At 69.4% G+C, this 115,343-nt stretch carries 100 protein-coding genes, 4 tRNA genes, 4 pseudogenes and 1 riboswitch (2 of these 109 only partly in view); of the genes and pseudogenes, 59 read left to right on the forward strand and 49 right to left on the reverse strand.

What is annotated here, in order from left to right; all coding sequences use genetic code 11:
- The 7 genes from tadA to OHA11_RS22385 all read left to right on the forward strand — a co-directional run.
- Positions 1–258, forward strand: the 3' portion of a protein-coding gene (tadA, locus tag OHA11_RS22355; RefSeq protein WP_266498986.1) for a tRNA adenosine(34) deaminase TadA. It extends 174 nt beyond the left edge of the window; 258 of the gene's 432 nt are visible here — the last part of the coding sequence; the start codon falls outside the window, past its left edge; it ends in the stop codon at positions 256–258.
- Between the two features lie 92 nt (positions 259–350).
- Positions 351–435: transfer RNA gene (locus OHA11_RS22360), tRNA-Ser, on the forward strand.
- 181 nt (positions 436–616) lie between these two features.
- On the forward strand, positions 617–796 hold the full coding sequence (locus tag OHA11_RS22365) for a hypothetical protein (RefSeq protein WP_266498989.1): 180 nt from the start codon (positions 617–619) through the stop codon (positions 794–796).
- 8 nt (positions 797–804) lie between these two features.
- Positions 805–1,098: a Dabb family protein gene (locus OHA11_RS22370; RefSeq protein ID WP_266498990.1), complete on the forward strand. Its 294-nt coding sequence runs from the start codon at positions 805–807 to the stop codon at positions 1,096–1,098.
- A gap of 169 nt (positions 1,099–1,267) precedes the next feature.
- Positions 1,268–2,242, forward strand: coding sequence for an RNA polymerase sigma factor SigF (locus tag OHA11_RS22375; protein ID WP_266498991.1), 975 nt, complete (start codon positions 1,268–1,270; stop codon positions 2,240–2,242).
- A gap of 244 nt (positions 2,243–2,486) precedes the next feature.
- Positions 2,487–3,386 (forward strand): RNA polymerase sigma factor SigF, encoded by a 900-nt coding sequence (locus OHA11_RS22380; protein WP_266498994.1) that lies wholly within the window; start codon positions 2,487–2,489, stop codon positions 3,384–3,386.
- Between the two features lie 76 nt (positions 3,387–3,462).
- Positions 3,463–4,224 carry a hypothetical protein gene (locus OHA11_RS22385; protein WP_266498997.1) on the forward strand — a complete coding sequence of 254 codons (762 nt, stop codon included), beginning with the start codon at positions 3,463–3,465 and terminating at the stop codon, positions 4,222–4,224.
- A 26-nt stretch (positions 4,225–4,250) separates the two neighbouring features.
- Here the strand turns inward: OHA11_RS22385 and OHA11_RS22390 are convergent, their stop codons facing one another.
- The gene (locus OHA11_RS22390) at positions 4,251–4,445 is read right to left on the reverse strand and encodes a hypothetical protein (protein ID WP_266498999.1); all 195 of its coding nucleotides are present in this window, start codon (positions 4,443–4,445) and stop codon (positions 4,251–4,253) included.
- A 584-nt stretch (positions 4,446–5,029) separates the two neighbouring features.
- Between OHA11_RS22390 and OHA11_RS22395 the strand changes: the two genes are divergently transcribed.
- The 4 genes and pseudogenes from OHA11_RS22395 to OHA11_RS22410 all read left to right on the forward strand — a co-directional run bounded on the left by OHA11_RS22395 (position 5,030) and on the right by OHA11_RS22410 (position 8,997).
- Positions 5,030–5,470, forward strand: a complete 441-nt coding sequence (locus OHA11_RS22395; protein ID WP_266499002.1) for a MarR family winged helix-turn-helix transcriptional regulator — start codon at positions 5,030–5,032, stop codon at positions 5,468–5,470.
- A gap of 23 nt (positions 5,471–5,493) precedes the next feature.
- Positions 5,494–8,019 carry an MFS transporter gene (locus OHA11_RS22400; RefSeq protein WP_266499003.1) on the forward strand — a complete coding sequence of 842 codons (2,526 nt, stop codon included), beginning with the start codon at positions 5,494–5,496 and terminating at the stop codon, positions 8,017–8,019.
- An 81-nt stretch (positions 8,020–8,100) separates the two neighbouring features.
- Positions 8,101–8,340: pseudogene (locus tag OHA11_RS22405) on the forward strand (carboxypeptidase-like regulatory domain-containing protein); the annotation flags it as partial.
- Positions 8,341–8,526: 186 nt separating this feature from the next.
- Positions 8,527–8,997, forward strand: a complete 471-nt coding sequence (locus tag OHA11_RS22410; RefSeq protein ID WP_266499005.1) for a PPOX class F420-dependent oxidoreductase — start codon at positions 8,527–8,529, stop codon at positions 8,995–8,997.
- A gap of 275 nt (positions 8,998–9,272) precedes the next feature.
- Here the strand turns inward: OHA11_RS22410 and OHA11_RS22415 are convergent, their stop codons facing one another.
- The 10 genes from OHA11_RS22415 to OHA11_RS22460 all read right to left on the reverse strand — a co-directional run bounded on the left by OHA11_RS22415 (position 9,273) and on the right by OHA11_RS22460 (position 21,343).
- The gene (locus OHA11_RS22415; protein ID WP_266499007.1) at positions 9,273–10,055 is read right to left on the reverse strand and encodes a TetR/AcrR family transcriptional regulator; all 783 of its coding nucleotides are present in this window, start codon (positions 10,053–10,055) and stop codon (positions 9,273–9,275) included.
- A gap of 79 nt (positions 10,056–10,134) precedes the next feature.
- Positions 10,135–11,688, reverse strand: coding sequence for an MFS transporter (locus OHA11_RS22420; RefSeq protein ID WP_266499009.1), 1,554 nt, complete (start codon positions 11,686–11,688; stop codon positions 10,135–10,137).
- A gap of 122 nt (positions 11,689–11,810) precedes the next feature.
- Entirely contained in the window at positions 11,811–14,072 is a 2,262-nt protein-coding gene (locus tag OHA11_RS22425) for a glycosyltransferase family 39 protein (protein ID WP_266499011.1), read from the reverse strand.
- Positions 14,069–15,649 (reverse strand): glycosyltransferase, encoded by a 1,581-nt coding sequence (locus OHA11_RS22430; RefSeq protein WP_266499012.1) that lies wholly within the window; start codon positions 15,647–15,649, stop codon positions 14,069–14,071. The genes OHA11_RS22425 and OHA11_RS22430 overlap by 4 nt, the downstream gene beginning before the upstream one ends.
- 14 nt (positions 15,650–15,663) lie before the next feature.
- Positions 15,664–17,301, reverse strand: a complete 1,638-nt coding sequence (locus OHA11_RS22435; RefSeq protein WP_266499014.1) for a cell wall metabolism sensor histidine kinase WalK — start codon at positions 17,299–17,301, stop codon at positions 15,664–15,666.
- Positions 17,298–18,038, reverse strand: a complete 741-nt coding sequence (locus OHA11_RS22440; RefSeq protein WP_266499015.1) for a response regulator transcription factor — start codon at positions 18,036–18,038, stop codon at positions 17,298–17,300. The genes OHA11_RS22435 and OHA11_RS22440 overlap by 4 nt, the downstream gene beginning before the upstream one ends.
- A 267-nt stretch (positions 18,039–18,305) precedes the next feature.
- A complete protein-coding gene (locus OHA11_RS22445) occupies positions 18,306–19,205 on the reverse strand; it encodes an amidohydrolase family protein (RefSeq protein ID WP_266499018.1) in 900 nt (299 codons plus the stop codon).
- Between the two features lie 140 nt (positions 19,206–19,345).
- Positions 19,346–19,816: an antibiotic biosynthesis monooxygenase gene (locus tag OHA11_RS22450; RefSeq protein WP_266499020.1), complete on the reverse strand. Its 471-nt coding sequence runs from the start codon at positions 19,814–19,816 to the stop codon at positions 19,346–19,348.
- Between the two features lie 187 nt (positions 19,817–20,003).
- Entirely contained in the window at positions 20,004–20,879 is an 876-nt protein-coding gene (locus OHA11_RS22455) for a DUF2797 domain-containing protein (protein ID WP_266499022.1), read from the reverse strand.
- Between the two features lie 86 nt (positions 20,880–20,965).
- Complete coding sequence (locus OHA11_RS22460) at positions 20,966–21,343, reverse strand: HGxxPAAW family protein (protein WP_266499024.1); 378 nt, start codon at positions 21,341–21,343, stop codon at positions 20,966–20,968.
- Positions 21,344–21,561: 218 nt separating this feature from the next.
- On the opposite strand from OHA11_RS22460, the gene OHA11_RS22465 reads away from it, so the two are divergent.
- Positions 21,562–21,984, forward strand: a complete 423-nt coding sequence (locus tag OHA11_RS22465; protein WP_266507367.1) for a MarR family winged helix-turn-helix transcriptional regulator — start codon at positions 21,562–21,564, stop codon at positions 21,982–21,984.
- A 32-nt stretch (positions 21,985–22,016) separates the two neighbouring features.
- On the opposite strand, the gene OHA11_RS22470 is transcribed toward OHA11_RS22465, so the two are convergent.
- Positions 22,017–22,829 (reverse strand): NAD(P)H-binding protein, encoded by an 813-nt coding sequence (locus OHA11_RS22470; protein WP_266499026.1) that lies wholly within the window; start codon positions 22,827–22,829, stop codon positions 22,017–22,019.
- An 85-nt stretch (positions 22,830–22,914) separates the two neighbouring features.
- On the opposite strand from OHA11_RS22470, the gene OHA11_RS22475 reads away from it, so the two are divergent.
- On the forward strand, positions 22,915–23,331 hold the full coding sequence (locus tag OHA11_RS22475; protein WP_266499027.1) for a helix-turn-helix domain-containing protein: 417 nt from the start codon (positions 22,915–22,917) through the stop codon (positions 23,329–23,331).
- Between the two features lie 61 nt (positions 23,332–23,392).
- On the opposite strand, the gene OHA11_RS22480 is transcribed toward OHA11_RS22475, so the two are convergent.
- The 3 genes from OHA11_RS22480 to OHA11_RS22490 form a co-directional block, all read right to left on the reverse strand.
- Positions 23,393–24,097 (reverse strand): DUF2637 domain-containing protein, encoded by a 705-nt coding sequence (locus tag OHA11_RS22480; protein WP_323186611.1) that lies wholly within the window; start codon positions 24,095–24,097, stop codon positions 23,393–23,395.
- Positions 24,098–24,786: 689 nt separating this feature from the next.
- Positions 24,787–24,859 (reverse strand) — tRNA-Arg (locus OHA11_RS22485).
- 242 nt (positions 24,860–25,101) lie between these two features.
- Positions 25,102–25,192: transfer RNA gene (locus tag OHA11_RS22490), tRNA-Ser, on the reverse strand.
- 333 nt (positions 25,193–25,525) lie between these two features.
- Between OHA11_RS22490 and OHA11_RS22495 the strand changes: the two genes are divergently transcribed.
- Entirely contained in the window at positions 25,526–25,984 is a 459-nt protein-coding gene (locus OHA11_RS22495) for an SSI family serine proteinase inhibitor (RefSeq protein WP_266499029.1), read from the forward strand.
- Between the two features lie 223 nt (positions 25,985–26,207).
- On the forward strand, positions 26,208–30,839 hold the full coding sequence (locus OHA11_RS22500) for a PAS domain-containing protein (protein WP_266499030.1): 4,632 nt from the start codon (positions 26,208–26,210) through the stop codon (positions 30,837–30,839).
- A 193-nt stretch (positions 30,840–31,032) separates the two neighbouring features.
- Here the strand turns inward: OHA11_RS22500 and OHA11_RS22505 are convergent, their stop codons facing one another.
- The 8 genes and pseudogenes from OHA11_RS22505 to OHA11_RS22540 form a co-directional block, all read right to left on the reverse strand.
- Positions 31,033–32,676, reverse strand: coding sequence for a long-chain fatty acid--CoA ligase (locus OHA11_RS22505; RefSeq protein ID WP_266507370.1), 1,644 nt, complete (start codon positions 32,674–32,676; stop codon positions 31,033–31,035).
- Between the two features lie 166 nt (positions 32,677–32,842).
- A complete protein-coding gene (locus OHA11_RS22510; protein ID WP_143643394.1) occupies positions 32,843–33,388 on the reverse strand; it encodes a SigE family RNA polymerase sigma factor in 546 nt (181 codons plus the stop codon).
- 417 nt (positions 33,389–33,805) lie between these two features.
- The gene (locus tag OHA11_RS22515; protein WP_266499033.1) at positions 33,806–34,978 is read right to left on the reverse strand and encodes a lipid-transfer protein; all 1,173 of its coding nucleotides are present in this window, start codon (positions 34,976–34,978) and stop codon (positions 33,806–33,808) included.
- A 140-nt stretch (positions 34,979–35,118) separates the two neighbouring features.
- A pseudogene (locus OHA11_RS22520) lies at positions 35,119–35,496 on the reverse strand (MaoC family dehydratase); the annotation flags it as partial.
- A 17-nt stretch (positions 35,497–35,513) separates the two neighbouring features.
- Positions 35,514–36,563, reverse strand: coding sequence for an acyl-CoA dehydrogenase family protein (locus OHA11_RS22525; protein ID WP_266499035.1), 1,050 nt, complete (start codon positions 36,561–36,563; stop codon positions 35,514–35,516).
- 1 nt (position 36,564) lies between these two features.
- Positions 36,565–37,542 (reverse strand): bifunctional MaoC family dehydratase N-terminal/OB-fold nucleic acid binding domain-containing protein, encoded by a 978-nt coding sequence (locus OHA11_RS22530; RefSeq protein WP_266507372.1) that lies wholly within the window; start codon positions 37,540–37,542, stop codon positions 36,565–36,567.
- Between the two features lie 38 nt (positions 37,543–37,580).
- On the reverse strand, positions 37,581–38,882 hold the full coding sequence (locus OHA11_RS22535) for an acyl-CoA dehydrogenase family protein (RefSeq protein WP_266499037.1): 1,302 nt from the start codon (positions 38,880–38,882) through the stop codon (positions 37,581–37,583).
- A 241-nt stretch (positions 38,883–39,123) separates the two neighbouring features.
- Positions 39,124–39,435 carry a hypothetical protein gene (locus OHA11_RS22540; RefSeq protein WP_266499039.1) on the reverse strand — a complete coding sequence of 104 codons (312 nt, stop codon included), beginning with the start codon at positions 39,433–39,435 and terminating at the stop codon, positions 39,124–39,126.
- 381 nt (positions 39,436–39,816) lie between these two features.
- Here OHA11_RS22540 and OHA11_RS22545 point away from each other — a divergent pair, with 381 nt between their 5' ends.
- From OHA11_RS22545 to OHA11_RS22555, 3 genes are all read left to right on the forward strand, one after another.
- A complete protein-coding gene (locus tag OHA11_RS22545) occupies positions 39,817–40,683 on the forward strand; it encodes a bifunctional DNA primase/polymerase (RefSeq protein WP_266499042.1) in 867 nt (288 codons plus the stop codon).
- Positions 40,684–41,284: 601 nt separating this feature from the next.
- Positions 41,285–41,776 carry a DUF4365 domain-containing protein gene (locus tag OHA11_RS22550; protein WP_266499044.1) on the forward strand — a complete coding sequence of 164 codons (492 nt, stop codon included), beginning with the start codon at positions 41,285–41,287 and terminating at the stop codon, positions 41,774–41,776.
- Entirely contained in the window at positions 41,769–42,986 is a 1,218-nt protein-coding gene (locus OHA11_RS22555; protein WP_266499046.1) for a hypothetical protein, read from the forward strand. The genes OHA11_RS22550 and OHA11_RS22555 overlap by 8 nt, the downstream gene beginning before the upstream one ends.
- A 23-nt stretch (positions 42,987–43,009) precedes the next feature.
- Here the strand turns inward: OHA11_RS22555 and OHA11_RS22560 are convergent.
- A pseudogene (locus OHA11_RS22560) lies at positions 43,010–43,162 on the reverse strand (YdcF family protein); the annotation flags it as partial.
- On the opposite strand from OHA11_RS22560, the gene OHA11_RS22565 reads away from it, so the two are divergent.
- The 7 genes from OHA11_RS22565 (at position 43,145) to OHA11_RS22595 (ending at position 49,567) form a co-directional block, all read left to right on the forward strand.
- Complete coding sequence (locus OHA11_RS22565) at positions 43,145–45,208, forward strand: ATP-binding protein (RefSeq protein WP_266507373.1); 2,064 nt, start codon at positions 43,145–43,147, stop codon at positions 45,206–45,208. The pseudogene OHA11_RS22560 and the gene OHA11_RS22565 overlap by 18 nt on opposite strands.
- Before the next feature lie 204 nt (positions 45,209–45,412).
- Positions 45,413–45,721, forward strand: coding sequence for a hypothetical protein (locus OHA11_RS22570; protein ID WP_266499047.1), 309 nt, complete (start codon positions 45,413–45,415; stop codon positions 45,719–45,721).
- An 11-nt stretch (positions 45,722–45,732) separates the two neighbouring features.
- A complete protein-coding gene (locus tag OHA11_RS22575; RefSeq protein ID WP_266499049.1) occupies positions 45,733–46,059 on the forward strand; it encodes a hypothetical protein in 327 nt (108 codons plus the stop codon).
- Between the two features lie 91 nt (positions 46,060–46,150).
- Positions 46,151–46,888 (forward strand): DNA methylase, encoded by a 738-nt coding sequence (locus OHA11_RS22580; RefSeq protein WP_266499051.1) that lies wholly within the window; start codon positions 46,151–46,153, stop codon positions 46,886–46,888.
- Positions 46,885–47,763 (forward strand): bifunctional DNA primase/polymerase, encoded by an 879-nt coding sequence (locus tag OHA11_RS22585; protein WP_266499053.1) that lies wholly within the window; start codon positions 46,885–46,887, stop codon positions 47,761–47,763. Before OHA11_RS22580 ends, OHA11_RS22585 begins: the two co-directional genes overlap by 4 nt.
- Positions 47,760–48,179, forward strand: a complete 420-nt coding sequence (locus OHA11_RS22590) for a hypothetical protein (RefSeq protein ID WP_266499055.1) — start codon at positions 47,760–47,762, stop codon at positions 48,177–48,179. The genes OHA11_RS22585 and OHA11_RS22590 overlap by 4 nt, the downstream gene beginning before the upstream one ends.
- A complete protein-coding gene (locus OHA11_RS22595; protein ID WP_266499056.1) occupies positions 48,176–49,567 on the forward strand; it encodes a phage/plasmid primase, P4 family in 1,392 nt (463 codons plus the stop codon). Before OHA11_RS22590 ends, OHA11_RS22595 begins: the two co-directional genes overlap by 4 nt.
- A gap of 260 nt (positions 49,568–49,827) precedes the next feature.
- Here OHA11_RS22595 and OHA11_RS22600 read toward each other — a convergent pair whose 3' ends face one another.
- Positions 49,828–50,235 (reverse strand): hypothetical protein, encoded by a 408-nt coding sequence (locus OHA11_RS22600; RefSeq protein ID WP_266499058.1) that lies wholly within the window; start codon positions 50,233–50,235, stop codon positions 49,828–49,830.
- Positions 50,236–50,351: 116 nt separating this feature from the next.
- Here OHA11_RS22600 and OHA11_RS22605 point away from each other — a divergent pair, with 116 nt between their 5' ends.
- Both OHA11_RS22605 and OHA11_RS22610 read left to right on the forward strand, forming a co-directional pair.
- Positions 50,352–50,540 (forward strand): AlpA family transcriptional regulator, encoded by a 189-nt coding sequence (locus OHA11_RS22605; RefSeq protein WP_266499060.1) that lies wholly within the window; start codon positions 50,352–50,354, stop codon positions 50,538–50,540.
- Positions 50,541–50,611: 71 nt separating this feature from the next.
- A complete protein-coding gene (locus OHA11_RS22610) occupies positions 50,612–52,003 on the forward strand; it encodes a site-specific integrase (protein ID WP_266499061.1) in 1,392 nt (463 codons plus the stop codon).
- Positions 52,004–52,156: 153 nt separating this feature from the next.
- Here the strand turns inward: OHA11_RS22610 and OHA11_RS22615 are convergent.
- Together OHA11_RS22615 and OHA11_RS22620 are read right to left on the reverse strand one after the other, a co-directional pair.
- Positions 52,157–52,243 (reverse strand) — tRNA-Ser (locus OHA11_RS22615).
- 41 nt (positions 52,244–52,284) lie between these two features.
- A complete protein-coding gene (locus tag OHA11_RS22620) occupies positions 52,285–53,781 on the reverse strand; it encodes a S1C family serine protease (protein WP_266499063.1) in 1,497 nt (498 codons plus the stop codon).
- A 280-nt stretch (positions 53,782–54,061) separates the two neighbouring features.
- On the opposite strand from OHA11_RS22620, the gene OHA11_RS22625 reads away from it, so the two are divergent.
- The 3 genes from OHA11_RS22625 (at position 54,062) to OHA11_RS22635 (ending at position 57,061) form a co-directional block, all read left to right on the forward strand.
- Positions 54,062–54,874 carry a glycerophosphodiester phosphodiesterase gene (locus OHA11_RS22625; RefSeq protein WP_266499064.1) on the forward strand — a complete coding sequence of 271 codons (813 nt, stop codon included), beginning with the start codon at positions 54,062–54,064 and terminating at the stop codon, positions 54,872–54,874.
- A gap of 140 nt (positions 54,875–55,014) precedes the next feature.
- Complete coding sequence (locus OHA11_RS22630; protein WP_266499065.1) at positions 55,015–55,644, forward strand: ATP-binding protein; 630 nt, start codon at positions 55,015–55,017, stop codon at positions 55,642–55,644.
- A gap of 451 nt (positions 55,645–56,095) precedes the next feature.
- Positions 56,096–57,061 (forward strand): DUF5926 family protein, encoded by a 966-nt coding sequence (locus OHA11_RS22635; protein WP_266499066.1) that lies wholly within the window; start codon positions 56,096–56,098, stop codon positions 57,059–57,061.
- Between the two features lie 243 nt (positions 57,062–57,304).
- Here the strand turns inward: OHA11_RS22635 and OHA11_RS22640 are convergent, their stop codons facing one another.
- Both OHA11_RS22640 and OHA11_RS22645 read right to left on the reverse strand, forming a co-directional pair.
- Positions 57,305–57,925: a hypothetical protein gene (locus OHA11_RS22640; RefSeq protein WP_266499068.1), complete on the reverse strand. Its 621-nt coding sequence runs from the start codon at positions 57,923–57,925 to the stop codon at positions 57,305–57,307.
- A 135-nt stretch (positions 57,926–58,060) separates the two neighbouring features.
- Entirely contained in the window at positions 58,061–58,726 is a 666-nt protein-coding gene (locus OHA11_RS22645; protein ID WP_266499069.1) for a bifunctional DNA primase/polymerase, read from the reverse strand.
- 473 nt (positions 58,727–59,199) lie between these two features.
- Here OHA11_RS22645 and OHA11_RS22650 point away from each other — a divergent pair, with 473 nt between their 5' ends.
- Together OHA11_RS22650 and OHA11_RS22655 are read left to right on the forward strand one after the other, a co-directional pair.
- The gene (locus OHA11_RS22650; protein WP_266499072.1) at positions 59,200–60,711 is read left to right on the forward strand and encodes a PP2C family protein-serine/threonine phosphatase; all 1,512 of its coding nucleotides are present in this window, start codon (positions 59,200–59,202) and stop codon (positions 60,709–60,711) included.
- Between the two features lie 110 nt (positions 60,712–60,821).
- Positions 60,822–62,309, forward strand: coding sequence for an aminopeptidase P family protein (locus OHA11_RS22655; protein ID WP_266499074.1), 1,488 nt, complete (start codon positions 60,822–60,824; stop codon positions 62,307–62,309).
- A 398-nt stretch (positions 62,310–62,707) separates the two neighbouring features.
- On the opposite strand, the gene OHA11_RS22665 is transcribed toward OHA11_RS22655, so the two are convergent.
- Both OHA11_RS22665 and OHA11_RS22670 read right to left on the reverse strand, forming a co-directional pair.
- Positions 62,708–63,547, reverse strand: coding sequence for a triphosphoribosyl-dephospho-CoA synthase (locus tag OHA11_RS22665; RefSeq protein ID WP_266507375.1), 840 nt, complete (start codon positions 63,545–63,547; stop codon positions 62,708–62,710).
- A gap of 338 nt (positions 63,548–63,885) precedes the next feature.
- The gene (locus OHA11_RS22670; protein WP_266499076.1) at positions 63,886–64,341 is read right to left on the reverse strand and encodes an ATP-binding protein; all 456 of its coding nucleotides are present in this window, start codon (positions 64,339–64,341) and stop codon (positions 63,886–63,888) included.
- A 224-nt stretch (positions 64,342–64,565) separates the two neighbouring features.
- Between OHA11_RS22670 and OHA11_RS22675 the strand changes: the two genes are divergently transcribed.
- The 9 genes from OHA11_RS22675 (at position 64,566) to OHA11_RS22715 (ending at position 74,858) form a co-directional block, all read left to right on the forward strand.
- On the forward strand, positions 64,566–65,402 hold the full coding sequence (locus tag OHA11_RS22675) for a hypothetical protein (protein WP_266499079.1): 837 nt from the start codon (positions 64,566–64,568) through the stop codon (positions 65,400–65,402).
- 136 nt (positions 65,403–65,538) lie between these two features.
- Entirely contained in the window at positions 65,539–66,285 is a 747-nt protein-coding gene (locus OHA11_RS22680) for a YcnI family protein (protein WP_266499081.1), read from the forward strand.
- 125 nt (positions 66,286–66,410) lie between these two features.
- Positions 66,411–67,082 (forward strand): SCO family protein, encoded by a 672-nt coding sequence (locus OHA11_RS22685; protein WP_266499083.1) that lies wholly within the window; start codon positions 66,411–66,413, stop codon positions 67,080–67,082.
- A 56-nt stretch (positions 67,083–67,138) separates the two neighbouring features.
- Positions 67,139–67,627, forward strand: a complete 489-nt coding sequence (locus OHA11_RS22690; protein ID WP_266507376.1) for a copper chaperone PCu(A)C — start codon at positions 67,139–67,141, stop codon at positions 67,625–67,627.
- Positions 67,628–67,640: 13 nt separating this feature from the next.
- Complete coding sequence (locus tag OHA11_RS22695; RefSeq protein ID WP_266499086.1) at positions 67,641–69,620, forward strand: copper resistance CopC/CopD family protein; 1,980 nt, start codon at positions 67,641–67,643, stop codon at positions 69,618–69,620.
- Between the two features lie 8 nt (positions 69,621–69,628).
- On the forward strand, positions 69,629–71,050 hold the full coding sequence (gene efeB, locus OHA11_RS22700; RefSeq protein WP_266499087.1) for an iron uptake transporter deferrochelatase/peroxidase subunit: 1,422 nt from the start codon (positions 69,629–69,631) through the stop codon (positions 71,048–71,050).
- An 87-nt stretch (positions 71,051–71,137) separates the two neighbouring features.
- Positions 71,138–72,070, forward strand: coding sequence for a prephenate dehydratase (gene pheA / locus OHA11_RS22705; protein WP_266499089.1), 933 nt, complete (start codon positions 71,138–71,140; stop codon positions 72,068–72,070).
- A 665-nt stretch (positions 72,071–72,735) separates the two neighbouring features.
- Complete coding sequence (gene serS / locus OHA11_RS22710) at positions 72,736–74,013, forward strand: serine--tRNA ligase (protein ID WP_266499091.1); 1,278 nt, start codon at positions 72,736–72,738, stop codon at positions 74,011–74,013.
- Positions 74,010–74,858, forward strand: coding sequence for an HAD family hydrolase (locus OHA11_RS22715; RefSeq protein ID WP_266499092.1), 849 nt, complete (start codon positions 74,010–74,012; stop codon positions 74,856–74,858). Before serS ends, OHA11_RS22715 begins: the two co-directional genes overlap by 4 nt.
- 443 nt (positions 74,859–75,301) lie before the next feature.
- Here the strand turns inward: OHA11_RS22715 and OHA11_RS22720 are convergent, their stop codons facing one another.
- The 5 genes from OHA11_RS22720 to OHA11_RS22740 form a co-directional block, all read right to left on the reverse strand.
- Entirely contained in the window at positions 75,302–75,565 is a 264-nt protein-coding gene (locus OHA11_RS22720) for a hypothetical protein (RefSeq protein WP_266499094.1), read from the reverse strand.
- Between the two features lie 145 nt (positions 75,566–75,710).
- On the reverse strand, positions 75,711–76,430 hold the full coding sequence (locus OHA11_RS22725; RefSeq protein ID WP_266499095.1) for an ABC transporter permease: 720 nt from the start codon (positions 76,428–76,430) through the stop codon (positions 75,711–75,713).
- Positions 76,431–76,440: 10 nt separating this feature from the next.
- The gene (locus OHA11_RS22730; protein ID WP_266499097.1) at positions 76,441–77,352 is read right to left on the reverse strand and encodes an ABC transporter ATP-binding protein; all 912 of its coding nucleotides are present in this window, start codon (positions 77,350–77,352) and stop codon (positions 76,441–76,443) included.
- Positions 77,349–78,290, reverse strand: a complete 942-nt coding sequence (locus OHA11_RS22735) for an ABC transporter permease subunit (RefSeq protein ID WP_266499100.1) — start codon at positions 78,288–78,290, stop codon at positions 77,349–77,351. The genes OHA11_RS22730 and OHA11_RS22735 overlap by 4 nt, the downstream gene beginning before the upstream one ends.
- On the reverse strand, positions 78,280–79,275 hold the full coding sequence (locus OHA11_RS22740) for an ABC transporter ATP-binding protein (RefSeq protein ID WP_266507379.1): 996 nt from the start codon (positions 79,273–79,275) through the stop codon (positions 78,280–78,282). The genes OHA11_RS22735 and OHA11_RS22740 overlap by 11 nt, the downstream gene beginning before the upstream one ends.
- 409 nt (positions 79,276–79,684) lie before the next feature.
- Here OHA11_RS22740 and OHA11_RS22745 point away from each other — a divergent pair, with 409 nt between their 5' ends.
- The 7 genes and pseudogenes from OHA11_RS22745 to OHA11_RS22775 all read left to right on the forward strand — a co-directional run bounded on the left by OHA11_RS22745 (position 79,685) and on the right by OHA11_RS22775 (position 86,885).
- On the forward strand, positions 79,685–80,491 hold the full coding sequence (locus tag OHA11_RS22745; protein WP_266507381.1) for a M24 family metallopeptidase: 807 nt from the start codon (positions 79,685–79,687) through the stop codon (positions 80,489–80,491).
- Positions 80,491–82,242, forward strand: coding sequence for an SDR family oxidoreductase (locus OHA11_RS22750; protein ID WP_266499102.1), 1,752 nt, complete (start codon positions 80,491–80,493; stop codon positions 82,240–82,242). Before OHA11_RS22745 ends, OHA11_RS22750 begins: the two co-directional genes overlap by 1 nt.
- Positions 82,239–83,109: pseudogene (locus OHA11_RS22755) on the forward strand (metal-dependent hydrolase). The gene OHA11_RS22750 and the pseudogene OHA11_RS22755 overlap by 4 nt, the downstream one beginning before the upstream one ends.
- Before the next feature lie 157 nt (positions 83,110–83,266).
- The gene (locus OHA11_RS22760) at positions 83,267–84,211 is read left to right on the forward strand and encodes a MerR family transcriptional regulator (RefSeq protein ID WP_266499103.1); all 945 of its coding nucleotides are present in this window, start codon (positions 83,267–83,269) and stop codon (positions 84,209–84,211) included.
- Between the two features lie 122 nt (positions 84,212–84,333).
- Positions 84,334–84,882 (forward strand): RNA 2'-phosphotransferase, encoded by a 549-nt coding sequence (locus OHA11_RS22765; protein WP_266499104.1) that lies wholly within the window; start codon positions 84,334–84,336, stop codon positions 84,880–84,882.
- 94 nt (positions 84,883–84,976) lie between these two features.
- Positions 84,977–85,891 carry an LLM class flavin-dependent oxidoreductase gene (locus OHA11_RS22770; RefSeq protein ID WP_266499106.1) on the forward strand — a complete coding sequence of 305 codons (915 nt, stop codon included), beginning with the start codon at positions 84,977–84,979 and terminating at the stop codon, positions 85,889–85,891.
- Positions 85,892–86,015: 124 nt separating this feature from the next.
- A complete protein-coding gene (locus OHA11_RS22775) occupies positions 86,016–86,885 on the forward strand; it encodes a Cof-type HAD-IIB family hydrolase (RefSeq protein ID WP_266499108.1) in 870 nt (289 codons plus the stop codon).
- Positions 86,886–87,103: 218 nt separating this feature from the next.
- Here OHA11_RS22775 and OHA11_RS22780 read toward each other — a convergent pair whose 3' ends face one another.
- The 5 genes from OHA11_RS22780 to hisC form a co-directional block, all read right to left on the reverse strand.
- Positions 87,104–88,150: a M23 family metallopeptidase gene (locus tag OHA11_RS22780; RefSeq protein WP_266499111.1), complete on the reverse strand. Its 1,047-nt coding sequence runs from the start codon at positions 88,148–88,150 to the stop codon at positions 87,104–87,106.
- A gap of 475 nt (positions 88,151–88,625) precedes the next feature.
- Entirely contained in the window at positions 88,626–92,126 is a 3,501-nt protein-coding gene (cydD, locus tag OHA11_RS22785) for a thiol reductant ABC exporter subunit CydD (RefSeq protein ID WP_266499113.1), read from the reverse strand.
- A 125-nt stretch (positions 92,127–92,251) separates the two neighbouring features.
- Positions 92,252–93,256: a cytochrome d ubiquinol oxidase subunit II gene (gene cydB / locus OHA11_RS22790; protein WP_266499115.1), complete on the reverse strand. Its 1,005-nt coding sequence runs from the start codon at positions 93,254–93,256 to the stop codon at positions 92,252–92,254.
- 20 nt (positions 93,257–93,276) lie between these two features.
- Entirely contained in the window at positions 93,277–94,785 is a 1,509-nt protein-coding gene (locus OHA11_RS22795; protein WP_266499117.1) for a cytochrome ubiquinol oxidase subunit I, read from the reverse strand.
- 234 nt (positions 94,786–95,019) lie between these two features.
- Positions 95,020–96,102, reverse strand: a complete 1,083-nt coding sequence (gene hisC / locus OHA11_RS22800; protein ID WP_266499120.1) for a histidinol-phosphate transaminase — start codon at positions 96,100–96,102, stop codon at positions 95,020–95,022.
- Positions 96,103–96,534: 432 nt separating this feature from the next.
- On the opposite strand from hisC, the gene OHA11_RS22805 reads away from it, so the two are divergent.
- The 3 genes from OHA11_RS22805 (at position 96,535) to OHA11_RS22815 (ending at position 100,121) form a co-directional block, all read left to right on the forward strand.
- Entirely contained in the window at positions 96,535–97,647 is a 1,113-nt protein-coding gene (locus OHA11_RS22805; RefSeq protein ID WP_266499123.1) for a LacI family DNA-binding transcriptional regulator, read from the forward strand.
- 212 nt (positions 97,648–97,859) lie between these two features.
- Complete coding sequence (locus OHA11_RS22810) at positions 97,860–99,065, forward strand: metallophosphoesterase (RefSeq protein WP_266499125.1); 1,206 nt, start codon at positions 97,860–97,862, stop codon at positions 99,063–99,065.
- A gap of 183 nt (positions 99,066–99,248) precedes the next feature.
- On the forward strand, positions 99,249–100,121 hold the full coding sequence (locus OHA11_RS22815; RefSeq protein WP_266499127.1) for a hypothetical protein: 873 nt from the start codon (positions 99,249–99,251) through the stop codon (positions 100,119–100,121).
- A gap of 192 nt (positions 100,122–100,313) precedes the next feature.
- Here OHA11_RS22815 and OHA11_RS22820 read toward each other — a convergent pair whose 3' ends face one another.
- Positions 100,314–101,417 (reverse strand): hypothetical protein, encoded by a 1,104-nt coding sequence (locus OHA11_RS22820; protein WP_266499130.1) that lies wholly within the window; start codon positions 101,415–101,417, stop codon positions 100,314–100,316.
- A 144-nt stretch (positions 101,418–101,561) separates the two neighbouring features.
- Positions 101,562–103,391 carry a phosphomethylpyrimidine synthase ThiC gene (gene thiC / locus OHA11_RS22825; protein ID WP_266499132.1) on the reverse strand — a complete coding sequence of 610 codons (1,830 nt, stop codon included), beginning with the start codon at positions 103,389–103,391 and terminating at the stop codon, positions 101,562–101,564.
- Positions 103,384–103,540, reverse strand: a riboswitch (TPP riboswitch). (Overlaps the previous gene by 8 nt.)
- 71 nt (positions 103,541–103,611) lie before the next feature.
- Here thiC and OHA11_RS22830 point away from each other — a divergent pair.
- Positions 103,612–105,108, forward strand: coding sequence for a YibE/F family protein (locus tag OHA11_RS22830; RefSeq protein WP_266499134.1), 1,497 nt, complete (start codon positions 103,612–103,614; stop codon positions 105,106–105,108).
- A gap of 201 nt (positions 105,109–105,309) precedes the next feature.
- Here OHA11_RS22830 and OHA11_RS22835 read toward each other — a convergent pair whose 3' ends face one another.
- The 4 genes from OHA11_RS22835 to OHA11_RS22850 form a co-directional block, all read right to left on the reverse strand.
- The gene (locus OHA11_RS22835; protein WP_266499136.1) at positions 105,310–105,750 is read right to left on the reverse strand and encodes an SsgA family sporulation/cell division regulator; all 441 of its coding nucleotides are present in this window, start codon (positions 105,748–105,750) and stop codon (positions 105,310–105,312) included.
- Between the two features lie 99 nt (positions 105,751–105,849).
- Positions 105,850–106,617: an IclR family transcriptional regulator gene (locus OHA11_RS22840; RefSeq protein WP_266507383.1), complete on the reverse strand. Its 768-nt coding sequence runs from the start codon at positions 106,615–106,617 to the stop codon at positions 105,850–105,852.
- A gap of 249 nt (positions 106,618–106,866) precedes the next feature.
- A complete protein-coding gene (locus tag OHA11_RS22845) occupies positions 106,867–107,079 on the reverse strand; it encodes a DUF5326 family protein (protein WP_266499138.1) in 213 nt (70 codons plus the stop codon).
- 174 nt (positions 107,080–107,253) lie between these two features.
- Complete coding sequence (locus OHA11_RS22850) at positions 107,254–107,571, reverse strand: cupin domain-containing protein (RefSeq protein WP_266499141.1); 318 nt, start codon at positions 107,569–107,571, stop codon at positions 107,254–107,256.
- Between the two features lie 60 nt (positions 107,572–107,631).
- Here OHA11_RS22850 and OHA11_RS22855 point away from each other — a divergent pair, with 60 nt between their 5' ends.
- From OHA11_RS22855 to OHA11_RS22875, 5 genes are all read left to right on the forward strand, one after another.
- Positions 107,632–108,009 (forward strand): phage holin family protein, encoded by a 378-nt coding sequence (locus OHA11_RS22855; protein WP_266499143.1) that lies wholly within the window; start codon positions 107,632–107,634, stop codon positions 108,007–108,009.
- 9 nt (positions 108,010–108,018) lie between these two features.
- The gene (locus OHA11_RS22860) at positions 108,019–108,522 is read left to right on the forward strand and encodes a low molecular weight protein-tyrosine-phosphatase (protein ID WP_266499145.1); all 504 of its coding nucleotides are present in this window, start codon (positions 108,019–108,021) and stop codon (positions 108,520–108,522) included.
- A complete protein-coding gene (locus tag OHA11_RS22865) occupies positions 108,519–109,658 on the forward strand; it encodes a cystathionine gamma-lyase (protein ID WP_266499148.1) in 1,140 nt (379 codons plus the stop codon). Before OHA11_RS22860 ends, OHA11_RS22865 begins: the two co-directional genes overlap by 4 nt.
- Positions 109,659–109,873: 215 nt before the next feature.
- Positions 109,874–110,779 carry a LysR family transcriptional regulator gene (locus tag OHA11_RS22870; RefSeq protein WP_266499150.1) on the forward strand — a complete coding sequence of 302 codons (906 nt, stop codon included), beginning with the start codon at positions 109,874–109,876 and terminating at the stop codon, positions 110,777–110,779.
- Positions 110,780–110,845: 66 nt separating this feature from the next.
- A complete protein-coding gene (locus OHA11_RS22875) occupies positions 110,846–111,328 on the forward strand; it encodes an NUDIX domain-containing protein (protein ID WP_266499152.1) in 483 nt (160 codons plus the stop codon).
- A gap of 110 nt (positions 111,329–111,438) precedes the next feature.
- Here the strand turns inward: OHA11_RS22875 and OHA11_RS22880 are convergent, their stop codons facing one another.
- Both OHA11_RS22880 and OHA11_RS22885 read right to left on the reverse strand, forming a co-directional pair.
- The gene (locus OHA11_RS22880) at positions 111,439–113,136 is read right to left on the reverse strand and encodes a globin domain-containing protein (RefSeq protein ID WP_266499155.1); all 1,698 of its coding nucleotides are present in this window, start codon (positions 113,134–113,136) and stop codon (positions 111,439–111,441) included.
- A 418-nt stretch (positions 113,137–113,554) separates the two neighbouring features.
- Positions 113,555–114,187, reverse strand: coding sequence for an HAD family phosphatase (locus OHA11_RS22885; protein WP_266499157.1), 633 nt, complete (start codon positions 114,185–114,187; stop codon positions 113,555–113,557).
- 76 nt (positions 114,188–114,263) lie between these two features.
- On the opposite strand from OHA11_RS22885, the gene OHA11_RS22890 reads away from it, so the two are divergent.
- Together OHA11_RS22890 and OHA11_RS22895 are read left to right on the forward strand one after the other, a co-directional pair.
- On the forward strand, positions 114,264–114,845 hold the full coding sequence (locus tag OHA11_RS22890) for a DUF2269 domain-containing protein (protein WP_266499159.1): 582 nt from the start codon (positions 114,264–114,266) through the stop codon (positions 114,843–114,845).
- Positions 114,846–114,850: 5 nt separating this feature from the next.
- Positions 114,851–115,343, forward strand: partial view of a GNAT family N-acetyltransferase gene (locus OHA11_RS22895; protein ID WP_266499160.1) — the 5' portion only. It continues 374 nt past the right edge of the window; the window shows 493 of its 867 coding nt (coding positions 1–493); it begins with the start codon at positions 114,851–114,853; the stop codon falls past the right edge of the window.

Consider the following 115,343-nt stretch of genomic DNA (forward strand, 5'->3'; position numbering starts at 1 on the left):
GCGAAGCTCGGTGCGTGGCGGCTCACCGGCTGCACGCTCGTCGTGACCCTCGAACCCTGCACGATGTGCGCGGGCGCGATCGTGCAGTCCCGACTGGACCGCGTGGTCTACGGCGCCCGCGACGAGAAGGCGGGCGCGGCCGGCTCCCTCTGGGACGTCGTACGCGACCGACGGCTCAACCACCGCCCCGAAGTGATCGCCGGCGTACTCGACGAGGAGTGCGCCCGGCTGCTCACCGACTTCTTCCGCGACCGCTGACACATCCGCCGCCCCAGACGTCGGCGCACTGCCCACCCGGCGGCCGAATACGGATTTCGAAGCACGGCCCAACGTGGGCTAGGATCTCTCTCGGTAGCGTGTCCGAGCGGCCGAAGGAGCTCGCCTCGAAAGCGAGTGTGGCGCAAGTCACCGAGGGTTCAAATCCCTCCGCTACCGCTTCGGAAGGGCCCCGTCGAAAGACGGGGCCCTTCGTGCGTTCCGATCGTGCGTTCCGAACTCGCCCTTTCTTGAAAGATTGTCAGATCATCTGCCCGGGTTACACTCTCGGCCGACAACAGGGGTTCCAACAGGCGCAGCCGGCAGACGCACCAGGCAGCAGGCACACGGGGAGGCCGCGATGGCGGTGAATTCGAAGAAGATCGCTGTCTACGCGCTCGTGGTCTTCGTGCTGTACGTGATCATCACCGACCCCAAAAATGCCGCCAAGTACGTCGAGATAGGGTTCGAGGGCATTTCGAACGCCGCTCAGGCCGTCGGGGACTTCATGACGTGGCTCGCCGACGGGGCCCAGAACTAGGAGTGCCCGTGATCCGCCACCTGGTCCTGCTCAAGCTCAACGAGGGTGTCGAGCGCGACGACCCGCGCGTCGTCGAGGGCGTCGCCGCCTTCCGCGCCCTCGGCGGACAGATCCCCGAACTGAAGTTCTGGGAGTGCGAGTGGAACATCACCGACCGGCCCGTCGCGTACGACTTCGCGATCAACTCGGCGGTCGAGGACACGGACGCGCTCAAGCGGTACATCGAGCACCCGGCCCACCAGGCGGGCGTCGCACTGTGGCGGGAGTTCGCCACGTGGGTGATCGCCGACTACGAGTTCTGAGCGCGCCCGGCGCACGCCCCCGGCCCCTCGCCTGAACGGCGGGGGGCCGTTTTGCGCCCCTGAGCCCGCCTCGGGCCCCAACTCACGCTCAACACGGAGTTATGCGGTGCTTGCACACAGTGCACATGTCTTGTGATGCTATGACCGCTTTTGACGGATGAGTTGACGGATGTTGACCGACCCAGAGGTGGAGTTGACCGTGCCGGCCAGTACTGCGCCTCAAGCACCGCCCCAAGAGCCACCGGCTCCACCCTCGACCCCAGCCCCTACCCCAGCCCCAGCCCCTGAACCCGCAGCTCCAGCCCATGAACCCCCGGCCCCGGCTTCCGCTCCAGCCCAGGAGCGCCTTCCCGACCCTCCGGAGGAGAGCCCGCAGCGCCGCCGCGGGGCCGACACCCGGGCCCTCACCCAGGTGCTCTTCGGCGAGCTCAAGAACCTGGAGCCCGGCAGCCCCGAGCACGGCAGGGTGCGCACCGCGCTGATCGAGGCGAACCTCCCGCTGGTGCGGTATGCCGCCGCCCGGTTCCGGTCGCGCAACGAGCCCATGGAGGACGTCGTCCAGGTCGGCACCATCGGGCTGATCAACGCCATCGACCGGTTCGACCCCGACCGGGGCGTGCAGTTCCCGACCTTTGCGATGCCCACGGTGATCGGCGAGATCAAGCGGTACTTCCGCGACAACGTCCGCACGGTCCACGTACCGCGCCGGCTGCACGAGCTGTGGGTCCAGGTGAACAGCGCGACCGAGGACCTCACGACGGCCTTCGGACGCGTACCCACCACCGGCGAGATCGCCGAGCGGCTGCGGATCACCGAGGAGGAGGTCCTGGCCTGCATCGAGGCCGGACGTTCGTACCACGCGACCTCGCTGGAGGCCGCCCAGGAGGGCGACGGGCTGCCGGGGCTCCTCGACCGCCTCGGCTACGAGGACCCCGCGCTCGACGGCGTCGAACACCGCGACCTCGTACGGCACCTCCTCGTCCAGCTCCCCGAGCGGGAGCAGCGCATCCTCCTCCTGCGCTACTACAGCAATCTGACCCAGTCACAGATCAGTGCCGAACTGGGCGTATCGCAGATGCATGTGTCAAGGCTGCTTGCCCGCAGCTTTGCCCGGCTGCGATCCGCAAACAGGATCGAGGCGTAACCCACAGGAGCGAATCACTCCGAAGGCCTTTTCCTGACATTTCTTGGCCCAAAAACTGTCAGACCCCTGTTTTCCAGGGCCTATTCACCCTCTCCATGTCGACATGTCACTACAGCGTGTTGCCGACATGTGACATTCTTCCGGTGACGCGTTTGCCGCAGCCCCACCTCCGGTATTCAGGTGGAGGCTGCGTTCCTTCGACGGGAGCGTCCGCCGCGACCGTCCGCGACCCAAAGGGGGTGGCATGTCCGCAGACCAGGGCAGCTCGAAGGTGCTCACGCTCACGAAGAGCGAATCCGCGCCCGACGCGCTTCACAGTGGCGTTGTTGATGGACCGGCCGTCCCGGCCACGGAAGTCCCGGCCTTCCCCCCGACGACCGAAGCCATCGACACCCGCACCCTGTCCCGCTCCCTGTTCCTGCGGCTCGCCGCACTGGATGAGAACAGCCCCGAGCGTGCCTATGTACGAGACACCCTCATCGAGCTCAATCTGCCGCTGGTGCGTTACGCGGCCGCGCGATTCCGGTCGCGCAACGAGCCGATGGAGGACATCGTCCAGGTCGGCACGATCGGCCTGATCAAGGCGATCGACCGCTTCGACTGCGAACGCGGCGTCGAGTTCCCGACGTTCGCGATGCCGACGGTCGTGGGCGAGATCAAGCGGTTCTTCCGGGACACCTCGTGGTCGGTGCGGGTGCCGCGCCGCCTCCAGGAGCTGCGGCTGGCCCTCACCAAGGCCAGTGACGAGCTCTCCCAGAAGCTGGACCGCTCGCCGACCGTCGCCGAACTCGCCGCCGTCCTCGGCGTCTCCGAGGAGGACGTGGTCGACGGCCTCGCGGTCGGCAACGCGTACACGGCGTCGTCGCTCGACTCGCCGGCCCCCGAGGACGACGGCGGCGAAGGCTCCCTCGCGGACCGCCTCGGCTACGAGGACACGGCGCTGGAAGGCGTCGAGTACCGCGAGTCGTTGAAGCCCCTCCTCGCCAAACTCCCGCCCCGCGAGCGGCGGATCATCATGCTCCGCTTCTTCGCGAACATGACGCAGTCGCAGATCGGCGAGGAGGTCGGCATCTCACAGATGCACGTCTCCCGCCTGCTCACGCGCACGCTGTCACAGCTGCGGGAAGGCCTGATCTCCGACTGAGGCCGGACGGAGGGGTCGCCCATCAAGACCCCTACCGAGGCTTCATAATTGACGACCCGTCAGCCACACTGGCGCGATGCGCCGACGAATGGGTCAGAAGTCGATTCGTGGTCGCCGAGGCACCCACAAGGGCACCTCGGCGACTGTCGTCTGCCTGGCAGCGACCCTCGCCGCCTGCGCAACCGACGGCAACAGCGAGGGTTACGTCGCCGTGCAGCGCCCCGCGTCATCCGGCGAGGCGGTGGCGCCCACCGGGGACGTGGAGTTGGTACCGCTGGAGGGGTCGACGGGCAAGCCAGGGACCGGTACTTCGGGGTCTCCAGGCAATCCGGGAAGCAAGAGCGCAGGCAGGAGCGCCTCGGCCGCATCCGGGCCGAACTCTGCGTCAGGCTCCGACGGCAACGGTCGTACGACTCCGACGACGGGCGGCAACGGACCCGATACCGACTCCGGTGCCGCGAGCGGGAGTTCCGGCACGGGTGCGCCGAGCGGTGGCGCACAGGCGAGTCCCGCCGCTCCCGCGCGACCCGGGCCCGCCGTACTCGGCATCGGCGACCCTGAGCGGGAGCCCGCCGACAAGCGCTGGTGCGAGAAGGTCACCGTCGGTTTCCACAACACCGGGGGCACCGCGGTGCGTTCGGGCACGGTGACCTTCGGGACGCACATCATCGGGGCGCTCGGGATCGACTGGGCGACCGTCGAGTCGGCCGAGAAGCTTCCCGCGCCGATCGCTCCGGGCGCGCGGGAAGAGAAGACCTGGACGGTGTGCGTCGACGCGTGGCACGTACCGCTGGGCATGCGCGTCGAGACGCGGGACGTGTCCGTCCGGTGGGAGTAGGGCGCCGTGCGGTGCCCCCGCCTCGCCTAGCTGAACGCGAGCCAGGCGACGACGGCTACGACCGCGACGGCCACGATCACGCCGACGATCACGCCGATGCGGGGACCCGCGGGAGCCGCCTGCTGCTGCCGGCCGCTCTGCGGGTCGTCGACGAACGCTCGGAACATCTGGGTGCTACCCGCGGGGTCGTAGTTGCCCTCGGGGCCCTGGGTGTTTGCCATGGCCCTGGACTCTAGGTGCCGCTTCGGGTGAACGTCCACCCGGGTACCCCCTGGGACCGCCCGGAAAGGAACGCGCCCCCGCCTTCCTGCACCGCCCCACACCGTTGCCACCTGCCCGCGAACCCGGGTTGCCCGCGCCCCTGAAAGCCCCACGTGACGCCCGTCCTGGGTTGCTCGCGCAGTTCCCCGCGCCCCTGGCGGGGGCCCGGCCGGTTGCCACCCACCGGGCCAAGGGGCCGCGGCGGGACGTGCGTCCGCAGCGTACGACGACACACGAACGCAGCCACCGTGCGGCAACCGCGCTTTACGTCACCGGCTGCGGACGCACGTCCCGCCGCGGCCCCGCACCCGACAGACAAACGCCAGCCCCCACCCACCCAGGGGCGCGGGGAACTGCGCGAGCAACCCCCACCCACCCCGCAGCCGAAAACCCCCGCACACAAGCCACCCCACCTGCGAGTTTACGTTCGCCAATGCTTGCCTTTGCCAAGGTTTTAGCCCCACAGCCCCCGTTTCATTTGCCTGTAGCAACCAACAGTTCTTATGGTTGCCTAAAGCAACAAACCAGGAGACAGGGAGGAGCAATGGCCGCTCGACGCCAGTACGAGGAGTTGGCCCGGCAGCTCAGCGCCCTGGGCGCGGTGAAGCGAGGCCTCGGCCGGATGCTCCCGCACGAGTGCCCGACCGGCTCCGCCGCCGTACTCACCCTGCTGGACCGGCACGGCGAGATGCGAATGAGCCGCCTCGCGGAACTGCTCGCCATCGACATGTCGGTCACAAGCCGCCACGTGGCACACGTGGCCGACCACGGCTGGATCAACCGCTCCCCCGACCCCGCCGACAAACGTTCACGCATCCTCCGGCTGACCCCCACCGGCCGGGACATGCTCGCCGAACTCTCCGAGCGCCACATGAACGCGCTCGCCCACTACTTGGCGGACTGGTCGGACGACGAGGTCGACCAGCTCAACTCCCTGCTCGAACGACTCCGCACCAGCTTCGGCGACTGCCGCCCACCCGCATGACGCATCACAAGAAAAGGATCCCCATGGCAACGACCACACCAGCCGGTGTGCGGGGCTCACACGCCAAGCACGCAGGTGCCGGAGGCGCCGGAGGCGCCGCCGACGGCGCTCCGATGACGCACCGGCAGATCATGGAGGCCCTCTCCGGGCTGCTGCTCGGCATGTTCGTCGCGATCCTGTCGTCGACGATCGTCACCAACGCCCTCCCCGAGATCATCGGCGACCTGGGCGGCGGCCAGTCCGCCTACACCTGGGTCGTCACCGCCGCGCTGCTGTCGATGACCGCCGCGACGCCCCTGTGGGGCAAGCTCGCCGACCTGTACAGCAAGAAGGCGCTCGTCCAGATAGCCCTGGTCATCTACGTCCTGGGATCGGCCGCCGCGGGCCTGTCGCAGAACCCCGGCATGCTGATCGCCTGCCGCGTGGTGCAGGGCATCGGCGTGGGCGGTCTGTCCGCCCTCGCGCAGATCGTCATGGCGGCGATGATCTCCCCGCGCGAGCGCGGCCGGTACTCCGGCTACCTCGGCGCCACGTTCGCCGTCGCGACCGTCGGCGGCCCGCTGCTCGGCGGTGTCATCACCGACACCAGCTGGCTCGGCTGGCGCTGGTGCTTCTACGTCGGCGTACCGTTCGCGGTCATCGCGCTGATCGTGCTGCAGAAGACCCTGCACCTGCCGGTCGTGAAGCGGGACGTGAAGGTCGACTGGGGCGGCGCGTTCCTCATCTCCGCGGCGGTCTCGCTGCTGCTGCTCTGGGTCACCTTCGCGGGGGACAAGTACGAGTGGGTGTCGTGGCAGACGTACGCGATGGTCGGCGGCGCCGTCGCCCTGGGGCTGTTGTTCGTGCTCGTCGAGTCGAGGGCCAGGGAACCGATCATCCCGCTGCGGCTCTTCCGCAACCGGACCATCACCCTCTCCTCCATCGCCTCGCTCTTCGTGGGCGTCGCGATGTTCTCCGGCACGGTCTTCTTCAGCCAGTACTTCCAGCTGGCCCGGGACAAGTCCCCGACGATGTCGGGTGTCATGACGATCCCGATGATCGGTGGCCTGTTCATCTCCTCCACCGTCTCCGGGCAGATCATCACCAAGACGGGCAAGTGGAAGGTCTGGCTGGTCAGCGGCGGTGTCCTGATCACCGCGGGGCTCGGTCTGCTGGGCACCATCCGGTACGACACGGACTACTGGCGGGTGGCCGTCTTCATGGCGCTGCTGGGTCTCGGCATCGGCATGATGATGCAGAACCTGGTGCTGTCCACGCAGAACCAGGTGGCGCCGCAGGACCTCGGCTCGGCCAGCTCCACGGTCACCTTCTTCCGTTCCCTCGGCGGCGCGATCGGCGTCTCCGCGCTGGGTGCGGTGATGGCCAACCGGATCACCGACTACGTCAAGGACGGCCTGACCGGCCTCGACCCCAAGTCCGCGGCCGCGGCGGCCGGTTCGAGCACCGGCGGCAGCATCCCGGACATGGACGCACTGCCCGCGCCGCTCCGCACGGTCATGGAGAGCGCGTACGGACACGGCATCGCGGACGTCTTCCTGATCGCGGGCGCGCTGGCGCTGGTCGCCTTCTTCGTCACGCTGTTCATCAAGGAGGTTCCGCTGCGTACGTCGGGTGCTCTGGCGCAGGCCGCCGAGGCCTCCCCGGCCGAGACCACCCCGGCCGAGACCGAGGAGCGCGTCCCGAGCCGGGCCGTAGCAGACACGGAAACCGGAACCGGGACCAGCACCGGGACCGAATCCAGCGCGGGCCCCGACCTCGACCCCAGCCCCACCTCCATCCCCGGCTCCATCGGGATCCCGGTGCGCGGATACGTCCGAGGCGCCGAGAGCGAGCCCGTACCCCGGGCCGCCGTCACGCTGATCTCGCTCGCGGGCCGTCAGCTGGGCCGCGCGGTCGCGCAGGCCGACGGCGCCTACGCGGTGGACGCGCCCGGCACGGGTTCGTACGTACTGATCGCCTCCGCCGACGGGTTCCAGCCGCAGGCCTCGACGGTCGTCGTGAACGGGGAGCCGCTCGCGTACGACATCCTGCTGAGCGGGACGAGCGGGCTGTCCGGCACGGTGCGGGCGGTCGAGGGCGGGAAGCCGGTCGTGGGCGCGATGGTGATCGTGACCGACGTGCGCGGTGACGTGCTGGCCACCGGAACCACCGGCGAGCAGGGCGAGTTCGCCTTCGCCGAGCTGGTGCCGGGCGCCGTGACCGTCGCGGTGAACGCCTCCGGACACCGGCCGCGGGCCCTGCCCGTCGAGGTCGGCGGCACCGGCGTCACCCGGGTCGAGGTCGAACTCGTCCCGGGCGCGCAGGTCCAGGGCGTCGTGCGGGCACCCGGCGGGCCGCTGGCCGACGCCCGGGTCACCCTCGTCGACGCGGCGGGCAACGTGGTCGGCACCTCCACCACCGGGGCCGACGGGGCGTACGCCTTCGCCGACCTGGACAGCGGCGAGTACACGGTCATCGCGACCGGCTACCCGCCAGTGGCCACGGCCCTGACCGTGAACGGCACCGGCGTCGACGGCCACGACATCGAACTCGCCCATCCCGGCGAGTAGTTGAGGACCCCGGCCCGTGGTGCGTGCTCTTGGTGGAGGGCACGCACCACGGGCCGGTTTCATGAGATGAGGTTGCTTGCCATGGGACTGACCGCGCGGATCCGTACGCGGGACGGCTGGGCCGTGTCGCACGCGGTCGTCACGGTGACCGACGGGACGGGCGCGCAGATGGTGCGCGCCGAGGCGGACGAGGAGGGCGCGGTTCGGGACGCGACGGAGCTCGCGCCCGGTGCGTACACCGTGATCGTCACGGCCGTCGGGTACGCGCCCGCGGCGGCCGGCGCGATCGTGACGGCGAGCGGGCGGGCGGCGATCGGCACGACCCTGAAGGTGGAACTGGACATCCAGGCGGTGCGGGGCGGAACGCTACCGCCGCTGTGACGCCCGGCCCGAGGGGCCGGAAGGGTCGGAAGGGTCCGAGGGACCGCCGTCCCCGCCGTCGCCCCGACCGTCGTGCGGACCGAGCCAGGCAAGCCCCAGAAGCCGGCCGCGTCCTAGGCTGGGGCCATGGCATCGAACATCGCGACGAACACCTCCGTCTCCCTCGACGACCTGCTGGCCTTCGTACGCCCCCGCCACCACGCCATCCTGCTGACGCGCAGGTCGGACGGCGGCCCCCAGGGTTCCCCGCTGACCTGCGGAGTCGACGACTCGGGCCGCATCGTCGTCTCGACCTACCCGGAGCGCGCCAAGACCCGCAACGCCAAGCGCGACGACCGCGTCAGCCTCATCGTCCTGAGCGACGACTGGAACGGCCCGTGGGTCCAGGTCGACGGCACGGCCGAGGTGATCGACTCCCCCGACTCCGTCGAACCGCTCGTCGAGTACTACCGCAACATCGCGGGCGAGCACCCGGACTGGGACGAGTACCGAGAGGCCATGCTCAAGCAGGCCAAGTCCATCATCAGGATCACCCCGCAGAGGTGGGGCCCGGTGGCAACGGGCGGCTTCCCGGCAAGGCTGGCTCCCCAGGAGTAGCGACCCGGCGGTATCGCGCCCCTTCTCCTTCCGGGGGCGCGGGAAACGGGGCGCCTTTCGGGCAGGGGGCACCGCAATCTTTCAGGGGCGCTGGAAGCCGGGTGCCTCTTCCGGCAGGGGCCACCGCGAGCCTTTAGGGGCGCGGGGCTGTCACATTGTGCGGCTCCTCCCCCACTCTCGACTTCGCTCGAGCGGGGGGACCCCCACCGTGGGCGCGACCAGCCCCCACGCACCCGCACATCACACACAAGCCGGCGGCAGCCAACCCGTACCACTCACACCCCCCGCCCTTCCCTCCGCACCACCGACTCGATCCCCGTGATCACCAGGTCAAGCGCGAAGTGGAAGTCCCGCTCGTACATCTCCTCGACCGTGTTGCCCCCACGAGCCCGCATGATCTCCTTGGACTCCTGGAGAACGTCGTCGAGTTCAGGAGCCTGCCGGAGCGTGCTCAGAGACTGCTGGAAGTACTCGTCCGGAGTCATCCCCGCAGCGGCGGAGCGCACGGTGAAATGCCCCTCGATCGTGCCGAAGCCGTACACGAACTGGAAGACGGCCGAGATGGCCCCGGTCAACCGGTGCGTGGGCAGCCCGGTCCTGCGGATCACCTGCTGCACGGTGCGCGAGAAGGCCACCGACCTGGGCCCGATGTTGAGGTACGTGCCGAGCAGCGGTGACACCCATGGGTGCCGCACCAGGAGCGCCCGGTAGCCGGAGGCGATCGCCCGGAGCTGGTCGCGCCAGTCCTCGCCCGACTCCGGGTCGGGCAGCTCCAGTTCGCCAAAGACCGCGTCGAGGGCGAGTTCAAGGAGGTCGTCCTTGGTGTCCACGTACCAGTAGACGGACATCGCGGTCACGTTCAGCTCGGCGGCCAGCCGGCGCATGGAGAACTTGGCCAGCCCCTCCGCGTCGAGCAGCCGTACCGTGGCCTCGGTGATCCGGTCCCGGTCGAGCGACGACGGCTGACCGCCCCGGGCGGCTCCGCCCCGCGGGGCCTTGCCCTCCAACCAGACGCTGGTCCGCGCCGGACGCTTGGCCCGGTCGGCTGCCCTCACCATGGCCCACCTTCCTCGGAGCTCGTACGGAGGGGCGCCCCGGAATACCGAGGTCCGCCCCCTCCCTGATGCTAAGCGGGCGTCAGGCCGCCATCGTCACCGCGGACTCCGAGTCTGCCCTCTCCGCCCGCCGGAGCAACGCCGCGGCGAGGAGTCCGCCGAGGAGAACGGCCACCGCGCCCACCAGTTGGCTGGTCTCCAGGCCGGAGGAGAACGCGTCCGTGATCCGCGCGCGCTCGTCCGCCGACTCCGCGGAGGCCAGCGCCGCCGGCAGCGAGGCCGCCGCGACCGTGATCAGCGCGGCGAAGCGGGAGTGGAGAACCGCGCCGAGGACCGCCACGCCGAGGCCGACGCCGAATTCGGCGAGCGTGCCGTTGACGCCCGCGCCCACGCCCGCCTTCTCCGGCGGAATCGCGCTCATGATGGCGTTGGCCATGGCGGGCATGGCGACCGAGATACCCGCGCCCATGACGACCAGGCCCAGCAGCATCCCGCCGTAGCCGCCGTCCGTGCCGCCGCCGAGCAGGGCGATGGCGGCCAGGCCCGCCGACAGCATCGTCATGCCGAGGGCGATGGCGGCCGGGGTGCCCACCTTGGCGACGATCCGGGCGCCCACACCGGCGAGGTTGAGGGCCACGACGGACAGGGCCATCGGGGCGATGCGCAGGCCCGCCTCCAACGGCTCGTATCCGAGCACGAATTGGAGGTGCTGGGTGAGCAGGAAGAGGGAACCGCCCATGCCGAAGGCGACCAGGATCGCGCCGGCGACCGCGCCGACGAAACGCTGGTTGCGGAAGAAATGCATGTCCAGCATCGGGTGCGGGATGCTCAGCTCCCACCGGGCGAACGCCGCGAGGACGGCGACGCCGACGGCCCCCGACCCCAGGACCTGGAGCGACGTCCAGCCGTGCTCGGGGCCCGAGATGATCGCGTACACGACCCCGGTCATGCCGACGGTCGAGAGCAGGGCGCCGAGGAGGTCGGGGCGGTCGCCCCGGGGGTTCTTGGACTCGGGGACCAGTTTGAGTACGGCGACCAGGGCGAGGGCGGCCACGGGGAGGTTGATCAGGAAGATCGCGCCCCACCAGAAGTGTTCGAGCATGACGCCGCCGAGGAGCGGGCCCGCCGCGAAGCCGAGGGAGTTGACGGTCGACCAGAGGCCGATCGCCTTGACGCGCTCGGTCTCGTCGAAGATCTGCACGACGACGGCGAGGGTCGTGGTCATGAGCAGCGCACCGCCGACACCCATGCCCGCGCGGGCCGCGATCAGCTGCGTCGCGTTCTGGGCGAGCCCCGCGACGAGCGAGCCGATACCGAAGAGGGCGAGACCCGTGGCGAGCATCTTCTTGCGGCCGTAGCGGTCGGCCGAGCTGCCGGCGGTGAGCAGCAGGCCCGACTGGACCAGCGAGTAGGCGTTGATCATCCACTGGATGTCCGCGGTGGACGCGTCCAACTCCTCGGTGAGGGAGGGGATCGCGACGTTGAGGACGGTGTTGTCGAGCAGCACGGTGAGCGTGGCGAGCAGGATCACGCCGAGGATCAGCCAGCGTTGGGGGTGGCCTTGGCTCTGACCTGGGCTCTGGCTCTGACCTGGGCTCTGGCCTTGACCTGGGCTCTGGCCTTGCGAGGTTGGCATGCCATACACCGTAGAACAACTCCCATACGCTGTACAACACAAAAAGTGAGGGGCGGTGGCCGAGGCACTTTCGCCTCGGCCACCGCCCCTTCGCTGCCGCCCCTGGGCCGCCGTCCTCCGGACTAGCTGGTCGGCTGCGTCAGGTCATAGAAGGTGGACGAACCCACCGTCACCTCCTTGAAGTTCTCCTGCACCCACTCGCTGATCTGCGTGCCGGTACCGGAGCTGCTGCCGCCGCCACCGCCGCCCATCGAGCCGGAGGAGATGAAGTAGTGGATCTTCCCGTCCTCCACGTACTTCTTGAACTGGGCCAGCGTCGGCGACGGGTCGCTGCCGTTGAAGCCGCCGATCGCCATGACCGGGTCACCGGTGGAGAGCTGGTAGCTCGCGGCGTTCTGGGCGCCGATGGCCGCCGCGACCCAGGTGTAGTCACCGGAGTTCTTCTCCAGGAGCACCTTGGCCTCGGAACTGACGGTCGCGCCGTTGAGCAGACCGCCCATGCCACCGCCACCGCCCATACCGCCGCCGTCGCCGGTGCCGCCGCCCCGCTGGGTCTGGCCGTTCTGGCCCGTCTGACCGTTGCCCGTCTGGCCGTTGCCGTTCTGCTGGCCCTGGCCGTTCTGGCCGCCGCCCGGCATACCGCCGGTCGGGGGCTGGCCCATGCCGCCGCCCTGCTGGTTCTGGCCGGTGCCGCCCTGCTGGTTCTGGCCCGGCATACCGCCGCCGCCACCGGGGCCGCCGCCCATGCCACCGCCGCCGCCCGGGCCGCCGCGGCCGCCCGAGACCGCCGGACCGGCCGTCACGATCGAACCGGTGTGGCCCTCGTTGAGCGTGGTGAGGGTGTACGCCGTCGGACCCGCCAGGGCCGCCACGAAGCTCAGCCCCACGACCGCGAGGGCGAGCCTGCGCCCGAGCCGCGAGACGAAGACCAGGCCGAGGGCCGCGGCCAGGCCGCCGACCAGGACCAGCCACTTCAGCCAGGGCAGGTAGTCGGAGGAGCGGTTCAGGAGGACGTACCCCCAGACCGCGGTGGCCGTCACTCCGGCCGCCATGGTGAGCGAGACCCACATCTTGCCGCGCTCTTCCCACAGCACGCTCGCGCCCATGCCGATCACGGCGGCGACGTACGGGGCGAGGGCCACGGTGTAGTACTCGTGGAAGATGCCCTGCATGTAGCTGAAGATCACCATGGTGATCAGCAGCGAGCCACCCCAGGCGAGGAACGCGGCGCGGGCCGTGTCGGTCCGCTTGGCCTTCCAGGTGAGGGCGATGCCCGCGGCGAGCACGATCAGCGCGGCCGGGATCAGCCAGGAGATCTGGCCGCCGATGGAGGAGCCGAACATCCGGTCCCAGCCGGTCTCGCCCCAGCTGCCGCCACCGCCACCGCCGCCGCCCCCGACGCTGCCGGTCTCCTCGCCGTTGATCCGGCCGAGTCCGTTGTAACCGAAGGTCAGTTCAAGGAAGGAGTTGTTCTGCGAGCCGCCGATGTACGGGCGGGAGGACGCGGGCCACAGTTCGACGATGGCCACCCACCAGCCGCCCGCGACGATCATCGACAGGCCCGCGAGGAGCACCTGGCCGATGCGCTTGCGCAGGGTCGTCGGCGCGAAGACCACGTAGATCAGGGCCAGCGGAGGCAGGATCAGGAAGGCCTGGAGGGTCTTCACCAGGAAGGCGAGACCGACCGCCGCACCCGCCCACACCAGCCACTTCGTCTGTGCCTTCTCCATGGCGCGCAGCACGCAGTAGACCGTGACGGCCATCAGGAGCGCGAGGGCCGCGTCCGGGTTGTTGAAGCGGAACATCAGCGCGGCGACGGGCGTGAGCGCGAAGACCGCCATGGTGACGAACCCGGCCGCGGCGCTGAACCGGCGGCGCACCGCCCCGTACAGCACTCCGGCCGTGGCGACGGCCATCAGCACCTGCGGGAACAGGATCGCGAAGGAGTTCAGGCCGAACAGCCGCACCGACAGGGCCATCGGCCACAGGGAGGCCGGGGGCTTGTCGACGGTGATGGCGTTGGCCGAGTCGAGCGAGCCGAAGAAGAATGCCTTCCACGACTGGCTGCCGGCCTGGACGGCCGCGGAGTAGAAGGAGTTGGCGTACCCGGAGGCCGTGAGGTTCCAGGTGTAGAGCGCGCCGATCAGCAGCAGCGTGCCGAGGAACGCCGGACGCGTCCAGCGGTGGTCCTCGGGCCGCCCGCGCCACAGGCGGCGCGCGAAGGGCTGCTTGGGGCTGCCGTCCTCGGGGGCGGCCGGCGGAGCAACCACGGGCTCCTGCACGGCGGTTGCCCCGGTCGGACCGGGCGGTCCCCAGTCGGGGCTCGCGCCCCCGGAGGGGCCGACGCCCTCCTGATAGGTCGTGTCGGGCTGAGTCGTCGTCATCGTGCGTTCCTCGGATCGTGATCGTTCGGGCGCACCGGCTGCATCTGCATGGTCGCGTCCCCCCAGGTCTGGTGATCGTGCGGAGAGTGGGCCGTGCCGTACGGGTTCGCGTCGTACGAGTTCGCCTCATACGGGTTCGCGTCGTACGGGTTCGTCTCGTAGGGAGCCGAAGCCGTCTCGTACGAAACGGGAGCCGTCTCGTACGGAGCGGGAGCCGAGCCGTACGGAGCGGAATTCGAGCCGTACGGGGACTGCGGCGCCGTCGTGTAGACGGGCGAGGCCGGTCCGACCGGCACGGCGGGTGTGTGAGAGGCGACGACGGTCGACGGTGACTCGTCACGCCGGTCCGGGAACACCCAGGCCCGGAAGAGCAGGAACCGCAGCACGGTGGCCGCAAGGTTGGCGGCGATCAGCACCGCCAGCTCGGTGGAGTGCGCGGGGTCGGCCGTCGCCGCGTTCAGGGCGGCGAGCGAACCGCTGGTGAGGGCGAGGCCGATACCGAAGACGACCAGGCCCTGCGCCTGGTGCTTCACGGCGTCGCCCCGGCCGCGCACACCGAAGGTGAGACGCCGGTTGGCCGCGGTGTTGGCGACCGCCGAGACGAGCAGGGCGAGCGCGTTGGCGACCTGCGACTCCGAGAACGTACGGAAGCCGCTGTAGAGCAGCAGGTAGAACAGCGTGGACAGCGCGCCCACGACACAGAACCCGACGAGCTGGCGGGCGAGACCCTTCGGTACGCCGCTGATCTCGCGGTCGCGCGGATCGTCCCCGAAGGGACGGGCGAGCCGGTCGAGCGCCAGCGAACCGGTGGCCAGGGCGCGCCCCACCCGCCAGACACCCTTGAGGTCGTCGGTCGCGGTCTTCACGATGTGCACGGTCGAGTCCGGGTCGTCGACCCAGTCGACCGGCACCTCGTGGATCCGCAGGCCGGCCCGCTCGGCGAGGACCAGCATCTCGGTGTCGAAGAACCATCCGGTGTCCTCGACGAGCGGCAGCAGCACCTGCGCCACATCGCGCCGGATCGCCTTGAAACCGCACTGGGCGTCGGAGAAGCGGGCCTGCAACGAGCCCCGCAGGATCAGGTTGTACGTACGGGAGATGAACTCCCGCTTGGCGCCCCGCACCACCCGCGAGCTGCGGGCGAGCCGCGAGCCGATCGCCAGGTCCGAGTGACCGGAGATCAGCGGGGCGACCAGCGGAAGAAGCGCGTTGAGGTCGGTGGAGAGGTCGACATCCATATAGGCGAGGACCGGGGCGTCCGAGGCGGACCAGACGGTGCGCAGCGCCCTGCCGCGCCCCTTCTGCTCCAGCCGGAACGCCCTGACCTCGGGTATCTCCGCCTCCAGCCGCGCCGCCACCAGGGGAGTGGTGTCCGTGGACGCGTTGTCCGCGATGGTGATGCGGAACGCGTACGGGAAGGTGCGGGCAAGGTGCTCATGCAGTCTGAGCACACACGGCTGGAGGTCCTTCTCCTCGTTGTAGACGGGGATCACTACGTCCAGGACAGGCGTACCGGCATTTCCGGCCGGGAGGTGCTCCCGCGCCGGCAGGTTGCCGGGAGAAGGTTCGGTTCGCATGACGAAGACTTTCGTCAAGCGCCCTGTTGCACCCATGTGGTCGTGCTGTGCTGTGCCTGTGAGTACGATTGCGAATTTGATGAGGAAATGAAGGCCTCATGAGAATGCGAGGCTTCGGGCGCCAGCGCGGGCAGATGCACGGTAAAGACGGTGCGTCCGGGCACGCTGTCGACGGTCACGGCGCCGCCGTGCGCGGCCGCGACGGCCTGCACGATGGCGAGCCCTAGCCCGGTGGACCCGGAGGCGCGCGACCGGGACGAGTCGCCCCGCGCGAACCGCTCGAAGACATGGGGGAGCAGGTCCGGCGGAATGCCCTGGCCGTCGTCCTGGACGTCCACGCACACCCAGGCTCCCTGACGGCGCACGCGCGCGGTCACCGTCGTACCCGGCGGCGTGTGCGTTCGCGCATTCGCAAACAGATTCACCATGACCTGCTGGACGCGCGCGGCGTCCGCCAGCACGAGCGCGGGTTCGTCGGGCAGCTCAAGGCGCCAGTTGTGTTCGCGCCCGGCGGCGCGGGCGTCGCTCACGGCGTCCACGACCAGCGGGGAGAGGTCGGTGTGCTCATAGCTGAGCGGCCGTCCGGCGTCGAGCCGCGCGAGCAGCAGCAGGTCCTCGACGAGCCCGGTCATCCGCCCGGCCTCGGACTCGATCCGGCCGAGCGCGTGTCTCGTGTCGGGCCCGGTCTCTTCCCGTCCGCGTCTGGTCAGCTCGGCGTACCCGCGGATGGACGCCAGCGGCGTACGCAGCTCATGGCTCGCGTCCGCGACGAACTGCCGTACGCGCGTCTCGCTCTCCTGGCGCGCGTGCAGGGCTCCGTGAACGTGGTCGAGCATGCGGTTGAGCGCGGCACCGACCTGCCCGACCTCCGTGTGGGGGTCGGTCTCGGACTCGGGCACACGCTCGTTGAGGGTCACCTCGCCCGTGTGGAGGGGGAGTTCGGAGACCCGGGTGGCGGTGGAGGCCACCTTGCGAAGGGGGCGGAGGGCAACCGTCACGAGGACGGACCCGGCGATCCCGGCGGCGACGAGACCGGCCACCGTGACACTCACCTCGACGATGACGAGGGTGTTGATGGTGCTGGTGACGGACTCGGTGGGCAGGGCTACGTAGTAGCTGCCCTTGACCCCGGTGACGTAGGTGACGCGGTACTCGCCCATGCCCGGGATGTCGACGGTGTGCTTGCCGGTCTTGGGCACGGAAGCGAGCGCGGCCTTCGCCGCCTCGCCAAGATTGTCGGAATCCATGCTGTCGAAGGCGCCGCCGGTGGACTTCTCCACGGCGACGACCGCCCTGGAGATCCCGCCGTCGGCATCGACCTCGGCGGCGATGGTGTCCTTCTGCGTCCCACCCTTGGTGACGAACTCCGTGAGCGCGTCGTTCGTCGAGGAGGCACCGGAGGGCCTCGACAAATCGCCGCCGTTCGGGTTCTCGGGCAACTGGTCCGGCGGCGGGCCACCGGCACGCCGAGCGGCATCGGTCACCTGCGTGTCCAACTGCTTGTACAGGTGCTGGCTCAACGCGATCGTCGTCACCGTACCGATCACCGCACACACCACCGCGATGAGCGCGACCGCCGAGACGACGAGCCGCGTCCGCAGCGTCCGAGGCTGTCGGCGCCGCTGCCTCCGCAGCTGTCGTCGCCCGGTCACGACGTCGCGGGCTTGATCAGATACCCGGCACCGCGCCGAGTGTGGATCATCGGCTCACGACCGGCGTCTATCTTGCGGCGCAGGTACGAGATGTAGAGCTCGACGACGTTGGCCTGACCGCCGAAGTCGTACGACCACACGCGGTCGAGGATCTGCGCCTTGCTGAGCACCCGGCGCGGGTTGCGCATCAGGAAGCGCAGCAGCTCGAACTCGGTCGCGGTGAGGTGGATGCCCTCGCCGGCCCGCGACACCTCGTGGCTGTCCTCGTCGAGGGTGAGGTCCCCGACGACGAGCACGGAGTCGGAGCGACGGTCGGCGGCGCCGGAGCGGCGGATGAGCCCGCGCAACCGCGCCACGACCTCTTCGAGGCTGAAGGGCTTGGTGACGTAGTCGTCGCCACCGGCGGTCAGGCCCGCGATCCGGTCCTCGACCGCGTCCTTGGCGGTCAGGAAGAGAACGGGCACGTCGGGCAGCTCGCGCCGCAGCCGGCCGAGGACGGCGAGCCCGTCCATGTCGGGCAGCATCATGTCGAGCACCACGGCGTCGGGCCGGAACTCCCGCGCGGTCTGCACAGCGCCGGTCCCGTCACCCGCGCTGCGGATCTGCCAGCCTTCGTAGCGAAGGGCCATGGACAACAGCTCGGTGATCGACAGCTCGTCGTCCACCACAAGCACTCGGACGGGGCTCCCGTCCGGCCTCAGCAGTTCGGTGCGCCCCTGGGGCGAGGTCGTGGTCATAGCGCACACATTGCTGGGCGACGCTGAGAGCATCCTTTCCACTGTCTGTGATTTTCCTGAGAACCTCACAGCAGAGTCTCAGGAAGGCCGTCTCTCACAGCAACATCTCAGGATTTTCGATGGTTTCACGGAGATTGGAGCAGCTTTCCAGGCGATCTGGCCTTTCATCGCGAACACTGTCCGGGGCGGGCATGGTGACGAATCCCCTTCCCCCCGAGCGCGCTCGGGCACCCGCCGCGCCCCCTCCCTCCTCTCCTCCTCTCCTCCTCACAGCCCCAGCCCCAGCCCCAGCAACCGCACCCCGTTGTCATGGCACACCGCCCGAAGCCACGCGTCCCCCAGGCCCAGCCCCTCCAGCGCACGCAGCTGATGGACGTACGGATAGGGGATGTTGGGAAAATCGCTCCCGAGCAGGATCCGGTCACCGAGGTCGGCGAGCCGGGGGAGCGCGCGCCGGGGGAACGGGGCGAAGCGCTCACTGAAGTCCGTGAACGCCATCGTCGTGTCCAGCCGCACCTCGCCGAACCGCTCGGCGAGGCCCAGGAAGTCCTCGTACTCCGGCATCCCCATGTGCGCGAACACCAGCCGCAGCCGCGGATGCCGCGCGAGCACCCGCCCGACCGGCTCGGGCCCGGTGTACTTCCCTGGCGAGGGCCCCGAACCGCAGTGGATCACCACGGGTATCCCGGCCTCGGCGAGCAACCCCCAGGCCGGATCGAGGAGTTCGTCGCCAGGGTCGTACGCCCCCACCTGAACGTGTGCCTTGAAGACCCGCGCGCCCTCGTCCACCGCCTTCTGGACGTACGCCGCCACGCCCGGCTCCGGAAAGAGGGTCGCCGTATGCAGACAGTCGGGGGTCCGGGCTGCGAAGTCGACGGCCCACTGGTTCAGCCACTCGGCCATGCCCGGCTTGTGCGGGTAGAGCATGGCGGTGAACGCCCGCACTCCGAACTCCCGCAGCAGCCCGACCCGTTCAAGCTCCTCGCCCCGGTAGGTGATGGGCCACTCGACCCCACCGGTCAGCGGCCCGAGCCCGTCGAAGTACTCCCAGACCTTCGTCAGAACCCGCTCGGGCATGAAGTGGGTATGCACGTCGACAAGCCCGGGAAGCCCAAGCCCTTCCCAGAACCGCCGCACCTCACCGACCTCACCTGTCCCCTCCTCCACCAGGCCCCTCCGTTCCGTCCGGCTACCGCGTTTACTCGCCTACTCGTTTACTCGCCTACTCGGTCCGCCTGTTTACTCGGCCCGCCTCGTCGACCCATCCACCCCAGCCACCCGATCCACCCCGTCGCCCCGTCGCTCCGTCAGCCGTGCTCACGCTCGAACCCATGGCTTCGCTCGACCTTGGCGACATGCAGGGTGTAGCGCTCGTACCACTCGGCGCGTCCGCGCTTCTGCGCCGCCCGGTGCTCGACATTGCTCCGCCACTCCTCGATGGCGTCCGCGTCGCGGAAGTACCCGACAGTGACGGTCAGCCCGCCGGGGGAACTCGCGAGATCCATCCCGAGGAACCCCGGAATCTCCTTCACCAGCTCCTCCATCCGCTCCGCGGTCTCCCCATACCCCTCGGCATACCCATCGGCCGCTCCGCCCCGCCCGGCCTCCTCCGTCTTCACCGAGGTGAACACAACGGCGTAGTACGGCGGTTCGTGCGCGGCGACGGGCACGACGGCGGGTAAGGCGGTGGGTACGGCAGCGGAGACAGGGCCAAGAGCGGCGGGGACATCGGCAACAGAAGCACCGTCGGCGACAGGTGCAATGGGGTGATCACTCATGTCACCCACTCTCGGCCCGGCTACCGCGCCAAGTCCAGGGCCTGGCAGCAAAGGGGGTCCCCAGGAAGCGATCTCTTGACCATCCCTCCTGCCTTCCCTTCTCTCCCCATCTCCCTCCCGTATCTCCTCGTCTCCGCAGCTCCCTCTCGGCTCCTCATCTCCACGTCTCCTCTCGTGTTCCCCTCCCTCAGAAGAGTCCGCCCTGAACGCCGCCGAACTCCCGTACAGGCACGGTGACTTCACCCCGCTCACCCTCGACGGTCCGCGCGGCGGTCAGCTCCCACCCGGTCATGAGCCGCGTATCGACCACGACGACCCCACGCCGCGTCCGCAGATGCAGATCGGGCCCGGCGGCAGCGACGAGTTCCCCGCTCACGACACCCCCCGCCACGAGCTCACCGACAACGCCCACGGCAGACGGCAGCCCGCCGAGCCCGAACACCTCGGCATGATCGACGGCCTCGAACGGCATCCGCTCCAACGCCTCCGGCCACCCGCCCAGCCTCACGGCCCGAGCATGCAACTCCCGCACCTCCGCCACCCGCACCCCCGCCTCGGGCAACTCGCTCCGCACGGCCCGCTTGGCGTCGTACGGAATCCGGTCCGGCACCCCCAAGGCCGTACGCAGCAACTCCTCACTCCGCCGGGCGGCCATCAGCGGCCCCCGCCCCAGCCAACTGAAGACGACGGCGCCCTGCTCCAGCAGCCGGGCGGACCCCCGCTCGACGGCGGTGATCCCGACCTTGACCAGCCCGGGTCCGAACCACGCCAGATAGACCGAGTAGGGCCGGGGATCGTCGGCGATGGTGTCCGCGGCCACGGAGTGGGCCCGGTCCAGCCGAGCGCACTCCTCACACCGGGCACCGACGCTCCGCCCGGACACCCCGGCCCCCACGGGACAGCTGTGCCCCCGCGCCCCCACACACGTCCGCCCACCCCCACGGACCACGGCGAACGCAACCTGCTTCCCCCACGGCAACTCACTACGACGCCCCCCGTCCCACGTCAGCACGGGCCCTTCTCCGCCCCACCGAAGTCCCGTGCATTTCCACACCTGTGCCATTGCTCACGAGCGTAGAGGGAGGCACTGACAACGCGACCGACATCGGGCAGCCCCCGGCGTCGGGCTGTGGACGAGCGAGCCGGACCTCAGCCGACGGACTCCGAAGGGGAAACGGACTCCGAAGGGGATGGGGACAGGGAGGCAACCACAGAGGACCTCGCCGAACGCCCCCGTCCAGCCATCCGGCACCCGACACACGCGGGATGCCCGGCCCGCGCGGCACGATCCCGCACCCTCATACCCCACTCCGCCGCCGGCCGGATCCCGGGCGGCTTGCCCCACCCCGCCAGATGCAGCGCCCAGGTCACCAGCACGCTGAGCCCGACGACTCCCAGCCCCAGCGAGATCCCGGGCCCGGAGCCCAGACACATCCCCACCCCGGCCACCGACGTCCCCACCACAGCGACCGCAAACCCGGTCCACCCGGCGACGGTGTGCCCTTCGTCATGGTGCTGCTCGCTCATGTGCGTACCTCCCGACCGCCCCACGAAAGAATCTCTTAGTAAGTAAGAAATTTACCTCACGAACTAAGGAACCTTCCAGACGTCGGACAGGGAGAGAATGAGCCAGGACAAAACAGAAGGAGAAGCTGGTGAGCGACAAGAGGGCGAGCGAGAGTGGATCAAGGCCGCGACAGCGCCCGCAGCGCCCGTCGGCCACTCCGGCGGAGACCCTCTCGGCGATGGACCACGTCATCGCCACGAGCATGGTCGCCCAGCAGGAGATGGCCGAGCGCCTGGGCCTGAACGCCACCGACCTGACCTGCTTCGCCTACGTCCTGGAGGCCGGCGAACACCTGCTCACCGCGGGCGACCTCGCCACCCGGGCCCACGTCACCACGGGCGCTGTCACCGGCATCGTCAACCGCCTGGAACGCGCGGGTTACGTGACCCGCCGCCCCGACCCGTCAGACCGCCGCCGCGTACGCATCGCCGCGGTTCCGGCCGCGGTGGACCGCGCCACCGCCCTCTACGGCCCGTACTACGCCCGCCTGAACGAACAGTTCGACGACTACTCCCCCGCCGAAATCGCCGTCCTGAACGACTGGTTCACCCGAACCGGCAAGCTGATGAGCGACTACCTCGAAGAGATCCGCGGCACCTGATCTCCGCACCGAGACATGTGATCGGCTGAGGTCTACGCGACGGCCGCCGCGAGCGCAGAGCGGGGTGCACGGCCCAGCAGTTGACGCAGATCGCCACCGACGTGCGCCATGAATCCGGCAGCGACGGCGGAGTAGGTGCCGACCAACATCGGCACCTGGAACGGCTCGGCCCCGGAAGCGGCGATGCGCGCACGAGCCTGAGCGAGCGTCTCCGGCTCGTAGGTCATATGGGGGCCATGCGCTCGCGCCAGCTCGGCACCGCCAACGGCCTGCTCACCGACGAGTTCATAGACGCGCCCCGCGTGAGTGGGGGCGTCCACCACCACGCGTACGGCGGCGTCGGCCAGGTCCGCGCGCGCGACGGCGGCCAACCGACCCTCGCCGAGCGGGGCAGTGATCCGCCCGTCCGCCGACGGCGCGGCGAGCCAGGCCAGCAACTCCGCGTAGAGGCCATTGCGCAGGATCGTCCAGTCCATGCCGCTCTCCCGGAGCCGACGCTCGGTCCAGCGGTGCGGCAGGGCGTACGGAAGATGATCACCGTCGGCGGTCAGACTCGTATAGACGACATGACCCACGCCCACCTGTTCCGCAGCGACGACGACGGCGCCATGCCGGGCCGTGACGGTGTCGTCCTCGCCGTAGCCCGCGGAGATCATCAACAGCACGTCCACGCCCTCGAACCCCTCGGCGAGGGTGTCGGGCTCGTCGAAATCGATACGGCGTACGGGCAACGGGCCCTGGCTCCGCCGGAGATCGCGAGTGCCGAGAACAACGTCATCACGGCCGGCCAACTGCTCGGCGACAAGCGTGCCCAGGGCGCCGCCGGCACCAGTAACCAGAATCATCACGGTCTCCCGGTTCAGGTAGGTTCTCTTCAGTAACCAGGATCATCGTGCGGGCTTGCACCAGGGCGCGTAAGGAGGCACTTTGATGTCGGTGGGGCACACAGAGGTAACCACCGTCGGCCCCGTCGTCAGTTGCGGGGACGAGCACGAGGACTGCGGAATCCGCGATGTACTCGACCGGATCGGCGACAAATGGTCGGTCCTGGTCGTGGTCGAACTGGCCCAGGGCATACGCCGTTTCCGGCAACTGCAGCGCGCCATCCCCGGCATCTCACAGCGGATGCTGACACTCACGGTGCGCCGACTGGAACGAGACGGGCTGGTCACCCGGACTGTGCACCCAACGGTGCCCCCGCAGGTCGAGTACGCGCTCACAGCGACGGGCCACAGCCTCACTCACCTGGTCAAGGCCCTCGCGGACTGGTCGGCGGAGCACCGCGACTCAATCGCTCGGGCCCGCCGGAAGTGGGACGCCGAACACCCAGACTCCGAAATCCGCTGAACGAACGAACAGACGGGCGGTCCGGCGGACGGGCGGAGCGGCGGAACAGTGACGGGGCCGTCTACGTCCTTGCCTGCTTGTTCCCGTTCCGGGTGTCAGAGGCGTGCCGAGGGCAGTGCCGGGGCGAGAACTGGCCGACGAGTTCACGAAAACAGACCAGTGCGGTAATCGGCGGAATTCCGACGATCACCATCGCGAGCAGAGAGTCCGGTGATTGGCCGATACACAGAGCCACCGCCGTGCCGGAGCAGATCAGCATCACCGCCCAAGACCGCCGAGCGGTTCGACGCTGAACGGATTTCCGCAGGATGGACAATCCTGCCATGAGCCACGGTCCGTACACCATCAGTGGCCACCATTGCGCCAACTTCGGCGGCACCGCAAGCAGTGCGATGGTGCGCAGTTGATCACACGAATAAGAGATGGACCAGGTCAGCATCGTCACTGCACAGATGACGATTGCCGCAACCAAGATCGCAACAGTGATGATCCTCCGCTTTCCGGCAAGGAAGCGAAACCCTGGCCGAGCCCGCCGTCGACCGGCCGGGCGATGCGGACTGGCCGGGCGAAGCGAGTGCCTACCGCCGTCCAGCGGGGGAGGAGCAGGATCCACGCTGTGCGTCGAGTCGAGGATCCGAGCCAGTTCCTCATCCGGATCCCATGCGGCCGACGGGACCTCCGGATCAGTGACGCGCCAGAGTTTCCGCACGTCAATTGGCTGAGTGTAATCAAGGTATTGGTCTACCGAATCATAGTCGGTTCGCACTCTGAATCCCGTCCATCCTTGGCCTTCCGCGCGCCGGTTTGAAATACCTCACTCAGAGTGCGAACCTTGGGCTGACCGTCCCCCCAGGGCCGCCCGTAGGTATTCACTCTCCATCCGGCTGATGGTTTCGAGGAATTCCTCAAGCAGGTCTGAGCAGTGTTTGAGGCTCGCTCTCCCGCTGACCGGATCGAGCCAGATGGCACTGCTTTCGGTAGCGGAACGAGCCTTACCCACATGGCTTTCCTTCAAAGTCACGCCCACCTTAACGAGCAGCACACGGCGTAAGGCATCGTGCATTCAGGGGAATTACCAGCGGTTACCGACCAGAGCATCTGATTCAACGCATGGCTTATCAAATTAAGCAGATGCGTGACATCTTGCTATCGAGCGATTTTCGGGTCAACTCCCTGGCGGCGCCGACCAGCAAGGCACACCCGTACCCAGCGTCGTCAACTACGACGGCGCAGCCGGTGACTTGGTAGCTGTCTGATGCGGTCGGCCCGCCGCCCCGAACCGATCCGGCGCCGGCCGACCTCACCGTGGGGAGCGCATCACTCCAGGCCGAATCGGGAGCGGGCAGCGGCGGCGCGAGCGCCCCGCCCCCACCCGAGGCGGTTGCCGTCAACCACTGCCGTCAAGGCAAAAGCCAGAGGCCCAGCGGATCACTCCACTGGGCCTCTAGCTTGCTGTGCACTCGGCAGGATTCGAACCTGCAACCTTCTGATCCGTAGTCAGATGCTCTATCCGTTAAGCTACGAGTGCTTGTGTGTTCTGTTGTGTTCGCTCTTCCTTGCGGACTTTTCGACCCGCTCGGCGTTGCGGGAACAACATTACATGACTGGCGGCGTGAGGCGAAATCCGTTTGTCGGACCCGGCCTGACCTGCGGAAACGACCCGAAACCAGCCCGGAAGCAGCCCCCTGAGAGGCCTCTGAGGCGCCCGGAAACGATCAAGAAACGACCAAAGCCCCGGTCAGTGATGACCGGGGCTTTCGGGATCTTCGGCGGAGGCGGAGGGATTTGAACCCTCGATGGGATTTAAGTCCCAAACCGCATTAGCAGTGCGGCGCCATAGACCGGACTAGGCGACGCCTCCAGCACAACCCGCCCGCGCGAGCGCGAGTGGATGCGTGCAGATGATGACACAGCCGAGTGGGGTGTCACCAATCGGCTCCTACGGTACTAGGCGGAAAGGTCAGAGGGCAAAGCCCGCCCCACGGCGCAACGTCACGGGCCGGACGGCGTTAGAGGAGTGGGGCGTACTCCCGGACGGGGACCACTCGCGTCTCTGGTCGATGGTCGATGGTCAGTGATCACCGAGGTTCCTCGCGGCACCTGCGGCGAGGTTCCCCTCCGGTTCCGTTCAGCGTTCAGCGTCCCGCTCAGCCCTCAGGTCCCCCACCGATCCGCCGCACCCCCTGGAGCCCGCATGCTGCACCGCATCGCTCTCACCCTCGCCACCTCCGCCGCCGCGTCCCTCGCGGCGCTGTCCGCGGCGCCCCCGGCCGCGTACGCCGCATCGCTTCCCCTTGTGCCGCTGCCGGTGAGCGGCGTGGACGACGTCGACCGGCTCACCGTGACCGTGAGCAAGGCGGGCGGCGGCATGGACGGGACGTTCGAGCTGGACTGTCATCCGATGGGCGGCAGCCACCCCGACGCCCAGGCCGCCTGCGATCAGTTGGACCGGAACGCTTCCTGGGGCAAGGACCCGTTCGCGCCGGCCGAGCCGCGCGGCATGTGCACGATGCAGTACGGCGGTCCGGCCACCGCGCGGGTCACGGGAACCTGGGCCGGGCGCCCCGTCGACGCGACGTACGAGCGCCGTGACGGGTGCGAGATCGCGCGCTGGGACGCCCTCGTGCCCGTACTCCCGAAGCTCAGTTCATAGGAATTTTCATAGTCGCGCGTGGTTCTGGGGGACGAAATGCACGGTCACAGGTTCTCCGTGTCTTCTGCGTCCGTTCTGCGTCCCCTCTACGTGCGACCTCCCTCTCATCCGGCGTCGCGAGCGCAACCACTGCCCGTAGACTCCCTCGCGTGACACGTCGCGGACCGGTTGGCAAGATGGCACCCGCGGTCGGCAAGGTGCGGTAACAGGGAGGAAGCGTCTCGTGAGCAGCAGGCCATCCCGAGGCGCTGCTCGCCTCGCAGCCATACTCGACGCGCTTCCCGATGCGTTGGTGCTGGTCAACGCCAATGGGACGGTCGTCAACGCCAACACCATCGCCCTGGAGGCCTTCGAGGCCCCGGGCACGGCTCTCGTCGGGCGCGGACTGCTCGATCTGCTGCCGCAGTTCGACTCCCGGCTCATCCCCGGCACGATGCGGCGGCCCGACAGCGTCGACGAGAGCGGCCGCACCAGGCCCACCCGGATGATCGCCCGCCGCACCGACGGCAGCGAGTTCCCGGTCGAGGTCACGAGCGCGAATCTGGAGAACGGCCAGCAGGCGTACGACGGTTACGGCTACACCAGCGATGAGCTGCTGATGCTTGTCGTACGCGATCTCTCCGGCACCGTCGACACCGAGGCCGAGCTCGCCCGTTCGCAGCGGCAGACGGAGATGATCCTGCGCGCCGCCGCCGAGGGCGTCGTGGGGACGGACACCGAGGGACGGGTCGTCCTCGTCAATCCGGCCGCCGCGCAGATCCTCGGTTTCCGGGCCAGCGACCTGGGCGGGCAGGAACTGCACCCGCTGATGCTGCACTCGCGCGCCGACGGCGAGCCGTTCCCGTACGAGGAGTCGCCGCTCGCCGACACCCTGCGCTCCGGGCGCAAGCACCGGGTACGCGGGCAGGTGCTGTGGTCCAAGAACGGTGACCGAGTGCCGGTCGACCTGACCACCGCGCCCGTACGGGACGGGGACCAGCTCGTCGGCGCCGTGATGACCTTCACGGACCGTCGGCCGTACGACACGCTCGCCGAGGAGAAGGACGCCGAGGCCAAGCGGCATCAGGACGAACTCGCTCGGGCCGCCGAGGAGCACGCCGAGGAACTGACCGCGCTCCGGGACGAGCACGCCGGGGAGCTCGCCGAGCTGCGTGAGCGGCACGAGGAGGAGTTGGCCGCCGGCGACGACCGGTACGCGGCACTCGCCGAGCGCGAGAAGGACCGGTACGAGGCACTGTCCGCGCGGCACGATCAGCTGCTCGCCGTGCTCGGGCGCTCCCTGCGCGGGCCGCTGGACCAGCTGCGGAGCGAGCTGTCCGCCCTCGCCGCGGACGACGCCGGACAGTTGTGGCCCGAGGCCAACCAGGTGCTGCACCACCTCTCGGCCGGCTACTCGCGTATCACCACACTCGTCGACAACGTGCTCGCCTACCAGCGCCTTGACTCCGGGACCGAGGCGGTCACGCGGACGAAAGTGATGCTGGACGCGGTCGTCGCCGCCGGTGTCGACGGGGCGGTCGAGCTGATCGGGCCAGGGCGGGTGCAGTTCGCCGTGCACGCGCCGCCCATAGAGGCCGAGGTCGACCCGCAACGGCTCGCGACCGCGCTCGCGCATCTCGTCGCGGACGTCGCGGGCGTCGACTCCACGGGCAACTCACCGGTCTCGGCCGGTGGCTACATGGACAACACGGTCGTCGTGGCGGCAGCGCAGCGCGGTGAGGTCGTACGGATCGAGGTGCGCGGGCCGTACGCCGGGGGAGACCCGGTGCACGAGCCGATCGTGCGGGGGATCGTGCGCGCGCACGGCGGAGTGCTGCAGACGCACGAGGTTCCCGGGATGAGCGGCAGCGCGTTCGTTCTCGAAGTGCCGATCGGGGGTGGGGCCGGGGCGGTTCCGGCTCCCGGTGCGGGCGCAGGCACAGGCACAGGCGTGGATACGGGCTCGGCTTCGGGCGGTGGCGAGGCCGGAGGTGCGGGCTCCGGAGGCGGGGTCGGTTCCGCGGTCGCGCTGCCCGAGCAGGCTTCGCCTCAGGCGGGCGGGCGGCGGCGGGCCCGGCGGGCTTCCGTCGACGCCTTCTTGGAGAGCGAGGTCGGGCCCCCGACGCAGACAGCCGTGCCCACCGGGCGGCGCAGGCGTGCCGCCGGGGAGGAAGCCCAGCCTCAGCCCGCACTTCCGGCTCAGGTCTCCGCCGACGAGGGCGGCGCCGAGGGTTCCGGTGGGACCGGGCGGCGGCGTGGGCGGCCCAGTCCGGCCGAGGGCGGCGGAGTCTCCGAGGGCGCGGTCGTGACCGCCGCCGAGCATGCCGCCGGTACCGCTGCCACGGGGCTCGGGGAGACCGTGCCTCCGCAGGGCGTGCCCGCGCCCGCCGGTGGACGGCGAGCACGACGGGACGGCGAGCGGCAGGCGCTGCCGGCGGCGTTGCCCGCGGCGCCTTCTCCCGCTCCGGACGCGAGTGCTGGCCCTGGTGCGGGTGCTGGCGCTGGTGCCGGTGCGGATGGCAGTGGTGGCGCGCCTCAGCCGACGGGGCGGCGTCGGCGTGCGCTGGCCGCCGCGGCCGAGCGTGCGGCGGCGCAGGAGGCGGGGCCGCGCGCGGTGTTCGCGCTGCCGCCGGCCGAGGCGGACCGCTCTCCCGAGTACGCCGCCCAGCATGCCGAAGCGCATGGCCAGGCAGCACCCGGCCAGGCCGCCCTCGCACAAGCGCCCCACGGCCAGGCAGCTCCCGGGCAAGCTCCCGCCCAGGCCGGCAACGGGCGCCATGACGTGGCGTTGCACGACTCGGCCGACGATCACACACCACCCCAGCCGCATCCGGTGCAGGCACCGAGCGGGCGTCGCCGCGCTCGACAGGCGGCTGGCGAGCTCGATGGGGCCACCACCACCGCCACATCCGCCGCTGGCACCACCGGAGTCGCCGGGGCGCCGGGGGTTCCCGGTCAAGTGGGCCCGGTGCAGGTCGCTCCCCAGGCGCCGGGTATGCCGGGAGCGCCCGCCGCAACCGGGCAGGCCATGGCGATCCCCGGTCAGGCCGTCGCGGTCCCCGGGGAGGGGGCTCCTGGACAGGCGGTTCCCGGGCAGGGAGCTCCTGGACAAGGGATGCCCGCGCAACTGAGCCCCGTACAAGGCGTTGCTGGTCAAGCCATGCCCCTGCCCGGACAGTTGCCCCCGGCGCAGGGCGTCCCCGGTGAGGGCACGCCGCCGCAAGCTGCTTCCGGGCAGCCGCAGCCCGTACCCGTACCCGCCCAGGGAAATCCCGGGCAGGGCGCTCCTGTCCAGGCCGGTCCCGTTCCCGGGCAGGCTGTTCCTCCGCAGGGCATGCCTCAACCCGGCGCCCCAGTCCCAGGACAGGCCCTTCCGCCGCAGGCTCTTCCCGGCCAGGCCACGCCGGCCGGTGCGTTGGCCCCCGCAGGAACCGTCGGCCCCGGCGGAATCCCTGCGGCCGCTACACCCACACCCGCCCAAGATGCCCAGGGCACCCAGACCCCCGCGCGGAACGCCCAGTCGCAGCCGCCGCCCCAAACTCCCGCGGACGCGGCTGTCGCCTCGCAGCCCTGGCCGGGCGCGGTCGACGGCTCGGCGGACCCTGAGCCCGCGCCTGTCCTGGAGCAGCCCCGCGCCGCCCAGCCGCTCCCCGCCGAGGCCACGCCGCCTTCCGTCGACCCCAACTCGACGCAGGGCCGCGCGTTCAGCGTCCGTACGCTCGGGCAGGGCGTCCCGTTCGGCCGCCGTATGACGGATGCGCAGCAGCCCCGGCCGAGCCGGCCCGTGTCCCAGACGCCGCAGCCGCTTCCTCAGGCGCAGGCGCAAGCCCCGGTCCAGTCCGCGCCGCAGCCGCAGCCGCAGGCACATACGCCTCCCCCGCACGCGACCAACGGCTCGGGGCGGCGCCGCAAGCTCGGCACCCGCCCCGAGCCCGTAGCGGAAGCGGCCGAGCAGGCGGAGACGGCGGCCCGCCCGACCCCGCAGTCCGGGGGAGGCCAGTCCCGGCTGGCCAACGTCACCGAGGGCACCGGCCGTTCGTACGCCATAGGAGCCCCCGACGAGAACGCCGACGAGGGTCCCGAGCCGCTCGACGGCCCCGGCGGTGCGGTCGAGGTCGCGAACCAGCCCCAGCCGCAGCCGATGGACGACGAGCTGCCCCCGGAGCCGCTCGACAACCCGCGTCGGCTGCTGGTCTGGCCCGCGCCGGACATCACCACCCAGCAGGCGCTGAGCGACCGCGGCTACCGGCCCGTCATCGTGCACTCGCGCGAGGAGGTCGCCGCGCAGATCGCCGCCTTCCCGGCCGCGCTCTTCGTGGACCCGCTCACTGGTCCGATCACCCGCACGGCCCTTCAGTCGCTGCGCCAGGCCGCCGTCGCAGCCGAAGTCCCGGTTCTCGTGACGGCGGGACTCGGCCAGGCGACGCGCGAGGCGGCGTACGGCGCCGACCCTGCCGTACTTCTCAAGGCCCTCGCCCCGCGCGACAGCGAGCAGCACCCGCCGCGCGTCCTGCTCATCGAGGAACACGCGGAGATCGCACTGGCGCTGACCTCGACGCTGGAGCGGCGCGGGATGCAGGTCGCGCGGGCCTCGTCGGACGAGGACGCCGTCACGCTGGCCTCGCAGATGCGGCCGAACCTGGTCGTGATGGACCTGATGCAGGTACGCCGCCGACGTGCCGGAATCGTCGACTGGCTGCGGGCGAACGGCCAGCTCAACCGCACCCCGCTCGTCGTCTACACCGCCGCCGTCGACCAGACCGAACTGCCGCGCCTGGCGGCGGGGGAGACGGTGCTGTTCCTCGCGGAGCGGTCGACGAGTACCGAGGTGCAAGGGCGGATCGTGGACTTGCTGGCACGCATCGGCACGAACTGAGCAGCCTGCGAACCAGCAAGCCCTGGCTGCACCGGACGTACTGGGAGCACAGGGAGTACCGGCGAGAAGCGCATGTGCGCATACGTGAGTTGGGGCGTTGTTTCACGTGAAACAACGCCCCAACTCACATGCCCTCACATGCCCTCACATAGCGGGCCCAATACACCCAGAAGCCTGCCTATCCTGACGACCGTCAGATCTGGGTGACGTCCAACTCACCCTCCGCGTACTGCCTGCGCAGCACCTTCTTGTCGAACTTGCCGACGCTCGTCTTCGGCACCGCCTCGATGATCGTCCAGCGCTCCGGAAGCTGCCACTTGGCGATCTTGCCCTCGTCGGCGAGGAAGGACCGCAGGGACTCGAAGTCGGAGTCGGCGCCTGCCTTCAACACGACGGTGGCGAGCGGGCGTTCGCCCCACTTCTCGTCCGGTACGGCGACGACGGCGGCCTCTTCGACGTCCGGGTGGGCCATCAGGGCGTTCTCCAAGTCCACGGACGAGATCCACTCGCCTCCCGACTTGATGACATCCTTGGCGCGGTCGGTGAGGGTCAGGAAGCCGTCAGGGCTGATCGTGCCGACGTCGCCGGTCTTGAGCCAGCCGTCCTCGCTGAACTTGTCGGCGGGACGCAGGACTTCGGCATCCTGACCGCCGTAGTACGCGCCCGCGATCCACGGGCCGCGCACCTCCAGCTCACCCGCCGACTCGCCGTCCCATGGCAGCCGCTCGCCGCCCGGTCCGGTCAGCCGGGGCTCGACGCCCGCCGGGAAACGGCCCTGTGTGAGGCGGTACGCGAACTCCTCTTCCGTGCCCACCACCTGGGCCGGAGGCCGCGCGATCGTGCCGAGCGGGGAGGTCTCCGTCATGCCCCAGGCGTGGCAGACGCGCATGCCGAGCTCATCGAATGCCTTCATGAGGGCGGGCGGACAGGCGGAGCCGCCGATGGTGACCTGGGTCAGCGAACTCACGTCACGAGGCTTGGCCTTGAGCTCCGCGAGCAGGCCCTGCCAGATGGTCGGGACGGCGGCCGCGTGCGTCGGACGCTGACTCTCGATCATCTCGGCGAGCGGGGCGGGCTGGAGGAAACGATCCGGCATCAGCACGTTCACGCCGGTCATGAACATCGCGTGCGGCAGGCCCCAGGCGTTCACATGAAACTGCGGGACCACGACCAGGGATGTGTCGCTGTCGGTGAGACCCATGGACTGCGCCATGTTGACCTGCATCGAGTGCAGGTAGATCGACCGGTGCGAGTAGATGACGCCCTTGGGGTCGCCGGTCGTGCCGGAGGTGTAGCACATGGCCGCGGCCTGGCGCTCGTCCAGCTCCGGCCAGTCGTAGCTTTCCGGCTTGTCGGCGATCAGGTCCTCGTACTCGTGCACCTGGACCATCGCCCCGGCCAGCAGCGAACGGTCACCGGGGCCGGACACGACCACGTGCTCGACCGACTTGAGGTGGGGCAGCAGCGGCGCGAGCAGCGGGAGCAGCGAACCGTTGGCCAAAACCACCCGGTCGGCGGCGTGGCCGACAATCCAGACGAGCTGCTCGGGAGGCAGCCGGAGGTTGAGCGTGTGGAGGATCGCACCCATGGAGGGGATCGCGTAGTACGCCTCGACATGCTCGGCGTTGTTCCACATCAGCGTCGCGACCCGGTCGTCGTCCCGGACTCCGAGTTCGTCGCGCAGCGCGTGCGCCAGACGGGCCGCCCGGCCCCCGATCTCGGCGAACGAGCGCCGCTGCGGCTCACTCTCACCCGTCCAGGTGATCACCTGAGATGAACCGTGGATCGTCGACCCATGGGTCAGAATCCTTGAGATCAGCAGCGGTACGTCCTGCATCGTGCTCAGCACGGCGTCCTCCCGGGGGCGACATTGCCTACGCGGTAGTAAGGGCTGCGCTGATTCTGCTCACATACCGGTTGGTATGTCACTACTCAGGGGTGATCGATCACGTCACGACGGCATTGCTTGCCCTGCCATCGACTTTGTACCTCCCCGGCTCTGATCAGCGAACAGGACCCAGTTCCGGGTCCTCACGAAGCTTGCCCAGTGCACGCGACACGGCCGACTTGACCGTACCGATCGACACGCCCAGCACGTCCGCCGTCTGTGCTTCGCTCAGGTCCTCGTAGTACCGCAGGACGACCATCGCCCGCTGCCGCGCCGGCAACTTCATGATCGCGCGCCACATCGCGTCGTGCAGCGCCTGCTGCTCCGCCGGGTCACCGGCCGGCGGAGCCTCCGGCTCCGGCAGCTCGTCGCACGCGAACTCGTCGACTTTCCGCTTCCGCCACTGCGACGTCCGCGTGTTCAGCAAGGCGCGCCGCACATAGCCGTCGAGCGCCCGGTGGTCCTCGATCCGCTCCCACGCGACATACGTCTTCGTGAGCGCGGTCTGCAGCAGATCCTCCGCGTCGCTCGGGTTCGCGGTCAACGAACGAGCGGTACGCAGCAGCACTGGTTGGCGAGCCTTGACGTACGAGGAGAACGACGGGTACGCAAGAGTCCGCGTCGCCGCATTCGAAGCGCTGGTGCAGACGGTTGTGGTCATGGCTCCACGCTAGGAGCGCCCCCTACTCCTGCGGATCGGCCGGAGGTCCCGAAGCCGTGTCCGCCTCAGGTTGTAGGAGGGGGGCCGGCCCCACCTACTGAAGGTGGACGCCAGGCCCCGGCCCTCTGAGGGTTCACCCCTGAGAGACGGCTCCCCCGGCAGTAGCGCGGCCCCCGGAATGATGCGTGAGTAGTACAGCCGCACCCACGAGTAGTCCCCGAGGGTACGCCCGGACGCTCGCCGAGACTGGGGGAGGGCGCACCGGAGGCAGCGCGGACAGGAAGCGGCGCGAATCCGACACCGACCCTCGCCCCGTGAACGAGGCAGCCGACGCGTAGGGCGCCTGAACGCACGGTCCCGCTCCGGCGCCCGGCCCCGGCCCCGTTGCACGCAACGCGCTCATCCGTCCGCCCCGCATCAACCCCGATCGTCAGAGCCCAGGATCAGCCCCGATGTAGGGACCCCCGTCCCCGCGGTCACCAGCACCCTGCGGGCCTCTGGTATCTGGTTCACGGACGTGCCCCGGAGCTGTCGTACGCCTTCCGCCACGCCGTTCATCCCGTGCAGATAGGCCTCCCCGAGTTGCCCCCCGTGCGTGTTCAACGGCAGCCGCTCCTCGGCGACGAAGTCCGCGGCCTCACCCGGCTTGCAGAACCCGAACTCCTCCAACTGCGTCAGCACGAACGGTGTGAAGTGGTCGTACAAAATCCCCACGTCGATTCCGGCCGGCGTCAGCCCGGATGTGCGCCACAGTTGCCGCGCCACCATGCCCATCTCCGGCAGCCCCGTCAGGTCGTCCCGGTAGAAGCTGGTCATCTGCTCCTGGGCCCGCCCCGCGCCCTGGGCGGCCGCGGTGATCACAGCGGGCGGATGCGGCAGGTCGCGCGCCCGCTCCACCGAGGTGACGACCAGGGCCTGACCGCCGTCGGTCTCCTGACAGCAGTCCAGCAGCCGCAGCGGCTCGACGATCCACCGCGAGGCGGCATGGTCGGCGAGCGTGATCGGTCTGCCGTGGAAGTACGCCGCCGGGTTGGTCGCGGCATACTTCCGGTCGACGACCGCCACCTGCCCGAACACCTCGGGCGTCAGTCCGTACGTGTGCAGATAGCGCTGGGCCGCCATCGCGACCCAGGACGCGGGCGTGAGCAGTCCGAAGGGCAGCGACCAGCCGAGCGCGGTGCCCTCCGCCGACGGCTCACGCCGCTGCACTCCGGAACCGAATCTCCGTCCCGACCGCTCGTTGAACGCCCGGTAGCAGACCACCACTTCGGCCACCCCCGTGGCCACGGCGAGAGCCGCCTGCTGGACGGTCGCGCAAGCCGCGCCTCCCCCGTAGTGGACCCGCGAGAAGAAGGACAGCTCGCCCATGCCGACCGCCTGGGCAACCGTGATCTCTGGGCTGGTGTCCATCGTGAACGTCACCATCCCGTCCACGTCGGCCGGCGTGAGCCCCGCGTCGTCGAGCGCGGCCCGCACCGCCTCGACAGCCAGCCGCAGCTCGCTGCGCCCCGAATCCTTGGAGAACTCGGTGGCCCCAATCCCGACGATCGCCGCCCGCCCGCCGAGCGTGTCCCTCGTCCGCACACTCATGGCCGACTCCCCGTCCCGCGGACTGCGACGCCCGAAGCGCCCGCACTACCCACGGCTCCTTCAGCGCCCTCGGCTCCAGCGACCCCGTCTGCTCTGCCTGCCCTGTCTGCTCTGTCCGTCCCATCGCCTCCATCGGCCACCGGGACAGTGACCGTCACCGTCCCGGTGACATGCCTGCCGATCCCATTGGCCCCCACCACCCTGACCGTCACCGTGTCGCCGACCACCGCCTCCACCGTGCCGGTCAACACCATCGTGTCGCCGGGGTAGTTGGGCGCGCCCAGCCTGATCGCGACCCTTCGCAGCACGGATCCGGGTCCGAAGTGGTCCGTGATGTAGCGCCCGGCCAGCCCGTTGGTCGTCAGAATGTTCATGAAGATGTCCGGCGAGCCCTTCTGCCGGGCGAGCTCCGCGTCGTGGTGCACGTCCTGGTAGTCCCTCGACGCGATCGCCCCGGCGACGATGAGCGTGCGGGTGATCTCGATCTCCAGCGGCGGCAGCGCGTCCCCGACCCGCACCGGCCCGACGTCGGCGTTCATACCTCCCCCTCTCCGCGCACGATCAACTCCCCCAGCTCCTGGAGCACTTCGCTCCCGCACCCCAGGTACGCCTCCAGCTGTCGTCCCCACAGAAAGTGCCGGTGCACGGGATGGCCGAGGTCCGCCCCCATGCCGCCGTGCAGATGCTGTCCTGCATGGACCACGCGGTGCCCCGCCTCCGACGCCCACCAGGCCGCGGTCAGCGAGTGCGCAGCGCAGTCCAGCCCCTCGTCCCGCCGCCACGCCGCTTCGTAGACCGTGACCCGTATGGCCTCGGTGTCCATGTACGCGTCGGCCGCCCGGAGTTGGACCCCCTGCTTGGTCGCGAGCGGTCTCCCGAACTGCTCGCGCGTGTTCGTGTAGGCAACCGCCCGGGCCACCGAGCCCGCGCACACCCCGGCCTGCAGCCCCGCGAAGGCGGTACGCGCGGTGGCCAGTACGTCGTCGTACGCCCTTTCACCCTCGACGTCCGCTTCCGGGCCGCCCAGCCGCTCGCCCGGCGTCGAATCCAGGGTCAACCGTCCCGCCGACCAGGGCGCTGTCAGCTCGACCGGGTCGCACCGCGCGTCGACGGTTCGTACGAGCCACAGGCGGTGCTCGTCATCGGCGACGAGGACATGTGTGGCATCGCGGAGCCACGGCACCACGGGAACCACGCCGCTCAACTCCCCAGGGCCGCCCGCCCGTACGGCATCCTCGGACAGGGCGCCGGTCACGACCACCGTTCCGTCTCCGATGCCGGGCAGCAGCCGCTCCCGCTGGTCCGCCGAACCATGGGCCGACACCGCCAGCAGCCCGTACACGCAACTCGCCGCGAACGGCACCTGGGCCGTAGTCCGCCCCTGTTCCTCCAGCAGGAGCACCAGCCCGAGGAGCCCTATGTCCTCGACGGCCGCCGGCAACCCGGCCTCGCACAACGCCTTCCACAGCTCGGCATCGCTGCCGGTGCCGGCAGCAGTCAGCCGCTCGTGCGTGGACAGGTCGCCGAAGATCCGCGCGGCGAGATCGCGGGCCGCCGTCTGCTCCTCCGTAGGCGTGAAGTCCATGTCAGACCCCGCTCCCTTCGACGGCCCGGAAGACCGGCAGCTCCAACTCCTCGTCCACCGGCTGGAATTCCAGCCGTACCGGCATCCCGATCCGGACCCGGTCGTGCGGCACTCCCACCACGTTGCTGATCATCCGCACGCCCTCCGTGAGTTCGATCAGCCCCACCGCATACGGGGGATCGAAGGCAGGGAAGGGCGGGTGGTGCATCACCACGTACGAGTAGACGGTCCCCTCGCCGCCCGCCTCGACCGTGTCCCACTCGGGGCAACCGCACGCGTTGCACCCCGGGAGCCAGGGGAAGCGCAGCGTCCTGCACCCGTCGCAGCGCTGTATGAGCAGCCGGTGCCGGGACACGCCCTCCCAGAAGCCGGCGTTGTCGCGATTGACGACGGGGCGGGGCCGCCTGGGCGGTGAGACCTCGGCAGCCACCGCTGTCTTCGAAACCGCGGCTGCCCCTTCCGGCTTCGGAGCGCTCCTCCTCCGCACCGCGGGCACGTACTTCAGGATCCGGAACCGATGTGTCCCCACTGGCCGGCCATCCACCCGTACATCCGTCCGCGTCGTGACGAAGTACCCCGTGCCCAGCTTGGTCGTCTTGCGCTCGGAGACCGACTCGATCACCGCGTCGAAGGTGATCGCGTCCCTCGGCCGCAACGGCCGCAGATACTCCTGCTCGCAGTCGGTGGCGACCACCGAGGTGTACCCGGCGTCGTCGAGCAGCCCGAGCAGCTCGTCGTACGCCTCAGAACGCCCCGCGTGCCCTGAGAGACCCCCCATCGTCCACGCCTGGAGCATGGTGGGGGGAGCTGTGGCGTCCGCCCCCTCGTACGCCGGATTCGTGTCTCCCATCGCCTCGCACCAGTGCCTGATCATCGGCTCGTTGACCAGATCCTTGCCCACGCCGCCGACCGCGGCGGCCTGTCCCTCGTACACCTTCGCCCGCACGAACACGTCCTCATGAGCGCCGCCCTCGCCCAAGGCCGCCGCCCCCTCTCCCGTCGAAGTCCCCCTCTCGCTCACCGCCGCCCCCTGGCCATCCCGAGCCGCGTCGTCGCCACGATCTCCCGCTGCACCTCGCTCACCCCGCCCCCGAACGTGTTGATCTGTGCCGCCCTGTTCATCCGCTCCAGCTCGCCGTCCCCGAACACACCCGGCGATCCGGCACGGACCAGCGCGTCCGATCCGATAATTTCCTGACACATTCGGTACACCGCGACGGCCGATTCGGTTCCCACGACTTTCACGCCGCTCGCGTCGCCGGGTGCCAGCCGGCCGACCCCCACATCACCCACCAAACGCCAGTTGAGCAGGCGTGTTGCCGCCAGTCGGGCATGTATCTCGGCCAGTTTCGACCGCACCCACGGCTCGTCAACTCTGCGCCGCCCAGTCACCGGATCGGGCGTACGGGCGGCGGCCAGCGCGGCCGCGTAGAAGTCCTCGGCCTGCATGCCGATCGCCGCGAGCGCGACCCGCTCGTGATTGAGCTGGTTGGTGATGAGCCCCCAGCCGCCGTTCTCCTCACCGACGAGGTTGGCCGCCGGGACCCGGATGCCGTCGTAGTACGTGGCCGTCGTGGTCAGCCCGCCCACCGTCGCGATCGGCGTCCACGAGAACCCGGGAGCGTCGGTGGGCACGAGCAGGATCGAGATCCCCTTGTGCTTCGGCGCCTCGGGGTCCGTACGACAGGCCAGCCAGATCCAGTCGGCGTTCTGGGCGTTGGAGGTGAAGACCTTCTGCCCGTCGACGAGCCACTCACCGCCGGCCCCACGCCCCGCACCGCCGCCGCTGTTCCCCGCACCGCCGGGGCTCCGCTCATCCCCGGGGCTTCTCTCGCCCTCAGGGCTCCTCTCGCGCCCCCCGCCCCCCACCCGCACGGCCCGAGTCCGCAGCGACGCCAGATCCGTCCCCGCCGACGGCTCGTTGTACCCGATGGCGAACACGAGCTCCCCGCGCAGGATCCGCGGCAGGAAGAAGTCCTTCTGCTCCTCGGTCCCGTACTTCATGAGTGTCGGTCCGACCGTGTTCAGCGTGACCATGGAGACCGGAGCGCCCGCCCGGCAGGCCTCGTCGAAGAAGACGAACTGCTCGTCGGCACCGCGCCCCTGCCCCCCGTACGCGACGGGCCAGCCGAGCCCCAGCCACCCGTCGGCTCCGATCCGGCGCAACAGCGCCCGCTGCCGGTCCGGGGCATCCGGCTCATCCGAGTCCGCGGGCGAGGACGGTTGCAGGGGTGGCGGTCCGTCCGGCATCAGGTCCCGGAAGTACGTACGGAGTTCGGCGCGCAGTCGTCGCTGGCGCTCGGTGGGGGCGAGATGCACGACGACGGCCCTCCCGGACCTCGTACGAACAAGGGTTTCTGACTGTCCGTCAGATGCGTTCGACTGTCAAGGTCACAGACCTCGACCGCCAGGGGCGCCTACGCCCGCCCCGGAGCACACGCGAACACGTCTGCGCGGCGGCACCGAAGTGCCGCCGCGCAGACGTGTTACCACCCCACAAAGCACCCCACTAAGGAGGCGTACGACCGTCGGGGGTCTCCAGTCCCCGACAGCCGCCGGCTCACCAGAGCTCGGTGAAGTTGACGGCGATGTTCTCGTTCGACTGGTCAATGGCCGTGAACGCGGAACCGTTCACCTGAGCCGTGTTGCTCTGGTTCGAGGCACCGGAGCCGACAGCCTGCTGCTGCGTCGTGGACGAGGTCCCGTAGTTGTCACCACCGACACCGCTGCCGACGACGTTGGCCACGGCCGCGTTCGATCCGTTGTCCGCGATAGCGCCGTTGTCGGCCGCCGCAACACCTGCGAAGAGGGCGGCGGCAAGCGGCAGGGCTGCCGCGGCGGCGAGAAGGCGGGCGGTACGGATGCTTGCCATGTCTATTCCTCCAGAAGCGAAAGTTCGCACCGGCCAGGACCGGCTGAGTACGGCTTGTTCCGAGGCAGTTGGCCGACCGCCTCGGCGTGTGTCACAACGTCGCGAGACCAGAATTGCCCACCGAATCCCCGGCGAACCACCCCGGAAGCCACTATTCGCTCGCAAGCGTGAAGACATGTCGATAAACCCTCTCCACATCCCCGAAACCGCAGCTCAGGACGGTGCGGGCACCCCAACCCCATACACCGCAAGGGACAAAGCGTTCCGGCACGTTTTCAGCCAATCCCCCAGGGCCGGTTTCCACCCCTCCCAACCCGACCCCCTTCACCCAACCCCCGGGGCACCCTTCCTTTTTTCGAACACTCGTACGAACATGGAGTCATGGCCACCATCGACCGGCAGGCCACGACGCTGGCCCTCGCACACGCCCTGTCAGCCGCCGAACGCGGACTGGCAGTCATCCCGCTGTCCCGCGCCAAACTCCCGGCGCTGCGCTCACCCCACCGCGACGACCCGACGGCCCCGCTCTGCCACGGCGAGTGCGGCCGCTTCGGACACGGGGTGTACGACGCCTCGACCGATCCGCTACGCATCCGAGAACTCTTCGCCACCGCCCCCTGGGCCACCGGCTACGGCATCGCCTGCGGCCTGGACCCGCACCACCTGATCGGCATCGACCTCGACACGAAATCGGGTACGGACTCGTCCGCGGCGCTCCGGGAACTGGCTCTGCGCCACCTGTTCACGATCCCCGAGACGGTCGTCGTGCTGACCCCCAGCGGCGGCCGCCACGTCTGGCTGAGCGGCCCACCCGACATCGTCGTCCCCAACTCCGCGGGTCGCCTGGCCCCCGGAATCGACATCCGCGGCGCCGGCGGCTACCTCGTCGGCCCCGGTTCACGCACGGAACACGGCGTCTACGGCACGGCCCCGGGCACCGCCCACCTGGCACCGGCCCCCTGCCCGCCGGCCCTCCTGCAACTCCTCCTGCCCCCACCCCGCACCAACCACCACCCTGCCGCCGCGACAGGCCAACACGGCCAGGGCCTCGTCCAGTTCGTCCTCGCCGCCCACGAGGGCCAGCGCAACACCCGCCTCTTCTGGGCCGCCTGCCGCGCCTACGAGAACGGCCTCGGCCCGGAGGTCACCGAAGCCCTGGTCGACGCCGCCGTCCGCACAGGCCTCACCGAACGCGAGGCCCGCTCGACCATCACCTCGGCCTCCCGCATGACGAGGCACCGCCCCTAGGCCGACCGCAACGGAAAACCCGCCCCCTGGGAGCCCTAGAAAACCGAGAGCAGCCGAAACGACAAGGCACGCACGCGCGTGCACCCCAAAACACCGGCGCAAAGCACCTGCCCACCGCCAACACAGCAGGGGCGTCCGGCACCTCTCGGTTCCGGACGCCCCTGCTTCTCGCACTGCGGTGGGTGTGGGATTTGAACCCACGGTGACATCGCTGCCACGACGGTTTTCAAGACCGCTCAAAAGCACCGACCCCAACCGGCGCTGACCAGCCAGTTTATCGGTTCGAGCCGTTCCGTTGAGAGCGTCCTGGCCAGAGGATGGCCAGGAGCAGGCCAGGAACGGCCGTCAGCAGCTCGGGCAGGCGTCACCGCCCGGCAGCAGTCCGGTCACCGGCACGAGGTCAGGAGGCCCTGTCAGTGGGGCGAGCTAGCGTTCGATACATGACTACCACTCAACCCCTGCCTACAGCCGGGCAGTTGATCTACCCTCCTATGAGACGGAATGAAGGGTGTGTCGCATGGGGGGTTCGCCGGGGGCGGACAGTGGAGGCAAGTCCCGGGCTCAGAACATCAAGGCAGTACACCCTCGAACCGTCACGAAGATGATGGAGCAGCTCCAAGAGGGGTACGTCTCCAGTGTGGCGGCGAGCGCCGGCTGCTCCGCCGAGGTGATCGGCAAGGACACATTCGGGGTCGACGTCCAGTTCATCCGCCCTGCTCCTACGCACCTGGAGCAGGAGGGGCTGCTCTTTGCTCAGTTGAAGTGCACAACGCAGGTCGTCCCAGACCGCGACACCAAGTCGTTTCAGTACCGGTTCTCCAAGCGTGAGTACTTTGAGGGCCTGGCTGCCACCCGCGTGTACCCCAAGAAGATCTTGATCGTCATGACGGTGCCGTTCGAGCAGCTCGGATGGACAGAGGTGGTGGACGGCGGTCTACTCGTCAAGCGCGAGTGCTACTGGATGCACTTGGAGGGTCAGACGTCAAAACTGGTGAAGCCGGTAATCGACGTCCCAACCGACAACGTTTTTGACGCAAATGCCCTAATCAAGATCATGGAAAGGCAGGACAGGGGTGAGTCACTTGATGGATGAAGTCGAGGCCGCAATCCCTGAAAATGTCGATCCAAACAGATTGCGAGTAGTCCTTAAAGATCTGGGATGGCAAAACGTGGGCGGGCGTGAGGGCATCTATGCTCGGTATGCCCCACCCAGTGAAGCGGGCACGCTGTCAGGAGCGCCGAGCGTTCTGATTCCCCTCGATCAGAACGCAGTGGACTACCCCCGACTGATGTACTCGGCGTTGAGTCAATTGGCCCATCGCAGAGATTTTTGGACGCGCTCTCTCTATCCTCGGCTTGCGCTGTCATCCTCAGACGAATTCCGCTTCCGAAAAGAGTCAAGTGCTCCGAGTGGTCTAATTTCGTGGCGCCACGGGGAGCGTCTCATCGAATGTGCTAGAAGAACTCTTTTGGCTGGAGCCAAGTACTACCTGGGGGCAGAACGTCATTTCGTGAACCGCCACGGAAGGTTCGCCGGCAGGTATTTGGACCGCGTGATGATGGGGCAAACAGCGCCTGGAAGTTACATCGTCACCGCTTTGGCACCCCCCGATGACCAAGTCAGCCTAAAGCCGTCCGCTGAGCCACTCAGCTCTACGTGGGACCCCGGCGCCATTCGACTCCGAACTGTCAACGAGGCAGTCGCGCATGCTGTCGGGGCAACCGTCGAGGCGCTGGAACACTACCGATCAAGTGGCTCCCTGGCAGGCTTCGAGAGCGGCGTAGTGGATGGCATTTCATACGAGATGACGAACGCCATCCTCGGCATCGCCGCAAACGCCGATGAGTCGGATATTACGATCGAGTGGGATAAGGCGTCGACTCCACCGACTGGAGTTGCCAGCCACTTCGAGTTCCTTGCTTCGGATGTTCCAACACTTGCCCAGGCTGCGATTAGGCTTGCCGAGGATCAGTCAACCGCGCAAGTGTCCATCACTGGCAGGGTGCATTTGCTGGCTAAGAAACTAGCTGGTAGTGCCGGGGTTTTTGGCGTAGATTCCCTTCAATCCGCAGGACCACGGAAAGTACGCGTACGACTCGCGGACGACGAGGACTATCACGAGGCCATCAGGGCCCACGAGGAAGACCTTGCTATTCAGGTGAGTGGTCGACTAGAGAAGGAAGGAAATCTTAGTTGGCTCTATGACGCGACGGTGATTCGCACTTTGGGCCCCTTGGATGAATATGAATCTTCTCGACGCGCCCATCCGGAAGTTAACCCCGATCAGATCGAAATGTTCTGAGCTGTTTGACTTCGTCTCGACGGTCAACCCTTGGTGGCAATGTCAGGAATAAGCCGACTCGCGAAGCCAAATTGGCGGAGGCGCTCATACGCTTGGGCTACATCGTTCGGGATGAATTGTTCGATCATGAAGCCCTGGCTTGGATACACCATGAGTCGCTGCTGCGCTCCCACAAGACCGTGGTGCCCGACCCGCCCGCCGCACCCGTGGTGCCGCTGTGGGTGCGCTCGGGCCGCGCCGTGAAGACCGCCGTGACGCACGAGCGGACCAAGACCGGTGCGCGGGCGGTCGCCCGGCACGGCCTCTACGTGTGGGGCGGGGGCCGGATCGTGGCCCGTCGCACCTGGGACGGCCGCACCGGCGCCCGCTACGAACGGTTCCTCCGCGCGGCCGAAGCCGCGGGGAACATGGAATTGGCTGGCGAGTGGGAAGAGCGGTTGCAGCACTTCCGCGACGCCCGGCACCGCCGCCGCATGGACCTGCTCACCTCACCCATCGACCTGGCCAAGGGCGCCCTGGTCGGCACGGGCATGAGCATCGGCGCGCTGGTCGGCCTCGGGGTCGTGATGGCCATCGCCAACAAGGACATCAGCGACGTCATCACCCCCATCAGCGCCGTGATCGACTTCATCAACCTGCTGATCACCATCGTGCGAGTGGTGTGGGGACCGGCCCTCACGATCGGCCCGTTCCTCGCCCTGCTCGCCCTGTGGGCCGTTGGCCGACACCAGCAGGCAGCACCCCAGTGGGCATTGCCCGCCAACATCCGCTCCGGCGAGGGGGAGCCGATCACCCCCTCGATCGTGGTCAAGGCACTGCGTGACCTGGGGGTTCCGGCCCTACGGGGCGCCATCAAGGAGATGGGCGACGCCGGCGCATCCATGCTGGGACCGATCCGCATCGCCGGATGCGGCGTGGAAGTCGACGTCACGCTGCCCTCGGGGGTGTCGACGATCGAGGTGCAGAACCGGCGCCGCAAGCTCGCGGAGAACCTCACCCGGCACGAACACGAGGTGTTCATCACCATCCCGACCGCCGCCCGCACGGTGCGGCTGTGGGTGGCCGACTCCGGCGCTCTGGATGAGCCGATCGGCCCGTCTCCGCTGGTCACCGACGAGACGATGACCGCCGACTACACCAAGGGCCGCGCCCCGTGGGGGCAGGACCTGCGCGGGGATGCCGCGCTGCTGAGCCTGTTTCAGCGGATGCTGCTGGTCACCGGCATGTCCAACCAGGGCAAGACCGCCGCCCTGCGCGCGCTCGCGCTGTGGATCGCGCTGGATCGCACGGTGGAGTTCCGGGTGGCCGACCTCAAGGGCGCCGGTGACTGGGCCATGTTCGACGGGCTCGCCACCGTCCTGATCCAGGGACCCACCGATGAGCACGTGATCGAGGCGACCGAGATGCTGGAGAGCGGGGTTCAGGAGATGAACCGCCGTCTCCAGGCCCCGCCCGGCACCTCGTTCCCGCCGCTGATCCTGCTGGTCGACGAGGCACAGGTGGCGTTCATGTGCCCCGCCAAGGACGAGGACAAGCGCCCCTACGGCGGGTCCAAGGCGAACTCCCGGTACTTCATGGCCTGCCGGAAGGTCCACAACCAGGGCCGCGCCGTGAACGTGCTGCTGTGGCAGGGCACGCAGGACCCGACCGACCAGAACCTTCCCAAGCTGGTCCGCGAGGGCGCCCACACCCGCGCCTCGCTCGCCCTGGGCACCGAGTCGCAGGCCCGCATGGCGCTGAGCGACAAGGCCGTTGACGGCGGCGCCGCGCCGCACCTGCTGCGCCCGGGGCTCGACAAGGGAACGCTGGTCGTCGCGTCCGACGGCATCGAGATTCCCGCCGGACAGGCATCCATCACGGTGCGCACGCACTACATCAGCACCGACGACGCGAAGGAGATCGCGGCCCGCGCCAAGGCACTGCGAGACGGGGTCACCACCCTGCACGTGATCGAGCGGGGCGAGGAGCGCGACCCGCTCGCGGACATCGCGTCCGTGGTCGGCACCGCGGCGCGGGTGCGTACGCAGGACGTCATCAAGCGGCTGTCCGCCCTCAATGCGGACGCCTACGGCGACTGGTCGTTCGGCGACCTCACCCGCGTTCTCGACGGCACCGGAGCCGAGCCGTACAAGTCCGACGGCGTCATGGTCATCGGCCGCGACCGGCTCGCCCGCGCCCTCGCCAACCGCGACAGCGACGGTTCCGCTTCCGCCAACGGATGACAGGGAGCCAACCCCCGACGGGGCAGGGAGGCAGGGAGAACTCCCTGAACCCCTCCCTGACCCGCCTCCCTCGCCCTGACCTGCACGAATGATCGTTCAGGGAGTCAGGGAGGACCGCAGGTCAGCACCCCTGAAACCCCCTCCACAGCACTCCCCACAGGGGGTGCTTCCGCCTCCCTGCCCCAACCACAGATGGGATTCCGGATGAGCCACCGTGACCCGCCGGGGATCATCGCCCCGCACATCCCCGCCGACGACTGGCGCCGCGCCGAAGCCACCGGAGCACCGGTCGTCATCGTCGTGCAGACCACCGACCGGACCGGCCGGCCGCTGCGCCACTACCTGTACCCGCTCGCCGTCGCGGGCGCGGCAACGATGGGCGTCTTCGGCCTCGTGGCCGCGTTCTTCGCCCTGCTCGACTTCGCCTCCCAGACCGCCGCCACCGTCGGCGGTGCGGCTGGCTCGCTCGGCATCGGCGGCATCACCCTGCGACTCGCCCGCCCCACCAAGTAGCGAAGGAAGCCATGTTCGCGATCCATGTCACCTGCCCGACGCCGGAGCAGGCGTACGCCAATGCCCCGAGCATCCTCAGCGAGATCGGATGGACGGCCCGCACCCTGGCCGCCCTGGAGTGCTTCACCGCGCTGGACCGGGAGTTCTACCTGCGCAAGGCCGCGCTGCTCGACCGCATCGCGCTCCTGGACGAGCCCGACACCCCCGGCGACGTCACCGACACGGCCGTTGCGGCGGCTGTGTTCCTGATGGACATCGACCAGCCGGGCGTGACCTGCGACCCGCGCGACTACGTCCGACAGCAGTACGCCCTCAACCTCACCACCTACGACCAGTAGCTACGCCAAGGGCGGCCCCCTCATCTCGCCAAAGGTTCCGGGGCCGCCCTTGTCCAGCCAGCGCCTATCAAGGAACTGGAGATCTCCCAGCATGACGCAACCCATCGTCATCCGGCGAGTGCCGGACACCTTCCGACCCTTCCGGGTCCTGGACGCCTGTTGCTGCATCGGCGGCGGCACCGAGGGATACCGGCGCGCGTTCGGCCCCTCCTGCCACATCACCGGTGTGGACATCGAGCCCCAACCCGACTACCGGGGCGACGCCTTCCACCAGGGCGACGCCATCGAGTACATCCGCGCCCACGGCCACGAGTACGACTTCATCCACATCTCCCCGCCCTGCCAGGGCGAGGGCGCCCCCACCAAGGGCACCAACGCCGCCCGCAACAAGGCGATCGGCCGCACCTACCCCCGGCTCATCGTCCCCGCCCGCGCCGCGTTGGAGACCACGGGCCAGCCGTACGTGATCGAGAACGTGCCCGGCTCCGAGGTCCGCAAGGACATCCGCCTGTGCGGCGAACAGTTCGGCCTCGCCGTGCTCATGCACCGCTACTTCGAACTCGGCAACTGGACCACTATGCAGCCGGCCCACCCCCAGCACAGGGGCAGGGTGCGCGGTTGGCGCCACGGCGAGTACCACGACGGGCCGTACGTGGCCGCCTACGGCAAGGGCGGCGGCAAGGCCACCGTGGAAGAGATCCGCGCGGCCAAGGGCATCGACTGGTCCACCGACCACTTCCGCCTGAGGGAGGCCCTGCCGCCCGCCTACACCCAGTGGATCGGCGCCGCCTATCTCGCGTCCCTCGCCCCCGCGTTGGAGGCGGCATGACCGTGCTGCCCGATCAGCTGCGAACCGCCCTCAGTCTCGCGGCCACCGGTGTGCCGCCGCTGCCCCTCCGGGTGGGGAAGGTGCCGTTCGGGAACTGCCGCACGTGCGCCGATGGTGCCTGCGGTGGCCGGCCGAACATGCGCAACGCGGGCCCCTGCCAGTGCACGGCCCCGTGTCACGCATGGGCCGCCGCCACCACCGACCCGAACGTTCTCGCCTCGCCCGCATGGGCGGCGGCGTGGCGTCAAGCCGTGGCGGTCGCCTACCACCCCGGCGGAGCCGGGGTGACCGTGGTCGACCTCGACAACGCGGACGCCCTCGCATGGGCCCGCGAGACCCTGCCCGCCACCCGCACCGTGCCGACCACACGCGGCGAGCACTGGCTCTACCGGGGCGCGATGCAATCGGCCAACGCAGTCCGGCCCGGCGTGGACGTCAAGTCGTCGATGCAGTACGTCCGTTGGCTCGGCTCCGGCACCGGCCGTATCGCGTCCCTGCCGGACTGTGTCCGCGCGTTGGTCGTGAAGGAAGAGACCACCCCCGCCCGGGGCCAGGTGGTCTCTTCTCTCCCCGGGCGCGCCACTTGGGACCGCACGGTTGCCACGGGGTGCCGCCACACGGAGCGGTTCGTCCGCGCCGGCCTGGAACGCGGCCTCACCCTCGTACGTAGCCGTACCGAATCCGGTGCCGGGTCGCAGGCGTTCGGGGTGGCACGGTTCGTCGCCGTCCAGCACGAACGCTGCCCCGGTCCCTGCGGGTTGCCTGTGATTGGGGAGGAGATCGTGGCCGCCGCCGTCCTGGTCGGCGTCCCCGAGCCCTACGCCCGACGCGCCGTCACCAACGGCCTCCAGACGGCTCAGGGGCGTGCGGCATGACCAAACCATCAGATAACCCCACGAACGCTCCCCAGGGCGCCGCACAGGGCCCGCCACGGCCGTACGTGGGCGAATCGAAGGTCGCCGCCCGTCAGGGCGTCCTTTCAGTCCTTCCTCGCTCGAAGCGCTTCCCGACCAGCCAGGGACGCGGCAACGACGGTGACCCCACACCGGATCGGCCCGGTATCCGCATCTACGCCCCACCCGTCTACCGCTCCCACGACGACGGGGCCCGCTGGTCCAAACGACACGGTGACACCCCGAACGCCGCCTACGCCTGCACCTGCGGTCGCACCCGCACGGCCACCGGCCCCCGCGCCGTGTCCGCCCTGGTCGCCGACTACGACGGCCACAAGGACGCCTGCCCCGGCACACCTGCCCCGCTCTCACTCCTGGAAGGGAGGACCGCCGCATGACCGAGACCGAGGAACTCCCCCCGCCCACCAACCCCCTGGCCGTGGCCCGCCGGCTGCTGCCCGACTGGCAGACACAGGACGGACGGCTGCTCTTCCGGCGCTGGCGTGCCTCGTGGATGCGGTGGAACGGCTCCTGCTGGCGCGAGGCGGAGGAAGCCCAGATCCGCAAGGCCATGTACACCCGCCTCGAACACACCATCTACCGCGCCCCCGGCAAGGACGGGCAGAGCGAGGAACGCGACTGGGCACCCACCAAACAGAAGATCGGCAACCTGCTCGACGCCCTCGGCTCCATCACCCTGCTGCCCACCGACACCGACGCCCCCGCCTGGGTCGACGACCAGGGCGACACCGGACGCGACGAAGGCCCCATCGTGGCCTGCGAGAACGGGCTACTACGGATCCGGGACCGGGCACTGTTGCCGCACGGACCGGAGTTCTTCAACATCGTCTCCGTACCGTTCGCCTACGACCCCGACGCGAGCGCACCCACCTGGCACAACTTCCTCGCGCAGATCTGGCACGACGACCCCGACGCCATCGCAGCACTTCAGGAATGGTTCGGCTACGTGCTGTCCGGGCGCACCGACCAGCAGAAGATCCTGCTCATCGTCGGCCCGTCGCGCTCCGGAAAGGGCACCATCGCCCGCGTCATGAAAGCGCTGGTCGGCAAAGAGAATCTGGCCGGCCCGACCCTGGCCGGCCTGGGAACGAACTTCGGTCTGTCCACCCTGATCGGCAAATCGCTGGCGATCATCTCGGACGCCCGACTGTCCGGCAACGACAACACCCAGGTCGTCGAACGGCTGTTGACGATCTCCGGTGACGACACGATCGACATCGACCGCAAGTACCGCGAACCCTGGACTGGCCGTGTCCCCTCGCGGCTGATGATCCTGTCCAACGAACTGCCGCACTTCGGCGACTCATCAGGCGTCATCGCCAACCGATTCGTCCTGCTCAGCACCCGGATGTCGTGGCTCGGCAAGGAAGATCCCACCCTCACCGACCGGCTCACCGCGGAGATGCCCGGCATCCTCAACTGGGCCCTGGACGGCCTCGCCCGTCTCCAGCGCAACGGACGGATCACCGAGCCACCCTCCAGCCGCGAGGCAATCACCACCATCCGGGACACCGCCTCACCCACCAGCGCATTCATCCGCGAACGCTGCACCACCGGACCCACATGCAGCGTCCCCGTGGACGCACTGTGGACGGTCTGGCGCGAGTGGGCCGAAGACAACGGCGTCCGCGCCGGCACCAAGCAAGTCTTCGGCCGCAACCTACTCTCCGTCGTCCCCCAGCTCGCCCTCACCCGCCCCCGCGACGGTGAAAGCCGGGTACGCACCTACACCGGGGTCACACTCTGCGCCGTCGACCAGAGCTAGTTCCACAATCCGCCGGGTCGCGGACCATCGCGGACCACCCCTCATGACCTGCGGATTACGCCAACCCGCAGAGCGGACCATCGCGGACCGGCCAAAGCCTCGTGGTCCGCGATGGTCCGCACAGCCACTCCACCAAAACCGCAGGTCAAACAAGGTGGTCCGCGATGGTCCGCGACCCACAGCATTGTTAGCCCCACCGATTGGCACTACGAGTGGCCACCTGCCTCAAACCCGTCGACGACCCCGGTGGCCGAGCGGCCTTACTGCTTCTCGACAGCCTTGGCGATCAACTGGCCCAGCGCTGATTGGCCCTGGTCAAGCTCGGTAAGCAAACAGCCCAAGCTCGCCGAGCTGACGACCGGCATCCACTTGGCGAGAAGATCCATCGCGTCCGGCAACGTGGCGGCGTACACCACCTCGCTCGACACATTCGATGACAGATCGATCAGGTAGTTCGACGGCCCCCGATACAGATGGATGGTCACGTAGTTCGAATCCGGGTCCCCAGACCCGAAAAATTCCTTGTATCCGGCTTCAGAGACTGCCTTGTCCCAGTCCCCCTCACCCGTTATCGGGGACGGAATCCGCGTCCACTCTCCGTCGCGGTACAGAAGGTCCTGGTCGTCCGATCCATCTGCGCCCCCAGGGGCCGCTAACGCTTCAGTCATGGCGCCTATCGGACACCCCTGCACCTGTCCTCCGCAAGCGTGGACGCGACCCACAGATTGGGACGCCAACCACACCCCGCCCCGCCCTCTCCTCACACCGAGAAGGAGTCACCGCCTTGGCCCGCCCTCAGAAGCTCAAGCTCAATGAAGTCCTCGCAGAGATCCGCATGAGCCGCGCCGCGTTCTACCGCATGCGCGCCCGTGGCCAGGCCCCCCGCCTCCAGAAGCTCCCGAACGGCGAGATCCGCGTGAACCGCGCCGACTTGGACGCGTGGTGGGCGAGCTGCGACCAGCGCGCCGCCTGAATCGACGCCGCACCATCCGAACGCCCGTTGAGGGGACCGCTTTGGCGGTCCCCTCCGTCATGAGGTGATCAATGAAGAGCCACAACGTGCGGATCTGGGGTATCCGTCGCCGCGACAGCAAGTCGGCGCCCTTCCAGGTGCGTTGGACCGTGGCGGGCAAGGTCTGCCAAGAGCCCTTTGCTACCAAGACCCTCGCGGACGCCCGTCGTTCGAAACTCGTCACCGCAGTTGGCGCCGGTGAGGCATTCGACGTCGCAACGGGGCTCCCCGCCTCGGAGCTGCGGGAGGCGACGTCCCCGACCTGGTACGAACACGCTTGTGCGTACGCGCTTATGAAGTGGCCCAACGCGTCCGCTAAGCATCGCGCTGGCATCGCCGAGGCTCTGACTGCTCTGACGGTCGCGCTCGTATCCACCTCCCGCGGGGCACCGGATTCAGCCGTCCTGCGCCGCGCTCTTCAGGGATGGGCGTTCAGGGCCACGCTCGGGGACGACGGGGAGCATCAGGCACTTAAGGATGCCGATCGGGACGTTCCGCGCGAGATCCGTAGTGCCCTGGACTGGGTGGCCGGCGCCTCGTTGAAGGTGGTCGACGTAGCCGAGTCGGACAACATCCGCCGGGCCCTGACTGCTCTGTCCAAGCGGCTGGACGGGAAGCGTGCGGCGGACAACACGATGAGGCGTAAGCGCATGGTGTTCAGCAACGCCATGCGGTACGCGGTCGAGCGGGAGGTGCTTCCTGCGAACCCCTTGGGACGAATCGACTGGGCGGCGCCGGACACCACGGATGAGGTGGATTTTCAGTACGTGCCGGACCCGCAGCAGACGCGACGGCTGATCGACGCTGTACGGGATGCCGACGTGCGCGGCCCACATCTGCACGCGTTCTTTGGCTGCCTCTACTACGCCGCGATGCGCCCGTCCGAAGTGGCTTCGCTCATGCGGCGGAACTGCAAGCTCCCTGCTGAGGGTTGGGGGGAGTTAGTACTCACGCAGAGTCGACCAGAGGTCGGGAAGGGGTGGACCGACGATGGCCGCTCGTTCGACGAACGAGGGTTGAAGCGGCGGGCGCGTAAGGCCACACGTCCCGTGCCGATCCCGCCCACGCTGGTCGCGATGCTCCGCACTCACTTGGACCGGTTCGGTACGGCGGCGGATGGTCGGCTCTTCCGTGCGCCCCGTGGGGGTCGTATCGGGTCCAACGAGTACACCGACCTGTGGCAACAGGCCCGAAAGGCTGCCCTCACACCCGAGGAAGCTGCCACCCCGCTCGCGGACGTCCCGTACTCGCTCCGGCACGCCGGGGTCTCGCTGTGGATCAAAGCGGGTGTCGATCCGGTGGAAGTCGCGCGGCGTGCCGGTCACAGTCCGGCGGTCCTGTGGCGGTTTTACGCGAAGATCCTTCGCGGCCAACAGACGGTGTCGAACCAGATGATTGATGCCGCGCTGGCCGATGGCGCCTGACCAGGGCTTATGGCACCTGCCTCTTGGCCACAGGTTGGCCGCACGCACTGGTCAAGGGTGGGACAACCCGACTCAGGGTGAGACAGGCTGAACACAGAAGGGGTGCCTCTCACTGAGAGGCACCCCTTCTGACCTGCACGCTTCTGACCTGCGCGGTGGGTGTGGGATTTGAACCCACGGTCACATCGCTGCGACGACGGTTTTCAAGACCGTTCCCTTAGGCCGCTCGGGCAACCCACCCCGCGCCGCTGAGAGATCGGCGCGGGGACAAGAGTAACGGGTCAGCTGTCGCCCTCGCGCTGGCCCAGGGTGACGTTGGCGGTCTGCTGCTTGCCGTCGCGGGTGTAGGTGAGTTTGACGGTGTCGCCGGGCTGGTGGGTCCAGATCTCGCCGATGAGGGTGGGGCCGCTGTCGATCACCCGGTCGTCGAGCTTGGTGATGACGTCGCCGGGCTTGAGGCCGGCCTTCGCCGCGGGGCCGTTCGGCGTGACCGCGTCGGAGCCGCTCGCACCCTGCTCGGTGATCTTTGCGCCGCCCGTGCCCTCCTCCAGGGCGACCGAGGCGCCGATCACCGGATAGACGGGTTTGCCCGTCTTGATCAGCTGCTGGGCGACGGCCTTCGCCTGGTTGATCGGGATCGCGAAGCCCAGGCCGATGGAACCGGACTGGCTGGTGCCGCCCATGCCGCCACTGCTGGACTGGATGGCGGAGTTGATGCCGATGACCGAGCCGTTCGCGTCCAGGAGCGGGCCGCCGGAGTTGCCCGGGTTGATCGAGGCGTCCGTCTGCAGGGCGCTCATGTACGAGGCCTTGCTCTGGCCACTGCCGTCGCTGGAGGCCACCGGGCGGTTCTTGGCGCTGATGATGCCCGTGGTCACCGTGTTCGACAGACCGAAGGGCGCGCCGATCGCGATCGTCGAGTCACCGACCGCGACCTTGTCGGAATTGCCGAGGGGCAGCGGCTTGAGGCCGTTCGGCGCGTTCTTGAGCTTGATGACCGCGACGTCGTAGCCCTGGGCGTGGCCGACCACCTCGGCCTCGTACTTCTTGCCGTTCGAGAAGGTCGCCGAGAGCTTGCCGCTGTCGACCGCCTCCGCCACCACGTGGTTGTTGGTGAGGATGTGACCCTGCGTGTCGAAGACGAAGCCGGTGCCCGTACCGCCCTCGCCATTGCTCCCCTCGGCCTCGATGGTGACCGTGCTCGGCAGCGCCGTGGCGGCCACGCTCGCGACCGTGCCCGGGTCACGCTTGAGGTCGCCGCCGCTCTGGGAGGCGGCAACCGTCGTGGAGGCCGTGGTGTTGTCGTTCCGGTCGGCCGCCCAGTAGCCGAAGCCACCGCCCACCCCGCCCGCCACCAGTGCGGCCACCAGAATCGCTGCGACCAGACCGCCGCGTCCGCCGGACTTCGACGTGGGCGCCGGCTGCTGGTACGAGGAACCCCAGGCATCCCCCGAGCCGCCCTCACCCCCGCTCGCGTACGAGGGCGTGGCGGGTGGAGGAGGCGGCCAGGCACCCGCTTCCGGGGCGGGGCCCGCGCCCGCGGGCGCCCCGGAGGGAACCGGGGGCAACGAGGCCGTCGGCGCGCCTTCTTGGGGCGTGGCCGCCTCGTGGGAGTAAGCCGACCCCTGGGACTGAGTCGTGCCCTGATAGGGGTCCACGGGGCCCGCTCCCTGTGGCACCCCCTGCTCCGGAGGCGCGGAAGCAGCGGGAGTGTCCACCGGCACGGGAGGTGCAGACGGGGCCGGGGGTACCTCAGTGCCCTCGTTCTCGGTGCTCACAGCTCTTCCTCTCGGTCCACGGCTGTTCGTTCAGGTCGCACACGGTCATGTTCGCTCGCGCGTGTTCATGGCTCCACTCGCGTGTGTTCAGGAACCGGCACGATTCCAGCTGTGCATGTGCTTTTGTATGCCGTCAGCTTTTCCCACGGGACGTCAGGGCGCCATAAGCGGCACCTGTGACTCCGGGATCTTCATTTATATCGGACAGGTCTGACAAAACCATCGAGCGCACGGCGCCACCGCTCTCACGCCTACCCACTGACGATGGCACCATGACGCGGTGACCCACGCACGACAGCACCAGATCCAGGTCGTCGCCCACCGTGGAGCCTCCGAAGAGGCCCCGGAGCACACCCTGGCCGCGTACGAGAAGGCGATCGAGGACGGGGCCGACGCCCTGGAGTGCGATGTACGGCTGACCGCGGACGGACATCTCGTCTGTGTCCACGACCGCCGCGTCAACCGCACCTCCAACGGCCGCGGCGCCGTCTCCGCCCTGGAACTCGCCGACCTCGCCGCCCTGGACTTCGGCTCCTGGAAGAACCGCGACGAGGCGCCCGACTGGGAGCAGCAACGGCCCCCGTCCTGGGAGCAGCAGTCCGTCCTCACCCTGGAAAGACTGCTCGAACTCGTCGCCGACGCCGACCGCCCCGTACGGCTCGCCATCGAGACGAAGCACCCCACGCGCTGGGCGGGCCAGGTCGAGGAGCGCCTGCTGGTCCTCCTGAAGCGTTTCGGCCTGGACGCCCCGCCCTCGGCCGCCGAGTCCCCCGTACGCGTCATGAGTTTCTCGGCGCGCTCGCTGCACCACGTCCGGGCGGCGTCCCCGACGCTGCCGACGGTCTATCTGCTGCAGTTCGTCTCGCCCCGGCTGCGCGACGGACGGCTGCCCGCCGGTGTCCGGATCGCGGGCCCCTCGATGCGCATCGTGCGCAATCACCCCGCGTACATCGAGCGTCTGAAGCGGGCTGGGCATCAGGTTCACGTATGGACGGTGAACGAGCCCGAGGACGTCGATCTCTGCGTCGAGCTGGGCGTCGACGCCATCATCACCAACCGCCCGCGCGCGGTGCGCCACCAACTGGGCCGCTGACCTCAACCCTCCGAGGTCCCCCGCGGGACCGTCCGGGTTCCCCCGCGCACAGACCTCGCACGTCAGCCGCACCGTCGAATTCAGGCCATGCGATTACAGGGAGTGCTCCGGCGCGTTCAGTCCGTATTCGATCGTTAAGAGTGCGTCACCGTACGTGCATTGGCCGGTTTCCAGTCCAGCCCAGAGGGGCATCCACACCGTGGCGTGGGGCAAAGGAGGTCTCGGGGGTGGCGTTGGTGGTGGCACAGGAGGTGCCCACGTCGTCGAGCATGGCCGTATCCCATGGCCCTGCGGGCGTGGGGGAAGCAAGACACCGGATGCGGGCTCAGCTGCGCACCGGCGGTGTGGCGGAAACGGTCATCGACGATGCCGTACTGATCCTTTCCGAACTACTGAGCAACGCTTGCCGACACGGCAGGCCATTGGGTGACGCCCTGGCGGGGGACGGCGACGTCCGGGCCGCCTGGCGCGTCGAACAGACCGGCAGGCTCACGGTCGAGGTGACGGACGGCGGTGGTCCGACCCGTCCGGTTCCGGCCACTCCTTCGGTCACGGCGCGCGGCGGCCGCGGGCTGAACATCATCACGGCGCTCGCCGACGACTGGGGCGTCCGGGACGACGCCCGCGGTGAGGTCACGGTGTGGGTGGTCGTGCACAAGGACGCCGTTGCCGGGCACCGCCGCGACGACTTCGCCGCGCGCGTCACGGGCCCGTCGGTGTCCGCGATACCCGACCTGAACTTCGCGGACGCTTTCGACGACCTGGACTGAGAACGGACTGAGCCCAGAGCAACCTCGACCGAGCACGACCTGAGCCCAGGACGACCTGGACCGAGCGCGACCAGAGCCCAGCCGGAATGGCCTGGGCCAGGCACCACCAGGGCCCGGAATGGCCTGGACCGAGCGCGACCAGAAAACAGAACGGCCTGGACGGCTTGGAGCGGGCGCGGCCCAAGCCCAGGACCATGTGAGCGCAGGACTGTCCGGCCAAGAACCGGCCGCCGGGGACGACCTGGACCGAAGCAGCACGAAGCAGCACGAAGCACACGGAAGCACCGGTTCGAGGACGAACCGCAGCGCTGGTTCCGGGACGAACCGAAGCCGAACCGAAGCACCGCTTCCGGGACGACTCGGCACGTTGTCCACAGGGTCCCGTGGGTCCTCGTACGAGCGGCTAGGCTCGCGCCCGTACGAGTCGAGCCGTAACCGGGAGACATCCACGATGGCCAAGAAGCGACCCCAGACGAAGGCCAAGCAGCCTCAGCTGACGGATGGAGAGATCCCGGTCGTCGGGGCACGCGAGCCGTGCCCCTGCGGCAGCGGCCGCCGCTACAAGGCGTGTCACGGACGCGCCGCCGCGCACGCCGTGACCGAGCTGGTGCACCGCCCCTTCGAGGCGCTGGCGGGCGAGGCCGACTGGGTCGCGCTGCGCGAGCTCGTGCCCGCGGCCACCGTAGAGCTGCACCTGAAGGAGCCGCTCCCGGAGGGCGTCCCGTCGATCACGCTCGCGACGGTGCTGCCGATGGCCTGGCCCGCGCTGCGCCGTGACGACGGCTCGGTGCTGATCGGCCTGCAGAACGACACCGCGTCCGGTGACATCAGCCGCGACCTGGCCGACACGCTCCAGCGGGCGCTCATCGCGGAGCCGGGCAGTCCGGTCCAGGGCCGCCGCGCCCCGGCTGACGGACCGCGGCTGCAGGACCTCCTCGACCCCGAAGGCGCGTTCGAGCCAGTTGTGCACGCGGGCTTCGAATTCTGGGTTCCGGACGCGCAGAACGCGACCACGGAGGTGACCGCCTCCCTGGAACGGGCCAACGCCGCCGCCATCCCGACCGTGAAGCTCGCGGGCGTCGACGCGGCGTACTGGTGCGAAACGCCCGACAAGAACCATCTGCGCTGGGTCATGCCGTACCCGGAGGAGCAGCTTCTGGACGCGCTCGCCCGGCTGCACGCCGCGGGCCGGTCGAGCCTCGGGGAAGGCACCCGCCTCGTGGGCTCCTTCCGTGCCCACGGCCTCACGGTGCCGGTCTGGGACCTGCCGACCGGCGTCTCGGCGGAGGACGTCGAGAAGCCGGCGGCCGAGTTCGCCGAGCGGCTCACCGCCGCGCTGGCCTCGGACGCGCCGCTCACCGGGGACGAGCGACGGGCGCGCGGCGGCCTCACCAACCGACAGGTCACCCTCAGCTGAGACACAGCGGACACTCAAGCCGGACTGACCGACCAGTCAGCTGGCCGACAGGGCCGTGAACCAGGTGACTCCTGTCACAACTCCCGGTCCTGACAAGGAAATCGGTGTCCGAATAGCCGAGATCGAATTTGCGAACCGCCGATCTCTTGTTACCGTTTCATTAGCCCGGTTGCTGGTGCATCCCCCGTCGCCAGCAACCGGGTCTTTCTGTTTCCGGATTCGGACCCCCTGTCGGCGGAAGCCTCAACGCCCGGTCTGCGCAGGTGAGTTGCTCCCCGCGCGCAACAGCAGCGGCCCGTCGGCCCCCTCCGCGAACTCCACGACCGCCGTGTACGCCCGCACGTCCCCCGTCGTGCGCTGCCGCGGTGTCTCACACACCCCCGGCTCGTCGTCCGCGCCCACGGCGCAGTGCATCCGTACGGTGCGGTCCGCGGGCCCCATGAGGGTCAGTACGGACGTGAGATCGTCTCCGGTCGCGTTGCGGTAGTACGTACGCGCCCAGGTGTCGCGCCCCTGCGTCAGCACGCAGGTCTGGGCCTCGATGCCGTCGGGGGAAGCGAGTTCGGGACCGCAGCGGGCGGCGGTGGCGATGCCCAGGCCGAGCGTCAGGGGGCTTCTGGAGGGCGTGGGACGCGACTCGGGCGCCCCCGCCCCCGCGTCGGCGCGACCGACCGCGGCAGGCGCGTCGTCGGAATCACGGGCGCCCGAGGCACGTACGGCGTCATCGGGCGCTCGGGACCTGTCATCAGACGCTCGGGAGCCGCCATCGGACGCTCGGGAGCGGTCATCGGAGGTACGCGCGGTCGCGGGATCCGGGTCGCCCACGGGTCCCGCGGAGGCCACGGCCAGCGGCAGCGCGGCCATGAGCGCCACGGCGCCCGCCAACGCCAGCGGGCGAAATCTTCGAGGGCCTGGGGATCGTCGTCCCCCGGAGTGACGCAGCATGAAAGGAACATAACGAGCGAGGGCGGGCGCGCGGTTCGCCGCGCGCCCGGTTCCCTACAACTCGGGTGCGCTCACACCCGTACGGGTGAGGGCCTCCACCACGGCGTCCACGACGGCCTCGACATCGGGCACCCAGGGGGCGGCCGAGCCGGGCAGCGGAGCCCGCTCCCAGCGCAGCTGGCCCTGGCCGGTCTCGGACGGGGGCAGCGCCACGTAGCCGCCCTCTCCGTGGAAGCGCAGCGAGCCCGGCACGTGGTCCTGGGCGTAGAGCAACTCGCCCAGCTGCTCCAGGGAGTACGGCTTCACGAGCAGCGCCCAGCGCGTCGGGGACGCGATCACGGGGCCGAGGCGCATCCCCATGTGGTCGAGCGCGAGGAGCGCGCGGGAAGCGGCGAGCGCCGGCAGGCTCACCGCGCAGGGGGCTTTGTCCCCTGTGGCCAGGATGATCGGCGCCGTCGGCCTGTTCGTCCACCACCAGCGCACCATCCGCTCGTCGGTGGTGGCCGCGAGCAGGCCGGGGTCGAAGGGATGGGCACCGGGCACCGTGCATTCCGGGTCGGGACACGCGCATCGGCCCCGCCCCTGCGGGTCCGCCGCCACTCCCGGGAGTACGGGCCACTGCCATGCGGTCGCGAAGGTCAGGGCCGCGCCGAGCATCTCAGGCCGTCCGCCGTTTCGTTTGGACAGGAGCCTGCGTCGCCTTCCGAGGATCTCGCGCATGAGCGCTCGTTCCTTTCCGTTGCACGCCTGGCAACACCGAGGACCACATCACACCATGTGTCGATCACTTCACTGTGCGTACCTACTGGCGCATCACACCCCCGTCCGAGACAAGGGGAACCCCTTATGGGCCGAGCGTTTGGCTGCGTCCGCGTCCATACTGCGTCTGGCAAAAGCATGGGCATGGCGTGGGGTGGCGGCGCCTGGCGTTTGCCGTCCCGCGTATTTCTCGCCGCCTCCGCCACGGGAGGATGGGGCACGGTCGTCGGTGGTTAAGACGCCCGGGTCCGTCGCCAGGTTCCGGGACGAGCCCAACCACCCCTGGCCTTCACCGAGTACGTACCCATCACGACCGCTGTGACGCTCCGTCGAACAAGGCCAGTCGACCTCAATAAGCCGGGCTTCGAGTCGGTTTTAAGCCAACTTTGCTTTTCCGCAACGGTCCCACGGACACCAGGAATCCCAGCAGGACAATGCTGGACATCCCCTTACGAGTGCGTGTACATGTGGAGACACTGCTAGCGGCGCAGAATGACATGGGGGTTTGCGATGCTATCGAGCAAAACGCACCGGTCGGAAAGCCGGACGCCATGAACGCCCCTCACCTCCCGAAAGTGGCCGGAATCGATTCAACGGTTCCATCGCCCGCACACACTGTCGCGCCCGCACCTGCCGCCCCGGACACCTCTTCGGCCGTCTCTCCACACGCTCCCGGAGCCGTTCTCCAGGACAGACTCGCAGGTTGGGTCTCCGATCTCACGACTCTGCACGAGCTGACCGAGCGCCTCGCCCACACCGGCGCACTGCCCAACGCACTGCAGGAACTGCTGCGCGCCGGAGCCGCCCTCGTGGGCGCCCGGCGCGGTCTCGTGGTCCTGGAACCGGGAGACGGACTCGGCCCCGACACCACCATCGGCCTGGGTCTGGCCCGCGCCGATCTCGGTCACATCGAGACCGTCCCGCGCAGCGCCATGTCGTACGGGAAGATCCTCGACGGACTCCCGGGGGGCGAGGGCGAGATCGCCCAGCCCGATCTCCTCTCCGAGGACGGCCTCGACCCGCGCCACCGCGAGGTCGCCGCCCGCCTCGGCTACGCCGCGAGCTACGCGCTCCCCCTGTCCACGGAGGCGTCGGGCCGCCTGGGCGCCGCCGTGTGGCTGTACGACGAGCCGGCCGAGCCCGTCGAGCGCCAGCGGCACCTGGTCGGGCTGTACGCGCGCTACGCGGCCGAGCACCTGGCCCGGCTGGTGGAACTGCACCGCACGCGCGCGTGCATGGCGACCATCTCCGAGGAACTGCTCCCCTCGCGGCTGCCCCGGGTCTCCGGCGTCCAGCTCGCCGCCCGCCACCGCACGGGGCCGCGCGGCGGCGGCGACTGGTACGACGCGCTCCCGCTGCCCGACGCCGCGCTCGGCCTCGCGGTCGGGTCCGTCACCGGGTCGGGTCCCAGCGCGGTCGCCGCAATGGGACGGCTGAGGGCCTCCCTGAGGGCGTACGCGGTGATGGAGGGCGAGGACCCGGTCGCCGTCCTGTCCGACCTCGAACTGCTGCTGCGGCTGACCGAGCCCGCCCGTTCCGCCACCGCCCTGTTCGCGTACTGCGAGCCCGCGCTGCGCAAGATCACACTCGCCGGGGCCGGGCACAGCCCGCCGCTGGTGATCGGCGAGCGGCGCACCGAGTACGTGGAGACGTCGCTGTCGGCGCCCCTGGGGATGCTCGCCTGCTGGGAGGCACCGAGCGTGGAGTTCCAGGCGGAGCCCGGAGAGACGGTTCTGCTGTACACGGACGGGCTGCTGCACCGCACCGGCGACCCCATGGACCGTGCTTTCGCGCGGCTGCACGCGGCCGCCGCGTCCGTGCCCAGGACATTGCGCACGGACCCGGGCGCGGTCGCCGATCACGTCCTACGGAGTGTGCTGCCGGACGGCCTCGACGTCGCCGACAGCGACGAGGACGTGGTCCTCCTGGCGGCACGCTTCGAGTGAGCGTCCCGCCCCTTCGGGCGAGCCCCGCGTGACAGGTCTTCCGGCCCTGGGCGTCCTTCCGTACGACCGTACGATGGAGGGCGTCCAGAGTCGTATCGAGGAGGCAGACCGTGTCGGAGGCGCTCAACCCGGAGACCCCGGAAGCTGTGCTTGACGATGACGCCGACCAGGCGGACGAAGAAAAGCCGATCAAGCTGCGCAAGAACGGCCTGTACCCGGGCGTGTCCGACGAGCTGGCCGAGAGCATGAAGTCCGGCTGGGCCGACACCGAGCTGCACGGCCTGGAGCCGATCCCGCAGGCCGCGTACACCGCCGCCCGCCGTGCCGCGCTCTCCGCGCGCTTCCCGGGCGAGCGCCTGGTGATCCCCGCGGGCAACCTGAAGACCCGCTCGAACGACACGGAGTACCCCTTCCGTGCCTCGGTCGAGTACGCGTACCTGACCGGCAACCTGACCGAGGACGGCGTCCTGGTCCTGGAGCCGACGTCGGGCGGCCACAAGGCCACGATCTACCTGCTGCCGCGCTCCGACCGCGAGAACGGCGAGTTCTGGCTCTCCGGCCAGGGCGAGCTGTGGGTCGGCCGCCGCCACTCCCTGACCGAGGCCGAGCAGGTGTACGGCATCCCGGCCTCCGATGTCCGCGCGCTCACCGACGCGCTGCGCGAGGCGACCGGCCCGGTGCGGGTCGTACGCGGCTACGACGCCGGCGTCGAGGCGGCGCTCACCGACAAGGTGACCGCCGAGCGCGACGAGGAGCTGCGCGTCTTCCTCTCCGAAGCGCGGCTGGTCAAGGACGAGTTCGAGGCCGGCGAGCTGCAGAAGGCCGTCGACGCGACGGCCCGCGGTTTCGAGGACGTGGTGAAGGTCCTCGACAAGGCGGAGGCCACGTCCGAGCGCTACATCGAGGGCACGTTCTTCCTGCGCGCGCGGGTCGAGGGCAACGATGTCGGGTACGGCTCCATCTGCGCCGCGGGGCCGCACGCGTGCACGCTGCACTGGGTGCGCAACGACGGTCCCGTGCGTTCCGGGGACCTGCTCCTGCTCGACGCGGGCGTGGAGACCCACACGCTCTACACCGCCGACGTCACGCGCACGCTGCCGATCAACGGCACGTACAGCGAGATCCAGAAGAAGATCTACGACGCCGTGTACGAAGCCCAGGAGGCCGGTATCGCGGCCGTGCGGCCGGGCGCCAAGTACCGCGACTTCCACGACGCCTCGCAGCGCGTACTGGCCGAGAAGCTGGTCGAGTGGGGGCTCGTCGAGGGCCCTGTGGAGCGCGTTCTGGAGCTGGGGCTCCAGCGTCGCTGGACGCTGCACGGCACCGGTCACATGCTCGGCATGGACGTCCACGACTGCGCGGCCGCGCGCGTGGAGACGTATGTGGACGGCACGCTGGAGCCGGGCATGTGCCTGACCGTCGAGCCGGGCCTGTACTTCCAGGCGGACGACCTGACCGTGCCCGAGGAGTACCGGGGCATCGGCGTCCGCATCGAGGACGACATCCTCGTCACGGAGGACGGCAACCGGAACCTGTCCGCCGGGCTGCCTCGCCGGTCGGACGAGGTCGAGGCGTGGATGGCGTCCCTGAAGGGCTGACACGGATCCCTGAAGGGCTGATACGGAACTGACGGAACCGATGGCCGGGTACTGGTGAGGTACTCGGCCATTTCGTCTGCTGCCGCCCGTCGTGAAGGCGGTGCACGCGCGCGTGGAGGCCGATCAGAAACTCACGGACTCCGGGCAGGGGCGCGGACGGGGCGACGGCCTCTGGGTGCTGCGCGATCGCTCGTACGTCCTCGTGACGTTCCTCAACACCGTTCGGTACGGGCGTGACGGTGGCGCGGACCGCGGAGCTGCTGGTGCTGACGACGCTGCTCGCGAGGTGGCGAACGCCCGGGTGGCTGCCTTCGGTGGTCTTATGGCGGCGGCCTCGTACGCGATGGGGTCGGCCGCGCGGTGGGCGACGGACCGTCGGCCCGCCGCCGCGCATGTGGTCAGGCGGCCAGTACCGGTGAACTGGCCGTCACCGGCAGCGAGTCCACGAACAGGGCCCCCGCGAGCAGCCCGCCGCTTCCGCGGGGGCTCCACGCGCGCGCGTGGAGGTCGTCGTCGAAGGCGGCCAACGCGATGCGGCCCGCCTCGGTGGACGTACTGCCCGCTTCCAGGACCCCGCGGGCACCCGCCTGGACGTGCCGCAGCCCGCGCGGACCCACTGTGTAGAGCAACTCCGTGTCCTGGAGCGTCGACATCACGGTCAGCAGGGCGTCGAGCCGGGCGTACGGCTCGGAGACGCCCGCCGAGCGGGCCGTGGCCAGCGCGTCCAACGCCCGCCGCACGTGCGGGAATCCGGCCCTGGCCTCGCCCCTCGCGCCCGCCGCGCCGTACTGCGCGGAGACCGACGAGCCCCGGGAGGGCCGTCGCGGGGCCCGCCGGTCGGGGTGCGCCGCGATCAGCTTGGCGGTCGCGGCCAGGTCGCGCCCGGTGGCACGGGGTTCCAGGGCCGCCGCGGCGACCAGCAGGCCGAGCACCCACAGAGCGCCTCGGTGGCCGCCGCCCGCCAGCGCCACCGAGTGTTCGGTGGAGCGCCCTATCGCGCCGAGCTCCGCCCTCAGTTCCGGTGTCGCCGAGCCGGTGCGGCGGGCGGCCGCCGCCATCGCCGCGAGGCCCGGCGCCAGCGCCTTGGCCGACCAGCGCAGGGAGCAGTGGTCCTCACCGGTCACGCGAGCGCCGAGATCGCGCGGGTCGGGCAGTCCGGGCTTGGGGGCCAGCGCCAGGTGCCCGGTCAGCGCGGTCACGGCGGCGTGGGCGAGCGTCTCGTCCTCGCGCCTGCTCATCGCTTCACGGCCGCTCGTTCGACTCGTCACGGCCGCTCATCGACGTAAACGCTTACGAGGACGAGTCGGTGGAGGAAGCCGATGCGCTCGGAGCGCCGTTGGGGGCATCGCTGGGCGTGTGTTCCCGTTGTTCCCGTCATACCGGAAAGCTAGGGACGCCACCCGTGAGAAACGTGGGTGGCGGCTGTGAGGACCCTGAGAAGAGCAGGGCTCGGAGAAGGGCAGGGCCCTGAGGAGATGAGGCTCTGCGAAGGAAAGAGACGGGAAGGCAGCCGAAGTCGGCGGGAAACGCCCCCTCCAGGAGGGCGATCGGTGGATCGGCCTCTCCAGGAGGCCCGTTACGTGGCCACCAGCGGCGTGTCCTCGCGCCACTTCAGCATCTTGTCGAAGCTGACCACCGCGCCGCCCCGGCCGGGCTTGTTGCCGATGTGGACGTGGTCGGCGAGTTCCTGGATCAGACCCAGGCCCCGGCCGTTCTCGGCGTCGCTGTGGGCGGTGCGGACGGGGGCGCGCCCCCGTCCCGACGGGAACCCGGGCCCGGAGTCGGCCACTTCGATGCGGCACTTCTCACCGTCCAGATAGGCCGTGACCCGGTAGGCCTCGACGAATTCCCCGTGGACGGACTCGCCCCCGTGCTCGACGGCGTTGGCGCAGGCCTCGCTCAGCGCGACGGAGAGATCGTAGGAAATGTCCGGGTCCACCCCCGCCGACTCCATCGTGCCGAGCAGCAGGCGCCGGGCGAGCGGCACGCTCGCCGCCTCACGCCGGAGATGGAGGGACCACCAGATGCTCATGCTCCAGCCTCCTGGCCGCGGCTCGACATACCGTTACGTATTGCCGCGAGGAACCGGATGTAAGCGTGCCGCTGACGTGACATCGCCCATTCGGGGGATGTGCCGGCGCCATTGGCCGGTGTATGTGCGGGCGACCAGGGCCAGAACGTGACCTTCCGGAACGTATGTCATCTTGTGGACCTGCCGTATGGAGCGGGTGAGGCCAGTGCGATGATGAGCCCGCCATGACTGCCCCCCACCAGCGCGCGCGCACCGGAGGTGAACTCCGGGTTCTGAGGGCCGCGGTGTTCACCGCGGTCTGTGTCGTGCTGGCCGCGGCAGGTCATGCGATCGCCTCCTGCGCCACGGTCCCGCTGTGGTCGCTGGGTGCCGGATCCCTCGCCGTCTTCGCCGTCGCGGCACCGCTGGCCGGGCGGGAGCGTTCCCTGCCGGGTATCGCCGTGCTGCTCGCGGTCGGCCAGACCGTACTGCACACGCTCTTCGGGCTCGGCCAGCACAGCACGGCGGCGACGGCTGCCGCGAGCGTGGACGCCTCGCTCGTGGCCCGCGCCGCGCGGCTGGTGTGCGGCGCGGGGGTCGCGACGCTCAGCCCCGCCCAGGCACAGCGGATCATCGCCGACGCACGGCTCGACACCGGCGGGACGGGCGGGACCGGCGGCATGGGCGGGACGGGCATGGCGCACGCCATGCACGAACAGGCGGGCGCCATGTCGGCCACCGCCGAAGCCCCGCTGTCCGCGCTGCCGTCGCTGTCCATGCTCCTCGGCCACCTTCTCGCGGCCGCCGCCACAGGGTGGCTGCTGCGCTGCGGGGACATCGCGCTGCGGCGCCTCCTGCGTCTCTCGGCACACGGAGTGGTCGAAGGGGCGCTCGTCTCCCTGCGCGGGGCCCTGGCACTCGTACGCGCCCTGCTGGCGGGTCTCCCGGGCACGTTCCCCGGGGCGCCGCGCGCACCGCGGGCCACGGAGTACGTGCCACCGGCCGTGCGTACGGCCGTTCTTCAGCACTCGGTCGGCCGGCGCGGTCCGCCGTCCCACGGGGCTCTCGCCCTCGCCGCCTGACGCGACGCATCCCTTCTGGACGTACTGGACGTATCACTCCCGGGGCGCCGTCGTGCGGCACGCGCGCGTGCCCGCTCTTTCGCACGCACAACCCCGTTCTGTCATCGAACAGTGCTGAAAGTGGAGTGTCCCTGCCATGAAGGCTTCCCGTATCGCCGCGACCGGTGCCGTCGCAGCGACCGCCGTCCTCGTCCTGTCCGGTCCCGCGTTCGCGCACGTCAGCGTGCAGCCCGAGGGCACGGCCGCCAAGGGCGGTTACGCGACCGTCAACTTCAAGGTGCCGAACGAGCGCGACGACGCCTCGACCACCAAGATCGAAGTGAACTTCCCGGCCGACCACCCGCTCGCCTCCGTCATGCCGCAGGCCGTCGACGGCTGGACCGTCAAGGTCACCAAGTCCAAGCTCGCCAAGCCGCTCGAACTGCACGGCGAGAAGATCAACGAGGCCGTCACGAAGGTCACCTGGACCGCCTCCGGCAAGGGCATCCAGCCCGGCTACTTCCAGAAGTTCCCGCTCTCCATCGGCGCGCTGCCCGACGACACCGACGAGCTGGTGTTCAAGGCGATCCAGACGTACTCCAACAAGGAGGTCGTGCGCTGGATCGAGACCCCGAAGGAGGGCGCGGAGGAGCCCGAGACGCCGGCTCCGGTGCTCGCGCTGTCCGCCGCCGAGGCGGACCACCACGGGTCCGCCTCCGCCGCTTCCGACGACTCCGGAGAGGCCGACGACGCGAAGGCGGCCGCCAGCACCTCGACGACCGAGGCCTCTTCTCCTGCCGGCAGCGACACCACGGCCCGCGTGCTGGGCGTCGTGGGCATCGTCGTCGGCGTGGCGGGCGTGGCGTTCGGCGTTCTCGCCGGTCGTCGGCGTACCACCGCGTAAGCCAAGTCCCACCCACCGAAACCCCGGGACGCCCCACCGGGATCCCCGGCCGGATCCGTTTCCGGCCGGGGGTCCGGCCGCCGCACAGCGGCGGTCGGGTAGGGCGTCCCCCCGGAGATTGCACTATGCGCAAGAAGACGTACGCCACGGCCGCGCTGTTCGCCGCGGCCGCCCTGACCCTTTCCGCCTGCGGCAGCGGTGACGACGCCGACAACGCCGTCGCCGAGGTGTCCGCCGAAGCCGGCTCGGACAAGGCCGCGACGGTCCTCGACAAGCCGTTCGAGAAGCCGGACCTCGTCCTCACCGACACACACGGCAAGCAGTACGACCTCCGCAAGGAGACCAAGGGCAAGCCGACCCTGATCTACTTCGGCTACACCAACTGCCCCGACGTCTGCCCGCTGACGATGAACAATATCGCCGTCGCCGAGAAGCAGCTGGCCCAGAACAAGCAGCTGTCGCAGGCCGAGAAGGACTCGCTCCGCATCGTGTTCGTCACCACCGACCCGGAGCGGGACACCGCCGCCGCGCTCGGCAAGTGGCTCAAGGGCATCGACCCCGACGTCGTCGGCCTGACCGGGTCCTTCGCCACGATCCAGGGCGGTGCCCGGACGCTCGGCATCTCCATCGAGGCGCCGAAGAAGGACAAGAACGGCAAGGTCGTCTCGATGCACGGCACCCAGGTCATCGCCTTCTCCCCGAAGACCGACGGCGGTTACGTGCTGTACGGCGAGGACGCCACCGTCGACGACTACACCAAGGACCTCCCCAAGCTGATCAAGGGCGAGAAGCCGTGACGCGTCGTACGACGTCCGCGAAGGTGCCCACGGGAGCCTCCGCGGGTGCCCTCGTCATGGCGGCGGCGCTGGCCCTGGCGGGCTGCGGCGACTCGGACTCCGGCTCGTCGGAGCCCGAACTGTCCGTCGGCTCGGCCTACATGCCGCAGCCGGTCTCGGACTCCATGGCGGCCGGCTTCCTGGTCATCGCCAACGACAGCGGAGCCGACGACCGGCTGTCCTCCGTCACCAGCGACATCGCCGGGGAGGTCACCCTCCACACGACCTCCGGTCAGTCGATGACCGAGGTCAAGAACCTCGACATCCCCGCGCACGGCAAGCTCGTCCTGGAGAGCGGCGGCAACCACCTCATGTTCGAGAAGCTGAAGCGCAAGCCGAAGGAGGGCGACAAGGTGTCCCTGGAGCTGCACTTCACCGAGTCCGGGACGATGAAGGTCGAGATGCCGGTGATGCCCCCCACCTACCGGCCGAAGGCATCCACCAAGTCGTCCACGCAGTCGTTCATGCAATCGTCCGCGCAGTCGTCCAAGACGTCGCACCACTGAGGGAGGGACCACCGTGAGTCAGACCATCGCTCCCCGCGTCCGGACGCTGCTGTTGCTGCTTCTCGCCGTCACCGGCGCGCTCATCGCCGGATCCGTGCCCGTCTCCGCGCACGCGGCCCTGACCGCGAGCGACCCCCAGCAGGGAACGGTGGTCAAGGAGGCGCCGGACCAGGTGTCGCTCACCTTCTCCGAGGGCGTCGCCATGTCCGACGGCTCGGTGCGCGTACTCGACCCCAAGGGCAAGCGCGTCGACACCGGGAAGACCAGCGAGCAGGGCACGAACACGTACTCCGTGAAGCTGCACTCGGGTCTGCCGGACGGCACGTTCACCGTCACCTACCAGGTGGTGTCGGCGGACAGCCACCCCGTCTCCGGAGCCTTCACCTTCTCCATCGGGGCACCCTCGACGACCTCGGTCTCCGTCTCCGACCAGGAGGCCGGCGGCGGAGTGGTGGGCTGGCTCTACGGCTTCGCGCGCTATCTCTCGTACGCGGGCTTCATCCTCCTCGTCGGCGGCGCGGCCTTCGTGCTGGCCTGCTGGCAGCGGGGTACCGGGGAACGGTCGGTGCAGCGGCTCGTGGTCTCCGGGTGGCTCGCGCTGACCGGGGCCACGCTCGCCATGCTGCTGCTGCGCGGCTCGTACACCGGCTCCGGGAAGGTCGGGGACATCTTCGACCTGGCCCTCCTCAGCGATGTGCTGCAGACCAAGACGGGCGCGGCCCTGGTCTCGCGCCTGTTGCTGCTCGCCGCGGCCGCCCTGTTCATCGCCGTGCTCTTCGGAGCGTACGAAAAACGCGAGGACGACGAGGAGAGGGGCGATCTGACCTTCGGGCTCGCCATCGGCGGGTTCGTCGTGGCGGCGGGTCTCGCCGCGACCTGGGCCATGGCCGAGCACGCCTCGGCGGGTATCCAGACCGGGATCGCGATGCCCGTCGACGTGCTGCATCTGCTCGCCGTCGCCGTCTGGCTCGGCGGTCTGTCGACCCTGCTCGTGGCGCTCTTCCGCGCGCCGTCCCTGGAACCGTCGGCCGTACGCCGCTTCTCCCGCCTCGCGTTCGGCAGCGTGGCCGTGCTGGTCGCGACGGGCATCTACCAGTCATGGCGGCAGCTCGGCTCCTGGTCCGCGCTCACCGGGACCTCGTACGGGCAGCTGCTGCTCGTCAAGGTCGGCCTGGTGGTCGTCCTTGTCGGCATCGCGTGGATCTCGCGGCGCTGGACGGCGCAACTGTCGCAGGCGCCGGTCGCGAAAGCCGTGAAGACCTCGGTGTCCGCGCCGGTGAAGGCGTCCGCGAAGAGCGCAGCGAAGGCCTCCGCGGCGACCTCGGAGAAGGAAGACCCCGAGGACCCGGAGGACCCCCAGAGCGACGGCGAGGGCGAGGGCGAGAAGGAGTCGACCGGCACTCCCGTGGGCGGCGGAGACGGCAAGCGGGCCACCCAACTGGCCCGGCAGCGGGCCGCGGTGGCCACGGCGCGCGAGAAGCGCCTGCGGGACGCCGATCCGCTCCGCTCGGGCCTGCGCCGCTCCGTGCTCGCCGAGGCGGGCGTCGCGGTGGTCCTGCTGGCCGTCACCACCGTGCTGACCTCCACCGAACCGGGGCGCACGGTGGAGGAGGCCAAGGCCGCCACCGCCGCCACCTCGGAGAAGCCCGGTGCGGCGCTGTCCCTCGACCTCCCGTTCGACACCGGCGGCCAGGACGGCAAGGGCATCGCACGCGTCGAACTCGACCCGGCCCGCGTCGGCGGCAACGACATGCACGTCTACGTAGAGCGGTCGAACGGCAAGGCCTTCGACATCCCCGAGGTCAAGGTCGCCTTCACCCTCAAGGAGAAGGACATCGGGCCGCTGCCCGTGGTTCCCGACCGCATCGCCACCGGGCACTGGACGGCCACCGGGGTGCAGATCCCGATGGCGGGCAACTGGGAGATCGCGGTGACGGTACGGACCTCCGACATCGACCAGGTGACCGTGGACAAGAACGCGCAGATCGGCTGAACGACACCATGGCTGAACAGTCCACTCCGGAGACGTCGCCCCCGAGCGCCCCTGATCAACCCGGCCAACCTGACCAAGGGACACCTCGACGGGGAGACGCCTCCCCTAAAAGCGCCTCCCGGGGTGGCGCTGCTTCAAAGGCCACCCCCAAGGAGGCCTCTTCCGGAAATGCCCCTCCTGGGGAGGCCGTTTCTGCGGAGCCCTCCTCCAAGGGCGTCATTTCGCGGCGCCGCCTGCTCGGTACCGCCGGTGCCACCGGGCTCGCGCTCGGCGCCGCGGGCGGGGCCGCCGGATACGCCGCAGCGCCGTCCGCCGACCGGACCGTGCCGCTCAACTCGCTCGGCGCGGACGAGGTGATGTTTCACGGGAAACATCAGCAGGGCATCACGACCGCCCTGCAGGCCCACGGCCACCTCGTCGCCTTCGACCTCGCGGCGGGCGCGGGCCGCAAGGAGGCGGCCGCCCTGCTGCGGCGCTGGTCGACGACGGCCCAGCGGCTGATGGCGGGCGAGGCATCCGCGAGCGGGGACACGGACGTGGCGCGCGACGCCGGGCCCTCGTCCCTCACGGTCACCTTCGGCTTCGGCCACAGCTTCTTCGCCCGTACGGGACTGGAGAAGCAGCGCCCGATCGCCCTCGACCCGCTGCCCGACTTCTCCTCGGACCACCTCGACAAGGCGCGCAGCAACGGTGACCTCTGGGTGCAGATCGGCGCGAACGACGCCCTCGTCGCCTTCCACGCCCTGCGCGCGGTCCAGAAGGAAGCGGGGCAGGCGGCCAAGGTGCGCTGGCAGATGAACGGCTTCAACCGCTCGCCGGGAGCCACCACCCGCCCCATGACGGCCCGCAACCTGATGGGGCAGATCGACGGCACGCGCAATCCCAAGCCGTCGGAGTCCGACTTCGACCGGCGGATCTTCGTGCCCGACGCGAGCGACCCGTCATGGATGGCGGGCGGCTCGTACGCCGTCGTACGCCGTATCCGCATGCTCCTCGACGACTGGGAGAAGCTCTCGGTCAAGGCCCAGGAGGACGTGATCGGGCGGCGGAAGTCCACCGGGGCACCGCTCTCCGGCGGCACCGAGACGACCGAGATGGACCTGGAGAAGACCGACGCCGGCGGCACACTCGTCGTCCCCATCAACGCCCATGCCCGCATCACCCGGCCCGACGAGAACGGTGGCGCAGCGATGCTCCGCAGGCCGTTCTCCTTCCACGACGGCATCGACGCCGAGGGCGTACCGGACGCGGGCCTGCTCTTCGTCTGCTGGCAGGCCGATCCGCTGCGCGGCTTCGTACCGGTGCAGCGCAAGCTCGACCGCGGTGACGCGCTGTCCACGTTCATCCGGCATGAGGCGAGCGGGCTGTTCGCCGTGCCGGGCGGGGCCGCGGAGGGGGAGTACGTGGGGCAGAAGTTGCTGGAGGGGTGAGATCCGCTCACTGAGCTGCTGAGATGGCCAAGGCGCCTGAGACCGGAAGCGGGAGCCTGGCTGCGCAAGGCCCATTAGGGTGAGGCCATGCCAGCCAGCTACGCGTATCTCGGCCCCGAGGGCACCTTCACCGAAGTCGCCCTGCGGACTCTTCCGGAGTCGGCCACCCGGCAGCTCATCCCGATGGTGTCCGTGCCCGCCGCGCTCGACGCGGTCCGGGCCGGCGAGGCCGAGGCCGCGTTCGTACCGATCGAGAACTCCGTCGAGGGCGGCATCACCACCACGGTCGACGCACTGGCCGTCGGCGAACCGCTGATGATCTACCGCGAGGTCCTTCTCTCGATCACCTTCGCGCTGCTGGTCCGCCCGGGCACGAAGCTCTCGGAGATCAAGACGATCACCGCGCACCCGGCCGCGCAGCCACAGGTCCGCAACTGGATGAAGAACAACCTCCCGGACGTCGTCTGGGAGTCGGCGGCCTCCAACGCGGACGGCGCCCGCCTCGTGCAGGAGGGGCGCTTCGACGCCGCCTTCGCGGGCGAGTTCGCCGCGGCGCGGTACGGCCTGGAGCCCCTTGAGACCGGCATCCACGACGCGGAGAACGCGCAGACCCGGTTCGTCCTGGTGGGCAGGCCCGCCCGGCCCGCGGCCCCGACCGGCGCGGACAAGACCTCCGTGGTCATCTGGCAGCGCGACGACCACCCGGGTGCCCTGCTCGAACTCCTCCAGGAGTTCGCCGTCCGCGGGGTCAACCTGATGCTGCTGCAGTCCCGGCCGACCGGTGAGGGCATCGGCAACTACTGCTTCGCCATCGACGCCGAGGGGCACATCGCGGACCGCCGCGTGAGCGAGGCGCTGATGGGGCTCAAGCGCGTCTGTCCGCAGGTGCGCTTCCTCGGGTCCTATCCACAGGCCGACGTCGACCCCAAGGACGTAAGCGCGCCGCGGGCCGGTACGTCGGACGGCGAGTTCGCGGCGGCTTCGGACTGGCTGGCACGGTGCCAGGACGGCCGGTTCTGAACGGGTACTTCTGAACGGGCTCTCCGAACACGTCGTCGGTTCTGAGCGGCTGCTCCGAGCCGCTTCTTCATGCGGCTTCGCGGAGCGGAGCCGTCGGTTCGGGCAGCCCGCTTGGTCCAGTCCTACCTGCAGATTGTCTCTGTCCACAGAAGTTATCCACAGGCGCGCTTCTCGACCTGGGGACAAGTCGACAACGGAGCATGACTCAGTCGACAAATCGCCCTACAGCCCACAACCCCGTCCACAGCCCGGTAGGTCACCCTTCGTCCACCCGTTTCTGTTGGTCAATCCCATAGAGCGAACCATTTCCACTCGAAAGTGCGTGCAGGGAGGGTTTGGTCCGGGAATTCTTGGCCCCGCACAGGGCTTTGGGAACGATCACTTCCGGTGTCCACAGATCTTTCGCACAGCCTGTGGATAACTTTTCGGGGGTGTGGATTCCTGTGGACAACCCGGCCTCCAAGTCCCGTTCCCCACAAGGGAATCGAGTCAACCGACCGAATCCCACCTGCCCCGTTCCGGGGAGCAGCCCTTCCTTCATTGACGCCCGTCGACGCCTATTGGTGCCGATTGACGCGACCCATTAATTCCCCCAAAACATGACAGAAGAGACAGAACGGAATACCGAGTCGTGAGCCGGAACCCCGCACCGGTAGCCTTGAGGGGTGATTGACCTTCGCCTGCTCCGTGAGGACCCCGACCGTGTTCGCGCCTCCCAGCGCGCCCGTGGAGAGGACGTCGCCCTCGTCGACGCCCTCCTCTCCGCCGACGAGCGGCGCAGGTCGTCCGGCGTCCGCTTCGACGAGCTCCGTTCCGAGCAGAAGGCGCTCGGCAAGCTGATCCCCAAGGCCTCCGGCGACGAGAAGGCCGAGCTGCTGAAGAAGGCGGGCCAGCTCGCCGCCGACGTCAAGACAGCCGACGCCGAGCAGCACGAGGCGGACGAGGCGACCAAGCACCTCCTGCTCCAGCTCGGCAACCTCGTGCACCCCGACGTCCCGGTCGGCGGCGAGGAGGACTTCGTCGTCCTGGAGACGCACGGGACCATCCGCGACTTCGGCGCCGAGGGCTTCGAGCCCAAGGACCACCTGGAGCTCGGCGAGGCGCTGGGCGCCATCGACGTCGAGCGCGGCGCCAAGGTGTCCGGCTCGCGCTTCTACTACCTGACGGGCGTCGGCGCGCTCCTTGAGCTCGCCCTCGTCAACGCGGCGATCGCGCAGGCCACGGAGGCCGGCTTCGTCCCGATGCTGACCCCGGCACTGGTCCGCTCGCGCGCCATGGAGGGCACCGGCTTCCTCGGCCAGGCCGCGGAGAACGTGTACCACCTGGAGAAGGACGACTACTACCTGGTCGGCACCTCCGAGGTCCCGCTCGCCGCGTACCACATGGACGAGATCCTCGAAGCCGACCAGCTGCCGATGCGCTACGCGGGCTTCTCGCCGTGCTTCCGCCGCGAGGCCGGGACGTACGGCAAGGACACGCGGGGCATCTTCCGCGTGCACCAGTTCGACAAGGTCGAGATGTTCTCGTACGTCAACCCCGAGGACGCTCAGAACGAGCACCAGCGGCTCCTGGAGTGGGAGAAGCAGTGGCTGACCGGGCTTGAGCTGCCCTTCCAGGTCATCGATGTCGCCTCGGCCGACCTGGGCGCGTCCGCCTCGCGCAAGTTCGACTGCGAGGCGTGGATCCCGACCCAGGGCAAGTACCGCGAGCTGACGTCGGCCTCGAACTGCGACAGCTTCCAGGCCCGCCGCCTGTCGGTCCGCATGCGCGACGGCAAGAAGGTGCAGCCGCTCGCCACGCTGAACGGCACGCTGTGCGCCGTACCACGCACGATCGTGGCGATCCTGGAGAACCACCAGCTGGCCGACGGCTCCGTACGGGTGCCCGAGGTGCTGCGTCCGTATCTGGGCGGCCGTGAGGTGCTGGAGCCGATCTCCAAGTGACCGGCACCACTGGGTCGGCTGCCCCGACCGGTTCGACCGCGCCGACCGGGGCGTTCCCCTACAAGCTCGTCGCGACCGATCTCGACGGAACGTTGCTGCGCTCCGACGACACGGTCTCGGAGCGCACGCGTGAGGCGCTCGCCGCGGCCACCGCGGCGGGCGCGGCACACCTCGTCGTCACCGGCCGTGCGGCGCCCTGGACGCGCCACATCCTCGACGAACTCGGGTACGAGGGGCTCGCGGTGTGCGGCCAGGGCGCGCAGCTGTACGACGCCGGAGCGCACCGCCTGCTCACGTCGGTGACCCTCGACCGGCAGGTCGCGGGTCTCGCGCTCGCCAAGATCGAGGCGGAGGTCGGCCCGCTGGCCCTCGCCGCGAGCCGCGACGGCATCGACGGGGACGTCCTGATCGGCCCCGGCTACCGGGTCCAGGGTCCGCTGCGGGCCGTCCCGTTCACGGACGTCTCGGAGCTCTGGGCCGCGCCGCTGATCAAGATGTACATCCAGCATCCCGACCTCACCGACGACGAACTGGCGACCGCGGCGCGAGTGGCGGCCGGCGGTGTGGTGAACGTCGTGATGGCGGGCGAGGGCATAGTCGAGATCCTGCCGCTCGGCCTGTCGAAGGCCACGGGCCTGTCCCTGGCGGCCCGCCGCTTGGGCGTGAAGGCCGCCGACACGATCGCCTTCGGCGACATGCCGAACGACGTCCCCATGTTCGCGTGGTCGGCCCATGGCGTGGCAATGGCCAACGCCCATGAGGAACTCAAGGCCGTGGCGGACGAGCTGACGTTGTCGAACGAGGAGGACGGGATCGCTGTGGTGCTGGAACGGTTGCTGGGTTAGCTCGATCGTGTGATGGTCGGGTAACAGACTTGCAGGCCTGGGCATGGTCCGGGGTAGCGTGATTGCGTGATCTGGGACGCCGAATGTGGCGCCAGCGTGCGAGGCCCCTGCTCCACCGGAGAGATGGTTCAGGGCCTCCTCGTCGCCTCTGGCTGCGTTCGACAGGCCAGATCGCCAGGGACTCCGCCCGCCCGGCTCGGACCACGGACATGATCCGTGTCTCCGCCCGGGATGCGAAAGCGGATGACCAGTGCGCCCAAGACCGTTCGGGGTGTGCCAGCGAGGGGACACACTCCTGCTTGCTGCCAAGGAACGGTAACTACTCCGGAGCTCGCTATGAGCTTCTCTCCCAGACGTGGCGTCGCAGTCTGCGTGTGGGCACAACTCCCTGTGCTCGTACGCCGACCTCGACGCCACCTCTTTATAGAGGCACCCCAGAACGACTACCGGCGGCGCCACCTGCGACGCCGTGCCTTGCTGAAGAACCAGCCCGCGGGCGGCTCGTCCGAGCGCCAGGGCTGGGGATCCGGTCCGCCGTCGCGCCAGCGGGCCGCGAGCATCCGGGCACGCGCGGACGGCTCGGCCGTCTCGGCGGACCGTATGAAGTCGTCGTCCAGGACGAGCTCGTCCCAAGCGTCCTCGGACTCCCCCTGACCCTGACCGTCGCCGGGGCCCTGCCCGTCACTCCGCGGTGCCTGCCCTGCCATCCCCGTCCTCCTCGCTGTGCATCCCCTTGAGTAAGTGTGCCGTTCTGCGTGTAAAGCCGATCTCAAGATCAAAAAAGGCCCCACGCGCGCGTGCACCCGGAAAACGGTCACGCGCGCGTGGAGCCGCCCCGACTCCCTGGAGCGGTTACTCCTCGCCGGCCAGCGTCAGCGTCCGCAGCTTCTGCCCGGCGAACCAGGTGGCGGCGACGGTCACCACGACCAGCAGCACCGTCCCCGTGGTCAGCCCGACGTCCGACGTGACGAGGTCGCCACCGGACACCTTCTGGGCCACGGCGAGGGACCACTGCTGGACGCTGAGCGTGCGTGCCCCGGAGACCAGCGACCCGAAGAGGGTCTCCCACACGAGGGCGTAGACGAGTCCGAAGACGACCGCGTGCCGCGTGATGGTGCCCAGGAGCAGGAAGATCGCGGCGTACGCGATGGAGGCGACCAGGGCGGCCACCGTGTAGGCGACGGCGATCTGCTGGCCGTTGCCGTTGAGGATCATTCCCGCGAGGAACGTCGGGATCGCGGAGAACGCCATGGTGACGGCGATGGCGACGATCAGCTTGGTGAAGATGATCGTGGGGCGTTTGACCGGCTTGGCGAGCAGGTAGACGACCGATCCGTCGTCGATCTCGGGGCCGATGGCGCCGGTGCCCGCGATGACGCCGATGATGGGCACCATCGTGGCGAGCGCGAACCCGCCGAGGACGTCAGAGGCCACCTGGTCGTCGGCGCCCGTGAAGCCGCGTACGGCCACGGAGATGACGATCAGCAGGGCGGGCAGGGCGCCCAGGATGAGGGCCCGGCGGCGGCCGAGCAGGCCGCGGTAGGTGAGCCGGGCGACTGTGGGGTCGTACATCTTGGGCCTCCTACGCCGCGACGAGATACGAGAAGACGGACTCGAGGGACTCGTCGGACGGCGAGACCGTGAGCAGCCGGATGCCGTGGTCGCGGGCCACCCGCGGCAGCAGTGCCGTGAAGCGTGGGAAGTCGACGGCCTGGATGCGCAACGCGCCCTCCTGGAGGTCCACTTCGATGCCGGACGTCGACGGGTCGGCGATGAGCGCGGCCGCGAGGGCGCGGTCGTCGCTGGAACGCACGAGGTAGCGGTGCGGGCGGTCGATCATCAGGCGGCGGATCCGGCGGAAGTCGCCGCTCGCCGCGTGCCGTCCGGCGACGACCACCTCGATGTGCGAGGCGAGCTGCTCGACCTCTTCGAGGATGTGGGACGAGAAGAGGACCGTGCGGCCCTCGTCGCCCATGCGCCGCAGCAGGTCCATCAGCTGCATGCGCTGGCGCGGGTCCATGCCGTTGAAGGGCTCGTCGAGCAGCAGCAGGGAAGGGTTGTGGACGAGCGCCGAGGCCATCTTCACGCGCTGGCGCATGCCCTTGGAGTACGTGGAGATCTTGCGGTCCTGCGCGTACTCCATCTCGACCGTGGCGAGGGCCCGCTGGGCGGCCTTGTCGCCCAGGCCGTGCAACTCGGCGTTGGCGACGACGAATTCGCGGCCCGTGAGGAAGTCGTACATCCCCTCGCGCTCGGGGACGATGCCGATCTGCTTGTAGATCTCTTCGTTGCGCCAGGTCGGCTGGCCGTCGAGCGTGACGCTGCCCGTGGAGGGGGCCAGGAAGCCGCCCATCATGTTGATGAGGGTGGACTTTCCCGCGCCGTTCGGACCGAGCAGGCCGGTGACGCCGGGGCCGATCGTCATGGTGACGTCGTTGACGGCCACCACGTTGCCGAACCAGCGCGACACGTGGTCGATGGTGAGCGTGGTCACAGTCCGACCTTTCGGTAGCGGCGCATCAGGAGGCCGTAGCAGCCCGCGATGAGACCCAGGACGACGAGGAGGTAGATGACGCCCTGCCCGGACGAGGGGCCTTCCCCTCCGGGGAAGGCGGAGGTGGCGCCCAGGAAGGCCGTCTGCACTCCGTCGATGAGCGTGATGGGCGAGAAGAGCCCGAGCCACGGGACGGCTCCGCTACTGGACTGCTCGAAGGCGATGGCCTGGACGGTGGAGACGGCCCCGTAGGAGATGGTCAGCACGGCGATGATGGCGGCGACGCCGAAGCCGCGCCGGGGCGTGACCGCCGAGATGACCAGGCCGATGCCGGCGAAGAGGAGGGAGAGCAGCGCCACGGAGACAAGCCCTTGTGCGAAACCCTTGGTCTGGTCCGCGAAGTCGAGTTTGGCCAGCAGCGCACCCACGTACAGCACGAACAGCGGTGCGGCGGTAAGCAGGAACAGCGCCGAGGCCAGCGCCGCGTACTTGGCGCGTACGTAGTCGACGGCCTCGATGGGGCGCGAGAAGTAGAGCGGAACGGTCTTGAAGCGCAGGTCGCGGGAGACCGCCTGAGGTCCCTGGGAGGCGACGTACAGGCCGATGACGGCCTGCATGATGACCGCGTAGCGCGTGCAGTCGACAGGCAGGTCGTTCGCCTTGGTGGCGACGGCGACCGCGACCATGATCAGCGCGGGGACGCACATCACCACGAAGAGCAGCATCGGGAGCGCCTTCGACTTCACCGAGCGGCCGAGGCCGTAGGCGCCGCGCAGGGACTGGGAGTAGAGCGAACGGCGGGCGTACCCGCGGCCCAGGCGCGGGCCGTCGTAGTTGCGGTAGCCGATGTTGTGGATCCGGGTCTGCTCGCCCGCGCGAGCCGGGACCTGGGCTGTGGCCTGAGCCAAGGCCTGTCCCGAGGGCTGCTCAACCGCCATGACCGACCGCCTCCTTCCGCTGTTCGTCGCCGCCTTGGAGAGCCTGCGCGGCCTGCTCGTCGCTGTCCGCGAAGACCTCCGAGATGTGGTGCCTGCGCTGCTCCATGCGCACCAGGCCGAGGCCCAGGTCGGCGACGACGTCCCGTACGACGTCGTACGTCTCCTCGCCTTCCGCCGTGAGCAGGAGGATGTGGCCCGCGCCGGGCAGTCCGCTGTCGTCGTGGGTGTCGATCCCGCGCGCGTGGAACACGTCGCGCACCGCGCGGGTGCCGTCCGGGTGCTCGTCGGTGTCGGTGACCTCGATCGCGAGGGTCGCCGTGCTCTGCGTGAAGTCCGTGGTGGAGCTGGACCGCAGGAGCTTGCCGCCGTCGACCACGACGACGTGGTCGCAGGTGCGCTCCAGCTCGCCGAGGAGGTGCGAGGTGACCAGGACGGAGATGCCGAAGTCGGTGTGGATACGGCGGATCAGGCCGAGCATCTCGTCGCGGCCGACGGGATCCAGGCCGTTGGTCGGCTCGTCGAGGAAGACCAGTTGCGGGTCGTGGACCAGCGCCTGGGCGAGTTTCACTCGCTGTTTCATGCCCGTCGAGTAACCGCCGATCGGGCGGTAGCGCTCCTCGTAGAGGCCGACGTGGCGCAGCGTGTCCGCGGTGCGCTCGCGGGCCGCCGCCGGGGGCAGGCCGGACATGCGCGCCATGTGGACGACGAACTCGGTGGCGGAGACGTCGGGCGGCAGGCAGTCGTGCTCGGGCATGTAGCCGACCCGCTCACGGATGTCACCGCCCTTGGTGGCGACATCGAGTCCGAGCACTTCGGCACGGCCCTCGGTGGCCGGGGACAGACCCAGCAGGATCTTGATCAATGTGGACTTGCCGGCTCCGTTGGCTCCGACGAGTCCGGTCACACCGGGTCCGACGTCCACGGAGAGCCGGTCAAGAGCGGTCACCCTCGGGAACCGCTTGCTCAGGCTTTCGGTCGCGATCACAGTCACACCTCGAAGGTAGTGGCGCAGGCCACACTGGTCGTCAGACCTGGGAGCTGTATCGGCGTCCACCTCGGGTATTACGGGCCCGTAGGGGTCCCCCTGAGGTCGAACAACCGACGACGGACGGCCTGCATCAGGCGGGGGCCCGGCTCGGCCCGGTTGTCCCCATCAGGCAGGTCATGAGGCTGGTCATCGGGCCGGTTGTCCACATGGGCCCGGTTGTCCACAGGCCGCGCGCACGCCTATTGACGCAGCCTCCAGCAATTGTCACATTCATCAGTGTCACGTTGCGGGCGTGTACGGCAGTCGGCTTGGGACGGACGGTGGCATGACCTCGGCAGTGGCATCGGAAGCGGCTTCAGGGAATTCTTCGGGTCCCTCCGCAAGGGCGGGCGAACTCACCGCGGAACTGCGGGGGTTCAGAGAGGTACAGCGTCTCGCGTACGAGTGCGCGGAGGCGGTCGCGGCGCAGCTGAAGCCTGGTGTGACGGAGCGCGAGGCGGCGCGGATGCAGCGCGAGTGGCTGCGCGTGCGCGGAGTGCGGGACTGGTTCCATCTGCCCTTCGCCTGGTTCGGGGACCGTACGGCGTTCGTGGACTTCCGGATACCTCTGCAGTTCTTCCCCACCAACCGGCGTCTGGAGGCGGGGATGCCGTTCATCCTCGACCTGGCGCCGGTGTACAAGGGCTTCACCGCGGACATCGGGTACTCCGGCTCGCTGGGACCGAACCCGGTGCAGGACAGGCTTCTCGCCGACCTGGAGGCCCACCGCGAGCTGATCCTGCGCGAGGTGCGCGAGCGGCGCCCGCTGCGCGAGATCTACCAGGACGTGGACCGGCTCATGGTCCGCCAGGGCTACGCGAACCGGCATCGGGTGTATCCCTTCGGAGTCATCGCGCACAAGGTCGACCGGGTCAAGGAGCGGCGCTGGTCACCGCATCTGTTCGGGTTCGGCACGCAGTCGCTGAAGGGCCTGGCGAGCGACGCGGTCCACGGTCACCGTGACGGCTGGTCCCCGCTGTGGTCGCCGTACAGGTTCTCCGACCATCCTCCCCGCCCCGGTCTGTGGGCGGTCGAGCCGCACCTCGGATTCCGGGGTACGGGGGCGAAGTTCGAGGAGATCCTGGTGGTCACCGACTCCCAGGACCCCGGGCAGAGCGCGTTCTGGCTGGACGACGACCTGCCGCACATGTGGCGCTGGGCGGGGGACAAGTGATGCTCAAGGGCGCGCGCGAGCGCTGGGTGCGTACGGGCGGGGTCGAGCTGTGCGTCGCCGAGCTGGGCGACCCGGAACAGCCCACGGTGGTGCTCGTGCACGGCTTTCCGGACTCCAAGGAGGTGTGGTCCGAGGTCGCCGCGCGCCTCGCCGGGCGCTTCCATGTCGTGCTGTACGACGTGCGCGGTCACGGCAGGTCGACGGCGCCGCAGCCGCTGCGCGGCGGCTTCACCCTGGAGAAGCTGACGGACGACTTCCTGGCGGTCGCGGACGCGGTCAGCCCGGACCGTCCGGTCCATCTGGTGGGCCACGACTGGGGCTCGATCCAGGCCTGGGAGTTCACCACGGTCAAGCGCACCGAGGGGCGGATCGCCTCCTTCACGTCGATGTCGGGGCCGTCCCTCGACCACTTCGGGCACTGGATCAAGAAGCGCATGTCCCGCCCGACGCCCCGCAGGGTCGGTCAGCTGCTCGGCCAGAGCGCCAAGTCCTGGTACGTGTACCTGATGCACACCCCGGTGCTGCCCGAACTGGCCTGGCGCGGCCCCCTCGGCAAGCAGTGGCCGAAGATCCTCCGGCGGCTGGAGAAGGTCCCCGGGGACGGCTATCCGACCTCGTCGCTGCCCACGGACGCGGCGCGCGGCATCTGGCTGTACCGGGACAACGTACGGGCCCGGCTGCGCAGGCCGCGCCCCGATGCGTACGCACACGCGCCCGTGCAGCTCATCACGCCTCTGGGGGACGTGTTCCTGTCGGAGAAGATCTACGACGAGCTGGAGCTGTGGGCCCCGCAGCTGACGCGGCGCACCCTCCCGGCCAAGCACTGGATCCCACGCACCCGGCCGGACCAACTGGCCGCCTGGATCACCGAGTTCGTGACCGTCGCCGAGGGCGGGCGGACCGCACCGGCGGCGAGTGGTCCGTACGCCGACCGCTTCGCCGGGCAGTTGGTGCTGGTCACCGGTGCGGGCAGCGGTATCGGGCGGGCCACCGCCTTCGCGTTCGCCGAGGCCGGCGCGCGCGTGGTGGCCGTCGACCGGGACGCGGAGAGCGCGGCCCGCACCGCCGAGCCTTCCCGGCTCATCGGCGCCCCCCAGGCCTGGGCCGAGACGGTCGACGTCTCCGACGAGCAGGCCATGGAGAAGCTCGCCGAGAGGGTCGCCGCCGAGTACGGGGTGGTCGACGTCCTGGTGAACAACGCCGGGATCGGGCTGTCCGGTTCGTTCCTCGACACCACCGCGGAGGACTGGCGCAGTGTCCTCGACGTCAATCTGTGGGGCGTGATCCACGGCTGCCGCCTCTTCGGGAAGCAGATGGCCGAGCGCGGACAGGGCGGCCACATCGTCAACACCGCGTCGGCGGCCGCGTATCTGCCCTCCAGGACGCTGCCCGCCTACAGCACCTCGAAGGCGGCGGTGCTGATGCTCAGCGAGTGCCTGCGCGCCGAGCTGGCAGACCAGGGCATCGGCGTCTCGGCGATCTGTCCGGGCTTCATCAACACGAACATCACGTCGACCGCGCGTTTCACGGGGGTCGACGCCGACGAGGAGAAGCGGCGCCAGAAGAAGTCCGCGCGGCTGTACGGGCTGCGCAACTACCCGCCGGAGAAGGTCGCCGAGGCCGTGCTGCGCGCGGTCGTCCGCAACCAGGCCGTGGTGCTCGTGACCGCGGAGGCACGCGTCGGCCGTCTCCTGTCCCGCTTCGCGCCCAGGGCGCTGCGCGCGATCGCACGGATGGAGCCACCGCTGTGAGCGACCACTACGCGATCACGCCGCGGCGGGTGTCCTTCGACTGGGAGGAGACCCCGCTCCACTGGATACCGGACGAGCCGACCGCGACCCACGTCATCAACGTGCTGCATCTGCTGCTGCCGGCGGGGGAGCGGTGGTTCGTGAAGGTCTTCAAAAAGGGCCTGCCGCTGCTAGCGATCCACTCCATCCCCCGATCGGGTGATGATCGGACCATCGGCTTGCAAGGGAGGAGGCTTCCCCCCGGTAGCGTCGCTCGTGCGATCTGGTCGGCCGAACGGGGCGTCAGCGCGCGGGCCCCTGCTCCACCGGAGAGATGGATCAGGGCTTCCCGAGCGCCGCTTGCCGCGTTCACCGGGCCGGGTCGTGAGGGACCCCGCCCGGCCGAGACCGGAGCACGGACAGGATCCGTACCGCCGCGCGACTGCGAAAGCGGGCGACCAGTGCACCCAAGACCGTTCGGGGTGCGCCAGAAGTCAGGTTCGCGCCAGCCACTGCCCAGGAACGGTTCATGGGCCAGGAGGCCCCAACAGGGCAGAGACCTGCCCCCGTACGCCCGGCGGAACACGGGCATGGCGGTCCCCGCGTCCTTGACGCTATGCCTACGGACGCGGGGGCGCCGCAGATCTCATACGCCACGACCCTCGGCTGGCCGGGCGGCAGCGCTACTCGCTCGGCGCGCACAGTCTGGCGGTGCGCAAGGGACTGCTGCCCACGCGGAAGGAGCTCGGTTCGGCCGTACCGCGCCATCTGCGGCGCTCGTACCACCCCTCGCAGGAGGGGTCGATGCGCAGGGCGGTCGAGTACCTGGCGCGGTCGCCCGCGGCCCGGACGGCGGCGGGGGCGATCGGCAGGGCCGCGATCGGGTAGCGACGAGGGCTCGCGGGAGGACAGGGACCGCAGGGACTCCGGTAGGACAGGAGCCGTAGAGACCGTAGGACAGGGCCGTAGAGACTCGGCTCGGTAAGGCATGGGCCCGTAGAGACTCGGTAGGGCAGGGGCCGTAGGGATTCGGGAGGGCAGGACCGTGGAGGACGAGCCGGCCGGCGTCGCGTACCGGATCGAGGACCTGGCGCACCGCAGTGGTGCCACGGTCCGGACGATCCGTGCCTACCAGGACCGCGGGCTGCTCCCGCGGCCCGAGCGGCGTGGCCGCGCCAACGTGTACTCCGACGCCCATCTGGCCCGGCTGCGGCAGATCGCCGACCTGCTGGACCGCGGCTACACGCTGGCCTCGATCAAGGAACTCCTGGAGGCTTGGGACGCTGGCCGGGGCCTCGGCGGCGTGCTCGGCCTGGTCGCGGAGGTCGACGGGCCGTGGACGGACGAGGAGGCGGTCCGTATCTCGCGGGCCGAGCTGGAGGAGCGGTTCGGCGGCAGCCCGGACGACACGGCGGTGGCCGACGCCGTCGAGCTCGGGGTCCTCGAATACGTTCCGGGTAGCGAGGACATGTTCCTCGTGCCCAGCCCTCAAGAGCTGGCTGTGGCCGCCGAGTTGTACGAGGCGGGCGTCCCGCTGTCCGCGATCTCGGGCCATCTGCGGGAGTTGAGGGGCCAGGTGGAGCACATCGCCTCCCGCTTCCTGGAGTTCACGAGCGAGCACGTCTTCGCCCGCTATCTCGGCGAGCACCCGCCGACCGACGCGGACGCCGCCGAGGCGGCCGCGCTCGTACGACGGATGCGGCCGCTCGCGCGCCAGACGGTGGACGCCGAACTCGCCCGGGCCATGCGGCTGTTCGCGAACCTGCACCTGCGTCGGCACCTCGGTGCGGAGCAGCCCCCGGATCGTGCGGACGAGACGCGATCCGTGGCCGTCCCGGCGGAGACAATGGCCGCCGTGGAGAGGCTGGTCGGCTCGGAGAAGGCGGCCGAGTTCATCGCTCTGGCGGCTGAACGTGAGGTCCGGGCGCGGGCCATGGACACACTCGCCGCAAATCACACCAAGGAAGCCACAGTTGACAAAATACCCTAAAGCGTCGAGGAGTTGTCCACAGAATCTCCAACTGACCCTGTGGATAACGCACTTGGCTGTGGATCAAACCTTCACGACAAAATCAAATGCGTGATGAGCGTCTCGCCAGGCACTCTGGCGGGATGGACGAAAGACGCACCGTGAAGGTGTCGAAGTACCTCTCGAAGCACCTGCGGCATCAGCCCGAGCGGATCGGGCTGACGCTCGACGAGGGCGGCTGGGCCGAGATCGAAACGCTCATGGCCTCGGCGGCGGCACACGGCTTCACGTTCACCCGGGACGAGCTCGACCACGTGGTCGCCCACAACGACAAGCGGCGCTTCGCGATCGAGGGCACACGGATCCGCGCCAGCCAGGGGCACTCCGTCGAGGTCGACCTGGGCCTGGCGGCGGCGACCCCGCCCGCGTACCTCTACCACGGGACCGTCGCCCGCAGCCTGGACGCGATCCGCGCCGAGGGCCTGCGGCCGATGAACCGGCACGATGTGCACCTCTCGCCCGACCGCGAGACCGCGACCCGCGTCGGCGCCCGCCGCGGCCGACCCGTCGTACTCTCCGTGGACGCCGCCGCCATGCACCGCGACGGCCACGAGTTCCGGGTCAGCGCCAACGGGGTCTGGCTCACGACCGCCGTACCCCCGCGCTACCTGCGGTTTCCCGCCGAGCACTGACCGGGCGGGCGCGTTCTCCGCGGGCTTGCCGGGCCCGTCTCCCGCCGACCGGCCGTTTCGGATGTGCCCCTCGGCTGCGCTTAGGCTCTGCGGCATGAGTCTGCGCCTGAGCACCGTGATCCTGCCGTACCTCCGCTGGCACGAGGGAGGGCGTTCCGCATGGCAGCGCGCCGAGCAGCTCGGGTTCCACACCGCCTTCACGTACGACCATCTGTCGTGGCGGACGTTCCGCGAGGGGCCGTGGTACGGCGCCGTACCGACCCTCACGGCCGCCGCGGGAGCCACCGACCGGCTGCGCCTCGGCACGCTGGTGACCTCCCCGAACTTCCGGCATCCGGTGACCCTCGCCAAGGAGCTGATCGCGCTCGACGACATCTCCGGTGGCCGGATCACGCTGGGCATCGGCGCGGGCGGTTCCGGCTTCGACGCCACGACACTGCTGGAGAGCGGCGAGGAGCCGTGGACGCCGCGCGAGCGGGCCGACCGCTTCGGCGAGTTCGTACCGCTGCTCGACCGGCTGCTCACCGAGGACTCCGTTTCGTACGACGGCACGTTCTACTCGGCGCGCGAGGCCTACAACATCCCCGGCTGCGTCCAGCGCCCCCGGCTGCCCTTCGCGGTGGCCGCCACCGGGCCGCGCGGGCTGAAGCTCGCCGCCCGGCACGGGCAGGCGTGGGTGACGACAGGCGACCCGAAGCTGTTCGCGACAGGCACTCCCGAGCAGTCGGTTCAGGCCATTCGCGGACAGGTCGAGAAGCTGGCCGCCGCGTGCGAGACGGTCGGCCGCGACGTGAACGAGCTCGACAAGATCCTGCTCACCGGCTTCACCCCGGACCGCGCGCGTCCGCTGGAGTCCCTCGACGCGTTCGTCGACTTCGCCGGCCGGCACATGGAGCTGGGCTTCACCGACATCGTGATCCACTGGCCCGTCCCCGACTACCCGGACTTCGCCGCGGACGAGAAGGTCTTCGAGCACATCGCGATGGAGGCGGTCGGGCAGCTCGGCTGAGGCGTTTTTCGGTGGCCGGTTCCGACGGCTGCTCCGGTGCCTCAAAGTCGCAGGTGAAGGCATACGTCACTCAGATGTGCGGACCGCCGCACGCCCGTGCGCGCAGGTGCGGGAGAATGGCGGGGTGACCTCAGCGACCCGACGGCCCGGGAACCCGGCCTCCACCCTCCCGCCCCGGCTGATCGCCACGGACCTCGACGGCACCCTGCTGCGCGACGACAAGTCCGTCTCACCGCGCACGGTCGCCGCGCTGGCCGCCGCCGAGGAGGCCGGTATCGAGGTCTTCTTCGTGACCGGCCGCCCCGCCCGCTGGATGGACGTCGTCAGCGACCACGTCCACGGTCATGGCCTGGCCATCTGCGGGAACGGCGCCGCCGTGGTCGACCTGCACGGCGGCCCCGGCACCCACCGCTTCGTCAAGGTCCGGGAGCTCGCGCGGGAGAACGCGCTCGACGCGGTGCGGCTGCTCCGTGACGCCGCACCGGGGACCGTGTTCGCCATCGAGCAGACGTACGGCTTCTACCAGGAGCCGGCGTATCCGAAGCTGCACATGGAGACCCCCGACACCCTCGCGCCCGCCGAGAAACTCCTGGCGCCGGACGCACCCGGTGCCGATGAGCCCGTGCTCAAGATCCTCGCCTTCCACCACGAGATCGCCCCGGACGACTTCCTCATGACGGCCCGCCTGGCCATCGGCGACCGGGCCGACGTCACCCGCTCCAGCCCCAGCGCGCTCCTGGAGATCAGCGGCCCCGGCGTCTCCAAGGCCAGCACGCTCGCGCTGTGCTGCGCCGAGCGCGGCATCTCGCAGGAGGAGGTCGTCGCCTTCGGCGACATGCCCAATGACGTGGAGATGCTCACCTGGGCAGGCACGTCGTACGCGATGGGCAACGCGCACCCCGACGTGATCGCGGCCGCCTCCGGGCGCACGGTCGCCAACAACGAGGACGGGGTGGCCGTCGTGATCGAGCGGATGCTCGCGGAACGCGGGTAGGAGGACGCCAGTAGCGGGACGCCGGTAGCGAAGCGGGCGGATTCTCGCGGAACGCCGGTAAGTGAGCGGAACGCAGGTAGCGAGCCGAGCGCCGGTAGCGGAGCGGACCCTCGCGGAGCACCGGTAAGGGACGCCTTCCTGGCGCCCGCCCCTTACCGGCCGCCCCCACCCTTTACTGGCCCCTCTCCTTGCCTACTGGCCCTCTCCTTGGACCCCGTTCACAGCCGAACCCCCCGCGCGGCCAGCCACTTCCGCGGATCGACCCCCGATCCCAGCTGCGGCGTCAGACGCACCTCGAAGTGCAGATGCGGCCCGGTCGAGTTGCCGGTCGTGCCCGCCTGGCCGATCCACTGCCCCACGGCCACCCGCTCCCCCTGGCTCACAGTGACGGCGGCCAGGTGGGCGTACTGCGTGTAGTAGCCCCCCGCGTGTTTCACCACGATCTCGATGCCGAACGCGCCGCCGCAGGACACCTTCACCACACGTCCCGCGCCCGCCGACCGCACCGGCGTGCCGATGTCCACCGCGAAGTCCTGCCCGGTGTGCCGTCTCGCCCAGCGATCACCGCCTCTGCCGAAGCCCGAAGAGAGTTCGTACGTCTCCACCGGCGCGACCCACGGCTGTGTGAAGCCCGTTCGCGGCTGGTCGAGCCGGACGGGGCCCCGGCAGGCGCCGGCGGCGACCGAGGCGTCCGCCTGCCCCTGGAGCGTCCACTGTGCCTCTTCGAGCTTCTGCTCGATCCCCCGCTTGATCTCGCCGAGTTCGCCGTTGCGCCGCTCCAGGGCCCGCCAGGCGGACGCCGCCCTCGCCTCGTCGGCGACGAGCCGTGCCTCGGCCCTGCGGCTCTTGGTGACGGCGTTGTTGACCGCCAGATCCGCCTGCCAGACGGCACGCTGACCGCGCATGAGTTCCTCGGGGCTGTCCGCGAGCAGCATCTGCGCGGTGTGCGGGAGGCCGCCGCCGCTGCGGTACTGGGCGCGCGCGATCCGGCCGAGGTCCCCGTGCAGCGCGGCGATGTCCTGTCGCTCCCGCGCGAGGAGCCGCTCCAGCCGCTTTGCCCGGCCCCGCTGCACGTCGGCCTCCCGGCGCCCCGCCTCGTACTGCCGCGTCGCCACGGCCGCTTCCTCGTACAACCGCACCACGTCGGCGCTCAGGCCGCCCGGGCCCTCGGTGTCTCCCATGGCCGCCGTGGGCCGGGCCACCAGAACGGCCGACGCGCACAGCAGCACCGGGACAAGCAGGGGATGGCGACGACGTGAACGCATGACACGGATCGTGTCGCGTGGGAGCGGCTCCGGTCCTGTTCAAGTCGTACACCTGGGGGACCGGTTGTCCCGAATGGACCACTTCCATGGGCCGAACAGGGGTCTGGCCCGGGAGATTCCGGCGGGCCGTCTTGCGAGGCTGTTCGCACCGGCCGACGGCACCGCCCGAGTCCGTCGCGCACGGCGACATACTGCCGACTTCGATCCGTACGGCCTCAGCGCCATGCTGCCGAGTTCGCTCCACACAGCCTCGGCGACATACCGCCGAGTTCGTTCCAATTGGCATGCCACGAGCACAATTAGCCCTTTTTGGGAGGGAAAGTCGAACCCTTCGAGCTGAGGCCTACGACCAACCGCTAAGAGGCGAGCGGACTCACTCACAACGGGCACAAACGCCCGCTTTTAGGGGCCCGGGGAACTGCGCGACCAGCCCCCACCCACCCGCACGTGGCACACAAGCTGCGGCAGCCAGCCCTTACCGCACAGCAACCAACCCCTCCGTCCGACTCTCCCGCTCGACCATCCCCCGCAGCGCCCCTTCCGCACGTGCCAGCTCCCCAAAAGCCCCCCGCTGCACCACACACCCGTCATCCAGCACGATCACCTCGTCGACCGCCTCAAGCCCCGCCAGCCGGTGCGTGATCAGCAACGTCGTACGCCCCTCGGTCGCGGCCAGCAGATCAGTGGTGAGCGCATCGGCGGTCGCCAGGTCAAGATGCTCCGCGGGTTCATCGAGAACGAGCACGGGAAAGTCCGCGAGCAACGCCCGCGCCAACGCGAGCCGCTGCTGCTGTCCCCCGGACAACCGTGCCCCGTGCTCCCCGATCAACGTGTCCAGTCCATCGGGCAGCCCGTCGACCCAGTCGAGCAGCCGCACCCGCCCCAGCACGTCCCGCAGCGCGGAATCGGTGGCGCCCTTCCGTGCGAGCAGCAGGTTCTCCCGCACCGAACTGTCGAAGAGATGCGCGTCCTGCGCGCACAGCCCGACCAGCCTCCGTACGTCGTCACCGTCCATGCCGTACGCGTCCACGCCGCCCAGGGTGTACGTCCCCGCCCCCGCGTCCAGGAACCGCAGCAACACCTGCGCGAGCGTCGTCTTGCCGGACCCGGACGTCCCCACGACGGCGGTCCGGCGCCCGCGTTCGAGCGTCAGATCCACTCCGGCGAGCGCGTCCCGGTCCTGCCCCGCGTGGCGGGCTGCCAAGCCCTTCACCACGACGGGGAACGGCGACTCGGGCGCCTCCAGCGGCCGTTCCGGTTCGCGTACGGGCTCGGGCGCGTCCAGGACCTCGTACACGCGCTCCGCGCTCTTGCGTACTCGCTGGCGGTGCTGGACCGCGAGCGGCAGCCCCAGGACGGCCTCGAAGGCGGCGAGGGGGGTGAGGACGACGACGGCCATCGCCACGCCGCTGAGCCGCCCGTCGAGGACCGCCTGGGCGCCGACGAGGGAGGTGGCCGCGACGGTGAGTCCTGAGACCAGCGCGATGAGTCCGTCGCCGAGCGCGGTGGCGGTGGCGGCGCGTGAGGCGATGCGGGTCAGCTCGCCGTCGGCCCGCCGCACCTCGGCGGTGCGCGCGGGCAGCGCACCCGCGACCGTCAACTCGGCCGTCCCCGTGAGGAGATCGGCCACCCGGGTCGCCAGCACACCGCGAGCGGGGGCCAGCCGGCGCTCCGCACGGTGTGCGACGGCACCGGTCACCAGCGGGACGCCCACCCCGGCGGCCAGCAGCCCGACCGCGAGAGCCGCACCGGCCTCCGGCAGCAGCCAGGCCGTGAAGCCGACGGAGCCGGCGGACACGAGGGCGGCGGCCGCGGCGGGCAGCAGCCAGCGCAGCCAGTAGTCCTGCAACGTGTCGACGTCGGCGACGAGTCGCGAGAGCAGATCACCGCGGCGAGCGGTACGCAGCCCGGCGGGCGCGAGCCGTTCGAGGCGCCGGTACACGGCGACCCGCGTGTCGGCGAGCATTCGCAGCACCGCGTCGTGCGACACGAGCCGCTCGGCGTACCGGAAGACGGCCCGCCCGATCCCGAACGCCCGCGTGGCCGTCACGGCGACCATCAGATACAGCACGGGCGGCTGCTGGGAGGCCCTGGAGATCAACCAGCCGGAGGTGGCCATGAGGCCGACGGCACTTCCGAGCGCGAGACTGCCGAGCAGGAGGGCAAGCACCAGCCGCCCACGCCGAGGCCCGGCCATGGCACGCACCCGCGCGAGTACCCGTTCCCGCCCCCGCGGGAGCACGGTCGCCTCTTCCTCGCCGCCCTCAGGCTCCGCGGCCACCACGTCGGAGCGAAGCTCCTTTCCGCCCTCGGAGCCCACGGGCCCGTCCACCCCGACCGGCGCCTCCGGCTCCAGCCTCACCACCCGGTCCGCCACGTCCAGTAGGGCCGGCCGGTGAACGACGAGCAGCACGGTGCGCCCCACCGCCAGGCGCCGGACCGCCTCCACGACCTCGGCTTCGGTCGCCCCGTCCAGTGACGCCGTCGGCTCGTCGAGCAGCAGTACCGGCCGGTCCGCGAGGAACGCTCGCGCCAGAGCGAGCCGTTGACGCTGCCCGGCGGACAGCCCGGCGCCTTCCTCACCGAGTACCGTCCGCACACCGTCGGGCAGCGCGTCCACGAATTCGAGGGCCCCCGCATCGGCCAGCGCCTGCCGCACCGCGGAGTCATCGGCGTCCGGCCGCCCCAGCCGTACGTTCTCGGCGACGGACCCGGCGTACAGATGAGGCCGCTGCGGCACCCAGGCAACCTGTGACCGCCACTCCTCCAGGGAGGTCTCGGTGAGATCGGCTCCCCCGATACGCACCCGCCCCGCGGTGGGTGCCACGAATCCCAACAGCACGTTCAGGAGCGTCGACTTACCCACTCCACTGGGCCCGACGAGCGCAACCGTCTCGCCCGGCTCGACCGCGAAGGACGCACCCGACACCGCGTCAGAGGACCGCCCGGGGTACCGGACCGTCACCCCTTCGAAGCGCACGCCTCCGGAGGACGGCACAGCACCTGTCCCCGGCGTCGGCACCGGTGTTTCCAGGACCGAGAAGATCTCCTCGGCGGCGGACAGCCCCTCCGCCGCCGCGTGATACTGCGCCCCCACCTGCCGCAGCGGCAGATAGGCCTCGGGTGCGAGAACGAGGACGACCAGACCGTCGTACAACGCCATCTCGCCGTGGACGAGCCGCATCCCGATGGTCACCGCGACCAGAGCGACCGAGATCGTGGCGAGCAACTCCAGCGCGAAGGACGAGATGAAGGCGATCCGCAGGGTCCGCATGGTCGCCTGCCGGTACTCCCCGGTGATCCGGCGGATCGACTCGGCCTGCGCCTTGGCCCGCCCGAACACCTTGAGCGTGGGAAGTCCCGCGACCACGTCCAGGAAGTGGCCCGAGAGCCGTGACAGCATCCGCCACTGACGGTCCATCTGGGACTGGGTGACCCAGCCGATCAGCATCATGAAGATCGGGATGAGGGGGAGGGTGCCGACGATGATCGCCGCCGACACCCAGTCCTCGGTGACGATCCTCGCGAGCACCGCCACCGGCACGACCACCGCGAGGCCCAGCTGCGGCAGATAGCGCGAGAAGTAGTCGTCCAGGGCATCGACCCCGCGGGTGGCGAGTGCCACCAGCGAACCCGTCCGCTGTCCACTCAGCCAGCCCGGGCCCAGCTCACCGGCACGCTCCAGCAACCGCCTCCGCAGCTCCGACTTGACCGCCGCGCTCGCCCGGTGCGCGGCGAGTTCGGTGAGCCAGGAGACGAGCGCTCGGCTGCTCGCTACGGCCACCAACAGCAGGAGCGGGGTGCGGAGTTCAGCAACCGACAGTTCATGCTGGAAGGCGCCGACCACCACTTCGGCGATGAGCATCGCCTGGGCGATGACCAGCGCGGCACCCGCAACTCCCAGCCCGACGACCGCCATCAGGAACAGCCGGGTGGCGCGGGCGTATCGCAGCAGTCGCGGGTCGATTGGTTTCACGTGAAACACACCCTTGGGTCAAGCAGGTGTGTTTCACGTGAAACACACCCTCTTCTCATTGGGCATGTTTCACGTGAAACATACCCTTGGAGTCTCGGTCTCACTGCGCCGCTGAAAGATCGGCCTCAGTGCGCTGCCTCGGCGATGTGCTGCGTACCGATCCGCTTGCGGAACACCCAGTACGTCCAGCCCTGGTAAAGCATCACCACTGGCGTCGCGATCACCGCACACCAGGTCATGATCTTCAGCGTGTAGGGGCTCGACGAGGCGTTGGTGACCGTCAGGCTCCATTCGTCATTGAGCGAGGACGGCATGACGTTCGGGAAGAGCGACAGGAAGAGCATCGCGACGGCGGCGACGATGGTGAGGCCCGACAGAGCGAACGCCCAGCCCTCACGCCCGGCCTGATTCGCCCCGATCGCCGCGACCAGGGCGACGACCGCCACGACCAGCGCGGCCAGGCTCTCGCCGTCACCGTTGTCGGCCTGGGTCCAGAGCAGGAAGACCAGCGCGAGCACAGCCGTCACCAGACCGAGCCCGAGCGCCAGCTTCCTGGCGCGCTCCCGGATGTCGCCCAGGGTCTTGAGCGCCGCGAAAACCGCCCCGTGAAAGGTGAACAGGGTCAGCGTCACCAGGCCGCCCAGAATGGCGTACGGGTTGAGCAGGTCCCCGAGGTTGCCCACGTACTCGAAGTCCTGGTCGATCTTCACGCCCCGCACGATGTTGGCGAAGGCCACACCCCACAGGAACGCCGGGAGCAGCGAGGTCCAGAAGATCGCGTTCTCCCAGTTGCGCTGCCACTGCTCCTCGGGCCGCTTCGCCCGGTACTCGAAGGCGACTCCGCGCACGATCAGGCAGACCAGGATGAGCAGCAGCGGCAGGTAGAAGCCGGAGAAGAGCGTGGCGTACCACTCGGGGAAGGCGGCGAAGGTCGCGCCGCCCGCCGAGAGCAGCCAGACCTCGTTGCCGTCCCAGACCGGCCCGATGGTGTTGATCAGCACCCGCTTCTCGGTCCGGTTCCGGGCGAGCAGCTTGGTGAGGACGCCGATCCCGAAGTCGAAGCCCTCCAGGAAGAAGTAGCCGGTCCACAGGACGGCGATGAGGACGAACCAGACGTCGTGAAGTTCCATGACTCAGCAGCTCCCTGGGCCTAGTACGAGAAGGCCATCGGCTTGTCGGCGTCCCGGGGGTCGCCGCCGATCTTCGTGGGCGGATTGAGGTCGGCCTCGGTGAGCTCGGGCGGTCCGGCCTTGACGTACTTCACGAGCAGCTTGACCTCGATGACGGCGAGGATCGCGTAGAGCGCGGTGAAGACGATCATCGAGGTGAGGATCTCGCCCTGCGAGACGCCGGGGGAGACCGCGTCGCGAGTCTGGAGCACGCCGTAGACGACCCACGGCTGACGGCCCATCTCGGTGAAGATCCAGCCCCACGAGTTGGCGATGAGCGGGAAGCCCAGAGTCAGGATCGCGATGCGCCAGTACCACTTGGTGAGCGTCGGGCCGAGAGCCTTGTTCTTGAAGAGCACCACGTGCGGCACTTCATCGTCGCCGACCCGCAGATGCCGCCCCAGCATGAACTTCTTCCTGGTCAGCCAGAGTCCGGCCAGACCGATGGCGAAGGACGTCATGCCGAAGCCGATCATCCAGCGGAATCCCCAGTAGGCGACGGGGATGTTGGGCCGGTAGTCGCCGGGCCCGAACCGCTCCTGCTCGGACTTGTTGACGTCGTTGATACCGGGGACGTACGAAGTGAAGTCGTCCTTGGCCAGGAAGGACAGGAGTCCTGGGATCTCTATGGCGACCTTGTTGTGGCCGGCGTCGACGTCCCCGTAGGCGAAGACGGAGAAGGGAGCGGGAGCCTCGCCGTCCCACAGCGCCTCGGCCGCGGCCATCTTCATTGGCTGCTGCTCGTACATGATCTTGCCGAGCGTGTCACCGCTGAGCGCGGTGAGCATGCCGCCGGCGACCACGGTGACGAGGCCGAGGCGCAGCGAGGTCTTCATCACGGGGATGTGGTTCTTGCGGACCAGGTGGAAGGCGGCGATGCCGACCATGAAGGCGCCGCCCGTGAGGAAGGCCGCGGAGAGGGTGTGGAAGGCCTGGGCGAGCGCCGTGTTCTGGGTCAGGACCAGCCAGAAGTCGGTGAGTTCGGCACGGCCCTTCTGCTCGTTGATCCGGTAGCCGACGGGGTGCTGCATCCACGAGTTGGCCGCGAGGATGAAGTACGCCGACAGGATCGTGCCGATCGAGACCATCCAGATGCAGGCCAGGTGGATCTTCTTGGGCAGCTTGTCCCAGCCGAAGATCCACAGGCCGATGAAGGTGGACTCGAAGAAGAAGGCGATCAGCGCCTCGAAGGCGAGGGGGGCGCCGAAGACGTCACCGACGAAGCGCGAGTAGTCGGACCAGTTCATACCGAACTGGAACTCCTGCACGATGCCCGTGACGACGCCCATCGCGATGTTGATCAGGAAGAGCTTGCCCCAGAACTTCGTCGCTTTGAGGTACTTCTCGTTCTCCGTCCGCACCCAGGCGGTCTGCAGGCCGGCGGTGAGCGCGGCGAGCGAGATCGTGAGGGGGACGAAGAGGAAGTGGTAGACGGTGGTGATGCCGAACTGCCATCGCGCCAGTGTCTCCGGCGCCAAAGCCAATTCCACGTCGTCATCTCCTTACATCGCCGAAGCGTCGGCGCCAGTTTGTCCCGCTTGTCGCAGACATCACGGGATCAAATGGACACGCTTGTGAACGCGTTCACATTCACAAGCAATTATGACGCATGGCCGTTCGACGATTGACACGAGGGGGGTGCCGGATCGGTCACACAGGCCTTCGGCTCGACAGGACCGCCAGAACCGCCAGGCTCGACCGCAGGCCGGCACCCCGCCAACCAGCTAGAGCTCCTTGTGGAACGTCTCGGCCGTCTTGAGGAAGATGTCGTTCGCCTCGGTCTCGCCCACCGTGACCCGAACCCCCTCGCCGGCGAACGGCCGCACGACGACCCCGGCCTGCTCGCAGACCGACGCGAAGTCGAGCGTGCGCTCACCGAGCCGCAGCCACACGAAGTTCGCCTGGGTCTCCGGCACCGTCCAGCCCTGCCCGCGCAGCGTCTCGACCACACGGGCGCGCTCGGACACCAACGCACCCACCCGGCCGAGCAGCTCGTCCTCGGCCCGCAGCGAGGCCACCGCCGCGTCCTGCGCGAGCTGGCTCACCCCGAAGGGCACGGCCGTCTTGCGCAGCGCCGCCGCGACCGGCTCATGGGCGATCGCGAAACCGACCCGCAGCCCGGCCAGTCCGTACGCCTTGGAGAACGTACGCAGCACGCACACGTTCGGCCGCTCGCGGTAGAGCTCGACACCGTCCGGCACCTCGGAATCGCGGATGAACTCGCGGTAGGCCTCGTCGAGGACCACGAGGACATCGCCCGGCACCCGGTCGAGGAACCGTTCCAGCTCGGCCCGGCGCACCACGGTGCCCGTGGGGTTGTTGGGGTTGCAGACGAAGATCAGCCGGGTTCGGTCGGTGATCGCGTCGGCCATCGCGTCGAGATCGTGCACGTCCCCCGGCGTCAGCGGCACCCGCACGGAGGTCGCCCCGCTGATCTGGGTGATGATCGGGTACGCCTCGAAGGACCGCCAGGCGTAGATCACCTCGTCGCCCGGCCCCGAGGTCGCCTGGAGCAGCTGCTGGGCGACACCGACCGAACCGGTGCCGGTGGCCAGATGCGCGAGCGGCACACCGAAGCGGTCCGCCAGTTCGTTCATCAGCCCCGTGCACGCCATGTCGGGGTAGCGGTTGAAGGCACCGGCCGCCGAGACGACGCTCTCCATCACACCCGGCAGCGGCGGATAGGGGTTCTCGTTGGAGGACAGCTTGTACGCCACCGGACCGTCCGCCGACGCGGCGGGCCTCCCCGGCTTGTACGTGGGGATACCCTCCAGCTCGGCACGCAGCTTCGGGCTCGTCTCGCTCACCGCAGTCCTCCTCGTGACCGTCTCCGGCTCATGACCACCACCGGCTACCAATGCTCCTCACCTTAAGAGGATTCAGCTCCGTTGCGTATGGCCCGGGACCAACCGCCTCAGCGGCACCGGGCAGCCGCGTACGCACTCCCGGGCATCACCGCACGAAGGCATACGAAAGAGGGGGCGCACTGTCTACCGAAGCCCGCGCCGGTGGCTCACGCCGTGGCGCGCATCCCTCGTGAAGGTGAGTTGAGACCTCTTCGAAACATGGCCCATTTGGCAGGCCCATACGCGCCGACAAGTGACGTACTGCCATCGAAACGGTCAACTCCCTTTTCTTCCAAGGCACTTGACCGTTGATGACCTTGCAGAAACGTGCCTGTCAACCCGTGCATATGCGTCCGCACTACCCCACCTCATGAGCCCTACTATCGGCTCGCCATGACAGCAGCAGGGAAGCACCAGGTGAGCCGGTCGGAAACCTCCCGCCGAGGAAGCCGGCCGGGCCGGGCGGGCATCAGAGACGTGGCGGCGGCCGCCGGAGTCTCCATCACGACCGTGTCCGACGCGCTCAACGGCAAGGGGCGGCTCCCGGACGCCACCCGACGCCATGTCCGCGAGGTCGCCGACCGGCTGGGCTATCGCCCCTCGGCCGCGGCCCGAACCCTCCGTACCGGAAAGTCCGGCCTCATCGGCCTGACGGTGACGACCTACGGGGATGAACCTTTCACCTTCACGGAGTTCGCGTACTTCGCGGAGATGGCCAGAGCCGCCACCTCGGCCGCGCTCGCCCGGGGCTATGCCCTGGTCATCCTCCCCGCGACCTCGCGCCACGACGTGTGGTCGAACGTGGCCCTGGACGGGACGGTCGTCATCGACCCGTCCGACCAGGACCCGGTCGTCAGCGAACTGGTCCGCCAGGGCCTGCCGGTGGTCTCCGACGGCCGCCCGGCCGGCACGCTGCCGGTGACCGCCTGGGTGGACAACGACCACGAAGCCGCGGTCCTGGGCATCCTCGACCACTTGGCCGACGCCGGCGCCCGCCGGATCGGCCTGCTCACGGGGACGACCACGGACACGTACACCCATCTGTCCACGACCGCGTACCTGCGCTGGTGCGAGCGCGTGGGACAGGATCCGGTGTACGAGGCCTATCCCGCGCACGATCCGTGTGCGGGGGCCGTCGCCGCCGACCGGCTCCTCGCCCGGCCCGACCGGCCCGACGCCGTCTACGGGCTGTTCGACCCGAACGGCACCGACCTCCTCGCGGCGGCCCGCCGCTACGGACTGCGCGTACCGGACGACCTGCTTCTCGTCTGCTGCAGCGAGTCCACCGTCTACGCCAGCACCGAGCCGCCCGTCACGACGCTCTCGCTCAAACCGCGTCGCATCGGCACGGCCGTGGTCCAGCTCCTCATCGACGCCATCGAGGGGGTCGAATCGGACCAACCGGTCGAGCAGGTGATACCGACCGAGCTGATCGTGCGCACTTCCTCCCAGCGACGGCCGCCGCGGACGACCGTCAGCCCGCCCCGATCACCGGAGGAAGGCTGACCTCCGGATGGCCTCCGGGCAAATCCGGCGCGGAAAGCACCTCCCAATTCGGGAGAAAACCACGGTGAACTGGGGTTCTGCTCCGATTCACCACCCCTGGGTCATCACATGGCGCGATCCGCATTCCTATGATGGGCGGACGACACCGCGGGCCGCTGCGACCAGGCAGTCCGACGCGGTGCAGATGCGGCGCGATGGTGGTGGAGGGGTCGATGACTCAGGGGGCCGGTCAGGGACCCGAGATGCGTACGCCGACGGTGCGCGACTTCCGCGTGCCGGCATACGTCCACGAGGCCGGTCCGTACACACAGTCCCCCGGCCCGTACGCGCGGTCCGGCGAGGTGTACGACCAGGCCGCCGAGCCGTACGACCAGGCCCGGGACCAGTCCGCCAGTCCCTACGCCGAGGCCGCCGGCCAGTACGGTCGGCCCGGCCCCTATGCGCAGCAGACACCGCCCGGCGAGGACGCCGGACCGGTGGCCGCCGAGCCGGAGGGCTACACACCGACGCAGCGCGATCTGCCGGTCATCAATCGCGGTGACACCCTTCAGGTGACGGTCGACCCCGAGGCCGGACAGATCCTCCAGTCCGACGAGGGGCCGGGACCGCTGTACGTCGTCGGTGACGTCCACGGTTATCTCGACGAGCTCGTCGCCGCGCTGCGGGAGAAGGGCCTCATCGACATCGACGGCAGTTGGGCGGCGGGGACCTCGCGGCTGTGGTTCCTTGGCGACTTCACCGACCGCGGGCCCGACGGCATCGGCGTCATCGACCTCGTGATGCGGCTGTCCGCGGAGGCCGCCGCGGCCGGCGGCTACTGCAAGGCGCTGATGGGCAACCATGAGCTGCTGCTGCTCGGCGCCAAGCGGTTCGGGGACATCCCCGTCAACTCCGGCGCGGGAACGGCCACCTTCCAGGCCGCCTGGCTGCTCAACGGCGGCCAGAAGACCGACATGGAGCGCCTCCAGGACCACCATCTGCAGTGGATGGCCCGCCTCGACGCCATGGAGATGGCGGACGGGCATCTCCTGGTCCACTCCGACACGACGGCCTATCTCGACTACGGCGACTCCATCGAAGCGGTCAACGACACCGTCCGCGAAACGCTCACCCGCAATGACGCGGACGAGTGCTGGGACCTCTTCCGCAAGTTCACCAAGCGCTTCGCCTTCCGCGACGACGGGGGTGCGCAGGCGGTGCGCTCCTTGCTGGACATGTACGGCGGTTCACGCATCGTCCATGGTCACAGCCCCATTCCGTACCTCCTGGGCGAGGTCGGCTCGGAGGAAGGGGAGAATTCCCCGAACCCCGTTGTCGAAAAGCCGCATGTGTACGCCGACGGGCTCGCCATCGCCATGGACGGAGGCGTGACCATGGCCGGAAAGCTGCTGGTCCAGCAACTTCCCCTGGATGGCTGAGCCTTCATCGGGCAGGCGTCCTCCGCAGGAGGACCTACACAACCCAGGGGCAATTTCTGGAAACCCCCTGTCACCGCGTGCCGTCACCGCTCTACCATCGGCTTATCCGTAGCAGGCTCCCCTCCGTTTCTGCCCGACGGCTCGTCAGCATGCCGAGCCCCAAGCCCTACGGAGCATCGGGGGATGCACATGAACAGCGTTCCGCAGCACCTGCTGAGCGAGGACCGCCAAGAGTACGAGCGGATCCTCGATGAGGCGCTGCGCTCCGCACCACACCGTCCGGAACTCGCCGCTGTCGGTCAGCGGCTCAACCCCGAACAACTGCGCACCATGGCGCTCAACGCCACCGCTCTCATCACGGCGGCCGCGGCGACCGAGTACCAGCACTACGTGAAGGTCCGCGAGGAACTGCGCCAGCCGGCGCCGTCCACCCCTCCCGTCCGTGAAGGGTCCACCAGCACCGCGGATCCGGCCACGGGCGCGGTCGGGCTCGCCACCACCGTGGGGGAGGTCGCCGAGACCGCCGGGGCGGGTGCCGCCGCGATCGTCGCCGTGCTCGCCCCCGTGCTCGCCGGCACCGCCGCGGCGATATTCCTGCTCGTCGGGTACATCCTGAAGATGCTCGACCCTCAGCCGGGCGTCGCCCAGACTCTCCTCACCACGGGATGGGTCTTCGGTGCCATTACGGCGGCCACGATCCTGGTGGCCGCGGTCGGTCTCCTGCTCGCCGCCCTGCGCAACGGAGCCAGCTCGCTCCAGGCCGACGCGCACGGCGAACGCAGCGAGGAGGTCACCCGGGCCAAGGAAGCCTGGCACGATGCCCTCCTGGAGCGCGGCATCATGCCGTTCCTCAGGGAGGCCCTCGCCGACCCGGGTGCGGCTTCCCTCGGTCGTACGAAGCCGTCGGCGCCGATCAGCCGGATGCCCCAGCTCGGCTACAACCGGCCTGGCTTCAGCAGCCCGGACGGCGGCCCGACAGCGGGCCCCCGCCCCAGCTACTCCAGCCCGGACTTCAGCAGCCCGGACTTCGGGGGACCGGAGCACCAGCCGGAGTAGCCCCGCCCCGCCCGGGCCCGGCCCTGTGCGGGGGCCGGCAACCGGGCGCGGCCGCGGGGAGTGAGGCGCGACCGGCCGTAGCGTCGCGGGCACGTGCCCGCGACGGCCGCGTCCCGGCAGGTGCGGCCTTCATGCCGCTTCTTCACGCTCTTCCTTCATGGCGTGCCGTAATTCCGTGCCGTAATTCCGTTTCTACATGCGTCGCACGATCTGCGCGGTTGCCCGTTCGACCGGTGTGCGGCTGTAGACATGCACCAGGGCGAGGTGGAAGAGCGCCGGTGCGAGAGGGGCCCATCGGTGAACGCGGTCGGCACGCAGCATGTACTTGACCACGGTCGCGGGACGGAAAGGCACGTAATCGATGGTCTGGTGCTCCCATCGGTCCGCGACTCCCCTGCTCATACGCGTCTGCAGGCCCTCACGCGTCAGATCCTCCAGCTTGGCGTAGAAGTGGGCGCTCCAGTGACGCTTGTCGGTGTCGAGCACGAAGGCGAGCAGCTCCAGCGAGTACTCGTGAGGCTCCAGGGACAGTTCCTCGCGCATGCCCCGCCGGGCCACCGCGTGCAGGTCGGGGGCGCTCCTTCCGGAGGAGTCGATGTGCCGTGACATGCCCTCGTTGACGGAGGAGTTCCAGACACCCGGCGCCATACGGACCCGGTCGCTGCGCTGGCTCACGACCACCATGTCGTCGGCGGTCACCACCGCGATGTTCACGGCGAAGCTGCACTGCAGGAACGCGGGTGCCGACAGCGGATCGTCCGGATCGAGATAGCGGGACCGCGGGCTTGTTCCGTCGGGCAGACGCCGGTCCAGCTGTTGAGCCGCCAGAAAGGTGAAGTAGTCCGTCGGACGCAGCCGGAGATGCACTTCGGGATGCTCGTCGAGAGCGGTTCGGGACACGCTGAACGATTCGACCGCGTAGCGAGGACCGTTCCACAACGGTGTCCGGCCCTCAGCCCGCCCGCGCGTGTTCTGTTCCTCGAGCTCGGCCCGCCAGCCGACCATGTCCGAAGGCAACTCGATCTCCTCGTCGAGTACTTGGATATAGATGGATTCGGCGGATATGGACGACTCGCCATCTCCTTCGACAATCAGGGCCGAGGTGTGCAGAGGCCCCAGGGAGAAGGTTCTCCACGCCGGACTGGACTCCTCGCGCTGCCGCAGACCGCGTACGGCACGGGTCGAGCGGGTTCGCAGCCTGTACCAGCCGTTCTGCAGGGGTTGCTGGAACAGCACTGCGCACAGCATCCCCAGCACAGCGCCGACAACTCCGTTGGCCACATCGATCCCGCCCATGTCAGGCAGGGTAGGGAAGTCGATCACGTCATGCGTGATCTTGTCTCTACCGTTACGGCCTGGGACAAGGCAGCGCGTTCCTCCGCGAGGCCCCGGCCGGGATGGCCGGGACCTCGGACAAGAGGTTGAAACAGCGCGCCGGAGTCAGTCCGCCATGGGCAGGTACACCCGGTTCCCGCTCGCCGCGAACTCCTTCGACTTCTGGAGCATCCCCTCGGCGACCTCCTCGGCCGTCGCCCCCGCAGCCGCCGTGCCGCCGAACTGCTCGGTGATGCTGTGGCTGATCTTCATCGAGCAGAACTTCGGCCCGCACATGGAGCAGAAGTGCGCTGTCTTGGCGGGCTCGGCCGGGAGGGTCTCGTCGTGGAACTCCCGGGCCGTGTCAGGGTCGAGGGCCAGATTGAACTGGTCCTCCCAGCGGAACTCGAAGCGGGCGTCCGACAACGCGTCGTCCCACTCCTGTGCGCCCGGGTGTCCCTTGGCGAGGTCCGCCGCATGGGCCGCGATCTTGTAGGTGATGACGCCCGTCTTGACGTCGTCACGGTTGGGCAGGCCCAAGTGCTCCTTGGGCGTGACGTAGCAGAGCATGGCCGTGCCCCACCAAGCGATCATCGCGGCACCGATGCCGGAAGTGATGTGGTCGTACGCCGGCGCGACGTCCGTCGTCAGCGGGCCGAGCGTATAGAACGGAGCTTCATCACAGATCTCCTGCTGAAGGTCGATGTTCTCCTTGATCTTGTGCATCGGGACATGCCCCGGGCCCTCGATCATGGTCTGTACGTTGAAACGCTTCGCGACCCTCTTGAGTTCCCCGAGCGTCTTCAACTCCGCGAACTGCGCACGGTCGTTGGCGTCCGCGATCGAGCCGGGCCGCAGCCCGTCGCCCAGCGAATACGTGACGTCGTAGGCGGCGAGGATCTCGCACAGCTCCTCGAAGTTCTCGTACAGGAACGACTCCTTGTGGTGCGCCAGGCACCACGCCGCCATGATCGAGCCGCCGCGCGAGACGATGCCGGTCTTGCGGTTCGCGGTCAGCGGGACGAACGGCAGACGCACACCCGCGTGGACGGTCATGTAGTCCACGCCCTGCTCGGCCTGCTCGACGACCGTGTCCTTGTAGATCTCCCAGGTCAGCTCTTCGGCCCGGCCGTCGACCTTCTCCAGCGCCTGGTAGAGCGGGACCGTGCCGATGGGGACGGGGGAGTTCCGCAGCACCCACTCCCGGGTGGTGTGGATGTTGCGGCCGGTGGACAGGTCCATGACCGTGTCGGCGCCCCAACGGGTCGCCCACGTCATCTTCTCGACCTCCTCCTCGATGGAGGAGGTGACCGCGGAGTTGCCGATGTTGGCGTTGACCTTCACCAGGAACCGCTTGCCGATGATCATCGGCTCGATCTCCGGGTGATTGACGTTGGCCGGCAGCACGGCCCGGCCCGCGGCGATCTCCTCGCGGACAACCTCGGGAGAAACGTTCTCCCGGACAGCCACGAACTCCATCTCCTGCGTGACCTCACCCCGCCGGGCGTACGCGAGTTGCGTCACCGCCTGTCCGTCACGGCTGCGCCGGGGCTGGCGCGGGCGCCCCGGGAAGACCGCGTCGAGGTTGCGCAGTCCGCCGCGCGGCGAGGTGTGCTTGATCCCGTCGTCCTCGGGGCGGACGGGACGGCCCGCGTACTCCTCGGTGTCACCGCGGGCGATGATCCAGTTGCCGCGGAGGGGTGCGAGACCCCTGCGTACGTCGGTGTCGACGGTCGGATCGGTGTACGGGCCGGAGGTGTCGTACAGCGCGACCGACTGCCCGTTGGTGAGGTGCACCTGCCGGACCGGCACCCGCAGGTCGGGGCGCGAACCCTCGACATACCCCTTGTGCCAACCGATGGACTTCCCGGCCTCGCCGTTCTGAGACGGGGAACTCCCGGACAGGGTTCCGTTCGCCTCGCTGAAGGCAGGCATGCGTACGTCCTTGTTGGTCATGAGACCTACTCCCTACGCCGGCATTACCCGGTAACAGGTTCGGCGGTCGGCGCAGCGATTTCCGTCCGGCGATGTTCCACGTGAAACATCGCGTCTACGGAGGTCAGCGCCCTCTCAGCCCGGTGCTCCGAGCTCCCGCGTGTGCAAAGGTGCCTCCACGCTAGCGTCAGATGTGGCGCGGTGAACAGTGGGCCCGGGCTGTTCTTGCGATGATCGGTCGGTGACCACGACGCAGCAGCCCCCGCTCCCGCCGCCCGAACCGCCCCACGGACACGGCCACGACGGCCATGGGCATGGCGGCGAACCCGGGCACGGACCCCACGGCCTCGGACCGGGCGGCGGAGGCGGCCGTCCGGGCGGTGGCAACGGTGACGCGCCGGGCGGCGGCGGGCACGGCCACTCGCACAGTCATGGACCCGCAGCGCCCGTCTCGATGCACCTGCGCAAGGTCATCGCGGCCGTGCTGATCCCCTTCGCGGCTGCGGTCGTCGTCGGCCTCGTGGTGCTCTGGCCCGGTGGCGCACCGGGGCACGAGCGCACCGGTGTCGGCTTCGACCGGCAGACCCAGCAGGCCACGGTGACCAAAGTCGACGCGGTCGACTGCAAGTCGGTGAACGCCTCGGGAGGGACGCCGACCGGCGACACCTCGACCGCCGAGGGCTCGTCGGCGCAGCAACAGGCGTCCGGCACCTGCAAGAAGGCGACGGTCCGGGTCGACACCGGCAAGGACAAGGGCCGTACCTTCACGGAGATCGTCCAGCCGGATTCCTCGCGGCAGTTGAGTCAGGGCCAGGAGGTGATCGTCGCGTACGCGCCGGACGCCCCCAAGGAGCTCCAGTACGCGGTCACCGACGTGAACCGCAAGCTCCCGATGGCGTTGCTCGCCGGCATCTTCGCCCTCGCCGTGGTCGTGGTGGGCCGGATGCGTGGCGTCATGGCGCTGATCGCGCTGGCCGTCAGCTTCCTCATCCTGACGTTCTTCATCCTGCCCGCGATTCTGCAGGGCTCGAATCCCCTGGTCGTGGCGGTGGTCGGGGCGAGCGCCATCATGCTGATCGCGCTCTATTTGTGCCACGGACTCTCTGCCCGGACCTCGGTGGCGGTGCTGGGCACCCTGCTCTCCCTGCTGCTGATCGGGCTGCTCGGCTCGCTGTTCATCGACTGGGCCGCGCTGACCGGTAACACCGACGACAACACCGGCCTGATCCACGGCCTGTACCCGTCCATCGACATGAGCGGTCTGCTGCTCGCGGGCGTCATCATCGGTTCGCTCGGTGTGCTCGACGACGTGACGGTGACGCAGACGTCGGCGGTCTGGGAGTTGCACGAGGCCAATCCGACGATGGGCCGGCGCGGGCTGTACCGCGCGGGCATCCGCATCGGCCGCGATCACATCGCGTCGGTCGTCAACACGCTCGTCCTCGCCTACGCGGGCGCCGCCCTGCCGTTGCTGCTGCTCTTCTCCATCGCGCAGAGCAGTGTGGGGACGGTGGCCAACAGCGAGTTGGTCGCCGCGGAGATCGTGCGCACGCTCGTCGGCTCGATCGGACTGGTCGCCTCCGTACCGGTCACCACGGCTCTCGCGGCCGTGGTGGTCGCGGCGGACCGCCCGGAGCCCACCGCCGGGGCACAGCAACAGCAGCAGCCGGAGCCGCATCCGCAGTCGGGCGCCAAAACACCCTTGCGCGGCGGGAGCGGCCGCCGCCGCAAGCACTGAACCGGCCCGCGCCGGAACCGGTTGAGGAGGCGCAACAAGGCTTGAGGAGGCTTGAGGAGAAGCGTTACGGCAGACCGCGGTGCCGCGAACCAAGCGGCGTACGGCGTGCCAGTACGCCGGGCAGGCGGGATGCCGCCACGCCTCACCCGTACAGGACGACGTACGGCGAGCAGCGCTACGGCCGCCCGGCCCCATAGCGCTTCACCCGGTGCTCTGTTCCTCCGCCAGGATGCGGTCGAGAGCCTCGTCCAGGTGGCTGTCGAAGTCGGCGAGGGAACGCTCCTGCCCCAGCGGCACCAGCCGGTCCGTACGGTCGAGGAACGCCAGCAGCGGCGCTGTCCCGCAGCGGAACAACGCGTGGTCGCCACCCACCTGAAGCCTGATCAGCACATCGCCGAACCCCTCGGTGTCGGCGGGAGCGATGTGCACATCACCGTCCCCGCACGCCCGGCCCACCCCGTCGATCAGCAGCTCACGGCCGAAGGCCCAGGTCACCGGTGCGTCACCGGGCAGGTGGAAGGTCAGCCGCACGGCGTACGGATCACAGGTCTCATAGCGCAGCTCCACCGGGATGCGGAAGGAGAGCTCCTCCGAGACGACGAAGCTCATCATGACCTCTGCCTGTACTACCGACTCGCGCATCGCCTACCCCGTCGTTCGCCTTCGACTGGCCGGGAATCATCCACCTGACACTGCTGGCATCTTGCTGAAAGTACACACCAGATCACAAGGAGTGAGTTTTCAGATGCTGATAGAGAGCGAGAGTGTCCCCAGCAGCCTGCCGATCTCGCTCTGCAATCGCCGTGCCGCCGGCAGCAGCCGGTCGGCCTGGTGGGCCGGGAGGGAGATGGCCATCGTGCCGGCAGTACTGCCCAAGGTGATCGGAATCGCGGCGCAGACCGTACCCAGCCCGTACTCCTGACGCTCGGTCACGGGCTGCATGCGTCGCGTCGATTCGAGACGTCGCAATAGCGTGCGATCGTCACGCACCGTATAGGGCGTGAGGGACTGCACGGGGTAGCGGTCGAGATGGTCCCGGCGGGCTTCCTCGTCGAGCTGGGACAGCAGGCACTGGCCGATCGCGTGCGCGTGCCCCGTCTCGCGGAAGTCGGCCCACTCCTCGACCGCCGGATTGGCCGGGGTGTCGGCGACGCACTGGACCTCGATCTCGCCGTCGCGGTAAACCGCGTAGTACACGGGCGCACCGATCGAATCGCGCCACTGGGCGAGGGCGTCGGCGACCGTGCTGCGACGTTTCTGCTGGGCACCGCTGCTACTCAGCCGCTCGACCGCCTCGCCGAGGAAGAACAGGCCCTTCTCCCTGCGCAGATAACCCTCGTGGGTCAGGGTGCGCAGCAGGTGGTACGCCGTGGGGAGAGCGAGCCCGGCCTCGCGGGCCAGTAGCTTCGCGGGCGCCCCGTGCTCGTGACGGGCGACGGACTCCAGGAGGCGCATCGCACGCTGCACGGATCCGATGAGGGTCGTGGGATGGAGCTCGGGGGAAGGGATGTGCGGTCCTGCGGGTGCGGTGTCAACCGTGGCCAAGGCTCACTCCCGAAGCGCGAGGGGGGCCGCCCGTGCGGGGGTAACACGGGAGGGATCAGAGCGCCGCTCGCGGGGATCAACCCCGCGTCGAATTCCGGACTTTAACCGTCTGCCACCGCTCGCAGACGGCCTGTGCCGAAACTTCCCTCGCCCGAGGGAACCACCGATTCCTGTTACCGCCGGCCGGTTGCCGGCCGGCGGGTCTCCCGTCGCCTACCAGTCGCTCCTCGACGAGGAGTTCGACATGAACTTCCGTACCACGTAGATCAGTCCGCCGACCAACGCCACGAAGACCAGCAGCTTGAAGAGCAGGCCGATCACGAAACCGACGACGCTCGCTATCAGGCCGCCGAACACGACCAGGGCGATGACCGGCACCGCGACCCACTTAATCCACCACGGCATCCCCGCGAAGATCTCTCGCATCGCCCTTGTTCCTTGTCTCTCTGCCCGTTTCCGAGTGCTGTCCCTGCCCGCTCCCGAATGGTGACGGGTCTCGAATGTCCTGCCCTCGATGCTAGGCGCGGCAGGGGTGCCGACGGGGGCCTCGCACCCCTTGTCCTCCCCTGAACGTTCCCCTAGGGAACCCTGAGGCGGGTGTCAGCTCTCCGGCGGAGAGAAGACCACCAGAACCCGCAGATCCTCGCTGATGTGGTGGAACTTGTGGGCCACCCCCGCGGGTACGTACACGACGCTGCCGCGTGCCACCTGGGTCGTCTCCATGCCGACCGTGATCGCGGCACGGCCGCTCACGACGAAGTACACCTCGTCCTGGCGGTGGGGCTGTTGCGGGTCCTGCACCCCCGCGTCCAGCGCGTAGAGGCCGACCGACATGTTCTTCTCACGCAGGAACTGGAGGTACGCGCCGTCGTTGGCGGCGCGCTCCGCCTCCAGTTCGTCCAGCCGGAATGCCTTCATCGCCCTTGTCCGCCCTTGCCCCACTGCTCGTATCCGATCTCGTCTGTCACGATCAGACACATGAACAATTTCGTAGTCAAGACGATCGCCAACGCGGGTGCGCTGGCTGTCGCCGTGTGGATTCTCGACAAGATCACCCTGACCGGCGACAGCGCGGGCAAGAAGTTCGGCACGCTGCTGCTCGTCGCGCTGGTCTTCGGCCTGGTGAACTTCCTGGTCAAGCCGATCGTGCAGATACTCACGTTCCCCCTGTTCATCCTCACGCTCGGCCTGATCACCCTGGTGGTCAACGCCCTGATGCTGCTGATCACGTCGTGGCTGGCGGACGTGTTCGACCTGAGTTTCCACGTCGACGGCTTCTGGACCGCCGTCCTGGGCGGCCTGATCATCTCGATCGTCTCCTGGGCGCTGAACGTCGTCCTCCCCGACAAGGACTGAGCGACCTTGATGCCTTTTCGCGTGTGCTTCGTCTGCACCGGCAACATCTGCCGCTCCCCGATGGCCGAGTCCGTCTTCCGCGCGCGGGTGGCGGAGGCCGGGCTCGACGGCTTGGTCGTGGTGGACAGCGCCGGCACCGGCGGCTGGCACGAGGGCGACGGCGCCGACCCGCGCACCGTCTCCGTCCTCGAAGCCGGCGGCTACGAAGGCGCCCATGCCGCCCGGCAGTTCCGGGCCGACTGGTTCGCCCGGCTCGACCTGGTCATAGCTCTCGACGCCGGCCATCTCACGGCCCTGCGCCGCCTCGCCCCCACTGAGGCCGACGCGGAGAAGGTCCGGCTGCTGCGCTCGTACGACCCTGCCGTCGCACTCGCCACGGGAACCGGCCTCGACGTACCGGACCCCTACTACGGGGGTCTGGACGGCTTCGAGGAGTGCCTTGAGATGGTGGAGGCGGCGAGCCCCGGTCTGCTCGCCGCGGTGCGGGAGCAAGTGGAGGGACAGGCGGCATGACAGATTCCGTTACGGGCGCCGGCGACGGCACACGCGCGGTGCGGGCGGGGCTGCCCGAGCCCGTCAGGCACGAACCGACCCTCCCGGGGCCGGTCTTCGCCGCCCACTTCCATCTGCCGGGCGACCCCACGGGCCCGTACACCTACGGCCGCGACGACAACCCGACCTGGACCCATCTGGAGCGCGCCATCGGCGAGCTGGAGGCACCGGAGCAGGACGGCGTCGAGACGCTCGTCTTCGCCTCCGGCATGGCCGCCATCTCGGCCGTCCTCTTCTCGCAGCTGAGCGCCGGCGACACCGTGGTGCTGCCCAACGACGGCTACCAGGTACTGCCGCTCGTGCGCACGCAGCTGGAGGCGTACGGAATCGAGGTGCGGACCGCGCCGACCGGCGGCGACGCCCAGCTCGACGTCCTCGACGGCGCGAGGCTGCTGTGGATCGAGACCCCGTCGAACCCGGGGCTCGACGTGTGCGACGTGCGGCGGCTCGTCGAGGCGGCCCGCGCGCGTGGCTGCCTGGTCGCCGTCGACAACACCCTGGCGACGCCGCTCGGGCAGCGCCCGCTGGAGCTGGGCGCCGACTTCTCCGTGGCCAGCGGCACCAAGCAGCTCAGCGGGCACGGTGACATCCTTCTGGGGTACGTCACCGGTGGCGACGCCTCGGTGATGGCCTCCGTGCGGCGCTGGCGCAAGATCGTCGGGGCGATTCCGGGTCCGATGGAGGCGTGGCTCGCGCACCGCTCTCTCGCGACACTCCAGTTGCGCGTGGACCGGCAGAACGCCAACGCGCTGGTGATCGCCGAGGCCCTGCGCGACTGGCCCGAGGAGCTCAGGGTCCGATATCCGGGACTGCCCGGCGACCCCTCGTACAAGATCGCTTCGCAGCAGATGCGGCGCTTCGGGTGCGTGGTGTCGTTCACGCTGCCCACGCGCGCGCGTGCCGACCGTTTTCTCGACGCGCTGCGGCTGGTGGACGACGCGACCAGCTTCGGCGGAGTGCGGTCGACGGCCGAGCGGCGCGGCCGCTGGGGCGGTGACGCGGTGCCGGAGGGCTTCATCCGTTTCTCGGCCGGTGCCGAGGATGCGGAGGACCTGGTGGCCGATGTGCTGCGCGCGCTCGACGAGTCGGCACAGTGAGCATTCCTGAGTGACCGGGTCAGTGGCCCGCGTACATACGGCGGACGGTCCGAGCCTCCCCCCTCGTGGCTCGGACCGCCCCGGTTCTGCGCGCGAAGAACCGCGCGAACAAGGCTAGTTGACTCTGTGTCAGTGTCCAATCACAGTAGCGACAGAGACCTATCGACATATTTATAGTTGAGGGCTTCCGGGGAGCTGGGGAGAGAAGGGACGCCATGGATCTGGCCTTACTGCGGACCTTCGTGACCGTGCACCGGGCCGGCTCCTTCACCCGCGCCGCCGCTCTGCTCGGCCTCTCGCAGCCGGCCGTCACCTCCCAGATCCGGACCCTCGAACGACAGCTGGGACGCCCTCTCTTCCTGCGTCAGGCCCGCGGAGTGACCCCCACGACCATGGGCGACGAGCTCGCCCACAAGGCGGCACCCCACCTCGACGCCCTCGTGGAGATCACCGAGACCGGCCTCGACGAGGACTCCTCCATACGCACCCTTCACCTCGCCGGACCGCCGGAGTTCACCGCCGAACGCGCCCTGCCCGCGCTCACCGAGCTGACCGGGGAGGACGGCCAGAGCTTCGCGCTCCGTGCCTCCTTCGGCAACGCGGAGGAGACACTGGAAGGACTCGCCGCCGGACATCACGATCTGGCCATCAGTACGGCCCGTCCACGCGGCGCCCTGCTCACCGCGACTCCGCTCTGCGACGAGGAGCACGTCCTGGTCGCCGCCCCACGCTGGGCCGACCGCCTCGGCTCCCACAAGCTGCGGCACCGGGGCGAGCCCTCCCTGGAGAACTTCCCCGTCGTGGAGGTGCACGAGACACTGCCGTTCGTCGCCCGCTACTGGGCCTCCGTCTTCGACTCCCGCCCGGCCGCCTCGGGCACCGTCATCGTTCCCGACCTGCGTGCAGTGCTCGCCTGCACGATCACGGGTGCCGGGCTGGCGGTGCTGCCACGCTATCTGTGCGCACCGGCTCTGGAGCGGGGGGACGTGGTCGCACTGATCGAACCCCCGGTGCCCCCGCTTCGTACGTACTTCCTGGTCGTGCGCACCGGCACCCTGGCCATGCCCCATATTGCGCGGGCGCACGAGTGGCTCATGCACGCCGCCACCGGCTGGTCATGACGGAGATGCACCACCTCGTCAAGAGGGCGATGTTTCACGTGGAACCAACCGGGCCACATTTCTCCCATGACCGTCCGACCCGTGGTCAAGCGCACCGCCCGAGCCGTCCTGCTGGACGGCGACGACTTGGTTCTCATCAAGCGGACCAAGCCCGGCGTCGATCCCTACTGGCTGACGCCCGGCGGCGGGGTCGAGCCGGAGGACACGACCGTCGTCGACGCGCTCCATCGTGAGGTGCACGAGGAACTCGGCGCCAAGATCAGCGATGTCGTGCCCTGTTTCGTCGACACCGTCGAACACATCGGCGCGGACGGCGGCGCGACCGGCGTAAAAGTCCAGCACTTCTTCGTCTGCCGCCTGGAATCCATGGACCCCTCGTTGCGTCACGGCCCCGAGATCGAGGAGCCCAGCGGCGAGTACGAGATCGTACGGATCCCCTTCACCCGCGTGGGCATCGCTTCCGTCCATCTCGTACCGCTGTCGTTGCGGCACTACCTCGACGGGAACATCGAGGGCGTACGGGCGATGCACGCACCCGACCTGGGCTGACGGCTCACTCGCTCCGTAAGACCCCGGGGCGGCCCCGTTCCGCGTGCCTCGTTCCGCGTGCCCCGTGGCCTGGCGTCAGGCCGCTGTCCGCGTCGTTCTTCGTCCGAAGGTCAGTCTCCGGTCGCGGCGAGTTCCTCCACCGCGTCGTGACGGATCCGTTCCGGCGGGATACCGATGTCCCTGAGCGCGTCCACGCCACTGCGGATCATGCCGGGCGGACCCGACAGGTACGCGTCGTACTCGTTCCACGGCCCGTATGCGCGTATGGCGTCGGGGAGCTGCAGATGCGCCCGCTGGTCGACTATCGGGCGCACCGCGAGCCAGGGGTGGCTCTGCTGGAGCCGGAGCATCGTGTCGATGTCGTACAGGTCGTGATCGGTGCGGGCTCCGTAGAAGACCTCGACCGGGCGCCGCTCACCGTGCTCGGCGACATCCTCGACGAGGGCCTTGATCGGCGCGATGCCGGTACCGCCGCCCAGACAGAGCAGACCGCTATCGGTGGTGTGGTCGACGGTCATCGAGCCGGCCGGGGGGCCGAGCCGGACGACATCGCCAGGGCGGGCTCGGTGCACCAGCGCGTTGGAGACCCAGCCCGCCGGAATCGCCTTCACGTGGAACGACAGCAGTCCGTCGGAGCGGGGAGCCGAGGCGAACGAGTAGTGCCGCCAGATCCGGGGCCACCATGGCGTCTCCAGGCTCGCGTACTGCCCGGCGAGGAAGGGGTACGGCTGGTTGGGGCGGACCGTGATGACGGCGACCTCTGGAGTCCTGAGGTCGTGCGAGACCACCTCGGCGTGCCACCAGGCCGGAGCACGCAGTTCGTCCGCGGCCGCAGCGTCGATCATGACCTGCGAGATCGTCGTGTACGCCCGGACCCAGGCAGCCTCGGTCTCCTCGTCCCAGACCGCCGAGCCGAACCGGCTGAGCGAGCCGATCAGGCACTCGCCGACGGCCGGATAGTGCTCGGGTCGGGTGCCGTACTTGCGGTGGCCACGACCGAGGTTCCTGAGATACGCGACCAGGATCTCGGTGTTGTCGATGTGTTCGGCCGCGGTCAGCAGTGCCCTGAGTAGCCGGTCCCGCTGAGTGTCCATCGCGGCGGGGAAGAGCGAGCGCAGTTCCGGGTGCCGCACGAAGAGCAGGGCGTAGAAGTACGAGGTGACCTTGTCGGCGACGGGGCCCACCTCGGCCATGGTGCGGCGGATGAGGATGGCGTCGGGGGAGGCGGTCTGCGCGGGTGCGGGAACGGAGACGGGCGCGGAGCCGCGGGCTGCCCGCTGGTCGGGGACGCGAGGAGCGTGGTCGATCTCGGGTGGAGCGGTGTGTGCCTCAGGGGTGGGTGTCGCCTCGTGGGCCATGGCCGGTGTCGCGGTCGGTCCGGCGGGAGTGGCACTGGCGTGCGGGCCATCGACGGGCGCGGACCCGGCATACGGGCCGTCAGCGGGCGCAGCACCGGTATACGGGGCGTCGGCGGCGGGCACGGACCTGTCGTCGTAGGTGGGGTCGCCGTGGGCGGAGCCGCCGTCAGGAGGGCCCGCATGCCGACCGACTGCCTCCGTGGAGCCGGTGTCGGCTCGTTCGGCGTCGGAGACGGTCTCGACGGACGGAGATATTCGTTGCCTCGCTGCGGCGCCGGCACCCGTCGCGGTCCTGCCGACGGGGCGCAGCCCGGCCAGGCGGCGACCCTCGGTCGTCTCCTGCTCGCCGCCCGCAGGCGGCTCCGGCGGCTTGTGCGGCGTGAACCAGCCGCCTCCGCCACTACCCCCTGAAGTGCCGTTGTCGGCCGACGTGGTGGTCGGAGCGTCCATGGTGTGCCTCGCCTCGAACATCTTTCGGTCGGTCTGCGCACTTCCTCGATCGGAAGATGCCTGCTTTCCCCCGCAGACTGCTTGCTTTCCCCGTTCCGCCCCGGCGGCCATTGGCGACCACATTGAACCCGGAATCCCACACCCTACGGACAAGGAAGCCGAGAGTGTGACATTGGCCGCACTACCGCCATCGAAGCATCCCATCCCCGCACCAACACCCCAGCCACGTAACCGGAAATGAGGGTCTTCGATCTCTCTGTCCCGTTAGGCTGCATTGCCCTGCGTTCACCCAGGCGAGATGTGCGGACATCACACCGGACACGAACCGGAGTCGACCATACCGGCCACGGTCCGGCATACAAGTCCCCCCTTGGCCACGCCGGGAACTGATAGGGAACCTGACCATCAATTCCCTCAATTACCGGGCAGGGCGCACCAATTCATAGGCATCCCGCAGATCCCGCCCGACGTAGGAGTGGGTGGCGAGACCTTCCAGATGCCGGTCCGCATTGACGGCGACGGATACCGGAACCACCCCGAAAAGGTCCCTGTCCGACATCGAGTCGCCGTACGCGACGCAGTCGGCCCTCGCCACCCCGAACTCTGCGCAGAGCCGGTCCGCGATCCGTACCTTGGCCGCCGCACTCAGAATCCCGGCAGGGTCCACCGGCTCGGTGAACGGCACGGCGGGGAAGCGTGATCCGTACGCCGCGTGTGCGCCCCACCCCGTCAGCCGCTCGACGAAGAAGGAGGGTGAGAGCGAGACGACGGCGCAGTAGTCGCCGCTCCCCCTGATCTCCGCCCAGACGTCCTTGATGCCCTCCAGCCACGGCGCGCTCGCGAAAGCCGTCGCCACATGTGCTTCGGTGAGGTCCGTCCAGAGCGCGTGTACCCGCGTCGCGTACTCCGGTGGGCCTATGAGTCCCGTGCCGATCGCCTCATCGAGCGCCATGGTCTCGGCTTCCAGGCCGAGCTGCCGGGATATTTCTACGGGCGCCGAGGTGCCATGCAGCAACGTCCCGTCCAGATCGAAGAGATGAAGTCTCGCCATGTACGCCGAGGCTAGTACGTGGGGTTACTCCCGCTGTCAGACGTACTCGCCGCTCCCGCCCGGCACGGTGTTTCACGTGAAACTAAGCCGCCCCGCACGCCGGGCCACCCTCGTCGTCCATGTAGCCGCCTCCGCGGGCTGGCTCGGGCTCACGCTCGGGCTGCTCGCCCTGGGGATCACCGCGACCACCACAGGGTCCGCGGTAACCGTGGAGGCCTCCGTCCGCGCCATGAAGCTGTTCGCCGACTGGCTTCTGCTCCCCCTCGCGTTCCTCACGCTCCTGAGCGGTCTGGTGCTGTCCTTGGGCACGCCGTGGGGGCTGGCAAGGCATCGCTGGGTCTACATCAAGTTCTGGCTGACCCTCGCCACGACCACCGCCACTGTCTTCGCGCTGCGCCCCGGCGTCGGATCCGCCGTCACGGCCGTTTCGGCGGGCGGACCGCTGCCCGACCCCGGTGACGTTCTGTTCGGGCCGATCGTCTCGCTGTCCGCCTATCTCTTCATGACGGTGATCTCGATCCTCAAGCCCTGGGGACTGACTCGGCGCGGGCGGAGGCTGCGTGAGCAGAAGCCGCGTGGACAAGAACCGCGTGGGCAAAAGATCAGTACAGCCGCCCGGAAACCGGTGGACGTCGAGCGTACGGGTCAGACAGCCTGACCTGCGTGTCGACTCCTTCCCCCACCTCTCTGCCCATCCGTCGTCTGACCCCGCGCGATCTCGTCGCCTGCGCCGATCTTTGCGAGAACCGCGGTTGGCCTCGCGAGGAACACAAGTGGAGCCTCCTTCTCGCGGCCGGCACGGGCTTCGGCATCGACGACCCCGACGGGGGCCTCGTCACTGCCTGCGTCGTGACCTCGTACGGGCCTCGGGACCGCCCCGGGCTGGCCGCCATCGGCATGGTGCTGGTCGCCGAGCGGCACGCCCGCCAGGGCGTCGGACGCCGACTGATGCGGCATGTCGTCGCCGAACTGGGCACCACACCGTTGACGCTGCACGCGACACCGTACGGGCGCCCTCTCTACGAGGAGCTGGGCTTCAAGGCCATCGGGCGGACCGAGATGGTCCGCGGCCACTTCGTTCCAGGCGGCCCGGAGCCCGAAGTCGCCACACGCGCGGCCACGGCCGGGGACCTCACCGCGATCCTCCGGCTCGACG

The organism is Streptomyces sp. NBC_00878, assembly GCF_026341515.1.
GTDB lineage: Bacteria > Actinomycetota > Actinomycetes > Streptomycetales > Streptomycetaceae > Streptomyces.

Coding starts and splice junctions, on each gene's coding strand:
- OHA11_RS22780 (WP_266499111.1), bottom strand. CDS start 88,150: ATGCGTTCACGTCGTCGCCATCCCCTGCTTGTCCCGGTGCTGCTGTGC.
- OHA11_RS22870 (WP_266499150.1), top strand. CDS start 109,874: ATGGATCTGGCCTTACTGCGGACCTTCGTGACCGTGCACCGGGCCGGC.
- OHA11_RS22440 (WP_266499015.1), bottom strand. CDS start 18,038: ATGACCACGACCTCGCCCCAGGGGCGCACCGAACTGCTGAGGCCGGAC.
- OHA11_RS22540 (WP_266499039.1), bottom strand. CDS start 39,435: ATGGCAAGCATCCGTACCGCCCGCCTTCTCGCCGCCGCGGCAGCCCTG.
- thiC (WP_266499132.1), bottom strand. CDS start 103,391: ATGACCAACAAGGACGTACGCATGCCTGCCTTCAGCGAGGCGAACGGA.
- OHA11_RS22585 (WP_266499053.1), top strand. CDS start 46,885: ATGACCGTGCTGCCCGATCAGCTGCGAACCGCCCTCAGTCTCGCGGCC.
- OHA11_RS22880 (WP_266499155.1), bottom strand. CDS start 113,136: ATGGACGCTCCGACCACCACGTCGGCCGACAACGGCACTTCAGGGGGT.
- OHA11_RS22570 (WP_266499047.1), top strand. CDS start 45,413: ATGAGCCACCGTGACCCGCCGGGGATCATCGCCCCGCACATCCCCGCC.
- OHA11_RS22510 (WP_143643394.1), bottom strand. CDS start 33,388: ATGACCACAACCGTCTGCACCAGCGCTTCGAATGCGGCGACGCGGACT.
- OHA11_RS22865 (WP_266499148.1), top strand. CDS start 108,519: ATGACAGATTCCGTTACGGGCGCCGGCGACGGCACACGCGCGGTGCGG.
- OHA11_RS22665 (WP_266507375.1), bottom strand. CDS start 63,547: ATGAGCAGGCGCGAGGACGAGACGCTCGCCCACGCCGCCGTGACCGCG.
- OHA11_RS22850 (WP_266499141.1), bottom strand. CDS start 107,571: ATGAAGGCATTCCGGCTGGACGAACTGGAGGCGGAGCGCGCCGCCAAC.
- OHA11_RS22725 (WP_266499095.1), bottom strand. CDS start 76,430: ATGTACGACCCCACAGTCGCCCGGCTCACCTACCGCGGCCTGCTCGGC.
- OHA11_RS22635 (WP_266499066.1), top strand. CDS start 56,096: ATGGCCAAGAAGCGACCCCAGACGAAGGCCAAGCAGCCTCAGCTGACG.
- OHA11_RS22770 (WP_266499106.1), top strand. CDS start 84,977: ATGAGTCTGCGCCTGAGCACCGTGATCCTGCCGTACCTCCGCTGGCAC.
- OHA11_RS22555 (WP_266499046.1), top strand. CDS start 41,769: ATGGATGAAGTCGAGGCCGCAATCCCTGAAAATGTCGATCCAAACAGA.
- OHA11_RS22750 (WP_266499102.1), top strand. CDS start 80,491: ATGCTCAAGGGCGCGCGCGAGCGCTGGGTGCGTACGGGCGGGGTCGAG.
- OHA11_RS22465 (WP_266507367.1), top strand. CDS start 21,562: ATGGACCACGTCATCGCCACGAGCATGGTCGCCCAGCAGGAGATGGCC.
- OHA11_RS22595 (WP_266499056.1), top strand. CDS start 48,176: ATGACCGAGACCGAGGAACTCCCCCCGCCCACCAACCCCCTGGCCGTG.
- OHA11_RS22875 (WP_266499152.1), top strand. CDS start 110,846: ATGACCGTCCGACCCGTGGTCAAGCGCACCGCCCGAGCCGTCCTGCTG.
- OHA11_RS22385 (WP_266498997.1), top strand. CDS start 3,463: ATGCGCCGACGAATGGGTCAGAAGTCGATTCGTGGTCGCCGAGGCACC.
- OHA11_RS22495 (WP_266499029.1), top strand. CDS start 25,526: ATGCTGCACCGCATCGCTCTCACCCTCGCCACCTCCGCCGCCGCGTCC.
- OHA11_RS22600 (WP_266499058.1), bottom strand. CDS start 50,235: ATGACTGAAGCGTTAGCGGCCCCTGGGGGCGCAGATGGATCGGACGAC.
- efeB (WP_266499087.1), top strand. CDS start 69,629: ATGGCTGAACAGTCCACTCCGGAGACGTCGCCCCCGAGCGCCCCTGAT.
- OHA11_RS22365 (WP_266498989.1), top strand. CDS start 617: ATGGCGGTGAATTCGAAGAAGATCGCTGTCTACGCGCTCGTGGTCTTC.
- OHA11_RS22400 (WP_266499003.1), top strand. CDS start 5,494: ATGGCAACGACCACACCAGCCGGTGTGCGGGGCTCACACGCCAAGCAC.
- OHA11_RS22685 (WP_266499083.1), top strand. CDS start 66,411: ATGCGCAAGAAGACGTACGCCACGGCCGCGCTGTTCGCCGCGGCCGCC.
- cydB (WP_266499115.1), bottom strand. CDS start 93,256: ATGGAACTTCACGACGTCTGGTTCGTCCTCATCGCCGTCCTGTGGACC.
- OHA11_RS22645 (WP_266499069.1), bottom strand. CDS start 58,726: ATGCGCGAGATCCTCGGAAGGCGACGCAGGCTCCTGTCCAAACGAAAC.
- OHA11_RS22855 (WP_266499143.1), top strand. CDS start 107,632: ATGAACAATTTCGTAGTCAAGACGATCGCCAACGCGGGTGCGCTGGCT.
- OHA11_RS22580 (WP_266499051.1), top strand. CDS start 46,151: ATGACGCAACCCATCGTCATCCGGCGAGTGCCGGACACCTTCCGACCC.
- OHA11_RS22430 (WP_266499012.1), bottom strand. CDS start 15,649: ATGCGAACCGAACCTTCTCCCGGCAACCTGCCGGCGCGGGAGCACCTC.
- OHA11_RS22515 (WP_266499033.1), bottom strand. CDS start 34,978: ATGAGTGTGCGGACGAGGGACACGCTCGGCGGGCGGGCGGCGATCGTC.
- OHA11_RS22455 (WP_266499022.1), bottom strand. CDS start 20,879: ATGGCACAGGTGTGGAAATGCACGGGACTTCGGTGGGGCGGAGAAGGG.
- OHA11_RS22690 (WP_266507376.1), top strand. CDS start 67,139: ATGGCGGCGGCGCTGGCCCTGGCGGGCTGCGGCGACTCGGACTCCGGC.
- OHA11_RS22590 (WP_266499055.1), top strand. CDS start 47,760: ATGACCAAACCATCAGATAACCCCACGAACGCTCCCCAGGGCGCCGCA.
- OHA11_RS22415 (WP_266499007.1), bottom strand. CDS start 10,055: ATGGTGAGGGCAGCCGACCGGGCCAAGCGTCCGGCGCGGACCAGCGTC.
- OHA11_RS22845 (WP_266499138.1), bottom strand. CDS start 107,079: ATGCGAGAGATCTTCGCGGGGATGCCGTGGTGGATTAAGTGGGTCGCG.
- OHA11_RS22675 (WP_266499079.1), top strand. CDS start 64,566: ATGACTGCCCCCCACCAGCGCGCGCGCACCGGAGGTGAACTCCGGGTT.
- OHA11_RS22805 (WP_266499123.1), top strand. CDS start 96,535: ATGACAGCAGCAGGGAAGCACCAGGTGAGCCGGTCGGAAACCTCCCGC.
- OHA11_RS22720 (WP_266499094.1), bottom strand. CDS start 75,565: ATGGCAGGGCAGGCACCGCGGAGTGACGGGCAGGGCCCCGGCGACGGT.
- OHA11_RS22575 (WP_266499049.1), top strand. CDS start 45,733: ATGTTCGCGATCCATGTCACCTGCCCGACGCCGGAGCAGGCGTACGCC.
- OHA11_RS22470 (WP_266499026.1), bottom strand. CDS start 22,829: ATGATTCTGGTTACTGGTGCCGGCGGCGCCCTGGGCACGCTTGTCGCC.
- OHA11_RS22735 (WP_266499100.1), bottom strand. CDS start 78,290: ATGGCGGTTGAGCAGCCCTCGGGACAGGCCTTGGCTCAGGCCACAGCC.
- OHA11_RS22640 (WP_266499068.1), bottom strand. CDS start 57,925: ATGGCCGCGCTGCCGCTGGCCGTGGCCTCCGCGGGACCCGTGGGCGAC.
- pheA (WP_266499089.1), top strand. CDS start 71,138: ATGCCAGCCAGCTACGCGTATCTCGGCCCCGAGGGCACCTTCACCGAA.
- OHA11_RS22680 (WP_266499081.1), top strand. CDS start 65,539: ATGAAGGCTTCCCGTATCGCCGCGACCGGTGCCGTCGCAGCGACCGCC.
- OHA11_RS22860 (WP_266499145.1), top strand. CDS start 108,019: ATGCCTTTTCGCGTGTGCTTCGTCTGCACCGGCAACATCTGCCGCTCC.
- OHA11_RS22885 (WP_266499157.1), bottom strand. CDS start 114,187: ATGGCGAGACTTCATCTCTTCGATCTGGACGGGACGTTGCTGCATGGC.
- OHA11_RS22450 (WP_266499020.1), bottom strand. CDS start 19,816: ATGAGTGATCACCCCATTGCACCTGTCGCCGACGGTGCTTCTGTTGCC.
- OHA11_RS22610 (WP_266499061.1), top strand. CDS start 50,612: ATGAAGAGCCACAACGTGCGGATCTGGGGTATCCGTCGCCGCGACAGC.
- OHA11_RS22525 (WP_266499035.1), bottom strand. CDS start 36,563: ATGGACTTCACGCCTACGGAGGAGCAGACGGCGGCCCGCGATCTCGCC.
- OHA11_RS22550 (WP_266499044.1), top strand. CDS start 41,285: ATGATGGAGCAGCTCCAAGAGGGGTACGTCTCCAGTGTGGCGGCGAGC.
- OHA11_RS22420 (WP_266499009.1), bottom strand. CDS start 11,688: ATGCCAACCTCGCAAGGCCAGAGCCCAGGTCAAGGCCAGAGCCCAGGT.
- OHA11_RS22545 (WP_266499042.1), top strand. CDS start 39,817: ATGGCCACCATCGACCGGCAGGCCACGACGCTGGCCCTCGCACACGCC.
- OHA11_RS22460 (WP_266499024.1), bottom strand. CDS start 21,343: ATGAGCGAGCAGCACCATGACGAAGGGCACACCGTCGCCGGGTGGACC.
- OHA11_RS22505 (WP_266507370.1), bottom strand. CDS start 32,676: ATGCAGGACGTACCGCTGCTGATCTCAAGGATTCTGACCCATGGGTCG.
- OHA11_RS22395 (WP_266499002.1), top strand. CDS start 5,030: ATGGCCGCTCGACGCCAGTACGAGGAGTTGGCCCGGCAGCTCAGCGCC.
- OHA11_RS22810 (WP_266499125.1), top strand. CDS start 97,860: ATGACTCAGGGGGCCGGTCAGGGACCCGAGATGCGTACGCCGACGGTG.
- OHA11_RS22375 (WP_266498991.1), top strand. CDS start 1,268: ATGTTGACCGACCCAGAGGTGGAGTTGACCGTGCCGGCCAGTACTGCG.
- OHA11_RS22670 (WP_266499076.1), bottom strand. CDS start 64,341: ATGAGCATCTGGTGGTCCCTCCATCTCCGGCGTGAGGCGGCGAGCGTG.
- OHA11_RS22815 (WP_266499127.1), top strand. CDS start 99,249: ATGCACATGAACAGCGTTCCGCAGCACCTGCTGAGCGAGGACCGCCAA.
- OHA11_RS22820 (WP_266499130.1), bottom strand. CDS start 101,417: ATGGGCGGGATCGATGTGGCCAACGGAGTTGTCGGCGCTGTGCTGGGG.
- OHA11_RS22380 (WP_266498994.1), top strand. CDS start 2,487: ATGTCCGCAGACCAGGGCAGCTCGAAGGTGCTCACGCTCACGAAGAGC.
- OHA11_RS22765 (WP_266499104.1), top strand. CDS start 84,334: ATGGACGAAAGACGCACCGTGAAGGTGTCGAAGTACCTCTCGAAGCAC.
- OHA11_RS22410 (WP_266499005.1), top strand. CDS start 8,527: ATGGCATCGAACATCGCGACGAACACCTCCGTCTCCCTCGACGACCTG.
- OHA11_RS22390 (WP_266498999.1), bottom strand. CDS start 4,445: ATGGCAAACACCCAGGGCCCCGAGGGCAACTACGACCCCGCGGGTAGC.
- OHA11_RS22650 (WP_266499072.1), top strand. CDS start 59,200: ATGCTGGACATCCCCTTACGAGTGCGTGTACATGTGGAGACACTGCTA.
- OHA11_RS22425 (WP_266499011.1), bottom strand. CDS start 14,072: ATGACGACGACTCAGCCCGACACGACCTATCAGGAGGGCGTCGGCCCC.
- OHA11_RS22835 (WP_266499136.1), bottom strand. CDS start 105,750: ATGCGCGAGTCGGTAGTACAGGCAGAGGTCATGATGAGCTTCGTCGTC.
- OHA11_RS22475 (WP_266499027.1), top strand. CDS start 22,915: ATGTCGGTGGGGCACACAGAGGTAACCACCGTCGGCCCCGTCGTCAGT.